Origin of the sequence: Mesorhizobium sp. (assembly GCF_004963255.1) — a bacterium.
GTDB lineage: Bacteria > Pseudomonadota > Alphaproteobacteria > Rhizobiales > Rhizobiaceae > Mesorhizobium.
The window spans coordinates 1-113,184 of the sequence record NZ_SUGA01000014.1; the positions used below are offsets into that span (position 1 = coordinate 1).

Annotated in this window: 108 protein-coding genes (1 of these 108 only partly in view); 57 read left to right on the forward strand and 51 right to left on the reverse strand. The window is 64.5% G+C overall.

Features of this window, described 5'->3' with window-relative positions:
• Positions 1-431: PadR family transcriptional regulator (locus tag E5X34_RS16355; RefSeq protein ID WP_292566617.1), on the forward strand; the 431-nt coding region annotated here is incomplete at its 5' end.
• A 79-nt stretch (positions 432-510) separates the two neighbouring features.
• Here the strand turns inward: E5X34_RS16355 and E5X34_RS16360 are convergent.
• Together E5X34_RS16360 and E5X34_RS16365 are read right to left on the reverse strand one after the other, a co-directional pair.
• Entirely contained in the window at positions 511-771 is a 261-nt protein-coding gene (locus E5X34_RS16360) for a YiaA/YiaB family inner membrane protein (protein ID WP_292566620.1), read from the reverse strand.
• A gap of 52 nt (positions 772-823) precedes the next feature.
• Complete coding sequence (locus tag E5X34_RS16365) at positions 824-1,501, reverse strand: PspA/IM30 family protein (protein WP_292566623.1); 678 nt, start codon at positions 1,499-1,501, stop codon at positions 824-826.
• Positions 1,502-1,673: 172 nt separating this feature from the next.
• Between E5X34_RS16365 and E5X34_RS16370 the strand changes: the two genes are divergently transcribed.
• Complete coding sequence (locus E5X34_RS16370; RefSeq protein WP_292566626.1) at positions 1,674-2,315, forward strand: TetR/AcrR family transcriptional regulator; 642 nt, start codon at positions 1,674-1,676, stop codon at positions 2,313-2,315.
• Between the two features lie 49 nt (positions 2,316-2,364).
• On the forward strand, positions 2,365-2,658 hold the full coding sequence (locus E5X34_RS16375) for an HlyU family transcriptional regulator (RefSeq protein WP_042646993.1): 294 nt from the start codon (positions 2,365-2,367) through the stop codon (positions 2,656-2,658).
• Between the two features lie 38 nt (positions 2,659-2,696).
• On the opposite strand, the gene E5X34_RS16380 is transcribed toward E5X34_RS16375, so the two are convergent.
• The 4 genes from E5X34_RS16380 to E5X34_RS16395 are packed head-to-tail and all read right to left on the reverse strand — an operon-like array spanning position 2,697 to position 6,678.
• Entirely contained in the window at positions 2,697-3,629 is a 933-nt protein-coding gene (locus tag E5X34_RS16380) for a 3-keto-5-aminohexanoate cleavage protein (protein ID WP_292566632.1), read from the reverse strand.
• A gap of 34 nt (positions 3,630-3,663) precedes the next feature.
• Positions 3,664-4,494 (reverse strand): carbohydrate ABC transporter permease, encoded by an 831-nt coding sequence (locus tag E5X34_RS16385; protein ID WP_292566635.1) that lies wholly within the window; start codon positions 4,492-4,494, stop codon positions 3,664-3,666.
• Positions 4,491-5,426: a sugar ABC transporter permease gene (locus E5X34_RS16390; protein WP_292566638.1), complete on the reverse strand. Its 936-nt coding sequence runs from the start codon at positions 5,424-5,426 to the stop codon at positions 4,491-4,493. Before E5X34_RS16390 ends, E5X34_RS16385 begins: the two co-directional genes overlap by 4 nt.
• 1 nt (position 5,427) lies before the next feature.
• Positions 5,428-6,678, reverse strand: a complete 1,251-nt coding sequence (locus E5X34_RS16395; protein WP_292566640.1) for an extracellular solute-binding protein — start codon at positions 6,676-6,678, stop codon at positions 5,428-5,430.
• Between the two features lie 150 nt (positions 6,679-6,828).
• Here E5X34_RS16395 and E5X34_RS16400 point away from each other — a divergent pair, with 150 nt between their 5' ends.
• The 3 genes from E5X34_RS16400 to E5X34_RS16410 all read left to right on the forward strand — a co-directional run bounded on the left by E5X34_RS16400 (position 6,829) and on the right by E5X34_RS16410 (position 10,121).
• Positions 6,829-7,746 (forward strand): BadF/BadG/BcrA/BcrD ATPase family protein, encoded by a 918-nt coding sequence (locus E5X34_RS16400; RefSeq protein WP_292566643.1) that lies wholly within the window; start codon positions 6,829-6,831, stop codon positions 7,744-7,746.
• Positions 7,747-7,768: 22 nt separating this feature from the next.
• Complete coding sequence (locus E5X34_RS16405) at positions 7,769-8,791, forward strand: SIS domain-containing protein (RefSeq protein ID WP_292566646.1); 1,023 nt, start codon at positions 7,769-7,771, stop codon at positions 8,789-8,791.
• Between the two features lie 154 nt (positions 8,792-8,945).
• Positions 8,946-10,121, forward strand: a complete 1,176-nt coding sequence (locus E5X34_RS16410; protein WP_292566648.1) for an ROK family transcriptional regulator — start codon at positions 8,946-8,948, stop codon at positions 10,119-10,121.
• A gap of 77 nt (positions 10,122-10,198) precedes the next feature.
• Here E5X34_RS16410 and E5X34_RS16415 read toward each other — a convergent pair whose 3' ends face one another.
• Complete coding sequence (locus E5X34_RS16415) at positions 10,199-10,837, reverse strand: FMN-dependent NADH-azoreductase (protein WP_292566651.1); 639 nt, start codon at positions 10,835-10,837, stop codon at positions 10,199-10,201.
• Positions 10,838-10,951: 114 nt separating this feature from the next.
• On the opposite strand from E5X34_RS16415, the gene E5X34_RS16420 reads away from it, so the two are divergent.
• Entirely contained in the window at positions 10,952-11,899 is a 948-nt protein-coding gene (locus tag E5X34_RS16420; protein ID WP_292566943.1) for a LysR family transcriptional regulator, read from the forward strand.
• Here the strand turns inward: E5X34_RS16420 and E5X34_RS16425 are convergent.
• Positions 11,841-12,467: a TetR/AcrR family transcriptional regulator gene (locus tag E5X34_RS16425; RefSeq protein WP_292566654.1), complete on the reverse strand. Its 627-nt coding sequence runs from the start codon at positions 12,465-12,467 to the stop codon at positions 11,841-11,843. The two genes, E5X34_RS16420 and E5X34_RS16425, sit on opposite strands and share 59 nt — an antisense overlap.
• Before the next feature lie 66 nt (positions 12,468-12,533).
• On the opposite strand from E5X34_RS16425, the gene E5X34_RS16430 reads away from it, so the two are divergent.
• Positions 12,534-12,959, forward strand: coding sequence for a VOC family protein (locus E5X34_RS16430; RefSeq protein ID WP_292566656.1), 426 nt, complete (start codon positions 12,534-12,536; stop codon positions 12,957-12,959).
• 11 nt (positions 12,960-12,970) lie between these two features.
• On the opposite strand, the gene E5X34_RS16435 is transcribed toward E5X34_RS16430, so the two are convergent.
• The gene (locus tag E5X34_RS16435) at positions 12,971-13,918 is read right to left on the reverse strand and encodes a trypsin-like peptidase domain-containing protein (RefSeq protein ID WP_292566659.1); all 948 of its coding nucleotides are present in this window, start codon (positions 13,916-13,918) and stop codon (positions 12,971-12,973) included.
• Positions 13,919-14,078: 160 nt separating this feature from the next.
• Here E5X34_RS16435 and E5X34_RS16440 point away from each other — a divergent pair, with 160 nt between their 5' ends.
• From E5X34_RS16440 to E5X34_RS16450, 3 genes are all read left to right on the forward strand, one after another.
• On the forward strand, positions 14,079-14,954 hold the full coding sequence (locus E5X34_RS16440; RefSeq protein WP_292566662.1) for a S1C family serine protease: 876 nt from the start codon (positions 14,079-14,081) through the stop codon (positions 14,952-14,954).
• A gap of 8 nt (positions 14,955-14,962) precedes the next feature.
• Complete coding sequence (locus E5X34_RS16445; protein WP_292566665.1) at positions 14,963-15,607, forward strand: helix-turn-helix transcriptional regulator; 645 nt, start codon at positions 14,963-14,965, stop codon at positions 15,605-15,607.
• A gap of 263 nt (positions 15,608-15,870) precedes the next feature.
• Positions 15,871-16,737, forward strand: coding sequence for an NAD(P)-dependent oxidoreductase (locus E5X34_RS16450; protein ID WP_292566668.1), 867 nt, complete (start codon positions 15,871-15,873; stop codon positions 16,735-16,737).
• A 187-nt stretch (positions 16,738-16,924) separates the two neighbouring features.
• Here E5X34_RS16450 and E5X34_RS16455 read toward each other — a convergent pair whose 3' ends face one another.
• Both E5X34_RS16455 and E5X34_RS16460 read right to left on the reverse strand, forming a co-directional pair.
• Entirely contained in the window at positions 16,925-17,131 is a 207-nt protein-coding gene (locus tag E5X34_RS16455; protein WP_292566670.1) for a DUF3606 domain-containing protein, read from the reverse strand.
• A 256-nt stretch (positions 17,132-17,387) separates the two neighbouring features.
• Entirely contained in the window at positions 17,388-18,305 is a 918-nt protein-coding gene (locus tag E5X34_RS16460) for a hypothetical protein (protein WP_292566673.1), read from the reverse strand.
• A 303-nt stretch (positions 18,306-18,608) separates the two neighbouring features.
• On the opposite strand from E5X34_RS16460, the gene E5X34_RS16465 reads away from it, so the two are divergent.
• Both E5X34_RS16465 and glf read left to right on the forward strand, forming a co-directional pair.
• Positions 18,609-19,781 carry a glycosyltransferase gene (locus E5X34_RS16465; RefSeq protein ID WP_292566676.1) on the forward strand — a complete coding sequence of 391 codons (1,173 nt, stop codon included), beginning with the start codon at positions 18,609-18,611 and terminating at the stop codon, positions 19,779-19,781.
• Between the two features lies 1 nt (position 19,782).
• A complete protein-coding gene (gene glf, locus E5X34_RS16470) occupies positions 19,783-20,919 on the forward strand; it encodes a UDP-galactopyranose mutase (RefSeq protein WP_292566679.1) in 1,137 nt (378 codons plus the stop codon).
• A gap of 37 nt (positions 20,920-20,956) precedes the next feature.
• Here glf and E5X34_RS16475 read toward each other — a convergent pair whose 3' ends face one another.
• A complete protein-coding gene (locus tag E5X34_RS16475) occupies positions 20,957-22,081 on the reverse strand; it encodes a beta-glucosidase (protein WP_292566683.1) in 1,125 nt (374 codons plus the stop codon).
• A 490-nt stretch (positions 22,082-22,571) separates the two neighbouring features.
• Positions 22,572-22,928 (reverse strand): hypothetical protein, encoded by a 357-nt coding sequence (locus tag E5X34_RS16480; protein WP_292566687.1) that lies wholly within the window; start codon positions 22,926-22,928, stop codon positions 22,572-22,574.
• A gap of 446 nt (positions 22,929-23,374) precedes the next feature.
• Here E5X34_RS16480 and E5X34_RS16485 point away from each other — a divergent pair, with 446 nt between their 5' ends.
• Complete coding sequence (locus E5X34_RS16485; RefSeq protein WP_127252716.1) at positions 23,375-24,085, forward strand: SIMPL domain-containing protein; 711 nt, start codon at positions 23,375-23,377, stop codon at positions 24,083-24,085.
• Positions 24,086-24,221: 136 nt separating this feature from the next.
• Here the strand turns inward: E5X34_RS16485 and E5X34_RS16490 are convergent, their stop codons facing one another.
• The 3 genes from E5X34_RS16490 to E5X34_RS16500 all read right to left on the reverse strand — a co-directional run bounded on the left by E5X34_RS16490 (position 24,222) and on the right by E5X34_RS16500 (position 26,495).
• Positions 24,222-24,578, reverse strand: coding sequence for a hypothetical protein (locus E5X34_RS16490; protein ID WP_292566690.1), 357 nt, complete (start codon positions 24,576-24,578; stop codon positions 24,222-24,224).
• A gap of 262 nt (positions 24,579-24,840) precedes the next feature.
• Entirely contained in the window at positions 24,841-25,287 is a 447-nt protein-coding gene (locus E5X34_RS16495; RefSeq protein ID WP_292566693.1) for a YcgN family cysteine cluster protein, read from the reverse strand.
• A 182-nt stretch (positions 25,288-25,469) separates the two neighbouring features.
• Positions 25,470-26,495 (reverse strand): hypothetical protein, encoded by a 1,026-nt coding sequence (locus tag E5X34_RS16500; protein WP_292566696.1) that lies wholly within the window; start codon positions 26,493-26,495, stop codon positions 25,470-25,472.
• A gap of 27 nt (positions 26,496-26,522) precedes the next feature.
• Here E5X34_RS16500 and E5X34_RS16505 point away from each other — a divergent pair, with 27 nt between their 5' ends.
• On the forward strand, positions 26,523-27,827 hold the full coding sequence (locus E5X34_RS16505) for an OmpA family protein (RefSeq protein ID WP_292566699.1): 1,305 nt from the start codon (positions 26,523-26,525) through the stop codon (positions 27,825-27,827).
• Positions 27,828-28,234: 407 nt separating this feature from the next.
• Entirely contained in the window at positions 28,235-28,750 is a 516-nt protein-coding gene (locus E5X34_RS16510; protein ID WP_042647491.1) for a TIGR00645 family protein, read from the forward strand.
• Between the two features lie 128 nt (positions 28,751-28,878).
• Here the strand turns inward: E5X34_RS16510 and E5X34_RS16515 are convergent, their stop codons facing one another.
• Entirely contained in the window at positions 28,879-29,748 is an 870-nt protein-coding gene (locus E5X34_RS16515; protein WP_292566703.1) for an NmrA/HSCARG family protein, read from the reverse strand.
• Positions 29,749-29,867: 119 nt separating this feature from the next.
• On the opposite strand from E5X34_RS16515, the gene E5X34_RS16520 reads away from it, so the two are divergent.
• Positions 29,868-30,761 carry a LysR substrate-binding domain-containing protein gene (locus E5X34_RS16520; RefSeq protein WP_292566706.1) on the forward strand — a complete coding sequence of 298 codons (894 nt, stop codon included), beginning with the start codon at positions 29,868-29,870 and terminating at the stop codon, positions 30,759-30,761.
• 9 nt (positions 30,762-30,770) lie between these two features.
• Here E5X34_RS16520 and E5X34_RS16525 read toward each other — a convergent pair whose 3' ends face one another.
• A complete protein-coding gene (locus E5X34_RS16525; RefSeq protein WP_366664882.1) occupies positions 30,771-30,974 on the reverse strand; it encodes a hypothetical protein in 204 nt (67 codons plus the stop codon).
• A 213-nt stretch (positions 30,975-31,187) separates the two neighbouring features.
• On the opposite strand from E5X34_RS16525, the gene E5X34_RS16530 reads away from it, so the two are divergent.
• The 3 genes from E5X34_RS16530 (at position 31,188) to E5X34_RS16540 (ending at position 33,948) form a co-directional block, all read left to right on the forward strand.
• On the forward strand, positions 31,188-32,171 hold the full coding sequence (locus tag E5X34_RS16530) for an ABC transporter substrate-binding protein (protein WP_292566709.1): 984 nt from the start codon (positions 31,188-31,190) through the stop codon (positions 32,169-32,171).
• A gap of 92 nt (positions 32,172-32,263) precedes the next feature.
• Positions 32,264-33,067, forward strand: a complete 804-nt coding sequence (locus tag E5X34_RS16535) for an ABC transporter permease (protein WP_292566712.1) — start codon at positions 32,264-32,266, stop codon at positions 33,065-33,067.
• 122 nt (positions 33,068-33,189) lie between these two features.
• The gene (locus tag E5X34_RS16540; protein WP_292112667.1) at positions 33,190-33,948 is read left to right on the forward strand and encodes an ABC transporter ATP-binding protein; all 759 of its coding nucleotides are present in this window, start codon (positions 33,190-33,192) and stop codon (positions 33,946-33,948) included.
• A gap of 304 nt (positions 33,949-34,252) precedes the next feature.
• On the opposite strand, the gene E5X34_RS16545 is transcribed toward E5X34_RS16540, so the two are convergent.
• Positions 34,253-35,869 (reverse strand): GMC family oxidoreductase N-terminal domain-containing protein, encoded by a 1,617-nt coding sequence (locus tag E5X34_RS16545; protein WP_292566715.1) that lies wholly within the window; start codon positions 35,867-35,869, stop codon positions 34,253-34,255.
• Positions 35,870-36,095: 226 nt separating this feature from the next.
• On the opposite strand from E5X34_RS16545, the gene E5X34_RS16550 reads away from it, so the two are divergent.
• The 4 genes from E5X34_RS16550 to E5X34_RS16565 all read left to right on the forward strand — a co-directional run bounded on the left by E5X34_RS16550 (position 36,096) and on the right by E5X34_RS16565 (position 39,613).
• Entirely contained in the window at positions 36,096-37,370 is a 1,275-nt protein-coding gene (locus tag E5X34_RS16550; protein ID WP_292566718.1) for an NAD(P)/FAD-dependent oxidoreductase, read from the forward strand.
• Between the two features lie 36 nt (positions 37,371-37,406).
• Entirely contained in the window at positions 37,407-37,823 is a 417-nt protein-coding gene (locus tag E5X34_RS16555; RefSeq protein ID WP_042647582.1) for a RidA family protein, read from the forward strand.
• Between the two features lie 5 nt (positions 37,824-37,828).
• Positions 37,829-38,503 (forward strand): DUF1028 domain-containing protein, encoded by a 675-nt coding sequence (locus E5X34_RS16560; protein WP_292566721.1) that lies wholly within the window; start codon positions 37,829-37,831, stop codon positions 38,501-38,503.
• Between the two features lie 180 nt (positions 38,504-38,683).
• Positions 38,684-39,613 carry a LysR family transcriptional regulator gene (locus E5X34_RS16565; protein ID WP_292566724.1) on the forward strand — a complete coding sequence of 310 codons (930 nt, stop codon included), beginning with the start codon at positions 38,684-38,686 and terminating at the stop codon, positions 39,611-39,613.
• Positions 39,614-39,616: 3 nt separating this feature from the next.
• Here the strand turns inward: E5X34_RS16565 and argE are convergent, their stop codons facing one another.
• Positions 39,617-40,774 carry an acetylornithine deacetylase gene (gene argE, locus E5X34_RS16570; protein WP_292566727.1) on the reverse strand — a complete coding sequence of 386 codons (1,158 nt, stop codon included), beginning with the start codon at positions 40,772-40,774 and terminating at the stop codon, positions 39,617-39,619.
• Positions 40,775-40,994: 220 nt separating this feature from the next.
• Between argE and E5X34_RS16575 the strand changes: the two genes are divergently transcribed.
• Positions 40,995-43,064: an NAD(P)-binding protein gene (locus E5X34_RS16575; protein WP_366664883.1), complete on the forward strand. Its 2,070-nt coding sequence runs from the start codon at positions 40,995-40,997 to the stop codon at positions 43,062-43,064.
• Between the two features lie 11 nt (positions 43,065-43,075).
• Here the strand turns inward: E5X34_RS16575 and E5X34_RS16580 are convergent, their stop codons facing one another.
• The 6 genes from E5X34_RS16580 to E5X34_RS16605 form a co-directional block, all read right to left on the reverse strand.
• The gene (locus E5X34_RS16580) at positions 43,076-44,098 is read right to left on the reverse strand and encodes an aminopeptidase (RefSeq protein WP_292566733.1); all 1,023 of its coding nucleotides are present in this window, start codon (positions 44,096-44,098) and stop codon (positions 43,076-43,078) included.
• 154 nt (positions 44,099-44,252) lie between these two features.
• Positions 44,253-45,359: an SAM-dependent methyltransferase gene (locus tag E5X34_RS16585; RefSeq protein ID WP_292566736.1), complete on the reverse strand. Its 1,107-nt coding sequence runs from the start codon at positions 45,357-45,359 to the stop codon at positions 44,253-44,255.
• A gap of 15 nt (positions 45,360-45,374) precedes the next feature.
• A complete protein-coding gene (locus tag E5X34_RS16590; protein WP_292566739.1) occupies positions 45,375-45,953 on the reverse strand; it encodes a DUF3726 domain-containing protein in 579 nt (192 codons plus the stop codon).
• Positions 45,950-47,599 carry a hypothetical protein gene (locus tag E5X34_RS16595; RefSeq protein ID WP_292566742.1) on the reverse strand — a complete coding sequence of 550 codons (1,650 nt, stop codon included), beginning with the start codon at positions 47,597-47,599 and terminating at the stop codon, positions 45,950-45,952. The genes E5X34_RS16590 and E5X34_RS16595 overlap by 4 nt, the downstream gene beginning before the upstream one ends.
• On the reverse strand, positions 47,596-48,600 hold the full coding sequence (locus tag E5X34_RS16600) for an Ldh family oxidoreductase (RefSeq protein ID WP_292566744.1): 1,005 nt from the start codon (positions 48,598-48,600) through the stop codon (positions 47,596-47,598). Before E5X34_RS16600 ends, E5X34_RS16595 begins: the two co-directional genes overlap by 4 nt.
• Positions 48,601-48,615: 15 nt before the next feature.
• Entirely contained in the window at positions 48,616-49,524 is a 909-nt protein-coding gene (locus tag E5X34_RS16605; RefSeq protein ID WP_292566746.1) for a LysR family transcriptional regulator, read from the reverse strand.
• 100 nt (positions 49,525-49,624) lie between these two features.
• Between E5X34_RS16605 and E5X34_RS16610 the strand changes: the two genes are divergently transcribed.
• Positions 49,625-51,073, forward strand: coding sequence for an aldehyde dehydrogenase family protein (locus E5X34_RS16610; RefSeq protein WP_292566749.1), 1,449 nt, complete (start codon positions 49,625-49,627; stop codon positions 51,071-51,073).
• Positions 51,070-52,047 (forward strand): membrane dipeptidase, encoded by a 978-nt coding sequence (locus tag E5X34_RS16615; RefSeq protein WP_292566752.1) that lies wholly within the window; start codon positions 51,070-51,072, stop codon positions 52,045-52,047. The genes E5X34_RS16610 and E5X34_RS16615 overlap by 4 nt, the downstream gene beginning before the upstream one ends.
• Before the next feature lie 8 nt (positions 52,048-52,055).
• Here the strand turns inward: E5X34_RS16615 and E5X34_RS16620 are convergent, their stop codons facing one another.
• From E5X34_RS16620 to E5X34_RS16655, 8 genes are all read right to left on the reverse strand, one after another.
• Positions 52,056-52,871: an NAD(P)-dependent oxidoreductase gene (locus tag E5X34_RS16620; protein ID WP_292566755.1), complete on the reverse strand. Its 816-nt coding sequence runs from the start codon at positions 52,869-52,871 to the stop codon at positions 52,056-52,058.
• A gap of 144 nt (positions 52,872-53,015) precedes the next feature.
• Positions 53,016-54,632, reverse strand: coding sequence for a hydantoinase B/oxoprolinase family protein (locus E5X34_RS16625; RefSeq protein ID WP_292566757.1), 1,617 nt, complete (start codon positions 54,630-54,632; stop codon positions 53,016-53,018).
• Positions 54,629-56,725 (reverse strand): hydantoinase/oxoprolinase family protein, encoded by a 2,097-nt coding sequence (locus E5X34_RS16630; protein WP_292566760.1) that lies wholly within the window; start codon positions 56,723-56,725, stop codon positions 54,629-54,631. The genes E5X34_RS16625 and E5X34_RS16630 overlap by 4 nt, the downstream gene beginning before the upstream one ends.
• 176 nt (positions 56,726-56,901) lie before the next feature.
• On the reverse strand, positions 56,902-57,849 hold the full coding sequence (locus tag E5X34_RS16635) for a LysR substrate-binding domain-containing protein (RefSeq protein WP_292566763.1): 948 nt from the start codon (positions 57,847-57,849) through the stop codon (positions 56,902-56,904).
• Between the two features lie 80 nt (positions 57,850-57,929).
• Complete coding sequence (locus E5X34_RS16640) at positions 57,930-58,679, reverse strand: SDR family oxidoreductase (protein WP_292566765.1); 750 nt, start codon at positions 58,677-58,679, stop codon at positions 57,930-57,932.
• 10 nt (positions 58,680-58,689) lie between these two features.
• Positions 58,690-59,400 carry an SDR family oxidoreductase gene (locus E5X34_RS16645; protein ID WP_292566767.1) on the reverse strand — a complete coding sequence of 237 codons (711 nt, stop codon included), beginning with the start codon at positions 59,398-59,400 and terminating at the stop codon, positions 58,690-58,692.
• 39 nt (positions 59,401-59,439) lie between these two features.
• Complete coding sequence (locus tag E5X34_RS16650; RefSeq protein WP_292566770.1) at positions 59,440-59,676, reverse strand: hypothetical protein; 237 nt, start codon at positions 59,674-59,676, stop codon at positions 59,440-59,442.
• Positions 59,677-59,710: 34 nt separating this feature from the next.
• On the reverse strand, positions 59,711-60,670 hold the full coding sequence (locus tag E5X34_RS16655) for a dihydrodipicolinate synthase family protein (protein ID WP_292566772.1): 960 nt from the start codon (positions 60,668-60,670) through the stop codon (positions 59,711-59,713).
• A 99-nt stretch (positions 60,671-60,769) separates the two neighbouring features.
• Here E5X34_RS16655 and E5X34_RS16660 point away from each other — a divergent pair, with 99 nt between their 5' ends.
• From E5X34_RS16660 to E5X34_RS16700, 9 genes are all read left to right on the forward strand, one after another.
• Positions 60,770-61,810 carry a proline racemase family protein gene (locus E5X34_RS16660; protein WP_292566775.1) on the forward strand — a complete coding sequence of 347 codons (1,041 nt, stop codon included), beginning with the start codon at positions 60,770-60,772 and terminating at the stop codon, positions 61,808-61,810.
• Between the two features lie 217 nt (positions 61,811-62,027).
• Positions 62,028-63,020 carry a cell division protein FtsZ gene (ftsZ, locus tag E5X34_RS16665; RefSeq protein ID WP_042647517.1) on the forward strand — a complete coding sequence of 331 codons (993 nt, stop codon included), beginning with the start codon at positions 62,028-62,030 and terminating at the stop codon, positions 63,018-63,020.
• Positions 63,021-63,196: 176 nt separating this feature from the next.
• Positions 63,197-64,258: a maleylacetate reductase gene (locus E5X34_RS16670; protein ID WP_292566778.1), complete on the forward strand. Its 1,062-nt coding sequence runs from the start codon at positions 63,197-63,199 to the stop codon at positions 64,256-64,258.
• A 165-nt stretch (positions 64,259-64,423) separates the two neighbouring features.
• A complete protein-coding gene (locus E5X34_RS16675; protein WP_292566780.1) occupies positions 64,424-65,422 on the forward strand; it encodes an ABC transporter permease in 999 nt (332 codons plus the stop codon).
• A gap of 36 nt (positions 65,423-65,458) precedes the next feature.
• Positions 65,459-66,475, forward strand: coding sequence for a sugar ABC transporter substrate-binding protein (locus E5X34_RS16680; RefSeq protein WP_292073979.1), 1,017 nt, complete (start codon positions 65,459-65,461; stop codon positions 66,473-66,475).
• Positions 66,476-66,487: 12 nt separating this feature from the next.
• Entirely contained in the window at positions 66,488-68,605 is a 2,118-nt protein-coding gene (locus tag E5X34_RS16685; RefSeq protein WP_292566783.1) for an SMP-30/gluconolactonase/LRE family protein, read from the forward strand.
• Positions 68,602-69,696, forward strand: coding sequence for an SMP-30/gluconolactonase/LRE family protein (locus E5X34_RS16690; RefSeq protein ID WP_292566785.1), 1,095 nt, complete (start codon positions 68,602-68,604; stop codon positions 69,694-69,696). Before E5X34_RS16685 ends, E5X34_RS16690 begins: the two co-directional genes overlap by 4 nt.
• A 3-nt stretch (positions 69,697-69,699) precedes the next feature.
• Positions 69,700-71,196 (forward strand): sugar ABC transporter ATP-binding protein, encoded by a 1,497-nt coding sequence (locus E5X34_RS16695; RefSeq protein ID WP_292566787.1) that lies wholly within the window; start codon positions 69,700-69,702, stop codon positions 71,194-71,196.
• Between the two features lie 103 nt (positions 71,197-71,299).
• Positions 71,300-72,196 (forward strand): LysR family transcriptional regulator, encoded by an 897-nt coding sequence (locus E5X34_RS16700; RefSeq protein WP_292566789.1) that lies wholly within the window; start codon positions 71,300-71,302, stop codon positions 72,194-72,196.
• Positions 72,197-72,211: 15 nt separating this feature from the next.
• Here E5X34_RS16700 and E5X34_RS16705 read toward each other — a convergent pair whose 3' ends face one another.
• Complete coding sequence (locus tag E5X34_RS16705; protein WP_292566792.1) at positions 72,212-73,708, reverse strand: aldehyde dehydrogenase family protein; 1,497 nt, start codon at positions 73,706-73,708, stop codon at positions 72,212-72,214.
• 142 nt (positions 73,709-73,850) lie between these two features.
• Here E5X34_RS16705 and E5X34_RS16710 point away from each other — a divergent pair, with 142 nt between their 5' ends.
• The 10 genes from E5X34_RS16710 (at position 73,851) to otsB (ending at position 86,087) form a co-directional block, all read left to right on the forward strand.
• Positions 73,851-74,594 (forward strand): glucose 1-dehydrogenase, encoded by a 744-nt coding sequence (locus E5X34_RS16710; protein WP_292566794.1) that lies wholly within the window; start codon positions 73,851-73,853, stop codon positions 74,592-74,594.
• Positions 74,595-74,621: 27 nt separating this feature from the next.
• On the forward strand, positions 74,622-75,713 hold the full coding sequence (locus E5X34_RS16715) for an isocitrate/isopropylmalate dehydrogenase family protein (RefSeq protein WP_292566796.1): 1,092 nt from the start codon (positions 74,622-74,624) through the stop codon (positions 75,711-75,713).
• 4 nt (positions 75,714-75,717) lie between these two features.
• Positions 75,718-76,866, forward strand: a complete 1,149-nt coding sequence (locus E5X34_RS16720; RefSeq protein ID WP_292566798.1) for an alpha-hydroxy acid oxidase — start codon at positions 75,718-75,720, stop codon at positions 76,864-76,866.
• Between the two features lie 109 nt (positions 76,867-76,975).
• Positions 76,976-77,809, forward strand: coding sequence for an S-formylglutathione hydrolase (fghA, locus tag E5X34_RS16725; protein ID WP_292566801.1), 834 nt, complete (start codon positions 76,976-76,978; stop codon positions 77,807-77,809).
• Positions 77,810-77,972: 163 nt separating this feature from the next.
• On the forward strand, positions 77,973-78,425 hold the full coding sequence (locus tag E5X34_RS16730; protein ID WP_292566803.1) for a DUF2231 domain-containing protein: 453 nt from the start codon (positions 77,973-77,975) through the stop codon (positions 78,423-78,425).
• Positions 78,426-78,465: 40 nt separating this feature from the next.
• The gene (locus tag E5X34_RS16735; protein ID WP_292566946.1) at positions 78,466-79,755 is read left to right on the forward strand and encodes a sorbosone dehydrogenase family protein; all 1,290 of its coding nucleotides are present in this window, start codon (positions 78,466-78,468) and stop codon (positions 79,753-79,755) included.
• Positions 79,756-79,992: 237 nt separating this feature from the next.
• On the forward strand, positions 79,993-81,051 hold the full coding sequence (locus E5X34_RS16740) for a glycosyltransferase family 4 protein (RefSeq protein ID WP_292566949.1): 1,059 nt from the start codon (positions 79,993-79,995) through the stop codon (positions 81,049-81,051).
• A gap of 152 nt (positions 81,052-81,203) precedes the next feature.
• Complete coding sequence (locus E5X34_RS16745; RefSeq protein ID WP_292566807.1) at positions 81,204-83,366, forward strand: amylo-alpha-1,6-glucosidase; 2,163 nt, start codon at positions 81,204-81,206, stop codon at positions 83,364-83,366.
• Between the two features lie 148 nt (positions 83,367-83,514).
• Entirely contained in the window at positions 83,515-85,308 is a 1,794-nt protein-coding gene (locus tag E5X34_RS16750) for a trehalose-6-phosphate synthase (RefSeq protein WP_292566809.1), read from the forward strand.
• Entirely contained in the window at positions 85,305-86,087 is a 783-nt protein-coding gene (gene otsB / locus E5X34_RS16755; RefSeq protein ID WP_292566813.1) for a trehalose-phosphatase, read from the forward strand. The genes E5X34_RS16750 and otsB overlap by 4 nt, the downstream gene beginning before the upstream one ends.
• Before the next feature lie 20 nt (positions 86,088-86,107).
• Here otsB and E5X34_RS16760 read toward each other — a convergent pair whose 3' ends face one another.
• The 8 genes from E5X34_RS16760 to E5X34_RS16795 all read right to left on the reverse strand — a co-directional run bounded on the left by E5X34_RS16760 (position 86,108) and on the right by E5X34_RS16795 (position 95,047).
• Positions 86,108-86,851, reverse strand: a complete 744-nt coding sequence (locus E5X34_RS16760) for an ATP-binding cassette domain-containing protein (RefSeq protein WP_292566816.1) — start codon at positions 86,849-86,851, stop codon at positions 86,108-86,110.
• A 9-nt stretch (positions 86,852-86,860) separates the two neighbouring features.
• On the reverse strand, positions 86,861-88,060 hold the full coding sequence (locus E5X34_RS16765) for an alanine racemase (RefSeq protein ID WP_292566819.1): 1,200 nt from the start codon (positions 88,058-88,060) through the stop codon (positions 86,861-86,863).
• A gap of 13 nt (positions 88,061-88,073) precedes the next feature.
• Positions 88,074-89,045 carry an ABC transporter permease gene (locus E5X34_RS16770; RefSeq protein ID WP_292566822.1) on the reverse strand — a complete coding sequence of 324 codons (972 nt, stop codon included), beginning with the start codon at positions 89,043-89,045 and terminating at the stop codon, positions 88,074-88,076.
• A gap of 43 nt (positions 89,046-89,088) precedes the next feature.
• On the reverse strand, positions 89,089-90,150 hold the full coding sequence (locus E5X34_RS16775) for a substrate-binding domain-containing protein (protein WP_292566825.1): 1,062 nt from the start codon (positions 90,148-90,150) through the stop codon (positions 89,089-89,091).
• Positions 90,151-90,212: 62 nt separating this feature from the next.
• The gene (locus E5X34_RS16780; protein WP_292566828.1) at positions 90,213-91,274 is read right to left on the reverse strand and encodes a substrate-binding domain-containing protein; all 1,062 of its coding nucleotides are present in this window, start codon (positions 91,272-91,274) and stop codon (positions 90,213-90,215) included.
• A gap of 35 nt (positions 91,275-91,309) precedes the next feature.
• Positions 91,310-92,563: a M20/M25/M40 family metallo-hydrolase gene (locus tag E5X34_RS16785; protein WP_292566831.1), complete on the reverse strand. Its 1,254-nt coding sequence runs from the start codon at positions 92,561-92,563 to the stop codon at positions 91,310-91,312.
• Positions 92,560-93,774 carry an ROK family transcriptional regulator gene (locus E5X34_RS16790; RefSeq protein WP_292566833.1) on the reverse strand — a complete coding sequence of 405 codons (1,215 nt, stop codon included), beginning with the start codon at positions 93,772-93,774 and terminating at the stop codon, positions 92,560-92,562. Before E5X34_RS16790 ends, E5X34_RS16785 begins: the two co-directional genes overlap by 4 nt.
• A gap of 241 nt (positions 93,775-94,015) precedes the next feature.
• Positions 94,016-95,047, reverse strand: coding sequence for a hydroxyacid dehydrogenase (locus tag E5X34_RS16795; protein ID WP_292566835.1), 1,032 nt, complete (start codon positions 95,045-95,047; stop codon positions 94,016-94,018).
• Between the two features lie 146 nt (positions 95,048-95,193).
• On the opposite strand from E5X34_RS16795, the gene E5X34_RS16800 reads away from it, so the two are divergent.
• The 5 genes from E5X34_RS16800 to E5X34_RS16820 all read left to right on the forward strand — a co-directional run bounded on the left by E5X34_RS16800 (position 95,194) and on the right by E5X34_RS16820 (position 100,083).
• The gene (locus E5X34_RS16800; protein ID WP_292566838.1) at positions 95,194-96,255 is read left to right on the forward strand and encodes a LacI family DNA-binding transcriptional regulator; all 1,062 of its coding nucleotides are present in this window, start codon (positions 95,194-95,196) and stop codon (positions 96,253-96,255) included.
• Between the two features lie 77 nt (positions 96,256-96,332).
• On the forward strand, positions 96,333-97,322 hold the full coding sequence (locus E5X34_RS16805; RefSeq protein WP_292566841.1) for a substrate-binding domain-containing protein: 990 nt from the start codon (positions 96,333-96,335) through the stop codon (positions 97,320-97,322).
• 139 nt (positions 97,323-97,461) lie between these two features.
• Positions 97,462-98,454: an ABC transporter permease gene (locus tag E5X34_RS16810; protein WP_292566843.1), complete on the forward strand. Its 993-nt coding sequence runs from the start codon at positions 97,462-97,464 to the stop codon at positions 98,452-98,454.
• Positions 98,451-99,227 (forward strand): ATP-binding cassette domain-containing protein, encoded by a 777-nt coding sequence (locus E5X34_RS16815; protein WP_128256493.1) that lies wholly within the window; start codon positions 98,451-98,453, stop codon positions 99,225-99,227. The genes E5X34_RS16810 and E5X34_RS16815 overlap by 4 nt, the downstream gene beginning before the upstream one ends.
• 1 nt (position 99,228) lies before the next feature.
• Complete coding sequence (locus E5X34_RS16820; protein ID WP_292566847.1) at positions 99,229-100,083, forward strand: sugar phosphate isomerase/epimerase family protein; 855 nt, start codon at positions 99,229-99,231, stop codon at positions 100,081-100,083.
• Between the two features lie 158 nt (positions 100,084-100,241).
• Here E5X34_RS16820 and E5X34_RS16825 read toward each other — a convergent pair whose 3' ends face one another.
• The 8 genes from E5X34_RS16825 to pcaQ form a co-directional block, all read right to left on the reverse strand.
• A complete protein-coding gene (locus E5X34_RS16825; protein WP_292566850.1) occupies positions 100,242-101,687 on the reverse strand; it encodes an aldehyde dehydrogenase in 1,446 nt (481 codons plus the stop codon).
• 36 nt (positions 101,688-101,723) lie between these two features.
• Positions 101,724-102,509, reverse strand: coding sequence for a coniferyl-alcohol dehydrogenase (locus tag E5X34_RS16830; RefSeq protein ID WP_292566953.1), 786 nt, complete (start codon positions 102,507-102,509; stop codon positions 101,724-101,726).
• A 2-nt stretch (positions 102,510-102,511) separates the two neighbouring features.
• A complete protein-coding gene (locus E5X34_RS16835; protein ID WP_292566853.1) occupies positions 102,512-103,573 on the reverse strand; it encodes a branched-chain amino acid ABC transporter permease in 1,062 nt (353 codons plus the stop codon).
• On the reverse strand, positions 103,570-104,466 hold the full coding sequence (locus E5X34_RS16840; protein ID WP_292566855.1) for a branched-chain amino acid ABC transporter permease: 897 nt from the start codon (positions 104,464-104,466) through the stop codon (positions 103,570-103,572). Before E5X34_RS16840 ends, E5X34_RS16835 begins: the two co-directional genes overlap by 4 nt.
• A complete protein-coding gene (locus E5X34_RS16845) occupies positions 104,463-105,191 on the reverse strand; it encodes an ABC transporter ATP-binding protein (RefSeq protein WP_292566858.1) in 729 nt (242 codons plus the stop codon). The genes E5X34_RS16840 and E5X34_RS16845 overlap by 4 nt, the downstream gene beginning before the upstream one ends.
• The gene (locus E5X34_RS16850; protein WP_292566956.1) at positions 105,188-105,919 is read right to left on the reverse strand and encodes an ABC transporter ATP-binding protein; all 732 of its coding nucleotides are present in this window, start codon (positions 105,917-105,919) and stop codon (positions 105,188-105,190) included. The genes E5X34_RS16845 and E5X34_RS16850 overlap by 4 nt, the downstream gene beginning before the upstream one ends.
• A gap of 28 nt (positions 105,920-105,947) precedes the next feature.
• Positions 105,948-107,264, reverse strand: coding sequence for an ABC transporter substrate-binding protein (locus tag E5X34_RS16855; protein WP_127868658.1), 1,317 nt, complete (start codon positions 107,262-107,264; stop codon positions 105,948-105,950).
• A 181-nt stretch (positions 107,265-107,445) separates the two neighbouring features.
• A complete protein-coding gene (pcaQ, locus tag E5X34_RS16860) occupies positions 107,446-108,363 on the reverse strand; it encodes a pca operon transcription factor PcaQ (RefSeq protein WP_095815781.1) in 918 nt (305 codons plus the stop codon).
• A gap of 92 nt (positions 108,364-108,455) precedes the next feature.
• Here pcaQ and pcaD point away from each other — a divergent pair, with 92 nt between their 5' ends.
• The 6 genes in view from pcaD to pobA are tightly spaced (at most 11 nt apart) and all read left to right on the forward strand, a layout consistent with a single transcriptional unit that may run on beyond the window.
• Positions 108,456-109,268: a 3-oxoadipate enol-lactonase gene (gene pcaD, locus E5X34_RS16865; RefSeq protein WP_292566863.1), complete on the forward strand. Its 813-nt coding sequence runs from the start codon at positions 108,456-108,458 to the stop codon at positions 109,266-109,268.
• On the forward strand, positions 109,261-109,665 hold the full coding sequence (gene pcaC, locus E5X34_RS16870) for a 4-carboxymuconolactone decarboxylase (RefSeq protein WP_292566866.1): 405 nt from the start codon (positions 109,261-109,263) through the stop codon (positions 109,663-109,665). Before pcaD ends, pcaC begins: the two co-directional genes overlap by 8 nt.
• Entirely contained in the window at positions 109,658-110,410 is a 753-nt protein-coding gene (gene pcaH, locus E5X34_RS16875; RefSeq protein ID WP_292566868.1) for a protocatechuate 3,4-dioxygenase subunit beta, read from the forward strand. Before pcaC ends, pcaH begins: the two co-directional genes overlap by 8 nt.
• Positions 110,410-111,024, forward strand: coding sequence for a protocatechuate 3,4-dioxygenase subunit alpha (gene pcaG / locus E5X34_RS16880; RefSeq protein ID WP_292566871.1), 615 nt, complete (start codon positions 110,410-110,412; stop codon positions 111,022-111,024). The genes pcaH and pcaG overlap by 1 nt, the downstream gene beginning before the upstream one ends.
• A gap of 11 nt (positions 111,025-111,035) precedes the next feature.
• Positions 111,036-112,088, forward strand: a complete 1,053-nt coding sequence (locus E5X34_RS16885; RefSeq protein ID WP_292566874.1) for a 3-carboxy-cis,cis-muconate cycloisomerase — start codon at positions 111,036-111,038, stop codon at positions 112,086-112,088.
• Positions 112,088-113,184, forward strand: partial view of a 4-hydroxybenzoate 3-monooxygenase gene (gene pobA, locus E5X34_RS16890; RefSeq protein ID WP_292566877.1) — the 5' portion only. Its footprint extends 76 nt past the window's final position; the window shows 1,097 of its 1,173 coding nt (coding positions 1-1,097); it begins with the start codon at positions 112,088-112,090; its stop codon lies off the right edge, out of view. The genes E5X34_RS16885 and pobA overlap by 1 nt, the downstream gene beginning before the upstream one ends.

Sequence of the window (113,184 nt, forward strand, 5' to 3'; positions counted from 1 at the left end):
TCAAGGCGCTGGAAGAGCGCACCAGCGGCGTCTACAGCCCGAGCCCGGGCGTGGTCTATCCGACGCTGACCTTCCTGGAAGAGGCGGGCTACGCGGTGTCGTCCAGCGAAGGCAACAAGAAGGTGTTTTCCATCACCGAGGCCGGCAGGACGCATCTCGACGAGAACCGCGAGATGATCGACGGCGTGCTCGACCATCTCGAGCGCTTCGGCCGCAAGATGGCCGCGGCGCGCGAGTGGTTCGGCTGGGGCGACGACAAGGACGAGGGGCGCCGCGGCCGTTCGGAAAAGCGCGACCAGTTCCGCGCGCTGCGACATCGTCTGCGCGCCGCGCTCGGCGACATCGCCGACGCGCCGGAAGACAAGCAGGCCGAGGCGATCAGCATCCTGGAAGACGCCGCCGAGGCGATCGAGGCGCTGGCGCGGCGCTAAGCCATTTTCATAAGAGCAGCCAAAAAGCCCGGAGCGATCCGGGCTTTTTGCATTCAGTCAGCGATTGATAGGGCAGGGACTATTCCTTGCCGACATATTCGCTGATCAGCTTCTCGTTGCGCGCCTTCTCGATCTTGGCCGTGGTCTCGGCCGCGATCCGCTCGTCGGTGCGGTATTTGACCAGGTTCACCAGGCTGCCGGTAAGCAGGAGGATGCCCATTGCCCAGTAGCCCTTGGTCGAGAGGTCGACCGGCGCCAGCCACAGAGACAGGCCGAGCATGAAATAGGCGGCGCCCACCGACACGGTGTTGAACAGGATATAGGTCTGGTTGCCGTTCATCGTCGTCTTCCTTTGGTTTGATCTGATTGATCTGACTGGGAAAATTGCGGGTTCAGTTCAGCGATTTCAGGCGTGCCAGAACATCCTCGGCGCGGACCTTGGTGGCCGGTCCGTGTCCTGCCTCTGCGAGGCGCTCACGGATCGCCTCGTGGCGCAGCTCGCCGTCGATCTCGTCGAGAATGCCGGCCTCCTCGAACGGGTCCGGGCTGTCCTTGATGCGGGCCAGCAGTTCCTCCGCGTCATTGATGCTCGCCGTGCGGCCGATCGATCGGTTGAGGCGCGACTGCGCCTTGCGTTCGGCATCGATCGCCCTGGCCGAGATCATGCCCTGGTTGAGGCCGATGATGCGGCGATGCGCCTGTTCGACGGACAGGCGCATCCGCAAGGTCTTCTCGCCCAGGCTCTTTACGGTGGCGCGGCGCACCTCGCGCTCGTTCTCGAGCTCCGCGATCGCAGAGGCGCCGCCTTCTGCAAGTGCTTGGTTGTTGGCCGAAAGCGCACTCAGCGTGCGGGTTTCCAGATCGGCGATGCGGCGGTCGAGCTGGTCGAGGCTGGTCTGCTCGGCACGCTGGCGCACGATCAGCGAGGCAAGCGTCTGCTTTGCGGCGGCGAGGCCCGCCTCCGCGTCGCGGATGCGCTGCGCCAGAAGGTCGATGGCGAAACGGTCCTTCAGATTGTCCTCGGCCCGGGCGCTGGCGCCGTCCAGCAATGTCTTGATCAGGCTAAGCATTTAAGTCTTCTCCCTGTTGATGTGAACGTTGTTCACGAAATCAACATACCAAGAAATGAACATTGTTCAAGAGCTATTTTGAACGCTGTTCATGAGGCGTCGAGCATGGTAAACGCAGGCAGACGGAATGAACGTGGCATGCCGGCCACCCGACAGAACGACAGGAAAGAGCATGGCGCTGGACAAGGAAGAAATGAGCGAGAAGGTGCTCGCCATCGCCGAGGCGCTGCTCAATGAGGGCGGCGCCGAGAACCTGAAAGCGCGCACCATCGCCGAGCAGGCCGGCATTTCGGTCGGATCGGTCTACAACCTCTTTGCCGATCTCGACGAGGTGCACCGGGCTGTCAACATGCGGCTGCTCGACCGGCTCGGCGCGACGGGCCTCGCGGCCATGGCCGATCTCGAAAGGCAAGGGGTAACCGATGTTCAGCACCGCATCCTGGCCATGGCGGCGGCCTATGTGCGCTTCGTAGAGGCGCATCCCGGGAGCTGGCCGGCCGTGCTTGCCTTCAATCGCCGCCGCGCGACGCGGCCGGGTCCGGATGCCTATGACGCGCTGCTTGATGCGCTCTTCGACATCGTCGCCGGCGTGCTCAAGGCAGGCGATTTCGGCCTCGACGACGGCCGCCGCGCGCTTGCGGCGCGAACCTTGTGGTCAAGCGTGCACGGCATCGTGACCAGCGGCTACGTTGCAAATTCCAACAGCAGGCAGACCGAGGAGATCTGGCATCAGATCGAGCTGCTGGTCGGCGTTTTCGTCAAGGGACTGGAACATGGCGGCGCATTCGCGCATGCTGAGACAAAGTCAGATTAAACAGGGCGCTGCTGGATCTTCGACGCCCGCGTGAATGGAGTTTCAAAAAATGTCTTTTCTGAAAAAGCTTTTCGGCGGCGGCAGCAGTGAGGCCACGGAGACCGGCAGCGCCAAGCCGGCCAAGCAGGTCGAGCACAAGGGCTTCCTGATCAGCGCGACGCCCTACAAGGCCGAGGGCCAATACCAGACATGCGGCGTCGTCTCGAAGGAAGTGGACGGCGTGCTGAAGGAGCACCGCTTCATCCGCGCCGACCGCTTCGCCGGTCTGGACGACGCCGTCGACATCTCGATCAAGAAGGGCATCCAGCTGGTCGACGAGCAGGGCGAGCGGATGTTCGGCTAGCTGCCGTAGCTTCGACTGCGCCGGCCAGCTTCTCTTGATCAGAACGAGACCTTGTCGCCGCCCTTGAGTTGCAGGATCTGGCGCGCCTCGTCGGGGGTGGCGATCGAGGCGCCGAGGCCTTCGATGATCTGGCGGACCTTGGTGACCTGTTCGGCGCTGGAGCGGGCGAGTTTGCCCTTGCTGATCCAGAGCGAATCCTCCAGGCCGACTCGCACATTGCCGCCGAGCGCGATCGCCTGCGTGGCGATCGGCAGCTGATGGCGGCCGGCGCCAAGCACCGACCAGTGATAGTCGTTGCCGAACAGGCGGTCGGCGGTGCGCTTCATGTGCGCGACATCCTCCGGATGCGTGCCGATGCCGCCGAGGATGCCGAACACGCTCTGGACGAAGAAGGGCGCCTTGACCAGGCCGCGCTCGACGAAATGCGCCAGCGTGTAGAGATGGCCGATGTCGTAGCACTCGATCTCGAAGCGCGTGCCGTTGTCGGCGCAGGTGCGCAATATGTGCTCGATGTCGCCGAAAGTGTTGCGGAAGATGCGGTCGCGCGAGGATTCGAGATAAGGCCGTTCCCAGTCGTGCCCGAAGGTCTTGAAGCGTTCCAGCATCGGGAACAGCGCGAAATTCATCGAGCCCATGTTGAGCGACGCGACCTCCGGCGCGAACACCTTCGCCGGCCTGACGCGCTCCTCCACGCTCATCGTCGCGGCACCCCCGGTGGTGATGTTGACGACGCAGTTGGAGCGCTGCTTGATGACCTGCAGGAACGGCGCGAAGGCCTCGGTCGACTGGTCGGGGCGGCCGTCGACCGGATTGCGGGCATGGAGGTGGACGATCGCTGCGCCCGCCTCGGCCGCCTCGATTGCCGCGGTGGCGATCTCCTCGGCCGTTACCGGCAGATGCGGCGACATCGACGGCGTGTGGATCGAGCCGGTGACCGCGCAGGTGATGATGATCTTGTTCTGGTTCGCCACTGATGATCCTCGATCTCTCGCTAGTTGACCGCGCCTATTTCACCGCGCCTTGCGTGATGCCGGAGATGAACTGCTTCGACAGCACGATATAGAGCAGCGTAATCGGTAGCGCCGCCAGTGTCAGCCCGGTGAACAGCACCCCCCAGTCGGTGGTGAATTCGCCGACGAACACGGTCAGCCCCTGCGGCAGTGTCTTCAAATTGTCGGAGGTGATCAGCACCAGCGGGAAGAAAAAGTCGTTCCAGATCGGCACCGCGTTCTGGATCGCCACGATGACCAGCGCCGGCCGCGCCAGCGGCAGCATGATCGACCACATGATGCGAAGCTCGCTGGCGCCATCCATGCGGGCGGATTCCTCCAGCTCGCGCGGCAAGGTGCGCAGGAAGCCGGTCATGATGAAGACGGCCGAGGGAATGCCCATCGCCACATAGACCAGCACCAGGCCGAGATAGCTGTCGACGAGGCCGAGCGTGTCCAATTGGATGAACAGCGGGATGATCGCCAGCTTCAAAGGCACCGTCATGCCGCTGAGGAAGAACATCAGCACCAGCGAGCTCAGCCGGAACCGGTAGCGGGCGATGGCGTAGCTGGCGAGCGTGCTGAACAGCAGGATCAGCGCGACGGAGGCGGCGGTGATGCCGACCGAATTCGCCAGGTAACGGACGAAATTGGTCTCGGTCCAGACCTTCTCCAGATTGGCGCTCGAGAAATGTGTCGGCAGCGAAAGCGGCGAGGAAAAGATCTCGGCATTGGTCTTGAATGACGAGGCCACCATGACGAACAGCGGATAGATCATGATCACGGCATTGCCCGCCAGCAAGAGCTGGATGGCGCCGTTCCTGATCGTCTCGCCGCGATCCCTCACTGCTCGATCTCGCGGCGGCGCAGGTAGCGCAAAGCGATTGCGGTGATGCCGGCGACGAAGACGAACATAAGCACCGCCAGCGCGCTGCCCTGGCCGAAATCCTGGATGCCGGTGGTCGTGCTGCCAAAGGCGGTGCGGTAGAAATAGAGACCGAGCACGTCGGTCGAGCCGCCCGGCGAACCGGTCAGGCCGGCCATGACATAGGGGATCTCGAACCAGTTGAAGCTGCCGATGAAGGTCAGGATGGTGACGATGGTGACGCTCGGCGCGATCAGCGGCCAGACGATCTTTGTCATCAGCGCGTAGTCGCCGGCGCCGTCGAGGCGCGCGGCCTCCAGCACGTCCTTGCTGATGCGCTGCATGCCGGCGAGCAGCACCAGCGTCGGGAAGCCGAGCCAGTGCCAGATGTTGGCGAACAGGATGCTGCCGAGCGCGGTATTTTCGTTACCCAGCCACGGCACCGCGCCGATGCCGACCAGGCCGAGCAACTGGTTCACCAGCCCGAACAGCGGATGCAGGAACAGCTTCCACAGAAAACCAACGATCACCGCCGACAGCACCACCGGCAGGAAGACGATGACCTGGTGGATGCGGTGTCCCGGCAGCGCCTTGAGCAGCGCAAAGGCGATCAGGAAGGCAGTGCCGTTCTCGAACAGCATCAGCGCCAGGAAGGCGATGACATTGTGCTTGAACGCATTCCAGGTCCAGTCGCTGTACGGCTTTTCGAACAGAACCTTGCGGAAGTTTTCAAGTCCAATGAAACCCGAAGGCCGCAAGCCGTTGAATTCATAGAAGGCGAAGCGGAAGGCCGACAAAAGCGGCCACAGCACGAACAGCACCATGACGAGCAGCGCCGGCGTCAGCAGGGCGGCAATCCAGAGCGACCGGCGCCACGCAAAGGGTTTCGCTGTGTGGCGCCAGCCTTCTGTCATCTCATTTGCCCTGGAACGGCTTGTACCATTTGGCGAGGCCGTCGGTGAGGTCGGCGGCAAGCTGGTCCGGCGTGATCGATCCCGACATCATCTTGGTGATGTCGCCCTGCAGCAGTTCCGATCCCGTCGGCTTTTCGAAGCGGAAATAGACGACATTGATATGCGGCATCGCCGTCTCGTTCAACTTGGCGACATGCGAGAGCAGCTCGTCCTTGATGACGACGCCCTTGATCGGCGAGATGTTGCCGAGAAGCGCCGAGAACTTGTCGCCGAACTCCTTGGTGCCCATCCAGTTGACCAGCTTGAGCGCCGCTTCCTTGTTGGCCGACTTGGAATTGACCGCGTAGCCGCCGTCGAAGAATTTCGTGGCCTGCGGCGTGTCGCCGGCTTTCGCCATCGGCGGGGCGACGAAGTCCATGTTGATGGCGGGGTTCTGCGACCGGTAAGTGGCGATGTCGAAGCTGCCGCCGGCGAGCATTGCCGCCTTGCCGCTCAGAAACAGCTGGCCGGCCGTCTCGTAGTCAATGCCTTCGAAGCCGTCGGGCATATAGGGGCGTAGCTCGAGCAGCTTGCCGAGCGCCGCGACATAGCGCGGATCCTTGAAGGTGGTCTTGCCGCTGGTCAGGTCGCTGACGAAGTCCTGGCCGAGGAATGGATTGGTGAAGATGGCCACGAACATTTCGTTGAACCAGCTGGTGCCCATGCCGTTGGCCAAGGGATAGATGCCCTTCTCCTTCAGCGCCTTGCTGACGGTGATGAACTCGTCCCAGGTGGTCGGCGGCGTCAGGCCGGCCTTGGCGAAGACGTCCTTGTTGATGAATAGGCCAAGCGTCTGCGAGGCGAAGGGCAGCGAATAGACCTTCTTGTCGGCGCGGTAAGTGCCGGACACCAGCGCATCCGCCGGCTGGTTGGCGAGCGAGGGAACCGTCGCCATGTCGAGCGGCTCGAAATAGCCGGCCTTCACGAACTGCTCGAGCCAGCCATAGGCGTGAGTGTGGATGACGTCGCCGCCCTTGCCGCCGGCCAATGCCGTCGAGACGATCGTCGGATAGTTCTCATCCGGGAAGGATTCGAACTTCACGTGGATGTCCGGATTGGCCTTGGTGAAGTCGGCGAAAAGCGCGTTATAGGCGGCCTTATCTTCCTGGCGCCAGGTCCAGAACGAGATGTCGGCGGCGTGCGCCAGACTTGTTGCACATCCCCATGCGAAAGAGGCGGCCGCGAGGGCCAGGCCGATCCTTCTCCTGCTCATCTTGCTGATCTCCCATTCAGCGCTTCATGCGCTTTGACGCGATTGATCAAATCATAGTTCTTGCCGTCTGGAAAGATAGTTTGTAAAGTTTCCTAACTAACGTGATTGCTTACATTGCGCGGCGCTTCGGCGGCGCGTCTGGCGAAGGGAATGCTCGTGGGTCAGAACCTGCTGGTCGGCGTAGATGTAGGCGGCACCAAGACGCGCATCCTGGGGCGTCGCGACGACACCGTGTTGTTCGACAAGACGGTTATCACCGACGAATGGCGGATCCGCCAGATGGAGGCCGACGCGCTGAAGCTCTCGGCCATCGTCATGGATCTGTGCGGCGCTTCGGCGCCGGCGGCGATAGCCATCGGCGCGCATGGCTGCGACACCGACGAGCAATGCCTGCGTTTCCAGGCGCTGCTATCGGCCAATCTGAAAACCAGCGTGCAGGTGGTCAACGATGCCGAGCTGATGGTGCCCGCCGCCGGCTATGATGACGGCATCGGCGTCGTGGCAGGCACCGGTTCGATCGCGGTCGCGCGCACGGTCGAGGGCAAGATGCTTGCCGCCGGCGGCTGGGGCTGGATCCTGGGCGACGAGGGGAGTGCTGCTGCCTTGGTGCGCGAAGCCGCCAAGGCGATCCGCCGCGCGCTCGACCGCGGCCAGGAGAGCGATCCGCTGATCGCCATGCTGATGCGCGAAATCGGAACCGACGACCAGACCAAGCTCGGCATATTGCTCAACGAGACGCGGGGCGCCGCGGCCTGGGGCCGCTACGCCAACGCCGTCTTCGATGCCGCGAACGCCGGTTCGCCGCTCGCTTCGCGCGTCATCGAGGAAGGCGGGGAGGGGCTCGCGGCGCTAGTGCAATTGCTGATCGAACGCGGCGCCAATGCGTCGCTGGTCGTCGCCGGCGGCGGCGTCATTGCCGAGCAGCCGATGCTGATGGAAGCTTTCGTCAGGGCGATGGCATCGGTGTCGCCAACGAGCCGCGTGGTCCTGCTGCGCGAGCCGCCGGTGATCGGCGCGGTGGCTTTGGCTGGGCGCCTTGTCGCGGGCAAGAAGCGCGGCAACGGCTGAGGGCGGATCAAGGAGCATTGACATGAAGCGCATCGGTTACCGCCCGGCGGTGTCACGCCAGGCCGAAAGCCTGGAAATCGGAAGACAGGCCGTGGCAAGGACGCTCGATATGCTCGACCTGTCCGGCTTTGCCGGCGGCGCGATCGGCTTTGCCGGCATTGGCGCCAGCTATCAGGCGGCGCTTGCCGGCGCCTTCTATCTGCGTCAGTTCGGCAGGCGGGGTTTCGCCTTCGTGCCGACCGAGCTCTATGGCCGGACGGATGCGGCAGCGGACGCCTTTGTTGCCCTGTCGGCTTCCGGCCAGAGCCGCGAAATCGCCGATGTGATGCTGGAGGCGAAAGCCTATCCGCGGCTTGCCATCTGCCGCGGCGCCGACAATCCGCTGGCCGACATCACCGGCGCGGTGATCGCCATGGACTCGGGCGCGGACAACGGCGCCAGTTCGACCGGCTACACGGGCACCCTGCTCGCGCTGGGCATGCTGGTCGACAAGATCGCCGGCGGCGGCTTCGACTGGACGCAATTGCCGCCGGCGGTCGAACGCCTGCTGGCCGATGGCTGGGAGAGCGCCGGCCGCGCGGCCAGGTTGTTGGCCGCGCGTGCGTCCATCGACATCGTTGGCGCCGGTATCGGCTTTGCCAATGCGGGCGAGGCGGCGATGCTGATACGCGAGGCGGTCCGGGTTCCTGCCTCAGGCTGGGACACGCTGAACTATCTGCACGGCCCGATGGAATCGCAGGACTCGGCCACCGGCGGCCTGATCGCCTTCGGCGAGCACCGCGAGGTCAAGATCGCGCAGGATGTCGCCGGCTTCGGCTGCCCCTCTGTGCTGATCACGCGACGGACCGATATCGCCGCCACCGAGAAGCTCGCCGTGATAGTCGTCCCGGCGCTGGGCAATGCGATCGCGGACGGCATCCTGGAGATCATCGCGCTGCAGATGGTCGTCGCGGACATGCAAGATGCGGCCGGGCTGACCGACATCACTTTCCGCTACCGGCAGACCGACACCAAGCTCAAGCCCTGGTCGCCGACGGAGCTTTAGTTCTTCTGGACGCCAGGCTTGTTCTGTCGGCAGGGCGCATTCGCGCAATCCGCCGAAACGCATCAGAATGGCAATTGTCGCGGTTTGATTCGTGCTATGCGAACCAGCGCGGCTGGCCGAGCGCCAAGAGGATGAAGGCGGAACGACGTCGCAGATGGCTCCATCCGAAATCCCAAGCCTGACAGAAAGCGCCCGCGCCGTGCTGCGCCTGCTGGCCTCGCAGGGCCCGGTGACCCGGCCGAAGCTCGGCTCGATGCTGGAACTCTCCAAGCCGACCATGTCGGCCGCGGTTTCCGAGCTCAGCGCGCTTGGCCTGGTCGCGTCGCGCGGGACCGAACGCGGCGCCATCGGGCGGACCGCCACCATCTATGGCATCGGCCCCGGCGCCGGCTATGTGATCGGCATCGATGTCGGCGCGGCACAGGTGCGCGCCGTCGCCTATTCGATGGATGCCCAGCCCCTGGCAACGGTGGAAGAGAGCATTCCGGACGGGGCGACCGCCGATGAGACCGGGGCAGTCATTCTTGCGGTGGCCAAATCGATCCCGGCCAAGGTCGGCAAGGCTTTTCGCACCTTACGCAGCATCGCGGTTGCGGTGCCGCGCATCGTCTCGCACAGCCGCCTCGGCAATGGCCAGAGCAACGGTCCGGACGCGGTGCTGCATACGCTCCGCCGCAACATCGATGTGCCGATCATCCTCGAAAACAACGTCAACTGCGCGGCGATCGCCGAAAGGCATTTCGGCGCCGCGCAGGGTCACGAGACCTTTGCCTTCCTGCAGGTCGGCGTTCGCGTCGGCCTGGGCCTGATCAATGAAGGCCGGCTCTATCGCGGCGCTGGCGGCGCGGCCGGCGAAGTCGGCCGCATGCCATTTCCGTGGTCGGCCAGCGACGTGCCTTATCGCGAGGGGCTTGAGCACTATCTCGGCTCACGGGCGCTTGTCGAGCGCAGCCGGCAGGCATGGCCGGCGCAAGAGGGGACCCCGCCGAACTCCGCCAAGGAGTTGTTCGCGCTGGCTCTCGCAGGATCGCGTCCGGCCGCCGAGGCGGTCTCGCGCCATGCCGCCGATATCGGCCGGCTCGCGGCCGGCTGTATCGGCATGCTCGATCCGGGCCTGATCGTGCTTGGCGGCGGCGTCGGCCGCAACGCGCTGATGACGGCGGAGGTCGAGCGGGTGGCCGGCGAACTGGCCTGGCCGACGCCGATCGCGGTCAGCACGCTGGAAGATGTCGGCACCGCGCTCGGTGCCATGAAGCTGGCGCTGGATTACAGCCTTGGACTGATCCTGCGCGAGGACCGCCACCCGGCGGTGGTGCTGCCGCCTCTGTAGGGTGGGAAATCGCCAGCCAAATGCAAAAGAGGCAGGCGCCGGTGGGCGCCTGCCTCTTTCATGTCCTGCATCGGCGATCAGGCAGCGGCGGCGGCCTGATTGGCATTGGCGGCAGCGATCGCGTCGACCTTGGCGGTGGCCTTGGCGAGCGCGGCGGTCACGGCATCGGCGCCCATGCCGACGCCCTCGACGCGGATCACTTCAACGTCGGTCATGCCGAGGAAGCCAAGCACGCTGCGCAGATAGGGGACTGCATGGTCCATCTGCACCGCGGCGCCTTCCGAATAGATGCCGCCGGAAGCGAGCACGATGTAGACCTTCTTGCCGGCGACGAGGCCCTTCGGACCGTTCTCGCCGTAAGCGAAGGTCTTGCCGGAGCGGGCAACGTGGTCGACCCAAGACTTCAACGTCGAGGAGATGTTGAAGTTGATGAAGCCGGTGGCGAGGATGATCGTGTCGGCGGCGAAGACCTCGTCGAGCACGGCGTCGGAAACGCCCACGACCTCGGCCTGGCGCGGCGTGCGGGCTTCGGCCGGCGTGTAGATGCCGGTGGCGTAATCAGGGTCGATATGTGGCAGCGGATTGGCGACCAGATCGCGCACGACAAGCGTGCTGGTCGGATCGGCGGCAACAAGCTTCCGGGCGAGATCGGTGGCGACGCGGGTCGAGTGCGAAGCGGCGCCACGCGGGCTGGAGGTAACGAGAAGAATAGACATGGCGGTGTCCCTTGGGGTTGGATTGAAACTTTCCACGCCAATATGGGATTGCTGCTCCATCAGGATAACTGGTATAATATGTATACAATCCATCAACAAAATGGATGCATAGCCATCCAGCCGAACCCGACATTGGACCAACTCCAGATCCTGGTGGCAGTCGCCGATACCGGCAGCTTCTCGGCAGCAGGGCGCAAGCTCAACCGGGCGCAGTCGGTGGTGAGCTACGGCATCGCCAATCTCGAAGCGCAGCTTGGGCTGAAGCTGTTCGAGCGCGAAGGCGTGCGCGAGCCGCAGCTGACCGATGTCGGCAAGGCGATGCTGGAGGATGCGCGGCGCATGATCGGCGTGCTGCAGCGCATCCGCTCGCGCGCCGACGGCTACCGGCAAGGGCTGGAAGCGGAAGTGGCGATATCGGTCGACGTGACGCTGCCTTCACCGGCGCTGGTGCGCGTGCTCAAGGCCTTCGAGGCGCAGTTCCCGGCGGTCATGCTGCGGCTTTATATCGGCTCGCTCGGCCTGATCGTAGACCAGGTCGTCAACGGCCAGGTGGATCTCGGCTTCGGCGGCCTGCAAGGCGATGCCGACGTCAATCTGCTGCGCATCGGCTTCACCTCCCTGGTGCCTGCGGCGGCGCCCGAACATCCATTGGCCAAACTGCCGAAGCCGGTCGGTGTCGAGGACCTGCGCGAGCATATCCAGCTTGTCGTCACCGACCAGTCGGAGCGGACGCGCGGGCGAGACTATGGCGTTTTTGCCTATCGCACCTGGCGGCTGACCGATATGCGCACCAAGCATGCGCTGATGCGCGAGGGCCTCGGCTGGGGCGGCCTGCCGCGCTGGCTGATCGCCGACGATCTAGCCAGCGGCCGATTGGTGGAGCTCGATCTGGAGCCCTATCGCGAGGTGCGCTCGCCGCTCTACGCCATGCACCGCAACGATCGCAGCCCCAAGCCGGCGGCGACTTGGCTTATCGACGAGTTCAGGCGCCAGCTGGGCTGCTTCAACGAGATGGAGCCGGGCGTGTGGACGGAGGAGGAACCGGAGACAAGCCGTCCATGAGCGCGATCAGCACCGCGCGATAATCCTCGGCAGGCGCGCCGGCCTCGATGGCCAGAGCCGCCCGGTCGAAGGCGGCGGCGAGCAGGGCGGTCAGCGCCTCGGCCGGCAATCTGGTCAGCTGCTGCGCCCGCATCGCGGCGACCAAGCCTTCGCGCAGCGAGCGGTTGCCGTGGCGGTTGTCGATCTCGTCCATGGCGGCGCGGCCGAGCACGGCCGGTCCGTCGAGCAGCAGAAGCCGCGTGCGGCCGGGCGCCCGCATTGCCTCGAGATAGGCGTCCGATCCGGCGATCAGCGCGTCGCGCGCGGAGAGCGACGGCGGTGAGGCATGATCGATCTCGGCCGCCACGGCCGCCGCTTCCTGTTCCACGACCGCGGCGAACAGGGCCTGCTTGTCGGCGAAATGATGATAGAGCGCGCCGCGCGTCACGCCGGCCTCGGCGACAATCTCCGGCGTGCCGGTCTCGGCATAGGATTTTTCCGTGAACAGCTTTCGCGCCGCGCGGATCAGATCGGCGCGCGTCGCCTCGGTGCGGTCGCGGTTGGAGCGGCGTCCGGACTGTTGTTGCATACATACAGCCTGTATGTTATTTTCACTTACATACAGACTGTATGTTGGATGCGAGGAGAAGGAAAGATGAAGACGACCAGCTATTATCCGGTGCTGATGACGGGCGATGTCGAAGGCACGGCGGCCTTTTATGTCGAGCATTTCCGCTTCAAGCCGCTCTTCCAAAGCGACTGGTATGTGCATCTGCAATCGGCTGAGGACAGGCGCGTCAATCTAGGCGTCGTGCAAGGGGATCATGAGACGATCCCGGAGGAGGGGCGCGGACGAACGTCAGGCCTGCTGATCAACTTCGAGGTGCGCGATCCCGACGCCGTCTATGAGCGTGCCGTCGCTGCCGGCCTGCCGATCCTGCGCAGCTTGCGCGACGAGCCGTTCGGCCAGCGCCATTTCATCACCAGGGACCCCAATGGTGTCCTGATCGACGTCGTCAAGCCGATCCCGCCAAGTGAGGAATTTTTGGCGCAATATGCCGAGGGGATGGCGGGAAGCTAAGCCAGCGAGGCTTAGCTTGTCCGCGCCACCGGCACCACCACAACTTGGCTGACGCCGGTGCGGCGCACGACGGTGCAGAGCGTCTCGCGGTCGATGCGCTCGGCGTCGAGCATGCGCACGAGGTCGTCGACGCCGGTCACCGGCCGGCCGTCGATCGCCGCGATGATGTCGCCTTCCTTCAGGCCGGCCTTGGCGGCGGGGCCGTTCTTCTCGACGCTGCGCAGGCGCACCGCCGTGTTCGTGGTCACCTGCGACAACAGCGCGGCGCGGCGCGGCAGGTTGGTCGTGTCGGCGGAGACGCCGATGAAGGCGCGGCGCACGCTGCCGAAGCGGATGATTTCCGAGATGACGAAATTGGCGGTGTTGGAGGCGACCGCGAAGGCAATGCCTTGCGCGCCGTGGATCATGGCGGTGTTGACGCCGATCACCTCGCCCGCCGACGACACCAGCGGTCCGCCGGAATTGCCGGGATTGAGCGCGGCGTCGGTCTGGATGACATCGTCGATCAGCCGGCCGGTCGAGGCGCGCATCGAGCGGCCGAGCGCGGAGACGACGCCGGCGGTGACGGTCCATTCGAAGCCGAGCGGATTGCCGATCGCGATCGCGATCTGGCCGCGGCGCAGGCGCTTGGAATCGCCGAGCGGCGCGACATCGGCGAAACTGCCGTCGGCGCGGACCAGCGCGATGTCGGTGTCCGGGTCGCGGCCAAGCACGTGGCCTTCGCGAGAGGCGCCGTCCGGCATGGTGACGCGCACGGCGCGCGCATCGCCAACGACATGGAAGTTGGTGACGACCAGTCCATCCTGCGCGATAACGAAGCCCGAACCGTGACCGCCGGCGCCGATGCGTTCGATGCGGCAGACGGCCGGTCCGATGCGGTCGACGGCGTCGGCAACGGATACCGAGTAAGCGTCGAGCAAAGCGTCATCGGATGGAAGTTTTTCGGCTGCGAAGGCCATCGGTGTGTTCCCTCGTGGAATGATGACTATATGTGCGAAGCGGCCGCAATTGCCGCGACCTGACCAGATGGCCAGTCGGGGCGGTGACTAGCCGTCAGGCGAGTATCCGCGACGGCATTGTGGAGCGATATCTGGGTCACCGAACCCAGGAGACAGTCTTATGAGCGACTTCAATCTCAGTGCCTTTTCCGACGCGATCGCCGATGTCGCCGCCACCGCTGCGCCCGCGCTCGCGAGTTTCGTCACGCACCATCACCGCACCGCGAGCGCCTTCCACTGGCGCGACGGCTACTTCGTTACCGCCGAGGAAGCGGTCGAAGCCGGCGAAGAGATCGAATTGACGCTGGCCTCCGGCGAAACCGCCAAGGCCGAACTCGTCGGCCGCGATCCGTCGACGGGCGTTGCGCTGCTGAAGCCGGCTTCCGGCGCTGCGGGTTTGCCGCAACTCACTCAGGCCGGCACCGTGCGGCCCGGCAATCTGGCGATTGCCGTGGGCAACAGCGATGGCGCAGCACTTACCGTGTTCGGCACGGTCGGCGAGGTCGGGCCAGCCTGGCGCTCGATGCGCGGCGGCACGATCGACCGGCGCATTAACCTCGCTATCAACACCGGCGGACGCTTCGAGGGCGGTCCGGTGCTCGACGCCAAGGGCGGCCTGATCGGCATGCTGTTGTTCGGACCGCGCCGGCGGGCGCTGGTCATGCCTTTCGAGACGATCGAGCGCGCGGTCGCGACGCTGCGCGAGAAGGGCCACGTGGCGCGCGGCTATCTCGGCGCCGGGCTGCATCCGATCCGCAACGGCGACACCAAAGGCGCCATGGTGATGAGCCTCGACGACAACGGCCCTGCCAAGGCCGCCGGCCTGCATGTCGGCGACATCGTCGTTTCCTGGAACGGCGAAGCCGTGCATGGCCCGCGCGAACTGATCCGCAAGCTCGGGCCGGACAGCGCGGGTACCACCGTGACGCTTGGTGTTTCGAGCGGCGGCGCTGAGCGCGACGTCTCGATCACCATCGGCGAGAAGCCACTGAGCTGAGAGGATCGATGGCAAGCAGCGCGGCACAGATGATCGCACGACCGGAACCGTCAGCCCACCGGCTAACGGTGCTGGTGGCGCTCGGCGATGCGCAGCGTGCCGAGCAGCTTGCCGATGCGCTCGCCGCCAGTGACGATCTGCTACCGACGCTGGCCGGAAGCAGCACCGGCCAGTCCGCGGATGTTGCGGTGACAGACGATGCGGCCTTGGAAAGCCGGGCCGTCGGCTCGACGATGCCTGTTGTGCTGCTCTCCCGCCGCAGTGGACACGAGCGGCTTCCCGGCAATGTGGTCGCCGTGCTGCCGCCGTCGGCCGACGGCCTGCTGATCGCTGCCGCGGCGCGGCTCGCAGCTTCCGGTTATCGCATCGACAGGGCAGGGCCATCGGAAGTCGCGCATGGCGATTTCCATGACGGGCTCGCCGAAGAGGACGTGCCGGAGGACAACCCGGCGCGTCCGGCCCTGTCGCCGCGCGAGGCGGAGGTGCTGGCGCTGCTCGCCGAAGGCGCCCCGAACAAGGTGATCGCCCGCCGGCTCAACATTTCGGTCCACACGGCGAAGTTCCATGTAGCCGCCATCCTGATCAAGCTCGGCGCCGCCAACCGGACGGACGCGATCGCGATTGCGATGCGGCAGGGGCTGGTGCTGGTCTAGGGGTCACTTGATATTCAGGTGATGCCGGCCTGCGAACGACGGCTTCCTGCGCTTCCGGTGCTCACGTACTTCAAGTACGCTCCGCTCCGGTTCTCGGAAGCCATCATTCTCGACTCGGCCTGATCTGAATCTCAAGTGACCCCGGCCCGGTGCCAGCAAGGTTTCCTGCGCTACGCAACGTAAACACTCGGGTTGCTTTCCGCTCTTGCGCCACGGCTGTCTGCCGCGCAAGTTGCCTGCCTTATTGCAGAGGGAGGCGAAGGATGTCGCTCAACGGAAAGACGCTGTTCATCTCGGGCGGATCGCGCGGCATCGGGCTGGCGATCGCGCTCAGGGCAGCGAGAGACGGCGCCAATGTGACGATCGCTGCCAAGACCGCCGAGCCGCATCCGAAGCTGCCGGGCACCATCTATACCGCGGCGCAAGAAATCGAGCAGGCCGGCGGCAAAGCGCTGCCGGTGCTTTGCGATATCCGCGACGAAGCGCAGGTCGCCGAGGCGGTGGCGAAAACCGTGGAGCGGTTCGGCGGCATCGACATCTGCGTCAACAATGCCAGCGCCATCCAGCTCACCGGCACGCTGGAGACCGACATGAAGCGCTACGATTTGATGCATCAGATCAACACGCGCGGCACGTTCCTGGTCTCCAAAATGTGCATTCCGCACCTGAAGTTGGCCAAGAACCCTCACATCCTGAATCTGGCGCCGCCGCTCGACATGAAGGCCAAATGGTTCAAGAACCATGTCGCCTACACGATGGCGAAATTTGGCATGTCGATGTGCACGCTTGGCATGAGCGCCGAGTTCGCTGGAGCTGGCATCGCCGTCAACTCGCTGTGGCCGATCTCGACCATCGACACGGCCGCTGTGCGCAACCTTCTGGGCGGCGCGACGGTGGCGGCGATGAGCCGCTCGCCCGACATCATGGCCGACGCCGCACATGCGATCTTCATGCGACCGTCGCGTGAGGCGACCGGCAATTTCTACATCGACGAAGAGGTGCTGCGCGCCGAAGGCGTGACGGATTTTTCGGTATACGCGCCTGGCGCCGCCGATCAGCTCGCAGGCGACTTCTTCGTTCCCGACGAGGTGTTTGCGAACTCGCAGACGAAGGTCAGAAGAATCTACTGAAGGGCGCAGGCGGCCTTAGTCCGCCGCGGCCTTCTTGCCGTCGGGCGGGCCTATGCCAGAGAGCGGAGTTGAGCTCCGACTAGGCACCGGGAATAGCAAGGAGCTGGGTGCCGCGATATCCGAACCGGAATTCGTTAAAAATGTCCCCGGATCCGCTCTGCGTTGGCCTTGGTTGACCTAGATGACGTCACTCGAGCTCGCGCAGCTTCCGAGCTTCCTTGACGAGCACGGCAAGATTGTCTCCATGCTTTTGGATCAGGTCCCGTGCCTGTTGCTCCGTGATGCCGTTCACTGCGGCGAAATAAGCGAGTTGGTCTACATCGCTTGTCGAAATGCGATTTGCATTGCGGACGTCGCTTTCAGCGCTGTCACTTCCGAAATTGAAAATGTTCATACCGGGGCGCATGACGTCCTCGCATCAGCTTGCATTCTTAGCCTGCCAGACGATGGGGCTGCAAAAACAACGACCATGAGCCCGGTTCGCCCTCTGGGGATGGGCCGCGAATTTCTGGTTGTTTGCCGCAAGCACATGGCTAGCAGCTCTCCACTGGAACGCGACCGAACAACGGCGGACAGACATTGTTCCCGACGACAATCTTGTTCGACGGACCAGCTATGCCGAAAAGGCCGGTGAGCTTGCTAAGAGCCGGTCAGGCCACCTTAGAAAGCAGGGACACGTCGAAGCTCGCCAAGCCGTAGCGCCAGCGATGGTTCGTCGCCGCAACGCGACTCTGGTAGAACAGGGTCAGCCGCTCGCCATCGATCATCACCGTCGAGTGGCCATTTTCTCCAGGCCCTCCCGGGTCGAGCACCGGCCCGATTGAGACGTAAGGTCCGGTAAGGGCGCTCGCAACGGCGAAGAACACCCGCTGCCGGCTACCGCGCGGTCCGTGCGGAAGGAAGCAGGTGGCGTTGAGGAGCACGCGGCCGTCTGGAAGTTCCACCAACTGGGCACCTTCAATCCCCCATTCGTAGTCGGGGTCGTCCCGCGTGTTGTGGTGGGGAATGTCATTGTGGTCCAGGATTTTGCCCAAGCGCTTCCAAGGCCCGAACCATGAATCGGACTGGCTCCGCGCCAGATAGATGTCCGGCTGCGGCACGCGGGTGAATTTCGGCATGCCGGAATAAACGAGGTAGCGCTTCCCGCCGATGAGAGCGGGGTGCGGGTCGTAGATGCCGTCTTCATCCGTGTCCGGCACGGACAGAATTGCCGGATTGAGCACAACCCAGTTGAACCCGTCATTTGACACCGCGTGTTCACAGCGGCCGCCGGATTTCATGAACTCGGTTTGGATGAACATGTGGAAGACGCCGTCTTCGTGCACGACGCCAGGCGCCGCAACGCCCGACCCCGCGACAGGGAGCCCAATTGGCGCGTGCTCCGTCCATGGTCCATGCAACTGCGGCGCCGTGGCGTGAAGAATCTTCCAGGTCTCGCTAGTCACGGTGCCGCTCGATCCGAACACATGCCAAAGCCGGCCGTCATAAACCGGGCACGGGTCCTTGAGATCGTCCACCGCTTGCGGGTGAAACAACGGGAACACATTCGTCTCGAAATCGATCTTCATCTGTCTGCCCCAGGGATTGTCAGCCACTAAACGCCGGTGGCGTCGGTCCGACGAATCAATTCAAGCCATTGAATATTTTAGCTGCTCATTCAACGAAAATGCGGCACCCGAGCGGCCGTCCCCAGAAAGCTGCAGCCAGAGATGCCACACGCTCTGGCCGGCACTCCGCCTGCATATCGCTCGCGGGCTGGAACAAGTTAATCGGCGGACAGTTAGACATGCGGCAGGAATAGCTTCCTGCATCTCGCGATTAACAAATGTTATTCGCAGTCTAAACGGCAATGTCACTAGGGAAAAGCTTATATGGACGCGGCGATAAGAATACCAGCAACCATTAAAAACAGAAAAGAGCAAGATTTATTGATATGCTTCTCCCATTTGCGATGGAATTTCGTCTATCAACGTCCGCAGCACATTCTCACGCATGCCTCGAGGGAGCACCAAATCCTCTACTTCGAGGAGCCCGTTTTTGAAGAATGCTCCCACTCGTCCATTCGGTTTTGCGACGCTGCGCCGGGCATTCGGGTAGCGACCCCTCTGCTCCCGATCGGCACCAGCCCCGCCAGAGCCGATGCGATCCAGCGCAGATATCTGGACCGGATCATCGCATCGACACCGCATGCCCAATTGACTGCCTGGTATTATACCCCGATGGCGCTGCGCTTCAGCGCGCATGTCAACTTCGACGTGTGCGTCTATGACTGCATGGACGAGCTTGCGGCGTTCAAGAATGCGCCGGCCCAGCTTGCGTTGCTGGAACGGGCGCTCTTCGAACGCGCCGATGTGGTCTTCACGGGCGGCTTAAGCCTGTTCGAAGCGAAGCGTTGCCAACATCGGGCGATCTATCCCTTCCCCAGTAGCATTGACGTCGACCACTTTCACAAGGCGAGGGCGCCCGGCGGGGAGCCGGCGGATCAGCTCACCATCCCGCATCCTCGCGTTGGCTTCTTCGGTGTCATCGACGAGCGCCTCGATATCGATCTTGTGGCGCAGGCTTCCAGCACGATGCCAGACGTGCACTTCGTGATGCTTGGTCCGGTGGTCAAAATCGATCCGGACATCCTGCCGAGGGCAAATAACCTGCATTGGCTCGGCAGCAAAGCCTACCAGGATCTGCCCAGTTATCTCCGGCATTGGGATGCCGGCTGGATGCCGTTCGCGCTCAACGACGCGACACGCTTCATCAGCCCCACGAAAACTCCCGAGTTCCTCGCCGCCGGCCTGCCCGTGGTCTCAACTGCGATTGTCGATGTGGTGCGAAGCTACGCTGCCGCCGGCCTCGTCGAGATCGCCGAAGCCGACGACATCGAGGCCAAACTGCGCTCCGTTCTCGCGCAACCGCGCGAAATGCGCCTGCCGGCGGTCGATGCTTATCTCGCAAATATGTCATGGCAGCGAACATGGGATGCCATGGCCGCCCATATCAAGAAAGCCGGTACAAGCAAGAAGGTCGTGCCCTTCCGCAGGAGCGCATGACATGTTCGACTGGCTTATCGTCGGGGCAGGCTTTGCCGGCAGTGTTCTCGCGGAGCGGATCGCCTCGCAAAGGGGCGAAAGCGTTCTCCTCATCGACCGTCGCAGCCACATCGGCGGCAACGCGTACGACTGCTACAACGAAGCGGGAATTCTCATTCATCGTTATGGACCGCATATATTCCACACGAACGCCCAGTCGATCGTCGACTATCTGTCGCAGTTCACAAGCTGGCGCCCTTACGAGCACCGTGTACTCGCTTTCGTGGACGGCAAGCTTCTGCCGATTCCGATAAACCTCGACACGATCAACCGTCTTTATGGTCTCGAGCTAAGCCCGGCAGAGCTGGAAGAGTTCTTCGCGTCGCGCCGTGAAACCGTTGGCGAAGTCCGCACCGCCGAGGACGTGGTTGTCAGCACCGTCGGTAGGGAGCTCTATGAGAAATTCTTCCGCGGCTACACCATAAAGCAGTGGGGAGTCGATCCCAGCCAGTTGAGCAAGTCGGTGACGGCCCGCGTCCCAACCAGAACGAACCGTGACGATCGTTATTTCGGCGACAGCTTCCAGCAGATGCCGGCCGGCGGCTATACGCGCATGTTCGAACGAATGTTGCACAATCCCAGGATCAAGATCATGCTGCAGACCGATTATCGAGAGATCCGAGAGCGAATTCCCTTCCGGCGGCTGATCTACACCGGACCGATCGATGAATTCTTTGACTGGAAGCTGGGCCGCCTGCCCTACCGCTCACTGCGCTTCGAGCATGTCACCCTCGACCACGAGCAATTTCAGCCGGTAGCCGTAGTGAACTATCCGCAGACGGAAGCCTATACCCGCATCACCGAGTACAAGCATTTGACTGGCCAGAGGAATGCCCAGACCAGCCTCACCTACGAATACCCGACAGACATTGGCGACCCGTACTATCCCGTGCCACGTTCGGAAAACGAAGCGCTCTATAAACAATATGAAGCGCTTGCCGCGAATTGTCCCAATGTGTGGTTCGTCGGCCGTCTGGCAACGTATCGCTATTACAATATGGATCAGGTCGTAGGGCAGGCATTGGCGACATTCGCACGTATTCAAAAAGCGCTTCCGGCTACACACGGTTTGCAGCCGGCTATCGCGGCACCTGCATAGGACAGTTTGTCTATCCGGCCCAGCAACCCTGCGAGGGTCAGCTATTTCTGAAGAGCCTCTGCTGTCGTGCGAGTTCGTTAGCCATGGATTGGCGGACACGACGCGAGCCGTCGGCGTGGATGACGGAAAAGAGGCCAACTTCGGCGTGGCGGGAATTGTCCCATCCCGGATAGGCCGTTATTGGATAGAGGCAGATTCCTTGGATGGGGGCTCCTTGGCTGATCGCCTCCCGCACTTCATCGCAGACGTAGTGAAGCCATGCGGGACCTGCAGTCCCCTCTGCGCCGGTCTCTGCAATATAGAGGGGCTTGCGGTAGCGGTGGGCGACTTCGACGAGCATTTCCGACAGAGCGCGGTATTCGTGGTGGCCCATTGGGATTGTCGGTCCCTGCAGATACCATTGGTTGTGTGGATAGAAGTTGAGCCCAACCACGTCGATCAGATCCTCGGCTCCCCCCAACTCCGGCTCGATGTGCCCCATCAACATGTCGTAGGCTTCGAATTGTCCTTGGCGGGCATTCTCCGCGCGGCGCATCTCAGGACCGCTGCGATCCCGCGGCGCGATGTGGATGAGCGGTTCCGCCCAAATGAAGCGGCATTCGGGATCAGCTTCACGCATTGCTTCGATACCCTTGACGGCCATCTTCACCAGATGGCGCTTGAACCAACCCTTCCTCTTAGGTCCGGCAGGCGGGAAATAGCCAACTTCGACGGCCCACGCGAAGAACGAAATTTCGTTTATCGGGCAAACCATTGCGGCTTTGCCGGTCATTGCTCGATGCAATCTGACGGCTTCGCCCGCAAAAGAGGCATAGCTCTCGATCATTCGCTCGCTGCCCTGGTCGAGATAATCAGGGGACCCGTAGTGAAAGACATCCCAGATAACTTGAACGCCCGCGGTTCTGGCAGCTTCGAGCATCGAGACCCAGTTCGACCAGTCATAGACGCCCGGGGCGCTCTCGATCAGATGCCACCGCAGCCCATCACGGATGGTCCTCAACCCCAAATCCGCGCAACGACGATAGTCGTCCGCCGCGTGAATGTCATGGCTTGTCGCCCGCACGAGATCCAGACGATGGCCATCTTTCCGACGGTGCGAGGAGCACTCGAACCCAGCCATGAAAAAGCTTTCGAAAACGAAAGGAGGAATTTGGTCCGGCATTAGACCGGTCTCCCATCATCGCTGGCTCCGAATGCACGATCGGCATGTTCGTGATGCTGGCCATGCACCTGGCTCACCGAACGGAGACCAGAACCATCACGCACAAACTTTTTGAGCGCTTCACTCAATTGAGACGCCGCCACATGATGCTGTACAGCCACCTGTAAACGCTAATGCCGGCAGGCCGAGTTGCCTGCTCTGCAATCGCAGCCTGGAGTGTCAGGACAACCAGATCGTCGCCGGCCACTACCGAACCCCCTCGGTAGCGAGCGGCTTGTTTGCGCAAGGGGCCAAGCAAACGAACAACATTCAAGCGGGAAATTTCAAAGGGTGCCATGGCAGTGATCTTACCATCTTAGGGAGGCCGCGTTTACATAGGTTGACCTCGCGCTTCAGGTTGGATGCCAGTCACCCGGCGGCGCCGGGGGTGGTCCTAAGAGGCGGGCCCATTCGCGGCGGTTTATCGATGCGCACAACTGCACCCGGCGGCCTACTGCAAAGCGGGCTGTGAAGGCTGTTTGCCCGGCTGATCGCCGCCCGTGCTGGATCGAGGCGTTGGATCCCTGTCCACCTCCGGATTCCGATCCACCGGGGTGACGTTCATGTTGTCCGCTTTGGACTTTGCCGGATCACTTTCCGCAGGGTTCGGGCTGGAGGATGAGGGTACCTGACTATTCTCCGGTGGCGCTGGCTTCTCCTCGGTCGCGGGCGTCTTTGCCGCCTCACCATAAATCTCGGCAACGCCCCATGCGATCGCCGCCAGCACCAGTGCACAGATCAAAACGGCAAGAACCGGAAGTCCGCGGCCACCCTGGCGCGCTTTCTTCCCTGGGATGTCATTGGCCATCGAACACCATCGTCAAAGCACATGCCCGTGCGAACACCACGGCCAGAGGTGCAACCTTCCTGCTTGGCTAACAAGCGATCCCCAAGGATGTTCCACAATGAACCAATAAGCAGCCGATGGCCGTCGGCCTCATCTCTGGCGAACCGCGTAAGGTAACGCCCGGCCGGAGGGATTCGAACTCCAACCATGCGGTTTTGAGGCCGGCTCTAACGCTTGAGCTAAAGCCCCGCGCGGGCTGGCTTAGTGTTTTTCTGTCTTCGCACAGGGCTTTCGAAAGCGCTGGCGCAAAATGCCAAAATCAGCCCATATTCGCGCCGTAGAGCGGCCTGCGCCTTATGGCGCGAAACAGGTCCGGCCCTTGCGCCGCGCTGCCGGATATCGACGCTTTTGCGGGGTCGAGGCAGATGCGGCGCGGAGCGTCGGATCGCAGACCTCGAGGAGTTTTCATGACCAGACATCTTTTGCCTATCGCGCTCGCTGCCGCGGTCGCATTCCCGGCGCTGGCGAGCGCCGCCGACACGCAGCCCCCACCCCGCATCATCGTGTCCGGCGAAGGCGAAGCGACGGTGGCGCCCGACATGGCGATCCTTTCGCTCAGCGTCATGCGCGAGGCAAAGAGCGCGCGCGAAGCGCTCGACGCCAACAACGACGCCATGGCGGCGGTGATTGCGGCGATGAAATCCGCCGGCATTGCCGAGCGCGACCTGCAGACGGCGGGCATCCAGATCAACCCGCGCTACAACTATACCAACAAGGCCGACGGCAGCCAGGAGGCCGAGCTCGTCGCCTATCAGGTGACCAACACACTGTCGGTGCGGGTGCGCGACGTCGACAAGACCGGCGAGATCCTCGACAAGGCGGTATCGCTCGGCGTCAACCAGGGCGGCGGCATCGCCTTCACCAATGACGATCCGAAGGCGACGATCACCGAGGCGCGCAAGAAGGCTGTCGCCGATGCGATGGCGAAGGCCAAGACGCTCGCCGAAGCGGCCGGCGTCAGCTTGGGCAAGGTGCTCGAGATCACCGACCAGAATATTGCGCCGGCGCCGATGCCGATGGCGGCCAAATCATTCGACGCGGCCCGTTCGGCCGTCCCGGTGCAGGCTGGCGAGAATTCCTACAACGTCCAGGTCACTGTGACCTTCGAGCTGAAGTAACGCCGGGCCGGCGCGCCGCAGGCGCACCACCAACACGCAAAAAGCCCCGGAGGATCGTTTCCTCCGGGGCTTTTTTCGAGCCACGCCTCATCGTGAGCGGCTCTATAGGCGATCCTCGCAGATCGCCCTCTCAACCTCAGCGATAGATGATCGGGCAGCCGCGCTCGTTGGCGAACACCACCACGACGCGGTCGCCATACTGGCGGCCGACCACCTTCACGGTGCGGCGGCTGATGTCGACGATGCGGGCGCGGTGCAGGCCCATACGCTCGGCCTTGTCGAGGGCGCGGTCCGGCGAGCAGCCGCGCCAGTCGCGGTCACGGCGCCAGTCGCGGCGGTAGTAGCCGTCATCGTCGCCCGTATAGACGCCGAAGCGCGGATCCTGGTTGTTGCCGAAACCGAGATAGAGGCTGTCCGCATGCGCCGGAATCGCGGCGAGCGTGCCGAGCCCGACAAACGCCGAAAGGGCAGCCGTCTTGATCGTGTTGAACATCGTCTTCTCTCCTTGTTGCGGGCTTTCGCCCCTAGAACCGATGATTGGAGAATGCCTTTTTGTGTCTGAACTTTCCGCGAACCGCCCATTCATGTCCGGTTCATGTAAGCGCGAACCCGCCAGGGTTCTAAACGCGAACCCGTAGGGTTCGTCGTTCCCGTCAAAAAGTGCCCCGTCTGGCTTCTAGACGCGAACCCGCCAGGGGTTGTCGTTCTCGTCAAAAAGCTCGCGCTCAGGGTTCGGTCGTCACGATGCGAACCGGTCAAGGTTCGTCGTCGAGTATGTAATCAAAATAGTCGTCCGGCTCGGCCAGATCGGTTTCCTTGGCCTTCACCCGGCCCTGGATCGAAATGCCGGCTTCATGCACGGTCGCAGCACTTCCCGAAACGAGCCTGTGCCACCAATAGAGATCATGGCCCTCGGCGATCAGCCGGTAGGCGCAGGTCTTGGGCAGCCAGGTGATGGTGCGCACGTTCTGCGGCGTCAGCCCGACGCAGTCGGGCACCCTTGCCAGCCGGTTTGCATAGTCGGAGCAACGGCAGCCTTCGGCGTCGAACAGCCGGCAGCCAACGCTTGTCCAGAAGATCTCGCCCGTATCCTCGTCCTCGAGCTTCGACAGGCAGCATTTGCCGCAGCCGTCGCATAGCGATTCCCACTCGGCCGGGGTCATCGCCTCAAGCGTCTTGGTTTTCCAGAATGGCGCGGTCATGGGGGTGGATTTGGCCCTCCGCGGCCTCCCGGTCAAGCGCTGCTGTCACAGTGACTCGGTATCAACATTAGAAAGACACGAAATTGCCTTCAAAAGGCCGGTCGAACATCCTTGGCTGGCGTCAATGCCTTGTAACGGAACCAATTGCGGCTGATGAAAGTTTGGGCAGGGATGGGACCCTATTAGGAGAAGATGATATGAAACGCCAACCACGGATTCTGGCGGGCACGGCAATCGGCCTGCTTATGGCATCCGCGCCGTTGGGCGCGTACCCCCTGCAGGGAGGTGTCGCTTCGGGCAGCCTGCACGGCGCACCGCTGATACTGGCTCAGGCCGCTTGCGCAGAAGGCCAGTCGGCCGAGGAATGCGCGCAGGGCGGAGCCGAACAGCCAAAGAAGAGGAAGCGCGAGCAGCAGCAAAGCGAATCGGCGCCGGCAGCCGAGCAGGCTGCGCCTGCCGAGACCGAACAACAGCCGCGCAAGAAGCGGCATGAGCAGCAGCAGATGGACAATGCCCAGTCCGGGGAAGCCCCGGCCGATCAGCAGTTCAAGCCGCGCAAGAAACGCGACCAGCAGCAGATTGAGGCAGCACCCGCCGATCAGGGCGGCCAGCCCGCGACCGACGAGCAGCAGTTCAAGCCCCGCAAGAAGCGCGACCAGCAACAGCAGATCGAAGCCGCGCCAGCCGACCAGGGTGGCGCGCCCGCGACTGAGGAACTGCAGCCGCGCAAGAAGAAGCGCGACCAGCAGCAGCAGATCGAGGCAGCGCCGGCCGACCAGCAGCCTGCGGAACAGGTGGCGCCGGCTGCCGGTGACCAGCAGCAAGGCAACCAGGGCCGCAAAAAGCGCAAGCACGATCAGCAGCAGAGCGAGCCCGCCGGCCAGGCCGGCGAGCAGGTCGCGCCGACCGACCAGACCGCCCCCGCCAACGACAATCAGCAAGGCGGCAACCAGTTCAAGAAGAGGCATAAGCAGAACCAGCAGGGCGAGGTCGCCCCGGCGGAGCAGACGCAGACCAATGAACCCGTGCCGCAGGCCCAACCGTTGCAGACCGGCGAGCAGCCGGCCCAGGGCGGAGAGACCCAGGACAAGAAGAAACGCGGCAAGAAGCCAACTGCCGAGCAGCCTGCTGCCGGCGGGCAGCAACCGGCGACGGGCGAGCAGCCGGCAACAGGCACTCAGCAGCCAACAACGGGTGAGCAAACCCAAGGTAGGAAGCAGTTCGGCAAGAAGCCGTTGACCGAACAGCCCACGACTGGAGAGCAACCGGCGACAGGCCAACAGCCTGCTACAGGTGAACAGCCGGCCAACAACAATCAGCCCGCCAATGGCGGCAACGCCGCGCAAGGCGAAGCGCCCGCGAACCCGAACGAGGCGCCCCTCCTCGACAGCCAGAAGGATACATTCCGCAAGCACCGGGGCGGCCAGAATGGCGGCGGTCGTCAAAACGCCGGCGGCCAGAACGACAACGGCCAGGGCGGCAATGCGACCATACAGCAAGGCGGCGAGCAGGCGCAGCAGCCGGCCGCGGTCGATCAGGGCCCGCCGCCCTCAGACGACAAGTCGGCGCAGCAGGCGATCAAGCCAGAGAGGATCGTCCCGGTCGACCAGGAGAAAGGCAAGCGCATCGAGCTTACGCCGGAACAGGTCGTGCGCGAGCGTCGCCGGCCGCAGGGCGCGGATGTCGTCAAGCAGTTCGGCGACCGCGTGATCCTGCAGTTCAACAACCAGACCTTCGTGGAAAGCAACGAGGCGCCTCGCATCACCCGCGGCGCCAGGGATGTCTACTACGAGGATCTCTCGGGCGGCCGCACCCGCGAAATCGTCGAGCGCGACAACGGCGTCAGGATCATCACCGTCCGCAATCGTAATGGCGACGTCATCCGGCGATCGCGCATTACGCCGGATGGCCGCGAATATGTGCTGACCTATGTCGACGAGCGCTACTACAACGATGTCGACGAGTGGCGCGATCCCGGCGACGAGCTGCCGCCGATGCGGCTGACCATCCCGCGGCGGGATTACATCCTGGATTCCGAGGATGTCCAGAGCGACGACGACTATTACACCTTCCTCGAGCAGCCGCCGGTGGAAAGGGTGCAGCGTCTCTACTCGATCGACGAGGTGAAGCGGTCGGCCCGTGTGCGCGACATCGCCCGGCGTATCGATCTCGACACGCTGAACTTCGACTTCGGCTCGGCCACGATCTCCGACACCGAGGTGCAGAAGCTCGATGGCGTCGCCAGCGCCATAGAAAAACTGCTCAAGAAGAACCCGGCCGAGACCTTCCTGATCGAAGGCCACACCGACGCCGTCGGCACGCCGGAGGCAAACCTGGCGCTGTCGGACCGCCGTGCCGAAGCCGTTGCCGAGGCGCTCACCAACGCCTTCGGCATCCCGGCCGAGAACCTCACCACACAGGGCTATGGCGAGGAGTATCTCAAAGTGAACACGCCTGGGCCGAACCGTGAGAACCGCCGTGTTGCCATCCGCCGCATCACTTCGCTGGTGGCGCCGGTGGCGAGCAACAGCGAGCAGTGATCGATGCATGTCGCCCAAAAGTGTACAGCGGTTTTGGGGCAACGACATGCATTAGACAATGACATAGACCGCGCCGCGCTGAATTCGTTCAGCGCGGCGCGGTTTAGCCTTTGATTTCAAGCTCCTGGTCGGATTTTTGGATTGAGAGCTTGAGAGGAAGGCCCGTGCGCGTCGGACGGGCCTTTTCCTTTCCTGGCTCAAGAAGATTTGTCCTGTCGACTGGAGCTAACTCATTGAATTGCCGCATTGCGACACCCAGATTCCGGTCAGGGCGTTCCCTGCCCTGTCCCGACTCCAGCGGGACTCGACTGAGCCCCGCCGGTCCCCCTCTCCGGCGGGGTTTTTTGCTTGAAAACCGGCCCTGTCTTGCCGAAATACCCTCTATCGCAATCTGACCGGAACCCTTCATGAAGCGTCTCGAACTCGCCATCGAATCCGTCATCCTCGCCTCGCGCTGGCTGCTGGTCGCCTTCTATCTCGGGCTCGGCGTCGCGCTCGCGATCTACGCGCTCTCCTTCGGCAAGAAGCTCTACGAGTTCGTGACGAGCGTCTTCACGCTCGGCGACACGGACACGATCCTGAAGATGCTCGGTCTGATCGACGCCGCGCTTGTCGCCTCACTGGTGGTGATGGTGATCATCTCGGGCTACGAGAATTTCGTCAGCCGCTTCGACGATCAGGACGGTGAGGTCCATTGGCTGGGCACGATCGATGTCGGCTCGCTGAAGGTCAAGGTCGCCTCGACCATCGTCGCGATCTCGTCGATCCATCTGCTGCAGATCTTCCTCAACCACGCTTCCTACACGGCGGAGCAACTGATGTGGCTGACCATCATGCATCTGGCCTTCGTGCTTTCGGCGCTGATGCTGGCCTATATCGACCGGGTGATGGCGCTGGCCAAAGGCAAGAAGATGGAAGAGTAGGCGCGAAGAGGCGCTCGGGCCCGTAGAGAGCCAAGCGCACCTTCCGGCTACCATCCGCGACGGCGTGCACTGTTCCGTAAACCGCGACACAACTGCGTGTCGTTTGCGACAGGCGGATGGCGCGGCCCTCAGGCCGCGCTCGCGATCCCGGCCGCAAAGTCGCGATAGGTGTGCAGGGGGCGGCCCAAAATACTGGTCAACCGTACAACGTCATCGGCCTCAGGGATCATGCCGTCGCTGACATAGCGCTCGGCCATCAGGCGCATCTCGTAGGCCGTCCATTTTGGCATGAAGCTCGCCATGTTCTGCTCGAACGCGCCGGGATCGTCGCCTCCATAGACCACCGGGCGACCCAAAAGGTCCGACCAGATTCTGGCCACGTCTGGCCCGGTCAGCGTGTCAGGCCCCACCACGTTGATGGTCTCGATCGGCAGCTTGCCGGGTGCGGCGTCGCGGCGGATCAGCTCGATCGCGGCTACTTCCGCTATGTCTCGGGCGTCGACCATGGCTACGCCCTTGCTGCCGATCGGCATCGGATAGACACCGTGTTCCATGATGACGTCCTTTACCATCGACTCGTTGTCGATGAAGTAGGTCGGACGCAAGATGGTGGCGCTGAAGTCCATCTGCATCAGCATGCGTTCGGCGCCGAACTTCACGGCGAAATGCGGGACGTTCACCGCCCGATCGGCTTCGAAAACCGAGAGATAGACGACACGGTCGACGCCCGCTTCGCGAGCAACGTTGAGCGTGATGATCGCCTGGGCAAATTCGTCACCCGTGACGGCATTGAGCAGAAAGAGCGTGGTCACGTCGTTGAAGGCGCTGCGCAGTGCATCGATGTCGAGGAGATCGCCCTTGGCGACGTCGACACCGGTCGGAAAGCTGGCTTTCGCGGGGTCGCGGGTCAGCACACGCACCGTCGCGCCGCGCTGGAGGAGTTGATCGACGACATGGCGGCCGACGCGGCCGGTGGCACCTGTAACGAGGATGGTCATTGGGGTTCACTTTCTGTTTGAGTCAAAAGGCACGCTCAAAGTGAGTGATCCACATTCATCCCGATAGATGGTATGTTTGGACAGGTCGTCTCATTGGTGGAACAGAAAAGAACAAAATCGTGGATCTTCTGGCTCTTGCCGACTTCAACCTGGTGGCCCGCCACGGTGGGTTCGGAAAGGCCTCGCGTGCAGCCGGCCGGCCAAAGGCTACTCTTTCCAGACGCGTGGCCGATCTCGAGGCAAGTCTTGATCTGCGCCTGTTCGAACGTGGTTCGCGGACGCTCAAGCTCACGGAGGAGGGACGAGCCCTGTTTGAACGAACGGGCCTTCTGCTCACAGAACTTGATGAGACGGCGAAGGCGATAGCCTCGGGCGGCCATAGCCCGCGTGGCCGGCTACGCATCAGCGCGCCACTGCTCTTTTCTCAGACCGCGGTCGGAAAGCTCGCGGCCGGCTTCGTCCTTAGATACCCGGAGGTTCGGTTGGAGATCACCACGGAAGACAGGGCCGTGGACATGATCGAAGAAGCCTACGACCTCGTAATCCGGGTCAACCCGGAGCCGGATGCCACCCTTGTTGGGCGAGTGTTCCTGCGCGATCGAATGGTCGTGGTGGCCAGTCCGCACCTGACGTTCCCAGCCTCGGGAAGTCTCGTTCCCGCGATCAGTCGAGGCTCGTTGAACGAGTCCGAAGCCTGGCAAGTCACGACCTCGTCCGGCAAGTCGACGATCAACGCCAAGCCAGTGCTCGGCCTGTCGTCGTTCGTCATGGTCCGGGATGCGGTGCGCATGGGGCTCGGCGCCGCGCGCCTGCCGTTGTCGCTTGCCAGCGGCGATTTGGCTGCCGGCAGGCTGGTGCATTGGGGTGATGTGTCGGGTCCCGAGACGGCGCTTTGGGCCCTTTATCCCTCGAGGCGTTTGCTCAGCCCCCGCGTGTCAGCGTTCCTCGACTACTTGAAGGAAGCCTTTCCGCAGGGGACGGCCGATGAATTGGCAGCCTATGTCGCGGACTGAGCACTTGGCTCAGCCGTGCAAGGAGGCCGCGACGAGGCTCTGCATCGAGGTGGTCGGACGACCGATCAGCCGCCCCAGCGCGCCATCGTCGTCGAACAGCGCCCCGCGCGAGGCCGCCGCGTCGGCATCGGCCAGAAGTGCAGCGAGATCGGCTGGCAGGCCGGCGCGAAGCGGCGGAACAGCAATCGCCTGGCGCCGCCAATTCGAGTTCATCGACGGGGCAAGGGCTGCTGCTTCGGTTTCGGCGAAGCAAAGGACAGAAAAAGACTTCTTTAGGCGACCCGGCCCGGATGCTCTCTTGCGGGACCTAGAACAAGGCCCGCCTGGGAGGGCGACGCATAACAAGAGAGCGGCTGCCGAAACGACAGCCTGGCATATGCCACTCGAATGGGCCGATGCCAGCAACAGCCATGGGGAACCACGACAATGAAGACATTCCGCAATTGCCTGCTGACCGCGGTCGGCGCGGGCCTGCTCGGCCTGGGGCTTGCCGCTCCCGCTGACGCCGGCGCCATCCGCCTCGGCATGACCACCTGGGTCGGCTACGGGCCGCTGTTTCTTGCCCGCGACCTCGGCTACTTCAAGGAAGCCGGCGTCGACGTCGACCTGAAGGTGATCGAAGAATCGGCGCTTTATATGGCGGCGGTCGCCGGCGGCGATCTCGATGGCGCCGCATCCACAGTCGACGAGCTGATGAAGTACCGCTCCGACGACCTCTGCTTCAAATATGTCGTGGCGCTCGACGACAGCCATGGCGGCGACGGCGTCGTCACGCAGGCCGATGTCAAGTCGCTCAAGGATCTGAAGGGCCAGCCCGTCGCTTTGAACGAGGGCTCCGTTTCCGAATTCTGGTTCAACGTGCTCCTGAAGAAGGAGGGCATGACCGAGGACGATGTCAGCATCACCAATATGACCGCCGACGACGCCGCGACGGCCTTCATCGCCGGCCAGGTTCCCGCCGCCGTGACCTGGGAGCCGCACCTGACCGAAGTGCGCAAGGGCGGCAAGGGCAAGGTGCTGATCGACTCCGCGACGACGCCTGGCCTGATAGTCGACGTGATCGCGCTCAAATGCGACCTGATCGAGAAGCACCCCGAGGATGTGAAGGCTCTTATCAAGGGCTATTACAAGGCGGTCGACTATATCAAGACCAACCCGGACAAGGCCTATGAGATCATGGCCAAGGGCATTGGCGGCTATCTCGAGAAGCCCGAGGATTTCGCCGCCGGCGCCAAGGGCGTGCGCTACTACGACCGCGCCCGCAACCTGGAATTCTTCGGCACTCCGGAAAAGAGCGAGGCGTCCGACCTGGTGAACTTCGCCCAGGATATCTGGGGCAAGGCCGGCAAGCTCAAGATGACGATCGACGCGAAGACCATCCTCGACACCGATTTCATCAAGGAACAGTAAGCCTTCGAAATTCATCGGGGTCGGCTTGACAGGCCGACCCCGCTTTTTCTCGAAAGCTTCAGTTTCGCGCTTAAATCTACGGAGGCCATCTTATGGCACAGAGGCGAACGGCGTGGACGCGCCTGACGACCCCATTCGCCAACATTCCCGCCAGCACCGCAACCACGCTCGCATTGGCGATGTGGATAGCCGTGATCGGCGGCTGGGCTCTTCTGTCCTACGGCCGCGTCGTGCCGAACATGTTCCTGCCGACGCCCGGAACCGTGCTGCAAACGGCCTACCGCATGTCGCTCGACGGCAGTCTTTTCTATCACACTTTCACCAGCGCCAAGGTCGTGATCCTGGGCTTCATCGTGTCCTCGGTGGTCGCGGTGCCGCTGGGGCTGTGGATGGGCACCTACCGGGCGGTGCAGGCGCCGCTGGAGCCGCTGGTCAACTTCATCCGCTACCTGCCGGTGACCTCTTTCGTGCCGCTGTTCATCCTGTGGATCGGCATCGGCATCGAGCAGCGCATCGCGGTGATTTTCTTCGGCACCTTCTTCCAGCAGCTCGTGATGATCTCCGACTGCGCGCGCAGCGTCTCCCGGGACCTGGTCAACGCCTCCTACACTCTGGGTACCAAGCGCTCGGAAGCAGTGTGGCACGTCATCTTTCCGGCGGCGCTCCCCGCAATCCTCGACACGCTTCGCGTCACCATGGGCTGGGCCTGGACCTATCTGGTCGTGGCGGAATTGGTCGCGGCATCGAGCGGCCTCGGCTATATTAGCCTCAAGGCGATGCGCGGCTTCCAGGTCGATGTGATCTTCATGGCGATCGCCGCGATCGGGCTTCTGGGCCTCATCACTGACACCGCATTCCGCATTCTCCGGGCAAGGGTCGCGCCATGGGCAGCCTGACTATGAACGCCTCCTCGCAAACCGCAGCCGGATCAAGGGTAGTGATGACCGAAACCATCAAGGCGAACAACCCGGCTGGCACGACCCATGCAGCCGGCGATCAGCGTTCGGCCGGCACCACCATGGCCATCGAGGACGTGACATTGCGCTATGGCGATGCCAATGGCGTGCTGGCGCTGGACGATGTGTCGCTCAAGGTCGCCAAGAACGAATTCTGCGTCATCGTCGGTCCCTCGGGATGCGGCAAATCCAGCCTGCTCTATCTCGCGGCCGGGCTCAACGACGCGACCTCCGGCAGCATCAAGGTGGACGGCAGGGAAGTGATCGAGCCTGGTCCCGACAGGGGCATGGTGTTCCAGAGCTACACCTTGTTTCCCTGGCTCACGGTGCGCGCCAACATCGAATATGGGCCGAAGCGCAAGGGCCTGCCGGCGGAGCAGCGCCGGCAGATCGTCGACCAGTATCTCAACGAGGTCGGGCTCGCGCCCTTCGCCGATCATTATCCGGCGCAACTCTCAGGCGGCATGAAGCAGCGCGTGGCGATCGCGCGGGCGCTCGCCAACGACCCGGCCGTGCTGCTGATGGACGAGCCGTTCGGCGCGCTCGACAGCCAGACGCGCGGCACCATGCAGAAGCTCTTGCTGCGCGTTTGGGAGCGGCAGCAGAAGACGGTGCTCTTCGTCACCCACGACATCGACGAGGCGCTGGTGCTGGGCGATCGCGTGCTGGTGATGACGGCCAGACCAGGCAAGATCAAAGCCGAGATCAAGGTCGACATCCCGCGGCCGCGCTCGATGGATGTGATCCTCGAGCCCGACTTCATCGCGCTCAAGCGCCGCATCCTCGGCCTCCTGCACGACGAGATCGACGAGGATCACTAAACTAGCCTCTCGGGTTTCTGAAAAGGTGGCAGGCTTCAGCGCAGACGCTGGGCAATGGCCGAAGCCTCACAGCTTCGTCATCCACGGGCGAAGCGGACGCGGAGACCCGAGGATCCATTCCGTGACTTTGGCCGGGGGATGCAGCGGAGCAGAATTCTGCACGGTAGCAACGCCTTAGCATAACGGAATGGAATCTTTGGTCTGCGCGCGTCGCTTCGCTCCTTGCTCCGCCATGGAATGACGATGTTTGGAGGGCTTAGGGCAATTCCGGACGTTTGTGACGGTTCACCGAAACAGCGGCGACCTATTTGCCGTTGCGAGCCGCGCCGAGGATCATCTCGGAAGCCTTCTGGCCGATCATCATGCTTGGCGCGTTGGTGTTGCCGCCGATCAGCTTCGGCATGACGGAGGCATCCGCAACTCGAAGCCCGTCCACGCCGCGAACCTTCAGCGTAGAGGGATCGACGACGGCCATGTCGTCCGTTCCCATCTTGCAAGTCCCGACCGGGTGATAGACGGTCAGCGCCTCGGCGCGCAGATAGGCGAGGATCTCGTCGTCGCTGCTTATATCCTTGCCCGGAAGCATCTCCTTGCCGCGCACCGCGTCGAATTCGGACGAGGCAAAAATCCGGCGCGCGATCTTGATGCCTTCGACCAGCACCATGGCGTCGTCTTCATGCGTGAAGAAGCGGTGGTCGATGAGGACGTCGCGGCCGGAATTGTCGCGCGACAGCCTGATCTCGCCCACGCTTTTTGGCCTCAGCACGCAGGTGTGAATGGCGTAGCCGTGACCATATTCGATCAGCCTGCCGCGATGGCTGCGATATCCGGGCACGAAATGGAACTGGATATCGGGAAGGCCGTTCGCATACCTGGTCTTCGCAAAGCCGCCGGCTTCGACATAGTTGGTGGTGAGCATGCCCTTGCGGCGCGCGAAATACTGGAAAGGCGCCGCTGCCATGCGAGGCAGATTGGCTATCGACAGGCCGAGCGTCCTGGTGCTTCTGGAGCGCACGGTGATCATGCCATCGACATGGTCCTGCAGGTTCTTGCCGACGCCTGGCAGGTCGAGCACCGGCGTGATGCCGATCTGCTGCAGCTCATCTGCCGGTCCGATGCCGGAGGCGATGAGGATCCTGGGCGAGCTGATGGCGCCGGCCGAAAGCACAATCTCGCGGTTGGCCGAGAACATCTTCTGCTGGCCCTCATGCCGCACGCGCATCCCCGTGGCGCGGCCACCGGCAATTACAAGGTCGATCACCTCGCATTCTGTGAGCAGCGTCAGGTTCTTGCGGTCGAGCACCGGGCGCATGAAGGCGCTGAAGCTGCTGAAGCGCTGGCCGCGATCCTGGGTGACATTGTAGATCCCAAGGCCGAACTGGCTTTCGGCATTGAAGTCGGTGTTGGCGGGGAGGTCGGCGTTCTTGCCTGCCCTGACGAACGTGCTTGAAAGCACGTTCGGATCGCGCGGATTGTCGACCAGCAGCTCGCCGTCGCTGCCGTGATAGCGCGAGTCCTGGCCAAGCAGATTGCGCTCCAGCTTCCTGAACACCGGCAGCACGTCGCGATACGCCCAGCCGGCGCAGCCGAGTTCGGCCCACTCGTCATAGTCCTCGGCGGCGCCGCGGATATAGACCATCGAGTTGATCGAGCTCGATCCGCCCAGCGCCTTGCCGCGGTTGACCGGAATGCTGCGGTTGTTGAGGTGCGGCTGCGGCACGCCGACGAAGCAATAGTCGTAGTTTGGGTTGCCGTAGAGCGAGAGGATGCCGGCCGGCACCTTGACCCGCAGGCTGTTATCGCTGCCGCCGGCCTCGATCAGGCACACGCTGACCGACGGGTCGGCGCTCAGCCGATTGGCCACCACGCAACCGGCCGAACCGGCGCCGACGACGATGTAGTCAAAGCTCTCAGCCTGCATCCCAGCCCCTCGAGAATGCCGGAACTCTAGGTGCGTCTCTCGGCGCGAGAAATTCGGAAATGGTTACGCGTGACTTCGGAGATTCGTTATGGGCTCGCGCTGGTACGTGCTGCTACTTGTGAGCGCCAGAAGCGGTCGGATGGCGCAGCCTGTCTGCATCCACCATGACCAGGTCGGTTACATCCCGCGCGGCGGAAGCTGTCGGATAATCAAAAAAGGACTGAGCATGTCGGTTGAGACGATAGACACGCTTGTCGTTGGCGGCGGCCAGGCGGGGGTGGCCATGAGCGAGCACCTGAGCAAATGCGGGGTGCCCCATCTCGTCCTCGAGCGCGGCCGGATTGCCGAGCGCTGGCGCTCGCAGCGCTGGGATTCGCTGGTCGCCAACGGCCCGGCCTGGCACGACCGTTTCCCGGGCATGGAGTTTCCGGTGACAGGACCCGATGGCTTTCCTTCCAAGGAAGAGGTCGCCGACTATTTCGTCGCCTACGCAAAGCAGATCAACGCGCCGATCCGCTGCGGCGTCGAGGTCAAGCTCGTGCAGAGGAATGTCGGCCGTCCCGGATTCCGCGTCGAGACGTCGGATGGCGTGATCCAAGCCAACAGCGTCGTTGCCGCGACCGGACCTTTCCAGGTCCCCGTCATCCCCTCTCTCGTTCCTGCCGATGCCGGCCTCCTGCAAATCCACTCCAGCGCGTACCGCAATCCGGCGCAACTGCCGAAGGGCGCGGTGCTGGTGGTCGGCGCGGGATCTTCGGGCGTGCAGATTGCCGATGAGCTGCAGCGCGCCGGAAGGCGCGTTTATCTCTCGGTCGGCCCGCACGATCGTCCGCCGCGTTCCTATCGCGGGCGCGACTTCTGCTGGTGGCTCGGCGTGCTCGGCAAATGGGATCTCGAAACGCCAGGGCCTGGCACGGAACATGTCACGATCGCTGTGAGCGGCGCGCGCGGCGGCGAGACGATCGACTTCCGCCGCCTGGCCGCGCAGGGGCTCACCCTCGTCGGCATGACGAAGGCATACCAGGACGGCGTGATGAGTTTCGCGCCGGATCTCGCGAAAAATATTGCACGAGGCGACGCCAATCTGATGTCGCTGCTGGACGAGGCCGACGCCTATGTCGCGCGCAACGGCCTCGACCTCCCGGAAGAGCCCGCTCTCCGTAAACTAGGGCCGGAGCCGGATTGCGTGACCAATCCGATCCTCGAGCTTGATCTGGCCAAGGCCGGGATCGCGACAATCATCTGGGCGACGGGCTTCGCCGTCGACTACAGCTGGCTGAAGGTCGATGCCTTCGACGAGAAAGGCCGGCCAAGGCACCATCGCGGCGTCTCGACCGAACCCGGGATTTATTTCCTGGGACTGCCCTGGCAGTCGCGCAGGGGGTCGAGCTTCATCTGGGGCGTCTGGCACGATGCCAAGCATGTCGCCGACCGTATCTCGACGCAGCGCAAATATCTCGCCTACCATGCCGCCGCGAAGCGCGAGCCCGTGGACGCCTGACCCAAGCTGCGAGCCCGACCCCTCATGGAGACCAAGATGGCGCATACGCGAATTCGCAAATTCAACACCAAGGAAACCTATCCTGAGCAGAAGCTCGACAACGATCTCTGCCAGGCCGTCGTCACGCGGGGCGGCCGCACCGTCTATCTGCGCGGACAGTGCCCGCAGGATCTCGACACGGCCAAGAACATCGACAGCCACGATCCGGCCGAGCAGACACACAAGGTCATGCAGAATATCAGGCAGCTCATCGAGGAGTGCGGCGGCACGATGGAGCATCTGGTGAAGGTGGTCGTCTACATCACCGATGTCCGCCATCGCGAGGCCGTCTACCGGACGATGGGCGAATACATCAAGGGCGTGCATCCGGTTTCGACCGGGCTGGTGGTGTCGGCGCTGGCGCGGCCGGAATGGCTGGTCGAGATCGACGGCACCGCCGTCATTCCGGACTGATCGCGATGACCTTCTCCATCGTCGCGCGCTGCCGGCGTACGGGCATGTTCGGGGTGGCGGTGTCCTCGTCGTCCCCTGCGGTCGCGGCGCGCTGCGCCTATGCGCGGGCCGGCGTCGGCGCGGTTGCCAGCCAGAACGTCACCGACCCGACGCTCGGCGTCCGGGCGCTGGAGCTGATGGCGCGGGGCGCCTCCGCTGCCGAGGCCGTCGCGATCATCAAGCGCACGGCCGCCTTCAGCGAATATCGGCAGGTGCTGGCGGTCGACGCGGCCGGCGGCAGCGCGATCCATTCCGGGCCGAAGGCGCTCGGTATCTGGGCCGAGGCACGCGGCGAGGATGTCGCCTGCGGCGGCAATTTGCTCGCAAACGGCGGCGTCCCGCAAGCTATGGTCGATGCCTTCCTCGCTTCCGAAGGCGATCTCGGTGATCGGCTGATCGCCACGATGCGCGCCGCGCTCAAGGCGGGCGGGGAGGCCGGGCCCGTCCGCTCCGCCGGCATGAAGCTGGTGCGCGATGTCTCCTGGCCTGTCGCCGACCTGCGCTGCGACTGGACCGAGGAGTGTCCGATCGAGCAGCTGGCTGCGCTGTGGGATATCTACAAGCCCCAGCTCGACGCCTATGTCACCCGCGCCATCAACCCGTCCGACGCGCCGAGCTACGGCGTTCCTGGTGACGAATAGTCCGACCGGTTCTGGACTCGGCATACGCGACCGGCGATTCCCTCGACCCGGCATCCAGAATAGGTGCGATGGTAGATGCGCGGCATGCCGCGAACGTCATGCGTTCTGAAGACCACCTGAATCAAGTACCGGGGAGCGGCCGCGACTTGATCGCCGGGTGCAAACCGGCAACATAGCGCCATGCCGCTCCGTTTCACGCTCAGACAGCTCGAATATTTCGTCGCCGTTGGCGAAGCCGGCTCGATCGCCAAGGCGGCCGAGCAGGTGAATGTCTCGCCGCCCTCGATTTCGGCTTCGATCGCGCAGCTCGAAGCGGAGTTCGGCGTCCAGCTCTTCGTGCGCAAGCATTCGCACGCGCTGGCGCTGACGGCGGGCGGGCGCCTGTTCCTCAAGGAAGCCGCGCGGCTGCTCAACGACGCGGACGCGCTGCACGACATTGCCGGCGATATCGCGGAAAAGGTGCGCGGACCGCTGGCGGTCGGCTGTCTGCTGACTTTCGCGCAGATCGTGCTGCCGGCGCTGCGCAAAAAGTTCGAGGACGCCTATCCGGATGTGCGCGTCCGGCAGTTCGAGCGCAACCAGGGGCAATTGTTCGAGATGCTGCAGCGTGGCGAAATAGATGCAGCACTTACCTACGATCTCGAACTGTCGCAGGACATGACGTTCGAGCCGCTGATGCAGTTGCCGGCCTATGTGATGCTGCCGGCCGCGCATCGCCTGGCGGGGAGGGCGGGCATCACGCCGGAGGAACTTGTCGATGAGCCGATGGTGCTGCTCGATCTGCCCTACAGCCGCGAATATTTTCTCTCGGCTTTCCAGGGCCTGCGGCCCAGGATCGCCGAGCGCACCGGCGACATCGCCGTGATGCGCTCGATGGTGGCCAACGGCTTCGGCTACGGCATCGCCAATATGCGGCCGCTCAACGCCATGTCGCCGGATGGCAAATTGCTGGTCTTCGTGCCCTTGCTGGGCGACATCAGACCGCTGACCATGGGCATTGCGCTGCCCAACGCCGAGCACCGCACGCTGACGGTGCAAGCCTTCATCGAACATTGCCGCCGCTTCGTCGTCGAGCAAGGCGTCTTCGGCACCGAACGCATCGTCAAGTGAGATTCACGGCCAGCCGTCGGCGAGCCGCGACAGCAGCCTCTCCAGCATCTCGTCGCAGCGCCGCAATTGTTCGACGCTGACGAATTCGTCAGGCTTGTGCCCCTGCGCCATGGAGCCCGGGCCGCAGACGACGGCGGGCGTGCCGAGATCGCGGCTGAACAATCCGCCTTCCGTGCCGAAGGCGACCTTCATGGTGCTGTTGGCGCCGGTCAGCGATTTGACAAACGCAACCGCTTCCGAAGCGGCCGGCGTGTCGAGGCCCGGATAGGTGTTGGTGATCTCGATGTCGATTGCCGCTTCGGGGGCGATCGAAGCGGCATCCGCGGCAATGCGCGCGGCCGCACTGCGCAGCCTGTCGAGGATGCCCGTGGCATCGTCGGCGGCGACGTTGCGAATCTCGAAATCGACCACGCAAAGGTTGGGCACGATGTTGAGCGCAACGCCGGCATTGATCTTGCCGACATGCACGGTCGTGTACGGAATGTCGTAGTCGCCGTCGCGGGCGCCTTCTCTGGCCAGCCGGTCCTGCTCGTCGCGCAGGGCGCGCACGAAATCGCAGCCGAGATGGATGGCGTTGAGCGCCAGCGGGGCGAGAGCGGAGTGGCCTTCGCGTCCCCGGCAGACGGCGCGCGCCGCCAGCTTGCCCTTGTGCCCGGTGGCCACCTGCATGTTGGTCGGCTCGCCGACGATGCACAGCAGCGGGCGTCGAGGCGCCGCGCTCAGCATGTCGATCAGATCGCGCACGCCGAGGCAGCCGACCTCCTCGTCACAGGAGAGCGCCAGATGCAAGGGCGTGCGCAGCGGCATCTTCGCGGCCTTGAGGCAGGCGGCGAGCGCTGAGGCGACAAAGCCCTTCATGTCCGCGGCGCCGCGCCCATAAAGCCTGCCGTCGCGTTCGGTCATGGAGAATGGCGGCAGCGTCCAGTTCTGGCCGTCGACAGGAACGACGTCGGTATGGCCGGACAGCATGATGCCGGGCCTGTCGGACGGACCGATGGTGGCAAAGAGGTTGGCCTTGTGGCCGTCGACGCTGTGGATGAGCTGGCTGGCTAGGCCGCTCGTTTCGAGCAGGTCAGCCACATAGCTGATGAGGTCGAGGTTCGACTCGCGGCTGACCGTCGGGAAGGAGATCAGCCGCTCGAGTATCCTGGTGCTGTCCATGTCTCTTGTCCCGTTGCCGCAGCCGGTTGTCTACATCGTGCAATCGCCGCCCTGAAGTCGCATTTGGCTCAGCTTCGATTCATCGCAGGCTAATCCCCGGATGCACGATTAGGCCCGTCCTAATCCGCGCAGAAGAATTCCGTAGTTTTCCCGTGCCGGGGCCAACTTATGAGTAATCTCAGCCGACCGGCAGGACCGACCCGGCATGAAGGAAGCTATTATGCGCGACCCACGCTACGACATTCTGTTCGAGCCGATGAAGATCGGCCCGGTGACGGCCAAGAACCGCTTCTATCAGGTTCCGCACTGCAATGGCGGCGGTTACCGCGATCCGTCGGCCGCGGCCGAGATGCGGCGCATGAAGTCCGAAGGCGGATGGGGCGTCATCTTCACCGAGCAGACGGAGATGCACCACACCTCGGAGATCACGCCCTTCATCGAGCTCAGGCTGTGGGACGACGCCGACATTCCGGCGCTCGCCAAGATGGCGAAAGCCATGCACGCGCATGGCGCACTCGCCGGCATCCAGCTCGCCTATTCCGGCGTCAACGGTCCCAATCTCTACACCAAGGAAGTGCCGCGCGGGCCGTCGGCTTTGCCGATCCGCACCTTCACCAACGATCCGGTTCAGGCGCGGGCCATGGACAGAGAGGATATACGCGATCTGCGCCGCTGGCACCGCAATGCCTTCAAACGCGCCAGGCAGGCAGGTTTCGATTTGGTCTGTCTCTACGGCGCGCACGGCTTTGGCATCATCCAGCATTTCCTGTCCACCGCCACCAACCAGCGCAGCGACGAATATGGCGGCTCGCTGGAAAACCGCTCGCGGCTGATGCGCGAGCTGATCGAGGAAGGGCGCGACGCGATCGGTGACACGTGCGGGCTGACGCTCAGGCTGTCGCTGGACGAGATGATCGGCGAGCTCGGCTTCGCCAATTCCGAAGTCCGCGACATGATCGAGATGCATGCCGAGCTGCCCGATCTCTGGGACCTCGCCCATGGCGCCTGGGAGGATTGCTCGGGACCCTCGCGCTTCAAGGAAGAGGCGGCGCAGGAGAGCCTCGTCTCCGGCATCAAGAAGCTGACCTCGAAGCCGGTCGTCGGCGTCGGCCGCTTCACCTCGCCGGATGTGATGGTGAGGATGATCAAGTCCGGCAAGCTCGACTTCATCGGTTGCGCCCGCCCGTCGATCGCCGATCCCTTCCTGCCGAAGAAGGTGGAGGAGGGCCGCATCGAGGACATACGCGAATGCATCGGCTGCAACATCTGCATCACCGGAGATATGACCATGTCGATCTCGCGCTGCACGCAGAACCCGACCTTCATGGAGGAATGGCGCAAGGGCTGGCATCCGGAGCGCATGCAGGCTAAGGGCGACAGCGACAGCGTGCTGATCGTCGGCGCTGGGCCGGCCGGGCTCGAGGCCGCGCGCGCGCTCGGCCTGCGCGGCTACCAGGTGGCCTTGGCGGAAGCGGGCACCGAGCTTGGCGGCCGCGTGGCACGCGAGTGCCGGCTGCCGGGCCTGTCGGCCTGGGGCAGAGTGCGCGACTATCGCCAGTACCAGCTCAGCCAGATGCCGAATGTCGACATCTATTTCGAGAGCCGGCTGTCGGCGGACGACATCCTGTCCTTCGGCTTCCAGAACGTCGCCATCGCAACCGGGTCGAACTGGCGGCGCGACGGCGTGGCGCGCGCCCATGTCGTGCCGATGCCGATCGACGCCGCCATGCCGGTCTACACGCCGGACGATCTGATGGACGGCAAGGTGCCGAACGGCAATGTCGTGCTGTTCGACGACGACCACTATTACATGGGCGGAGTTCTTGCCGAACTGATGGCGCGGCGGGGCGCCAAGGTGACCCTGGTGACGCCTTCGGCCTACGTGTCGGACTGGACCCGCAACACGCTGGAGCAGGGCGCCATCCACCGCCGTCTGGCGGAGCTGGGGGTTAATATCGTCCTCAACAGGACCGTCACGAGCATCGTGTCGGGCGGCGTGGTCACGGCCTGCGTCTACACCGGCGTGCGCCAGGAACTGGCAGCCGATGCCGTCGTCCTGGTCGCATCACGCAACCAGGACGACGCGGTCTGGCGCGAGCTGAAAGGCCGGGAGATCGAATGGGCCGGCAACGGCATCCGTTCGATCAAGGTCATCGGCGACGCCGAGGCGCCGGGGCCGATCGCCTGGGCCACCTATGCCGGCCACCGCTTCGCCCGCGAGCTGGACGAAGCCGATATCGGTGACGCCCTGCCTTTCCGGCGTGAGGTGACGGCGCTGGCGGCGGATTAGAGCGGTTCAGCTCAATCACATGTCGTCGCCGCCTTGAGCGCTTCGGCACGCGAGGGCGCGGGCAAATTTCCGATCCGTCGAACCGAGGCGTAGAACCGCGGATAGTCGCCCGAGCACAAGTCGAACAGGCGAAGGAAGGCCGGGACCTCTTCGCCGTAGACGGCAGTCGCGGCGAGCTTCGCGTTGTTGATCGGGCTGTCGAACCAGGCGTCGTACCCGCGGTATCCGGCCCAGCGCTTGTCGCGCATCTGCCGGTAGCGCGCCCGCAGCCTGTCGATTGCGGCTGCCTTGGCGGCCGCCATCTGCGCGGGGCTGCGGGGACTTCCATAGACCTGTTTCAGCTCGTCCCGGGTTTTCGCTATCAGTCCGAGAAAATCCGCCTTGCGCTTGCGATCGGCTTCATAGCTGCGCAAGCCGGCACGATTGCCGGTGGCGCGCAGCCATTTCCTCGTGCCGGTGGTTTCGACGGAAACCGCGAAGGCCTCGTTGAACGCGGAGTCGCCGTTCACATAGACTTTCTGATGCGCCAGCTCATGGAAGACAAGACTGGCGAGATAGGTGTCGTTCTGGCGTAGCATGGTGCTGAGCAGCGGGTCGCTGAACCAGCCCAGCGTGGAATAGGCCGTGATGCCCGTCACATAGACGTCCAGCCCTTGTCTCTGCAGCGCGGCGGCATTTTCGAGCGCGTCCTTGCGCGAAAAGTAACCCTTGTAGGGAACACAGCCGAACACCGGAAAGCACCATGTTACCGGCGCGAGCGAGAATTGCGGCGCGGCAAAGACCGCCAAGGTCACATCGTTGCGGCCGACATCGACATAGCTGCGGTAGCTGCTGTTGTCGGGCAGCGCCAGTTCTTCCGTGGCAAAGCGGCGGATGGCGCTGGCCGACGTCAGCTTGGCGCGCAATGGCTCCGGCGTTGACGGATCACGGATCAGTTTTCCAACATTTTTCCGCGCGGCCATGATCTCGACATGACCCTCCAGCGACTGCGCGTAGTAGGAAATGCTGGTGCATCCGGTCGCGTGGGACGCCATGATCGCAGCGGCAAGCAATCGAAAAACGCGCTTCAAAGTTTGCCCACCGCCTGCTCATCTCCTCGGGAGCGAATGTCCCTTGATCCCGAGTCTCAAACAGGCGCACCTGTTTTCGTCAAGACCTGGAGCGGGCGGCGCGGCCTTTGCCGCTCCGTCAAAACTTGACGATTTCCGTCACGCAGTGGACGTAGTCCATGCGATGGTCTTCGGGAGCTTGTGCGACGTCGGCTTCATAGGCGCCGTAGAAATCGTCGATGATCGCGGAGCGTTCGCTTGGCGGTCGCGCGGGATCGAGCGCGTTGGCAAAAACGGTCTCGGACCAGGAGCGCAGCGTCGGCACATAGGCCCGGGCGAAATCCTTCGCATTGCGATGGGTCCGGAACGCCTCGGCATAGGGGCAGGGCGTCACCATGGTGAACATCGTCTCCAGCCTTAGCCCGGCTTGCGACACAGGCGAAGCGGGATCGCGGAAGGGTGCCGCGAACTCGTCGGGCGTCTTGTAGAACTGCTGGAACGTCGCGTTGACATATTCCGTCTCGCTGATCCGCCCAGCCCGCAGCAGATCGCGCCAATGGCGCGCGAAGCTGTCGAACATGTCGGCGCCCGTCGTATGTCCGAGATAGCGGCCTTCCTCGTCGACGCAGAAATTGGCCAGCGCAAGTCGCCCGCCCGATCGCAATTCGCGCGCCCTGGCAAGCAGGATCGTCTCCCAGTCGCGCAGCGCCTGGGCGCGGAACTGCTCGCGCTCGGCATTGCTTGCACCGACCGCCTGGACGTGATCGGCGATCATGCACGGCCGCTTGCTGATCCAATGCATCGCCGTCGCGGAGAAACCGAAGGAGAGCGAATTGTCCGGCAGGATCTGGCGGTAGAAGCTGGTGCCGCTGCCGAAGATGTAAAGCTCGGGCGTCTCGGCCAGCGGCGCTTCGGTGGAGGTTCCAAGAAGGCCCTGGCTGAGCCGGAACAAGGTCGAGAAATCATTGTGGGGCAGGTCGGTGTAGGTGATCGATATCGCCCGGTTCGGTTCCCTCGCCCGAACGGCGCCGACCAGCCGCCGCATCATGTCCATGGAAGTGCCCCCATCGGCGGCGCCGAAATCGGCGATGGCGAATGGCAGGCGGTCAGCTAGCCGAGGCATCCTGGCGACAGCCTCGACGACGAGATCGCCGACCTTGTCGATGACGTATTTGGCGCCGACGGTGTTGGCCGAGTAGTAGCCTGCGCCACGCATGGCGATCTTCTGGCCGTCGGCTGCGCTCATCTTGTTCTCCCCTTGCTATTCATCGTCCACCCGGCCGCCGCCGGCACCACGCAGGCGCGACCTTTCGCTTTCCGGCACGTAGGTTCTGGCGGCGAAGGAATTGAGCGCCGCAAGCGTCCGCTCGTCGATGGCACCGCGCCGGCCTGTGTCTGACTGCTCGGTTTCGGCGCGGCTTTCGATGACGACATCGGCGCGCGTCGCCAGCCCTGCGGGCCGCGCTACGCGCATGGCCGAGCGGCTCAGCATGGCGTCGAGCCAGACTGGCAGGCCGACATCCAGGATCGTCAGCGGCATCACGTTCGCTGGAAGCGGTTCGTCGAGCAGCAGGGCCGCCGTCCGGATCGGACAGAGCGGCCCTCCAGTCGCGGCGTCAGTCTCGCCGCTCCGCCAGCGCGCCGCGCGGGCAGGACTGGGCGGCTCGAAGGATTGTGCGTGTTCAGCAAGGCTCAGCATGGCCTGGCCCCAGTTGTCAGCCTCGACCGCGATCCGGCGCGCCGCGCGGCCGATATCCTCGGCCAACCCCCAGGAAAATCCGGCGCCCCGCGCCGCCTTGGCGCTCAGCGTTTCCACCTCGTTGAGCGACAGGTCGATCACGCGGCCTCTCCTGCCATCGTGGCGACATCCTCGATCAGCGGCTCGCCGCTGAACAGCGCGATGCGCAGCCAGCGGTCGGAGCGCGGATCGAAACTGCGCGCGCCGAAGAACGCCAGCTTGGCGCGCAATATGTCGACGGGCCGCAATTCAGCGCCGATCAGATTGTCGTGGATTTCGGCATAGGGAAATTTCGCGACGATCTGGGCGCGTCGCACCGCATGGCGCCATTCGGGCCGGCGCAGCAGGAAGTCGGCGACACTGGTCGTGGACGGCTCCTTTGCCAGCGCGGCTGCCAGGCCGAGCGCGTCGCGCGCGGTGGCCAGAGGCTGTTCGAGTTCGGCGCCGTCCTCCTCGAAGCGCTCGCCAAGCCGGGGCTCTAGCTTTTCCGCCGAGACGTACCAGAAGCGCGCGCTGGCGGACGGCTCGGCGAAGTCGATTGCCCTCGCCCAGGAATAGGAGTCGAGGAGCGCCTGGCGCAGCAAAGCGCAACTCATGCCGCCGTCGATGGCATGGCCCGGCGTCTCGTCGGCCTTCATAGTGTCGCCGAGGTCGTCGATCAAGGCACCGTGCGGTTCGAGAATAAGGGAGACGCAGGCTTCCTGCCCCTCCAGCGAGAAGTGATCTTCCGCAAAGCGATAGAGTGCATCCCATGGACGCGGCTTCGCCAGAAGCTGATCGAGGTTTTCCGCCAGCGCGCCCAGGTCGGCGGCCAATATTCGGGTTGCCGCGGCCTGGCGGCTGTCGTCGCTGTGCCAGCGGGCAATGCGCCGGCGCAGATCGGCGAGCGCGTTCGAGAAGGCGTCTCGTTCCGCCGCGCCGGCCTGTGGTTCGGCGCGCACCCGCGCCAGCGCGGTTTCGCGGGCGAGAAACCAGCTATGCGTCAACAGCGGATGGCGCACAAGGAAGGGCGCCATGCCGAGCCCTGTCGCGTTTCCCACACCGAGCGCCCGGCGCAGGTCCGGCGCCAGTCTTGCCGCGCCGGCCGGGTTGCGGCGACGGGCAACGTGATCGGCGAGGTCGAGCGTGAAGGAGCGGATCAGCCAGACGGTCAGCATCTCAGCCTGGAAGGATCCAGCAAGCTCCGGCCGTGAGGATATCTCGTCGCGATCCGCGATGCCGAACTTGCCGTTGCCGTAGACCGCCGTGGTGCGCAGCAGATAGCCGACGCCGAGAAGTTGCTCCTCATCCGGCTGTCGTCCCTGCGCCAGCGCCGACGCCACGTCCTCGAACAGCCGCACACTCTTGTTCGCGCGCGCCAGCACCAGTTCGCTTCTGGTGTAGCGGCCCGCCTCCTGCAGCGGCGCATTTGCCTCCAGACGGGCGATGTCGGCGGCGTCCGGCAAGCCGTCATAGAGCACGTAGCTTGTGTCCCAGGCCTGCGCGATCACGCGGTCCGAGCGCTTCTCGTCGTCGAGCGGCGTCGAGAACGCGACCAGGCTGTAGGTCCTTACCGGCGTATCGACCGCATAGACCGCGCGACCGAACCCATTGTCGTCGAGGTCGAACAGGTACTTGCGGACACGCCATTGCTCACTGGTGGCGCGGCGGATCAGCTGGCGCAGGAAGCTGAGCCGCGTCGGATGCGCCGCGCCAAGCCGCTGCAGCCGCATGACGACCTCCGGCGGGCGCAGCGCGATTGCCGTCATGCGGCAGTCCCGGCGAGTTTTTCCAGCGTGGCGAGCGTTTCAGCCGCCACCTCGATGCCGTCTTTGGCGTTTTGTTCGCGCGCGCCGAAGCGCCTTGTCCCCGGAAGCCTCGCCTCGCCAATGAAGGCGCCGGCGACAGTCTCCAGATTGCCAGCAAACAGTCCACCCGACGTTGCGTCCGGCGAGACCGCCAGGAAGAACTGGCCGGTTCCGGGCGGCCCCCCGGCCGTGCCGGAGAACGGGCTGGCGACAAGCCCGGGATTGGCGCCCGTGAGGCATGCGGCGAAGATCTCGACCAAGAGCGCCGAGCCGACGCCCTTGTAGCCGCCCGCCGGTGCCATGGTGCCCTTCAGCGCTTCGCCGGCGTCGGTGGTCGTCTCGCCGTTCGCGTCGAAGGCCCAGCCGGGCGGAATCGGTTCGCCGGCGCGGGCGCGCTTGATGACCTCGCTCTTGGCGACGACGCTGGCGCTCTGGTCGATGATGAAGCGCGCGCCGCCTTGCCCGTCGGGGATCGCGAGCGACCAGGGATTGGTGCCCACCGCCGCCTTGCGGCCGCCCCAGGGCGCGATCGAGGCCGGCGCGTTGGTGAAGCCCAGCCCGACCAGGCCCGCCTGCGCGATCCCTTCGGTGTGATAGCCGAGCGTGCCGCAATTGTAGGAATTGCGGACGGCCAAAGCCGCCACGCCTTGCGAGCGGGCCGCTTCAATCAGCGCCGGCAGGCCGAGGGCGATGGCCGCATGGGCAAAGCCGTTGCCGGCATCGACGGCGACGACGGCTGGAGCCGGCTGCGTCAGGCGCGGCTCGGCCTGCCCCAGCACCTTGCCGCAGGTCAAATGCTCGCAATAGGTCGGCAGATACATCAGTCCATGCGATTTCAGCCCGTCGCGTTCGGCAGCCGCGATGGCCGCGGCGAGCGCGCCGGCCTGCCGCTCGCTGGCGCCGTGCCGCAGCAGCGCCGCGCGGGCGAGCGTTTCGATGCGGGCTTCTGTCAGGCGTGTCATCCGGTCACCCACCAATCACGCCGCGGCATAGCCGAACTCTTTCTCGCCCGCTTGCGTCTGCTGGCGAATGCATTCGATGAAGCGCAGCGACGCGGGCTGCAGGTTCCGGCCTTCCTTGGCGATCCATCCGACCGTCCGGCTCGAGCGCGGATCGGCCAGCGGAACGAAGCGCACGGCATGGCTGCACTTCCAGCGGCAGAGCCGGGGCAGGATGGTGACGCCAAGCCCGGCCTCCACCATCGCCAGGTTGGAGCTCACATTGGTCGCGGTGAGTTTCGAGCCGGCGGCAAGCGCCTCGGTCTCGGCAAGCCCAAGCGCTTCGGCCGCGCCATTGCAGATGAAGCTCTCGCCTTCCAGCTGCGCCCATTTCAACGGGCGCTTCGATTTTGCCAAAGAATGATCGACCGGACAGACGAAATCGAGCGGCTCTTGGAACAGCGGCTCGAAACTGAGCTGCGGCCGCTTGCTGGCGAGCACGCAAAGGCCCACCTCCACCATGCCGTTTTCCACCGCCTCGACGATGGCGTTGGAATCGCTGTCGCGGACGTGGATGTCGAAACTGCTGCCCTCGGCGCGAAGCTGCGCGACCGCGCGCGGCAGCAAGGTCACCGCTACCGAAGGAACGCTTGCCACGTCGCAGCGTCCCTGCAGGTCCGCGGCGTAGCTGGTCATCGCCAGACAGGCGCGGTCGTAGTGGGCGATCATGGCGCGCGCCTCGTCGAGCACGATGCGGCCGACCGGCGAAAGTGCGCCCTTGCGTTCGCTCTCGAACAATGGCGCGCCGATGTCGTCTTCCAGCTGTTTCAGAGTCATCGACACGGCCGACGGCGTGCGGCCGATCTGATCGGCGGCGGCACGCACGCCGCCGGTCTCGCAGACCGCGACGAAGCTGCGCATGCCGGTCAGGCTGATGGTTTTGGTCACTGTTAAGCTTGCCTGAACGTTCGTGCCAAAAATTGAGCTTGATTGAAGTTCACAGCATTGCTTAGGTCGTTGTCAACCGAATTGATGCAGGTCGAACAGGATGCTGAACGGTCGGAACTTTGTTGCTGGCGAATGGCGTGACGGCGCCGACTGGGTCGAGGACGTCAATCCATCGGATGTGACCGACATCGTCGGGCGCTTTGCCCAGGCGCGGCCGTCCGACATCCATGACGCGGTGGCGGCGGCGCAAGGCGCGCAGCGCGAATGGGCGGCAGCGCGCCTCGAAGCGCGGGCCGCCGTTCTCGACGCCATCGGGCGCGAGTTGATGACGCGCTCGAAGGAGCTTGGCGAACTGCTTTCGCGCGAGGAAGGCAAGACCCTTCCCGAGGGTGTCGGCGAGGTCTATCGCGCCGGGCAGTTCTTCACCTATTTCGCCGGCGAGGCGCTGCGCAATCTCGGCGCCTCCGCCGACTCGGTCCGGGCCGGCGTGGATGTCCTGATCGAACGCGAGCCGCTCGGCGTGGTCGCGATCATTTCGCCCTGGAATTTCCCTATCGCCACCGCGTCCTGGAAGATCGCGCCGGCGCTGGCTTTCGGCAATGCGGTGGTCTGGAAACCGGCCAGCATCACGCCGGCGAGCGCCTGGGCGCTGACCGAGATCATCAGCCGGCAGGCGATCCCGAAAGGCCTGTTCAACCTTGTCATGGGGTCAGGATCGACGATCGGCTGCGAGCTTGCCTCCAATGCCGATATACAAGGGTTGAGCTTCACCGGTTCTGGCGACGTTGGTTCCGGCATCGCGGCGCTGGCGGCGGCACGCTTCGTGAAGCTCCAGCTCGAAATGGGATCGAAGAATCCGTTCGTGATCATGGACGATGCCGACCTCGACCGCGCCGTCGACCTGGCCGTGAACGGCGCCTTTGGCGGTACCGGGCAGAAATGCACGGCCTCGTCGCGCCTGATCGTGCACCGGCCTATCCATGATGCCTTCGTCGAGAAATTGCTGGCGAAAACCAAGGCCCTGAAGGTCGGCCATGCGCTTGAGGCCGGCGTCCAGATGGGACCGGTCGTCAGCGCAGAGCAGCTCTCGGCCAATCTCGACTATGTGACGCTGGGCATCAGCGAGGGCGCCGAGCTTGCGACTGGCGGCGAAGCACTCGACCTGGCGCATCGCGGGCACTACATGGCGCCGGCCGTCTTACTCAACGGGCGCTCGCGCATGCGCATCAACCAGGAGGAGATGTTCGCGCCGATCACCTGCGTCATTCCGGCCGACGATCTCGACGAGGCGATCTTCCTCGCCAACGACACGCCCTATGGGCTGACGGCTGGCATCGCCACGCGCTCGCTGGCGCGCGCGACGAAATTCCGCCACGCCTCGCGCTCGGGCTGCGTCATGGTCAACCTGGCGACCGCCGGCACCGACTATCACGTGCCCTTCGGCGGCGTTCGCGCCTCGAGCTACGGTCCGCGAGAGCAGGGACGTTCGGCGGTCGAGTTCTACACACAGGTCAAGACATCCTACATCCATGCGGGCGCGGCCGAATGACCAGCGACGCGCCGCACGTGCTCATCGACGGGCTGCAATACTGCAACTGGTCGCGCGAAATCTTCGAGGAGATGCGCCGGGGCGGGCTGACCGTGGTTCATGCGACCGTGGGCTACCATGAGGGCTTTCGCGAGACGGTGCGCCATCTGGTGGATTGGCGCACACGCTTCCGCGACAATGAGGATCTCATCCTTTTGGCGCGCGACGCCGGCGACATCGAGCGGGCGCGCGCCTCGAACCGGACGGCTATCTTCCTCGGGCTGCAAAACCCGATGCCCATGGAAGACGACATCGGGTTGATCGAAATGCTCTTCGATCTCGGCATCCGTTTCATGCAGCTCACCTACAACAACCAGTCGCTGCTCGGCTGCGGCTGGATGGAAAAGGACGACAGCGGCGTGACGCGCATGGGACGCGAGGCGATCGCCGAGATGAACCGGCTCGGCATGATCATCGATCTGTCGCATGCAGGCGAGCGGACGGCGCTCGAAACCATCGCCCTCTCTCGATGCCCGGTGGTCATCAGCCACGCCAACCCGCGCTGGTTGCGCGAGAGCAATCGCAATGTGTCCAAGCACGTTTTGCAGGCGTTGCGCGAAAGGGAAGGGCTGCTCGGCCTCTCGCTTTATCCGCTGCATCTTCCGAACGGCTCGGATACGACACTCGATCAATTTGGCAACATGGCTAAGGAAGCCGCTGAAATCATGGGGGCGGAGCATCTCGGCATCGGCTCGGATCTCTGCCAGGGTCAGCCCGACAGCGTCCTGCGCTGGATGCGCGAGGGTCGCTGGACCCGCGAGGTCCAAGCCAACGCAAGCTTCCCCACTCAGCCGTCCTGGTTCGGATCGAACCTCGATTTTCCCGGGCTTTCGCAGGGCCTACTCGCGGCGGGCTTTGATGAGACGGGAACATCCCTTGTGCTGGGCGGCGCCTGGCATCGCTTTATCCGGGACAGCCTGCCTCCCGCTGGCTGAGTGCCGCGCTATTCAGCCGGCTTGTCGTCCGGGTGGCCAAGCTCGCAGAACCAGCCGCCGAGATATTTCACCGAGGGCCTCTTCGGATCAGGAACAGGGGTCTTCGCCTCGACGGCGGCGCGGAACGGCTCGGCGCTGTCCTGCGGGATGAAGCCGAGATGGTCGGCGCCGCTGTTGTCGACCATCTTCAGCTTGTTGTCGGAAATGCCGAACGAGATGGTGTGGCCGACGCGCGGCGCCGTCAGCGACGCCTCGACCAACCGCACGCAGTCGGCGAAGGAGAGATAAGACCACAGCATGCGGCGATCGGCCGGTTCGGGGAAGGACGAGAAGATGCGCAGGCACACCGTCTCGATGCCGAACTTGTCCCAATAAAGCCGGCTCAGGCTTTCGACGAAATTCTTCGACACGCCATAAAGGCTGTCCGGGCGCACCGGCGCATCGACGCCGATATGCGCCTCGATCTCGTGATAGCCGATGGCGTGCACCGAAGACGCATAGATGACGCGCTTCACGCCGTGTTTCCGGGCGCCTTCATAGATGTGGTAGGAGCCGCGGATGCTGGAATCCAAGATGGTCTGCCATTCGCATTCGAGCGGCGCGCCGCCGAAATGCACGATCGCGTCGCAATCCTTGGTGGCCGCGATGGTCGCTTCCATGTCGGCGAGGTCGAAGACCGCCTCCTCCTCGTGAGGGGCAAGATCGCCGAGGGGTTCGCGGTCCGCCAGGCGGATCGTCCTGGCGAGCGGGGCCAGCCCCTTGCGCAGCTGCGAGCCGAGCCGGCCGGCGGCGCCGGTGATCAGGATACGTTCATAGTGCGGCATCGCTTACTCCACTTGCGCGACGGCGGCGGTGATCCGCGCGGTCGCCTCGGTCAGCATTCTTCGTTGGTCGCGGTCGAGATGCGGAAATGGGGTGACAGTCCATAGGCGATGCTGGGCACCGACGCCACCCTGCCTTCGTCCTCATCACTCATCCCCCTTGATGTAACCCTTGGACCGGTCATTGGCCCGAGCGGCCGCGCTGCGCCTGGCCGGATCGCCATAGCCGCCGCCGCCCGGCAGTTCCAGGATCAGCCTGCGCCCTGCCGGCACATGCTGCCAGCCTTTCGGGCGCATCTTGGTGCCGTCGTCGAGCGTGACTGAGCCGGAGACGCCAGGCTTGCCGCCTTCGCGGCCATGGGCCGGATGATTGACGCGGTCGAACATCGCCGAGAAATCGAACTCGTGGCCGTCGGTGGCGGCGATCTCGATGACCTGTCCCAGGCCGCCGCGAAATTCGCCGTCGCCACCGGAATTGGGCCGCAGCTCCTTGCGCCAGATGACGATCGGACCCGTATGCTCAGTCGCCTCGATCGGCATCGTGTGCACGCCCGACGGGAAGGCCGTCGCCGACAGGCCGTCGAGCCCGGGTCGGGCGCCCATGCCGCCCGAGTTGAACATCAGCACTTCGGCCCTGCGGCCGGATGCGCCGGCTGCGGGACGCGCCGAGATGTGGATGTTCCACAGCGCGCCGGCGCCTTCGGCGAGGATCTTGCCGGGCAGCGCCTTGGAGAAAGCTCCCAGCACCAGATCGGGAACCATGTGGCCGAAAATGTGCCTGAGCGCCACCGGCGCCGGCCGTACGGCGTTCAGGATATTGATGGGTGACGACACGGTGAAGAAGGCCAGCGACGCGGCGTTGTTGGGAATGTCGGGCGCCACCATGCATTTCAGCGCGTAGCAGGCATAGGCCTTGCTGTAGATGATCGGGCAGTTGATGCCCCAGCGGCTCATCGGATCGCTGCCGGTGAAATCGACCTCGACATGGTCCTCGCGGACCGAAACCGTCGCCGCCAGCTTGACCGGCTCATCGTAACCGTCGGTCACCAGCTCGTTCGACCAGCTTCCCTTGGGCAGCGCCTCGATGCGTTCGAGCATGGCGTCGCGGGTGCGCGAGAAGATGAAGTCGCGGAGACCGTCGAGCGAGGCAAGGCTGGTCTCCTTCATCATGTCGACGAGCCGGCGATGGCCGACCTCGTTGCAGGCGGCCAAAGAATAGAAATCGCCGACCACCTGGTTCGGCTCGCGGACATTGGCGCGCAGGATGCGGACAAGGTCGAGGTTGACCTTGCCTTTTTCCGCGAACTTCATGATCGGGATCTGGATGCCTTCCTCATAGACCGACTTGCCGTCGGCGCCGAAGCCGCGGCCGCCGACATCGACGACATGCGCCGTGCAGGCGAAGAAGGCGACGAGCTCGTCGTTCAGGAAGGACGGCGACACCATGGTGATGTCATGCAGGTGGCCGGTGCCGAGCCATGGGTCGTTGGTGACATAGGTGTCGCCCTCGAACATCTGATCGCGCGGGATCGCGTGCATGAAATGCAGCACGGCCTCGGCCATGGTGTTGACGTGGCCGGGCGTGCCGGTGACCGCCTGCGCCAGCATCTGACCGAGCGGGTCGAACACGCCCGCTGACAGGTCGCCGGCTTCGCGCACAGAGGTGGAGAAGGCGGTGCGCAGTAAGGTCAGCGCCTGCTCCTCGACCACCGAGATCAACCGGTTCCACATGACCTGCATGCGGATTGCGCCAATATCGCTCATGCCTGGCTGCCTTTGCGGGTCAGGAGGATCGCTCCGTCGCTTTGGATGACGGCGTCAAAGCTGGTGGTGACGACAGTCGATGTCTCGCGCTCGACGATGACGGCGGGCCCCGCCACGTGGTCGCCGGCGCAGAGCGTGTCGCGCTCGACGATGCCATAGGTCTGTGGCGCGCCGGTCGCCGGATCGAACACGGCCCGGGTCGTTGTCGGTTCGCTCGTCTTCCTGCCGGTGGTGAGTTCATGCCGCGTCACGGCCGGACGAACGTCCGTCGCCTTGACCGACCAGGTGACGATCTCGATCTCCAGCCCGTCGAGCCCTTCGATGGCCCGGCCGAAGAAGCGCTGATAGCTGGTCTCGAACAAATCCTTGAGCTTGGCGACTGCACCCTCGCCGAACGGTTCGTCGGCCAGTGGCACGGGGATTTCCCAGCCCTGGCCAGCATAGCGCATGAAGGCGGTGATCTCGCAGACGATCCTGCCGCTGGCGCCGCTGCGCACAAACCCCTCTGCGGAGGCCTTAAGGTCGGCGAGCAGAGCGTTGACCTCAGCCGGCTTGAACCGGGACAGGCGCGTCAGCTTCGACGCCAGCGCTTCGTAGCCAAACGGTGCTTTGAGGAAGCCGATCGCGGAACCAACACCGGCGCCGCGCGGCACGATGCACTGGTCGATGCCGAGTTTTTCGCAGAGCCTCGCCGCGTGCAGCGGTGCCGCGCCACCGAAGGCGATCATCAGATTGTCGGAGATGTTCTTGCCGTTCTCGACGGCATGGACGCGGGCGGCGTTCGCCATGTTCTCGTCCACCACCTCGCAGATGCCGAAGGCGGTTGCCATGGCGTTCAGCGACAGGCGATCGCCGACATCGCGCAGGATCGCCTGTTCGGATGCGGTCGTATGGAGCTTGATCGCGCCGCCGGCGAAATTGTCGGGGTCGAGCTTGCCGAGCACGAGGTCGGCGTCGGTGATCGCGGGGCGTTTGCCGCCGCGGCCGTAGCAGGCAGGGCCGGGTTCCGAGCCGGCGCTTTCCGGTCCGGTCTGGATGCGGCCCATGGCGTCGACCCAGGCGATCGAGCCGCCGCCGGCGCCGATCTCGATCATCTCGATCACCGGTATGGAGATCGGCATGCCCGAGCCTTTCGAGAAGCGATAAGTGCGCGCCACCTCGAAGGTCCGCGCTGTGCGTGGCGCAAAATCCTCGATCAGGCAGATTTTTGCGGTGGTGCCGCCCATGTCGTAGGAGACGACCTTTTCCAGGCCGAAGCGACGGGCGATGTCAGCGGCGAAGATGGCACCTCCCGCCGGGCCGGACTCGACCAGCCGTACCGGGAATTCCGAAGCGGTCTCCACCGAGATCAGGCCGCCGCCCGAATGGATCATGAAGACGGGGCACCCGGCGCCCATGTCCTTCAGCCGTGTCTGCAGGCGGGCGAGATAGTCGGCCATCTGCGGCCGCACATAGGCGTTGGCTGAGACCGTGTTGAAACGCTCGAACTCGCGCATCTGCGGCGAGACCTCGGCGCTGATCGAGATCGGAATAGTCAGCTTCCTGGAGAGAATCTCGCGCGCCCGGCGCTCGTGGTCAGGATTGGCGTAGGCATGGATGAAGCCGATCGCGACCGAGCCGAAATTGCCGGCCGCGATCCGGTCGGCGATCACTTCGAGGGTGGCTTCATCAAGCGGCTGCAGTTCCTGGCCCTCGGCGCCGATGCGGCCCTTGACGGTAAAACGGTGCTCGCGCGGGATCAGTGGCGGCGGCAGTTGCAGGTTGAGATCGTATTGCTCGAAGCGGTTTTCCGTCCGCATCTCGGTGACATCGCGAAAACCTTCGGTCGTGACCAGAGCGGTTTTCGCCCCGCGCCGCTCGATCAGCGCGTTGGTGGCGAGCGTGGTGCCGTGGATGATGATGCCGATCTCGGCCGCCGAAATGCCGGCATCGCGGATGACCGCGTCGATGCCGTCGAGGATCGCCTGCTCTGGCGCGGCATAATTGGTCAGCACCTTGGTTGAAAACATCTCTCCCCTGACATCGAGCGCGATGTCGGTGAAGGTGCCGCCAATGTCCGCGCCAAGGCGGATGTCGTCTGCTCGGGAGGTCATGCCTTGGCCTTCAGGGAAGAGAATGCTGCGTCACGCACTTAGCGGCAAGCGAACCGGGCTTGCCTTTCGGCTTATACCTGCACTCCAGCGGGCAAGCGCAAAATCAAGAAATGCGGCTCATTCGAAAGTTCTTCTTTACTGTCTCCTACGCTGGAAGGCTTGTCTCGCGGCACTTGTCAGTCCGAAAGCGGAGTCGGTTTCGGCAGGGAAACCTTGAGGTCGCTGCGCCAGTCTTGCTGGGCCAGCCATCGATGAAGCGCGGCCACGGGCTTGACGCGCAGATGCCCGCGCGGGACCACAAGATAGAAGCCGGGGACTTCCTCCGGCCGCATATCGGCAATGGCGTCGCGGCCGATCGGCGCGACCAGCGCGCCGGAGCGGAAGTCCTCCTCGGCGTCGATCACGGAGACCAGGCCCACACCGATGCCTTGCAGGGTCGCCCGGCGCATCGTCGCCGCGTCGTCGAAACTGACGCTGCGGTCGCCGTCGGTCAGCGCCACGCCCAGGTGCCGCAATATGTCCGGCCACAGTCGCTTCGACTTGACCGTGTCAAGCAGCGTGAACTTCGTCAGGTCCTGCGGCGACTTGATCTCCTCGCCGATCGCCGGCGTGCAGCAGATGATCTTCGGGTCCGGCACCAGGAGCGTCACCTCATAGTCCGGCCAGTTGCCGTAGCCCCATTGCACCGTCATGTCGATGTCGTCGCGACCGAAGTCGGGCAGGTCGACCATCGTCGTCAGGCGCAGGTCGGCGCCAGGCAGGACCTCGCGGAACAGCGACAGCCTCGGCAGCAGGTAGTGCGTGGCGAAGTATGGACTGGCGTTGAGGTTGATGCGGTCGCGGTGGTTCGACTTGGTGACGCGACGAACGCCTTCGGAAAATTCGTCGAAGCCGGCCTTCACGTAATGCGAAAGAAGGATCGCCGACTCGGTCAGTTCGATCGAGCGGCCCTTGCGCTCGAACAGCGTCACCTGCAGCGTGTCTTCCAGCAGCTTGATCTGCTGGCCGACGGCCTGCGGCGTGACCAGAAGCTCGTCGGCAGCCTGCCTAAAGCTCTTGTGCTGCGCGACGGCGTGGAAGACGCGAAGCGCATTGAGCGATGGAAGGCGAAGCTTGCCGCTCATCGTAAGTCCGCCTCCTTCCGTTCGAGACCCGTTGATCATGCACCGCCGAACCTCAACAGCCGTTGGTTGCCGAAGTGATTCTAAGCGTAGATGTAACCACCTGAAACAATGACATTTTCGCCGGTCATATAGGTGTTCTTCGGTCCTCCGGTCATCAGCACCCATTCGGCGATTTCCGTCGGCTCGGCGCCGCGCCCGAGCGGGCTTGCCTTGGCCAGTTCTTCCAGGAAGCCGAGGGCCTTCGCCTTCTCGGTGGCCATGCCGGCCGGCGCCACGGAGTTTACCAGGATGCCGTCCTTGGCGACGTGATGGGCAAAGGAGCGCGTCAGGCTGACGACGGCTGCCTTGGTCGCCGCATAATGGGCGTTCTGGGGATGCGCCTTGAAGGCGTCAACCGAGGTCAGATTGACGATGCGGCCGCGCACCTGGGCTTTCGGCTCCTGCGTCTGCATGTGGCGAACCGCGGCCACCATCATGTGGTAGGTGCCCTTGATGTTGATGCCGTTGGAGGCGTCCCAATCGGCGTCGGTGATCTCGAGCAGCGGGCGGCGCGGATAAATCGCGGCGCAGTTGATCAGCGTGTCGACGCGTCCGAGCTCGGCCACGATGGCATCGAAGGCGGCGTGGCATTGCGGGCCCACCTGGATGTCGCACGTCGCGGTGGCGACAGGCAGGCCCTTGGCGCTTGCCGACTCGAGCGCGCTCTCCGCCGCTTCCTGGTTGATGTCGATGATGCCGATCTTTGCCGCGCCAGCGTCGACAGCCATCTTGGCAAGAAGCGCACCGAGGCCGGCGCCGCCGCCCACGATCAGAACGGAAAGGTCTTTCATTCTGTCTTCCTTACTTGGTGCCGCTCGGCGAAGTCGGCCAGGTCGGCATGATGTCGAAACGGGTCACGTCGGCCCATGCCGGGAGCGCGAGCACGCCGACCACCATCCTGGCCACGTCATCCGGCTGCACCACCTTGCTGGCGTACATGGCCGCGCGGGCATCAGCGTCGAGGATGTCCTTATAGAGCTGCGTCTCGACACGGCCGGCGACGATCTCGGTGACGCGTATGCCGGATGGCGAGAGGTCGGCGCGCAGCGCGGCGGCAAAGCCGGAGATAGCCGCCTTGGTGGCCGCATAGACGGCGATGTTGGAAAAGGCCGCGTGGCCGGCGACGGAGCCGGTGAACAGGATATGGCCCGACTGCCGCTCGCGCATCTGCGGCACGACGAGGCGGGTGAGCAGGATCGCGGCGCTGAGGTTCACCTCCAGCGTTGCGTCGATGTCGGCGATCTTCATGTCCGCGAAATTGCCGAGCGGCGGCATGATGCCGGCATTGTTGATCAGCACATCGATGGTGAGATCCGCCAGCACCGATTCCAGCGCCTCGAGGTCGGTGACGTCGACGGCAATCGGCACGATGCCCGGACGCTCGGCCTGCAACTCCTTGAGCGCGGCCTGGCTGCGGCCAACGGCATAGACATCATAGCCGGCGTCGCTCAGCGCGATCGCCATCGCCCGTCCTATGCCGCTCGTCGCCCCGGTGATGAAGGCTGTCGTCACTTGGGCTTCCCCATTTGCGGCTTCCCATTTGCCTGGATTTCAGTCTGCGGCGCGGGCCAGCGCCGCGAAACCAAGAAAACCAGCAAAAAGGAAAGATAAACTTTCGAAAGCTGGTGTGGCGTTTGCAACGTTCCACGCCGCTTGCGCCATTTTCAACGCCGTAAAGCAAAGAAATACAATGCTTTCGGCGCGCAGGAGAGGAGCTCCCGCCGGCCGATCGAACAAAAACGCAGCTTTCGCAACCGCGTGGGGGACCCGCCGATAGCGGCTTTTCATCGGTGAAGGCGAGGTCGCGCGGCCTCGGGTCCGCTCAGGCCGCGTAGCGTGTCATTGCGGGCTGCCTCGACCACTGGGCATACCAGGCTTCGAACAGCTTGAGCTGTGCCTCGGCAAAGCCGCGCTGGCTGTCGCTCAGCGCATCGGTCTCGTTGAAGTGCAGCCTGTATTCAGGATTACCTTTCAGCACCATCATATGCTTGAAATAAAGCACCAGGTCCGGACCTTCGTCGAAGGAGGACAGCACGGCGAGCGCAGCATCGAGCTCCTGCGCCAGCCGGCGGGCTTCGGCGTCGCCCTTCGCTGCGGCCTGGCTGAGGCCCGCCAGATGCAGCACTTCCTTGGGCAGCACGTTGCCGATGCCGGTGATCGCGCCGGAGGCTCCGCAATTGACGAAACCGTGGAAGACGGCGGTGTCGACGCCGATCATCAGCGCGACCTCATCGTCGCGGCTGGTGATGTTTTCGGCCGCATAGCGCAGATCAGACGGGCCGCCGAATTCCTTGAAGCCGACCAGGTTCGGATGTTCGGCGCGCAGCGCGAAGAACAGATCGGCGCGCGTGGCGAAGCCGTAATAGGGGCTGTTGTATATGACCGCCGGCAGGTCGGGGGCGGCTGAGAGGATCGCCTTGAAATGATGGCGCTGCGCGGTGACCGACGGACCGCGCGACAGAACGCGCGGGATCACCATCAGGCCGCGCGCGCCGACCTTCTGGGCATGCGCGGCATGAGCCACGGCGCTGGCCGTGTTGACGGCGCCGGTACCGACGATCACCGGCACGCCGGCCTTCACCAGGCGCTCGACGCCTTGCATGCGCTGCTCGTCGGTCAGCAACGGCCAGTCGCCCATCGAGCCGCAATAGACGACGGCCGACATGCCAGCGGCGATCAGTTCCTTACCTTTGCGCACCAGCGCGTCGAAGTCGGGAAGCCGGTCACTGGTGCAAGGCGTCATCAGCGCCGGCATGCAGCCGGAAAAAACATTGGCGGTCATCTGGGATTCTCCTTGAGGCTGGCACGCAGATTGATCAGTTTGTCCCGAAGCAGCACCGCTTGCCAAGCGGATAGTGCGGCCGACAGGGAGAAACGAACAATGCGTAGCAGGACCAGCATCCGCGTCGTCGGTTGCCATGCCGAGGGGGAGATCGGCGACGTCATCGTCGGCGGCGTGCTGCCGCCGGCGGGCCGCACGATGATGGAAAAGATGATCGCGATGGGGCGCGATCACGATCATGTCAGGCGCATGCTGATCTGCGAGCCGCGCGGCAGCGTCGCCCGGCACGTCAATCTCCTGGTGCCCTCGACGCGCGAGGATTGCGCCGCGGGGGCCATCATCATGGAACCGACGGAATACCCGCCGATGTCCGGCTCCAACACGATCTGCGTCGCCACTGTTCTGCTCGAGACCGGGATGGTGCCGATGCAGGAGCCGGAGACACGCTTCAAGCTGGACATGCCGGGCGGCGTCATCGAGGTACGCGCCGAGTGCCGCGACGGCAAATGCCTGTCGATCACCTTCCGCAACGCCCCCGCCTTCGCCGAACGCCTCGACGCGAATATCGAAGTCGAGGGGCTGGGAACGCTGAAGGTCGATATCGCCTATGGCGGGATGTTCTACGCAATTGTCGACGCGGCCGGGCTGGGCTTCTCGGTCACGCCCGACGAGGCCCGGGAGATTGCCGTGGCCGGCGAGAAGGTCCGCCACGCCGCGCGCGAGCAGCTCAATGTCGTGCATCCTGAGTTCGACAATGTGCGCGGTGTCTCGATCGTTCAGTTCGCCATGCCGTTCCAGGGACCGGGCAAGGTCACGCGCAACACCTGCATCGTCTCGCCCGGCCGCTCCGACCGCAGCCCCACCGGAACCGGCACCTCGGCCCGCATGGCCGTGCTGCAGGCGCGGGGCCTGATGCGCGTCGGCGACGTTCTGATCCATGAATCGATCATCGGCTCGCGCTTCACCGGCAGAATTGTCGACTTGACCGAACTTGCCGGACGCAAGGCGATCGTTCCCGAGATCACCGGCCGTGCCTGGATTACCGGCGAGCATAACTACTATCTCGATCCGACGGATCCCTATCCGCAAGGCTATGTGCTGTCGGACACCTGGGGCACCTCGACCTCGGTGACGCAGTAACGCGGTTTACAACGACGTCGTCTCGGACAGCCAACGCTCAAAGCTTTTTACCTTCGAGCGGTGGGCATCGCGCTTGCATATGCTCGGCGGACCTTGCAGGGAGGCGCCCGCTCTGATTCCCTGCGCTTGGTGGGGATCACCTGATTCGTGTGCTCGTTGCTCCGGTTCGCATCGCCGTGCGGCGAAGCAACAGGCGCTATCGTAGAAAGATGAAAAAATGACCGCCAAGCCGGAAATCCTGGAGATGAGACCCAAGATCACCGTCGTCGGAGTCGGCGGCGCCGGCGGCAATGCCGTCAACAACATGATCGCCGAAGGCTTGCAGGGCGTTGAGTTCGTCGTCGCCAACACCGACGCCCAGGCGCTCACCATGTCGAAATCGTCGCGGCTGATCCAATTGGGCGCGCATGTCACCGAGGGCCTGGGCGCCGGGTCCTTGCCCCAGGTCGGCAGCGCCGCGGCGGAAGAATCCATCGACGAGATCATGGATCATCTGGCGGGAACGCATATGTGCTTCATCACCGCCGGCATGGGTGGCGGCACCGGGACAGGTGCCGCGCCCGTGATTGCGCGCGCCGCGCGCGATGCCGGCATTTTGACGGTGGCCGTCGTCACCAAGCCTTTCACGTTCGAAGGCAAGCGCCGGACCCAGGCGGCCGAGGAGGGCATAGAACGCCTGCGCGAAAGCGCCGACACCGTGATCGTCATCCCGAACCAGAATCTGTTTCGGGTCGCCGACGCCAGGACCACCTTCGCCGATGCCTTTGCCATGGCGGACCGTGTCCTCTATGCCGGTGTCGGCTGCATCACGGACCTCATCGTCAAGGAGGGCCTGATCAATCTCGATTTCGCCGACGTGAAGTCGGTGATGCGGGACATGGGCCCGGCAATGATGGGTACCGGCGAGGCCTCCGGAGAGGGACGCGCAAGGACGGCGGCCGAGGCGGCGATCGCCAACCCACTCCTCGACGAAGCCTCGATGACGGGTGCCAGGGGGTTGCTTGTGTCGATCAGCGGCGGCATGGACATGACGCTGTTCGAGGTCGATGAGGCGGCGACGAGGATACGCGAGGAGGTCGACGCCGATGCAGACATCATCGTCGGCGCCATCTTCGACCAGTCCCTGGCCGGAAAGTTCCGTGTGTCGGTCGTCGCGACGGGACTGCGCAAGAGCGCGAGCGTGATGCAGTTCGAGCAGAGGATCGCCTGACCCACCGCGATCCTCGACCGCGCCGATGGCGCGGCGCAAATAGGCTGATGCCAGCTTCCGACGGCGAATAGATCCCTGGCCGCCAGATTTCGACAGCTAGCGCACTTACACGCGCGTCTCTTCGTCGCTAATTTTCATGCCACGGCATACAGTGGCGGCTGACGGGAGAGGCTCACATGAAAAGCTTCGTCTATAACGCCCAGCCGGCGCGCGTCGTCTTCGGATCGGGCACGATCGCTAGGCTCCCGGAGGAGATCGACCGGCTGGGGCTGAAACGCGTGCTCGTGCTTGCGACACCGCCGCGGGAGGCCGATGCCCGGCGCCATGCCGAGTTCCTCGGCGACAGGGTAGCCGGCGTCTATGCCAAAGCGACGATGCATACGCCGGTATCCGTCACCGAGAACGCGCTGCGGGTCGCGGCGAAACTCCGGGCCGACGGGCTGGTCGCCATCGGCGGCGGCTCCACGACGGGTCTCGCCAAGGCGATCGCCTTGCGTACCGACCTGCCGCAGATCGTGATGCCGACGACCTATGCCGGCTCGGAAATGACGCCGATCCTCGGCGAGACGAAAGATGGCGTGAAGGTCACCCAATCAAGCCCGAGGGTGCTGCCGGAAGTGGTGATCTACGACGTCGACCTGACGATGACGCTTCCCGCTTCCCTGTCGGGAACAAGCGGCATGAACGCCATCGCCCATGCCGTCGAGGCGCTCTATGCCAGGGAAAGCAACCCTGTGATCAACCTGATGGCGGCCGAGGCCATCGGCGCGTTGGTGAGTGCCTTGCCGGCCATTGCCGGGAACCCGCATGACCGCGATGCGCGCTCCGAGGCGCTTTACGGCGCCTGGCTCTGCGGCATCTGTCTCGGCTCGGTCGGCATGGCGCTGCACCACAAGCTTTGCCATACGCTGGGCGGCAGTTTCGATCTGCCGCATGCGGAGACCCATACGATCGTGCTGCCGCATGCGCTGGCCTACAACGCCCCTGCCGTTCCGGCCGTCATGCAAACCCTGCGGGCCGTGCTGAAGACGGATGATCCTGCCATCGCGCTCTACGACCTCGCCGGCCGGATCGGCGCAAAACGCGCGCTGTCCGAGATCGGCATGCCGTCCGACGGGATCGATATCGCGACGGACCGCGCGATGGCCAATCCTTACTGGAACCCGCGGGCGCTGGAGCGGGAACCGATCCGGACCCTTATCGCGCGCGCCTATGCCGGCGAGCCGCCGCAGGCCTGAGACCTCGGGAGCAAACTGCACAGCGTATCAGAAAAACGAAATTGTCGGCCGACGCTCCAGTCGTAATTGTCCCATACAGGCGAACGGCTCGGAGCCTCGGGAGGATTCCGGTTCAGCTGGCCGCCTGAGGAAGGCGCCAATCATAGGCTGCCTGGGAGGAGGAAAATGCCTGGTTCGGGCAAATCGGACGACAGGCGCCTTGGCTTCAAGGCGTCACAGGAAGTCGTCGTCGTCGCGATCTCGGTCGTGCTGTTCCTCGTCTTCTCGGCGACGCTCAACAATTTCCTGAGCCAAGGCAACATCATCGCCATCCTCAAGAACGTGTCGATCCTCGGCACGCTGGCCGTCGGCATGGGCTTCGTCGTCGTTGGCCGCGGCATCGACCTCACCATGGTGGCGGTGATGGTTGTCGGCGTCGCCTTCAGCATCTGGATTTCCACCTGGGGCATCGATTTCACGCTTGCCGTGATCTGCGGCGCCATACTGGTCGCGGCCATCGGCCTCTTCACCGGCGTCATGGTGGCGATCGCGGAGGTGCCGCCGATCTTCGCTACCTTGGCCATCGCCTCCTCGGTCTACGGCTCGGGGCGCATCGTCTTCGCCTCGGACGTGCTCTATGCGCCGCCGGATATCGCCTGGCTGAAATTCGTCGGCAATGGCAACGTGCTCGGCATACCGATGTCCGTCGTCATCTTCGGCGCGGTGGCGGCTCTCATGGGTCTCTTTCTCAGGAAGACGCGCTTTGGCCGGCTGGTCTACGCAACCGGCGACAATCCGAACGCGGCCCGCACCACCGGCCTGCCGACACGCCCGATCATCGTGACGCAATATGTCGTCAGCGCGCTCATCGCGTTCACCGCCGGCATCATCATGACCGGCCTTGTCACCGGCATCGACACGCGCCTCTACAATTCGAGCCTGATCTACGACGTGCTGCTGGTGGTCGTGCTGGGCGGCATCGGCCTGTCGGGCGGGCAGGGCGGCGTGCGCAATGTCATCGCCGGCACCATCCTGGTCGGCATCCTGACCAATGGCATGACGATCCTCAACTTCTCCTACACCAGCCAGAACCTGATCAAGAGCGTGATCCTGCTCGGCGCCCTCGCCATCGACGCCATCATCAATCCGCGCGACGAGCAGACCTCGCAGAGCGGCGACATCTGAACAAGAACTCGAACCATCAAATCAGGGAGGAAACCTATGAAACTATTCAAGAAATGCCTGTTGGCGGGCATGACCGCGCTCGCGTTTCTAGGCGCCGCGCAGGTTGCGAGCGCGCAGGAAACCGATCAGGTCGGCCGGGCTGCCTATCTCGACGGCGTCAAGGGCAAGAAGGTCATCTTCGTGCCGATCTCGCAGGGTATGGACCTCAACCAGGCCTGGGTGATGGTGTGGCAGCGCCATGCCGCCCGCTATGGCTTCACGCTCGAGGTGCGCGATCCGAACGGCGACACCAATGCCGGCATCCGCGCCATGCAGGGCGCGATCGCCGAGAAGCCCGACCTGATCATCGTGCAGAACCCGGACGTGCAGACTTACGCGCGCCTTTTGAAGCAGGCGCAGGCCGCCGGCATCAAGGTGCTGCAGGTCAACATGCAGTCGGCGACCCAGACCGACTCCTATGTCGGCAATGACTGGATCGAAATGGGCCGCCTGGAGATGGGCGAGCTGGCCAAGCATTGCACCGGGCCGAACGCCGTTTCGCACAAGGTGGTGTGGCTCGCCGGCGTCCAGACGGGCGCCGCCAACATCTATATGCGCACCGGCATCGACGAGGTGCTGAAGGCCAATCCCGAGCTGCAGCTCGTCTCCGACCAGCCGGCCGACTACATCAGCGAAAAGGCCCGCCAGATCACCGAGACGGTGCTGCAGCAGCATCCCGATCTCTGCGGCATCATGGGCATCTGGGACAATGCCGAAGTCGGCGCGGGCGCGGCGGTAGCTGCCGCCGGCAAGCAGGACCAGGTCACCATCGTCACCAATGGCGCGGGTGCCGCGACGGGCTGCGAGAGCATCAAGAACGGGCTGCTCGACGTGATCTTCAACTTCAACGCGCCGATCCAGGGCGAGATCGCCGCGCAGCAGATCTCCGAGCTGCTGCAGCACCCTGACCGCAAGGCCGGCAGCGAAAAGACCATCTTCTTCGGCCCGATCACCCGCGTCGACAAGACCAATGCGACCGGCCGGAACTGCTGGAAGCCCGAAGACATCAAGTAAACGGACTTTCCGATGAGCATGGCCGAAAGCCTGGTGCGCTGGCGCTACCGTCTGCTCCCCGACCATGTGGTCGGGGAGATCCTGACCAAGAAATGGATCGACAGCGTCATTCCCTTCACGGCGCTGGTGATCCTGTGCGCGATCTTCGGCGCGATCGTGCCGGGCTTCTTCGACGTGACGACGCTGACCAATCTCAGCGGCCAGACCGCCGAGCTCGGCCTGGTCGTGCTCGGCATGACAATCGTGATGGTGTCCGGCGGCATCGATCTCTCTGTCGGCTCGACCTTCGCGCTCGCGGTGCTGGTCACGCTCTACGGCATGAATGTCCAGCAGTGGAGTTTTGGGACCGGCCTGCTGGCCTGCCTCGGCCTCGGCGTCGTCTGCGGCGCCATCAACGGCTTCCTTGTCGGCTTCCTGCGCATGCGGGCGTTCCTGACCACGCTGGTCACGCTCATCATCTACCGGTCCACCTTCGACATCGTCTTCCCGCATGTCTCGACGGCGATCGTCACCAGCGGGCCGGATTCGCCGACCTATGATTTTCTCGGCTTCGGCACGGTCTGGGGCGTGCCGACATCCTTCGCCGTCTTCGTGGTCATTGCGCTGGTGATCCACCTGGTGCTGTCGCGCGCCCGCTATGGCTGGCGGCTGTTCGCGGTCGGCGGCGCGCGCCGCTCCGCCTACAATGCCGGCATCAATGTGCGCTTCACCCTGTTCAGCGCCTATGTGCTTTGTTCGGTGCTGGTCGCGCTCTCCGGTTTCTTCTTCTCGGCGCGCATCGGCAGTGCCGCGTCCGATATCGGCACTGGGCTCGAGCTGCAGGTGCTGACCGCGACTGTGCTCGGCGGCATCTCGCTCGGCGGCGGACGCGGCTCGGTCGCCAAGGCGCTGATGGGCACGCTCTTCGTGCTCGTCCTGTCGAACAGCCTGCTCGCGCTCGCCGTGCCCGGCCCGGTCAACTACCTGATCCTCGGCCTCGTGCTGCTGCTCTCGGTCATGCTCGACGTGCGCTGGGTGAAGAACCGCCACAAGATCCTGCGCAGCGTCTATATCTCGCCGACCTTCGCCAAGATGCCGCAGGCGATCTCGACCGCGCCCGGCGCGCCAATGGCTGTGAACGACCGGCTGAAGGATGTCGGCGTCATCGGCCTCGGCTTTCTCGATGGCGCCGAGGATGTGATCTTCGACCGCCAGGACCGGCTCTATACCGGCAGCCGGCAGGGCGACATATTGCGCTTCCAGCCGCCGCACTACACCGAGAGCGAAGTCTTCGCCCATATCGGCGGCTCGCCGCTTGGCATGGCGTTCGACCGCGACGACAATCTCGTCATCTGCGTCGCCGGCATGGGCCTCTACCAGGTCTCGCCGGCGGGCGAGGTGAAGCTGCTCACCGCCGAGACCAACCGCTCGCTGACATCGGTCGTCGACGACTCGACCATGAAGCTTGCTGACGACTGCGACATCCTCCCAGACGGCCGCATCGTCTTTTCCGAAGCTACCGTCCGTTTCGAGATGCACGATTGGTACGCGGACGCGCTGGAGAGCCGCGGCAACGGTCGCATCATCGTCCACGACCCCAAGTCCGGTTCGACGCGCACCCTGTTGTCGAACCTGGTGTTTCCGAATGGCATCTGCACGGCCTTCGACGGGCAGTCGGTGCTGTTCGCGGAAAGCTGGGCCTGCCGCATCAGCCGCTACTATTTCGACGGGCCGAAGAAGGGCAAGGTGGAGCGCGTCATCGAGGGACTGCCCGGCTATCCCGACAACATCAACCGAGCCTCCGACGGCACCTACTGGCTGGCGCTGATGGGCATGCGCACGCCGGCGCTCGACCTTTCGCTGGAAATGCCGGGCTTCCGCCGCCGCATGGCGCGGCGCGTATCGGAGGATGCCTGGCTGATGCCCAACCTCAACACCGGCTGCGTGCTGCGCTTTGACGAGAAGGGCCAGATCCTGGAAAGCCTGTGGGATCAGGCCGGCGAGAAGCATCCGATGATCACTTCGATGCGCGAGCACAAAGGCATCCTCTATCTCTGCGGCATCTTCAACAACCGCATGGGAACGCTGCCGCTGAAGGGCGCCGATCCCAGCTGGTTCAGCTCGGATTCCTACTGGGGCGAAAAGCCATGAGCGCCGTGAGCCGGCTTTTCGATCGCTTCCTTGGCCGTGGCGACTGGGCGGTGACCGTTCCGACGCTCGACGGGCCGCTGCTGCCCAACCAGGATCTTGAGGAGGCGGAGCTCTTCGCAGGCCTCGCTGAGGCCGACAATCTGGTGCGGACCGAAAAGGGCATGTTGGCGAGCAGCGCGAACCGGCTGATGCGGTTCGATGCCGACGGCAAGGCTGAGGTCCTGCAGGAATTTCCGAGCGAGATCACCGCGCTCGCCCATGCACGCGGCATGACCGCCCTGGCCACCGACGGCAAGGGAGTCATCGTCCGGGGCGGCCTGCATGACGGGCGGCAGGCGACGGGCGACGAGGCCCACAGGCTGTCCTGCGTCACCGCGCTGACTTTCCTCGACAGCAACACCTTGCTGGTCGCCAACGGCTCGGCCACGCTGCCGGCGAGCGCCTGGCGCCGCGACCTGATGCAGAAGAACGCTTCAGGCTCGCTCTGGCGCCTCGACCTGAAAAGCGGCCGGCTGGAGCTGATCCGCGACGGCCTCGCCTGGCCGGCCGGCATCGCCACGACCGGGTCAAACCGCGTCTACGTCACCGAGGCCTGGCGCCATCGCGTGCTGGCGATCGATCTCGCCGGCAAGGCGATGGCGCCGGTGCTGGAACACCTGCCGGCCTATCCGGCGCGCATCGCGCCCGCCTTCAACGCCGGCTACTGGTTGACCTTCTATTCCGTGCGCAACCAGCTGGTGGAGTTCATCCTGCGCGAGGAGACTTTTCGCAAGCGCATGCTGGTTGAGATACCGGAAGCCTACTGGATGGCGCCGTCGCTCAGCTCGTGGCGCGACTACCGCGAGCCGATGCAGGGCAGCCAGCTCAAGCAGATGAACGTGCTGAAGCCTTACGCGGTCACCAGGTCCTACGGGCTGGTGGTCCATTGCGACCAGAACATGAAGCCGCTGTCGAGCTTCCATTCGCGGGCCGACGGCACGGTGCACGGCACGATCAGCGCCTGCGAGGTCGACGACGATCTGCTCGTCGCCTCGCGCGGCGGGTCGAGGATCGTGCGCGTGGCCAAAGCCGCCAGCGGCAAGCGGGGTTAAGCGATGTCGGATAACATCATCGAGCTCAGGGACGCGACCAAGGCGTTCTCGCGCATCCCCGCCTTCAAGAACGTCACTTTCGACTTGCGCAAGGGTGAGATCCACGCGCTGCTCGGCGAAAACGGCGCCGGCAAATCGACGCTGACTAAGGTCATGGCCGGCGTGTTCAAGCTGACCGAAGGCAAGCTGTTCTTCGACGGCAAGGAGGTGTCCTTCGCCACGCCCGCCGAGGCGCTGCGCGCCGGCATCGCCATGGTGTTCCAGGAGACCAATTTGGTGCCTGCCATGACGGTGGCGCAGAACCTCTATCTTGGCGAGGAGAAGATGTTCAACCGGCTGCGCGGCCTCTACATCCAGGCGCGCCAGTTCCTCGCCGGCATGGGTTTCCAGGTCGACCCGACCGCGCAGGTGAGCACGCTGGGCGCCGCCCACAAGCAGATGGTGGAGATAGCCCGCGCCGTCCACCACAAGGCCCGCGTCATCATCTTCGACGAGCCGACCGCGACGCTGACCCCGGAAGAGAAACGCCATTTCTTCAACCTCCTGCAGCGGCTGGTGAAGGAAGGCATCGCCATCATCTTCATCACCCATGCGCTGGAGGAGGCGCTCGCCGTCGCCAACCGGATCACCGTGATGCGCGACGGCGAGATCGTGGCTTCGGGCGAGGCCAAGGGTTTCACCCGCGCCTCGATCGTGCAGGCCATGGTCGGCCGGACGCTCACCGAAACGCTGCATGGCGAGGTCAAGCGCACCGCGCGGCCCTATGGCGACAAGGTGCTTTCGGTTGAGAACCTGTCCTGCGCCAGCCTGGTGCGCAACTCGTCCTTCTCCGTCTTTTCGGGCCAGGTCACCGGCATGTTCGGATTGGTCGGCGCCGGCCGCACCGAGATGGCCAAGGTCGTTGCCGGGCTGTTGAAGCGCAACATCTTCCATGGCGGCGAAATCCGCCTGCTCGGCAAGTCGGTGCGCTATCGCGTGCCCAGGCCGGCGGTGCGCGACGGCATCGTCTATGTGACGGAGGACCGCAAGTTCGACGGCTTCTTCGAGACGATGACGGCCGGTGAGAACCTGCAGATCGGCGAACTGACCGAGAAATCCAACCCGGTGTCGATCGTGTCCCTGGCGCGCGCCAGGGAACTCGCCAAGCAATGGGGCGAGCGGCTCAGGCTGAAGCAGATCAGCCAGCGCGCCAGGATGATCGAGCTTTCCGGCGGCAACCAGCAAAAGGTCGTGATCGCCAAATCGCTCATCCAGCAGCCCAAGCTGGTGATCTTCGACGAGCCGACGCGCGGCGTCGATGTCGGCGCCATCGTCGAGATCCACCAGCTCATCAGCGATCTTGCCGATCAGGGCATGGCCGTCGTCGTCATCTCGTCTTATCTGCCGGAAATCCTTGCGGTTTCCGACCGCATCCTGGTCGTGAAGCGCGGCCGCGTGGTCGAAGAGATGATGCTGTCGGACGCAACCGAGGAACGCGTCATGTTCGCCGCCGTTCATTGAACTGGAACAGATTTGCTGGCTAAGGCCTGGAACGGCCCTATTGCCTTGCAATCGCTTCCGCGTCTGAATAGGTCAGGAGGCCAGATCACCTGCCCGAGCGGACATGTCCAGCATCAACCTCAAACTTCTGCAGACGTTCCTGCTCGCCGCCGAAAACGGCAGCTTCCGGCGCGCGGCCGAAGAGAGCAACCGTTCGCCTTCGGCCGTTTCCATGCAGATACGCGACCTCGAGGAGCAGATCGGCATCTCGCTCTTCATCCGCACGGCGCAGCGCGCCAGCCTGACGCCGGAAGGCCAGGTTCTGTTCGAGGAGATCGCCAATGCGATGTCGCAGGTGCAGACCAGCCTCGACCGGCTGACCGAGATCGCGGCGCGGCGCAAGGGCAAGGTGCAGATCGCCTGCGCGCCGACGCTGGCGGCGAGCCGGCTGGGCGACATATTGGCGACGTTCAAGCTGCGCTATCCGCGCTCGATCGTCGAGGTCATCGAAACCCCGCCGCAGGCCGCGCTTGCCCTGTTGCAGCAACAGGAGGTCGAGTTCTATCTCGGCCCGGAAGTGCCGAACCTCAACGACTTCCAGTTCGAGTCGATCCTGGACGACCCGCTGATGGCCTGCATCCCGGTGGAGACCTATGGCGGCGAGAAGAAGCTCAATCTGTCCGACCTCAAGGGCTTCCCGCTGATCCTGCTCAACCGCAAGACGGCGGTGCGCGGCCTTCTCGACCGGCTGACGGCGGCGGAAGGCATCGAGCTCAAGCCGCAATACGAAGTCGAAAGCGCGCAGACGGCCGTGGCGCTGGTGTCGTCGGGACTGGGCGTCTGCGTGGTGCCGGGCATCGCCATCTCGCGCAACGACGAGCGTATGCGGGTGGTGCCGATCGACCATCGCGACGCCCATCGCGCCGTCGGCATCATCACCGCGCGCGGCTACGTGCACCACTCCTTTTCGGAGCAGCTGATGAACCTGATCCGCACCAATCTGCGCGAGCTGGCTCACTGACGGTTCTGCAGCGGCTCAGTCGGTCTGGATCCAGACCGCCTTCGTCTCCAGATATTCGTGCAGGTGCTCGATACCGCCTTCGCGGCCGTAGCCGGACATCTTCATGCCGCCGAACGGCACCGCCGGATCGATGGCGTGGTACATGTTGACCCAGACCGAGCCGGCCTTGACGCGGCGGGCGAGCTTGTGCGCGGTGCCGAGGTTGGTGGTGAAGATGCCGGCCGCCAGGCCGTAAGGCGTCGCGTTGGCGCGCGCCACGGCTTCATCCAGCGTGTCGAAGGGCATGGCCGAAATGACCGGACCGAAGATTTCTTCCCGCGCGATCGTCATTTTGTCCGACACCGCGCCGAAGACGGTCGGCGCGATGAAGTTGCCGCCGTCATAGAGCTCGCCCTTCAGCCTTGATCCGCCGGCGACCAGCCTGGCGCCTTCGTCGCTGCCGGCCTTGATGTAGCCTTCGACCTTGCCGGCCTGCCTGGCGTTGATCAGCGGCCCGATCTCGGTCTCAGCCTCGATGCCGTGGCCGATGCGCAGCTTGCCGGCGAACTCGGCGACACGGCGCACGAACTCGTCATGGATCTCGCGCGCCACGAACAGGCGTGAGCCGGCGATGCAGATCTGGCCGGAATGCACGAACACCGCCATTGCCGCGACCGGCACGGCCTTGTCGATGTCGGCGTCGCGGCAGACGATGATCGGCGACTTGCCGCCGAGCTCCAGCGAAACGCGCTTGAGATTGGTGACGCCGGCGCGGGCGATCGCCTGGCCGGTCAGCGTCGAGCCGGTGAAGACGATCTTATTGACATCCGGGTGCTCGGCCAGCCGCGCGCCGGCCTCGGCGCCCGTTCCGGTGACAATGTTGACAACGCCGTCTGGGAGGCCGGCTTCCTGCATCAGCTTCGCGATCAGAAGCGGCGTCAGCGATGCGTCCTCCGACGGCTTCAGCACGATGGTGCAGCCGGTGGCGAGAGCCGGCGCGATCTTCCAGACCGAGGCGGCGGTCGGCGCATTCCAGGGAATGATCGCGCCGACGACGCCGACCGGCTCGCGCCGGGTGAAGGTGACGATCTCGCCGGGGATCGAATTGTCGATCGCCTCGCCGTGCAGCGCGGTCGCCATGCCGCCATAGAAGCGCAGCATGCCGATGACCCGGCGCCGGTTGGCCAGCGTGCGCGTGATCGGCAGCCCCATGTCGAGGGTGTCGGAGACGCTGAGCTCTTCCCAATGTTTTTCGAAGAGGTCGGCGATCCTGAGCAGCACGCATTGCCGCTCGTAGGGCGAGAATTTCGACCAAGGCCCCTCGAACGCGGCCCGCGCGGCGGCCACCGCTGCGTCGATATCGGCGGCTCCGCCACGCGGCACCGTGGCCAGCACTTCGCCCGTCGCCGGGTTCAGCGCCTGCATGACCTCGCCGGACTGCGCCGCGACCCACTTGCCGCCGATGAACATCGGCCGGAATTCGCCATGGTAGAGCGTCGTGGCCTTCGCCCTCGGGTCGAAGTTCAGCGTCATCGTCTCCTCCTCACGAATTCCGAGGCGACTATTACTCCCGCTTCGGGCGACCTCAAACAAGGAAAGCTAAAAGGGCGTTCAGATAATCGGACTGTGCAACGCGCGCGTCTTCCCCGATGGTGCCGGCAACGGAGGAACAGATATGAGACTTGCTGGCAAGGTCGCCATCGTCACCGGTGGCGGGTCGGGATTTGGCGAAGGCATCGTCAGGAAATTCGTCGAGGAAGGCGCGTCTGTCGTGCTGATGGATCGCGACGAAGCCGCGGCTTCGCGCGTTGCCGGTGAAGCCGGCGGCAAGGTGCTGCCGATCGCGGGTGACGTCTCCACGCTGGAGAGTTTTGTCGCGGCCGCCGAGCTGGCGCGCTCTGTCTTCGGCGGGCTCGACATACTGGTCAACAACGCCGGCGTCGCGCAGCCGCCATTGCCGCTTGAGACGATGGACGAAGGCCTGTTCGACCGCATCGCCAACGTCAACATGCGCTCGATCTACAACGGCGCCCGCGCGGTGGTGCCGCATTTCAAATCGAACAAAGCGGGCGCCATCCTCAATGTCGCTTCCACGGGCGGCGTCTCGCCGCGTCCGAACCTCACCTGGTACAACGCCTCGAAGGGCTGGGCGATCGCCGCCACGCGCGCCATGGCGGTGGAGCTCGCGCCGTTCGGCATCCGCGTCAACGCGATCAACCCGGTCGCCGGCGACACGCCGCTTCTGTCCACCTTCATCGGCTCCGGCGAGGAAAACCGCGCCCGCGTTGTCGCCACCATTCCGATCGGCCGGCTGTCGACGCCGCAGGACATGGGTAATGCCGCAGCGTTCCTGTGCTCCGACGAAGCCAGCATGATCACCGGCGTCGACCTCAACGTCGACGGCGGCAAATGCATCTGAATATTTGCGGTTCCTGAGGGATTGGCGATGAAGGATGTCTACCAGATCGCGGTCGTGCATGGCGACGGCATCGGCCCCGAGGTGTGCGCCGCGGCCGTCGAGGTGGTGAAGGCGGCACTCGGGCCGGACTGCCCCTTGCGTTTCCCGGAATATCCGGCCGGCGCGGCGCATTTCCTGAAGACCGGGCAGAGCTTTCCCCAGCCGACCTTCGAGGCGTGCCGGGCGGCGGATGCGATCCTGCACGGCGCCGGCGGCCTGCCTGGCGTGGTCTATCCGGACGGCACGGAAGCCGGGCTCGACTTCACGCTGAGGCTCCGTTTCGAGCTCGATCTCTACGCCAATATCCGCCCCATCAAGCTCTTCGAAGGGGTGACCAGCCCGCTCGCCGGGGTGAAGGCCGGCGACATCGACTACGTCATCCTGCGCGAGAACAGCGAAGGGCTTTACGCCGCGCGCGGGGCAGGGGCGTTGCTGCGCGGCCAAGTGGCGGTCGACACGCTCGTGCAGACGCGCGCCGGCATCGAGCGCATCGTGCGCAAGGCCTTCGAGCTGGCGCGCCAGTCGAACGGCGCGCCGCGCGACGGCGTTCGCCGGGTGACCTGCTGCGACAAGGCGAATGTGCTGCGCAGCTACGCCTTCTTCCGTTCGGTCTTTGACGAGGTGGCGAAAGACTATCCCGACATCGAGACGGAACATGCGCTGGTCGACGCCATGGCCATGCATCTCGTGCTGAAGCCCGGCCATTTCAACGTTATCGTCAGCGAGAACATGTTCGGCGATATTCTCTCCGACCTTGCCGCGGCGACGGTCGGCGGAATGGGCATGGCGCCGTCGGCCGAGGTCGGCGACATGAATGGCTTCTTCCAGGCGGCGCACGGCTCCGCGCCGGACATTGCCGGCAAGGGGATCGCCAATCCCTACGGCACGATCCTGTCGGCGGCGGCCATGCTCGACTGGCTTGGCCGCGGCCATGACGATGAAAGGCTGCTCCGGGCCGCCGAACAGATCCGCCGTGTGACGGAGGCATGCCTGGCGAACGGGCTGCTCAGCGCCGATCTGAAGGGAAAATCATCGACCGCCGAGATCACCGGAAACGTGTGCGACCGGCTCGCGGCCTGAGGCGATGGGGCGGCTCGATCGCAGCGTATCGGTGGAGGATTTCCGCCGGCTGGCGCGCCGCGGGCTGCCGAAATCGGTCTTCGAGTTCGTCGATGGCGGGGCGGGCCAGGAACTGACCCTACGCGACAACCGCGCCGGTTTCGAGCGTATCCGGCTGCTGCCGCGTGTTCTGACCGACGTATCCCGGCCCGATCTCACCACCACCTTGTGGTCGAGGACCTATCCGACGCCGCTGGTGATCAGCCCGATGGGTTCCTGCGCGCTCGTTCGCCCCGGCGCTGACATCGCCATTGCTTCAGCGGCCGCGGCGCGCGGCATTCCCTACACGCTGTCGACCATGGCGACGACCGGCATCGAGCGGATGGCAAGGGCTGTCCAGGGCCCGCTCTGGTTCCAGCTCTACGTGCTGAAGGATTTCGATTTCAATCGCCGGCTGGTGCGGCGAGCTGAAGAGTTCGGCTATTCGGCGCTGGTCGTCACTGTCGACCTGCAGACGGGCGGCAAGCGCGAGAAGGATCTGAGGAACGGGATTTCGATTCCGCTCAGGCCTTCTCTGCGACACCTGGTCGAAGGGATCGCGCATCCGGGCTGGTCGTTTCGCCTGCTTCGCGACGGCCTTCCGCAATTCGAGAATGTCCGTGGTTACCTTGGTGACACCAGCGCGGGGCTGACGATCGCAGCGCGCGTCGGCCGCAATCTCCACGCGGGTTTCGACTGGGACGACTTCCGCAGGATTCGCGGCTGGTGGAAGGGGCCGCTGATCGTCAAGGGCGTCCTGCACCCGGACGATGCCGCCAGATTGATCGGGGAGGGCGCGGACGGGATCTGGGTGTCCAATCATGGCGGCCGCCAGCTCGACGGCGCGGTCGCGAGCATCGATGCGACCAGCGCCGTGCATGCGGCCGTTGGCGGCCGGGCCCCGATCCTCATCGATTCCGGTATCCGCACGGGCATGGACGTGATCAAGGCAAAAGCGCGCGGCGCGGTCGCCTCGGCAATCGGCCGCGCCGCGCTGTTCGGCGCCGTGGCGGGACAGGTCGGCGTCGAGCGTGTGCTGGATATTCTGCTCGAGGAAATCGCGACCGGACTTAAGCTGTGTGGGGTGCCCGGTTTTCGGCAAGTCAGCCCAGACCTGATTGCGCCTGCGGGCTAACCGAACGAAACCTTTCTCGCGCCACACCTCTGGTTTGCCGAGGCGCCAGGTTGCGCCGATCATGGCCGGCGGTTATGCCGGGCCAAGATTTCCCAACGAGAGGCAATCGATGAAGGTCGTTTCCACCTCCAAATCGCATGGCGGCATCCAGGGCGTCTATTCTCATGCTTCGGAGGTCTGCGCCTGCGACATGACCTTCGCGGTGTTCGTGCCGTCCCAAGCCAAGGACGGGCGGCTTCCGGTCCTCTGGTACCTGTCGGGGCTGACCTGCACGCATGCCAACGTCATGGACAAGGGCGAGTACCGTCGCCTGGCGTCCGAGCTGGGGCTCGTCATCGTGTGTCCCGACACCAGCCCGCGTGGGCCCGACGTCCCCAACGAGAAGGACAATTGGCAGTTCGGCTGCGGCGCCGGTTTCTATCTCGACGCGACCGAGCAGCCTTATGCGAAGAATTACCGCATGTACTCCTACATCGCCGAGGAATTGCCGGCGCTGGTCGCCGCCAATTTTCCGGTCGACATGTCGCGTCAGGCAATCTTCGGCCATTCGATGGGCGGGCACGGCGCACTGACGATCGCGCTGAAGAACCCGCAGCGCTACCGGAGCTGCTCGGCCTTCGCGCCGATCGTGCAGCCCTCGACGGCCGGCTGGTCGCGGCCGGCCTTCAAAAAATATCTCGGATCGGACGAAAAGAACTGGCGCGCCTATGACGCTACGCTGCTGATCGAGGACGGCAAGCGCTTTCCGGAATTTCTCGTCGACCAGGGCACGGCGGATGGTTTCCTGCAGGACGGTCTTCGGCCATGGCTGCTGGAAGAGGCCTGCGAGAAGGCAGGCATCGACCTCACCCTGCGCATGCAGGAAGGCTACGACCATTCATACAATTTCATCTCGACCTTCATGGGCGATCATCTGAAGTGGCATGCCAGCCGTCTTAAGTGACGTCCGCAGAATGCGCGCACCGCCGCAATCGAACGGTCCATTCCGGATCACACGTGACTGAAGGGATATCGGCGTTCACCTTCCGGTGAGCGCGCGTATTTCCGGCGGAACATTCCTCTTTTCGCGCTGTTAAGCCAGCAGCAGCGCGGAAAGGAGCTTGCGCATGGACAATCCGCGATCCACGGCAAGCATGGCCGGCCATCCCATCCATCCCATGCTCGTCACCATTCCGATCGCCTGTTTCGTCGGGACCTTGCTCACCGATATCGCCTATTGGCGGACGGCCGAAATGACCTGGGCCAACTTCTCGGCCTGGCTTGTAACCGTTGGTGTCATCGTCGGCATTCTGGCTGCCATAGCGGGGCTCACCGACTTTCTTGGCAGCCGCAGGATACGCGCTCAGCCGACGGCATGGCTGCATATGGCCGGCAACCTCGTCGCGCTGGTGCTTTCCTTTTTCAACATGCTGATCCACACGCGCGATGCCTGGACGTCCGTCGTGCCGACCGGGCTGATCCTGTCGGCGCTGGTGGTGATCGTTCTGCTCTTCACCGGCTGGCTCGGCTGGGCGCTGGTCTATCGCCATCATGTAGGAGTGGCCGATGAGACGGTTTGACAGCGCAATTAGATGGCCGATTGCAGCGCTTTGCAGCGCGATGGCCTTGGGCATTGCCGGCTGCAGCGACGACAACACCGATCCGGACGCGCAGATCGGCCCGAACCCGAAACTGCCGGAGATAAATCAATACATGTTCCCGCCAATGCATCTGGCCTCGGTGGTCGGCTGGAAAAACGATGAAAAGCCGGCCGTCGCACAGGGTCTGCAGATCGAGGCGCTGGCCAAGGGACTTCAGCATCCGCGCTCGATTTACGTGCTGCCCAATGGCGACATACTGGTGGTGGAGTCCAAGGCACCGGATGAAGCATCGGTCAAACGGCCGAAGGATATCGTCATGGGCTGGGTTGAAAGCTGGGTGACCTCCGGCGGCGATACCGGACCGAGCAACCGCATCACGCTGCTGCGCGACACCAATGGCGACGGCAAGCCGGATTACCAGGGCGTGTTCCTGGACCATCTCAATTCGCCCTTCGGCGTGGCGCTGGTCGGTAGCGACCTCTATGTCGCCAACACCGACGCGATCGTGCGCTACCCCTATCAGCCGGGCGATACGAAGATCTCGGCTCCGGGCAAGGTGCTGACGGAACTGCCGGGCGGGCCAATCGATCACCACTGGACGAAGAGCCTGGTGGCGAGCCCAGACGGCTCATTGCTCTATGTCGGCGTCGGTTCGAACAGCAACATCACCGAGAACGGCATCCAGGCTGAGAAAGACCGCGCCGCGATCTGGGAAGTCGACCGCGCCACCGGCCGCTCGCGCATCTTCGCCAGCGGGCTGCGCAATCCCAACGGCCTGTCGTTCGAGCCTGAGAGCAAGGCGCTGTGGACGGTGGTCAACGAGCGTGACGAGCTCGGCCCGAACCTCGTGCCGGACTATATGACGTCGGTGAAGGACGGCGCCTTCTATGGCTGGCCCTACAGCTATTACGGCCAGCATGTCGATCCGCGCGTGATGCCGCAGCGGCCGGACATGGTGGCCAAGGCCATCCCGCCGGACTATGCGCTGAGCTCGCATGTCGCGCCGCTCGGACTTGCCTTCTATACCGCAAGCAACCTGCCGCAATCCTATCGCGGCGGCGCCTTTGTCGGCGAGCACGGCAGCTGGGACCGCTCCCAGTTCAATGGCTACAAGGTGGTCTTCGTGCCGTTCAGCGGCGGGCATCCGAACGGCATGGCGCAGGACGTCGTCACCGGCTTCCTCAACGACAAGGGCGAGGCGAGGGGCCGCCCGGTCGGCGTTGCCGTCGATAAATCCGGCGCGCTGCTGATTGCCGACGATGTCGGCAACACGGTGTGGCGTGTCACCGCGGCGCCGGGATCGACGTGACGAAGGCATCCTTCGATACTACCGCCCGGCCTGGCCAATCAATTGAACGGGTGTCGTAGAGGCGCGATAATCCGGCTGGAAACAGTGGGATCCCGTGCAGGAGACTGTGGCTTCTGGCGCGGAGACTTGGCAAAGCGCGGCGCGGCAAAATCGACGGCCAACGGCACCTCGATCGATTGGGCAGGAACGATCTGGCGGCTGACGCATTTTGCTTCGCGTCAACAGCCGAGGGACCCGATGCGCATTGCCCATGTCGCGCCGCTCTATGAATCGGTGCCGCCGAAACTCTATGGCGGTACCGAGCGGATCGTCTTCTACATCACCGAAGCGCTGGTCGAGCTCGGCCACGATGTCACGTTGTTCGCGAGTGGCGATAGCGAGACGTCGGCCAAGCTGGTATCCGCACGCGACCAGGCGATACGTCTCGATCCGCGGCCGAAGAAATCGGAGATCGCCGCGCATCTGGCGATGCTTGCCGAGGTGCGCGACCGCGCCCGCGAGTTCGACGTCATCCATTTCCATCTCAGCCACTTCCTGCATTTTCCGTTCTTCGAAGAACTCGCGGGGCGGACGGTGACGACGCCGCATGGCCGGCTCGACTATGTCGACCTGGCGCCGGCCTATAAGCGCTTCCCGCGGTTCCCGATGATCTCGATTTCGCACAGTCAGAAGCGCGGCCTGCCTGATGCGAACTGGCTCGCCACGATCCATCACGGACTGCCGCTCGACGCCTACCAACCGACCTATGAGCCGCAGGCGGAAGAACCATATCTCGCCTTCCTCGGGCGCCTGTCGCGCGACAAGCGGCCGGACCGCGCCATCGAGATCGCGCGACGGTCCGGGTTGAGGTTGAAGCTGGCGGCCAAGATCGGCGACGACGACCGCGCCTACTTCCGCGACAACATCGAGGCGCTCATCGATGGCGACCGCATCGACTATGTCGGCGAGATCACCGAGGACGAGAAGGCCGAATTTCTCGGCAATGCGGCGGGCCTTTTGTTTCCCATCGACTGGCCGGAGCCGTTCGGCCTCGTCGCAATTGAGGCAATGGCCTGCGGCACCCCGGTGATCGCCTGGAACCAAGGCGCCTTGCCGGAGATCGTCGACGACGGCATCACCGGCTTCGTCGTGGACAGCGTCGACGCCGCGGTCGCGTCAATGCCGGCGCTTCTCGATCTCGACCGGCGGCAGGTGAGGGCGGTGTTCGAGAAAAGGTTCTCGGCGGCAAGAATGGCAAGCGACTATCTTGCTGCCTATATGCGTCTGACCGGCATGCCGGAGGCCAAGGCCTCGTGACTTGATGCGTGGAGCCCGGATGATTTCAGGTCTGTTCGACCTGAAATCTCAATCCGGCTCTAAATCAGAGAGATAGAGCATAATGTCGTCCGAAAGGCGTTTCACACTTTTCGGCATCATGCTCTAGGGCGGGGCAAACGAAGAGGTGACGAATGACGGAGCTCGACGAGCGCAAGCTCGATCCTGCCGTAGCCCTTTCTTCACTCGACGAGACCGCGCCGCGCGAACCGCACCGGCTGTTCGCCCTCAAGCAGGGGGATTGCTTCGCAGTCGCCGACGCCTATGGCGACATCAGGGGCTCGGGCGACGGGTTCTTCCGTGACGACACGCGCGTGCTCTCCGAATTCCGGCTGACCATCGGCGGCAGGCAGATGTCGCTGCTCGGCGCTTCGCTGAGCCAGGACAATGTGCTGTTCACGTCCAACCTGACCAACCTGCCGATCCAAAGTGCCGTTGGCCGCGACATCCCGCAAGGCGCGATTCATATCGAACGGGTCAGACTGATCTGGCAGGACAGGTTGTTCGAGCGAATCACGCTGTCCAACTACAGCCGCGAGCATTCGACCATCACCGTCTCGCTGCATTTCGCCGCCGACTTCCGCGACATGTTCGAGGTGCGTGGCTCGACGCGGGTGAAGCGCGGCACGACACATGTCGCCAAGACCGAAAAGGAGTCCGTCATGCTCGGCTATGACGGCCTCGACGGGCTCCCACGACTATCGGCGATCTCCTTTTCGCAGGCGCCCGACAAATTGAGCGACAACCGCGCCGACTTCCTGATCGCGGTGACCAAGCGCAGCCAGAAAGTGCTTTATGTCGAAGTCGGCCCGGAAGTCTCCGAGGCTCCCAGTCGCGACCGTTTCCGCGCCGCGGCGGCTCGGGCCCGCTTCGGCATGCGTGCCAAGCGGCGTCATGGCGCTACGGTGCACAGTTCGGGCCGCGTCTTCAACGACTGGGTCGAGCGCGCTCGCGCCGACGTGGCGCTGCTCACCACCGAGCTTCCGACCGGGCCCTATCCCTATGCCGGCATCCCCTGGTTCTCGACGGCGTTCGGCCGCGACGGGGTGATCTCCAGCCTGCAGATGCTGTGGCTCAATCCCGGGCTGGCGCGGGGCGTGCTGGCTTTTCTGGCCGAGCACCAGGCGACCGAAACGTCGCCCTTTTCGGATTCCCAACCCGGCAAGATCATGCATGAGACGCGCAAAGGTGAGATGGCGGCGCTGCGCGAGCTTCCCTTCGGGCGCTACTATGGCGGTGTCGACACCACGCCGCTCTATATCCATCTGGCTTCCGCCTATGCCGATCGCACCGGCGACATGGCGTTCATCGATCAATTGTGGCCTTCGCTCAAGGCCGCCGCCGAATGGACGGAGGAGGCGAGCCGCGCCACCGGCTTCGTCACCTATCAGCGCGCCGCCGAGTCCGGTCTCGCCAACCAGGGCTGGAAGGACAGCTTCGATTCAGTGTTCCACGCCGACGGCCGCATTCCAAAAGGACCGATCGCCCTGGTCGAGGTGCAGGGCTACGTCTTCGCCGCTTTCCGCGGCATGGCGGCGCTCGCACGCCGCCGCGGCGAATTCGCCGACGCCGAGCACTGGGAGAACCGCGCCGAGGAAATGCGGGTCGCCGTGGAACGCGACTTCTGGCTCGACGACATGAATTTCTACGCCCTGGCCATCGATGGCGAGGGCCAGCCATGCAAGGTGCGAACGTCGAATGCCGGGCACCTGCTGTTTGTCGGATTGCCGCAGCCCGAGCGAGCCAGGCTGGTCGCCGACCAGCTGCTGTCGGCCTCCTTCCATTCCGGCTGGGGGCTGAGGACGCTGGCCGACGACGCGGTGTTCTTCAACCCGATGTCCTACCACAACGGCTCGATCTGGCCGCATGACACAGCACTTTGCGGTGTCGGCCTGGCGCGTTACGGCGAGCGCGACAGCGTGGTGCGGCTGATGAGCGGCACGTTCGAATCGGCCGTGCATTTCAACATGCGGCTGCCGGAACTGTTCTGCGGCTTCGCCCGGGCTCCGGGCGAGGCGCCCATCGCCTATCCCGTGGCTTGCCTGCCGCAGGCCTGGTCGGCCGGTTCCACCTTCATGCTGATGCAGGCATGCCTCGGGCTGGAGATCGATGGCTGGAAGGGCGAATTGCATGTCACGCGTCCGAGGCTGCCGATTGGCATCGATACGCTCATGATCAGGCACCTGGCGGTCGGCGACAAAGCGATCGATCTCACCTTCCAACGGGTCGGCGACCGCGTTGCCGCCTTCCTGTCCGACCGACATGAAGGCCAGGTTCCGCTCATCGTGCGCACGTAAACAAAGCGCCACAACCCCGCGGCCAACAATCGAAAAATGTCGGAACTGATCGCTGGTTCGCGCGTTGCAGACCTAAGCCGGTCTGCCCGTCCGCGGCCGGCAAGAACGAAAACAATGAACGGACGGCCGGAGGCAACCTGGCATTTCAATGACACAATACGGCGCCGACCTGCTACTGGTCCTTATTCTCGCAAGCCTTGGACTGTCCGCTCTAGCGATTTTCATTTCGATATCCCGGTACCGCCGCAATCACCCGAGGGCATCCGTCATGCCGGTCCCCGGCGACGACACCGCCACCGAGGCGGCACGAAAGCTGTTGCGCGAATTCGAGAAGAACGGGCAGTCGGTCGATGCGGCTCTGGTCTCATGGTCGCCCGATACCCTGCGCAAGATTCTTGCCGAGGACTTGCCGGACGCGCAGGTCATCGTGGTCTCCAATCGTGAGCCTTATATCCACAACGAGACCAAGGACGGCGAGGTCGAACTCGTAGTGCCGGCGAGCGGGCTGGTATCGGCGCTGGAGCCGATCACGCGCGCCTGCGGCGGCACCTGGATCGCCTATGGCGGCGGCACCGCAGACCGGACGGTGGTCGACGAACATGACCGCGTGCAGGTGCCGCCCGGCCATCCCTCCTACACGCTGCGCCGGGTCTGGCTGAGCGACGAGGAATATCAAGGCTACTATCTCGGCTTTGCCAATGAAGGCCTGTGGCCGCTCTGCCATATCGCCTTTACGCGGCCGATTTTTCGGGAGTCGGACTGGGAGGCCTATGAAGCCGTCAACCGCAAGTTTGCCGACACGGTGGTTGCCGAGGCGCGCAACGAGCGGCCGATCGTGCTCGTCCAGGACTATCACTTCGCGCTTCTGCCGCGCATGATCCGCGAGCGCCTGCCCGATGCGATCGTCATCACCTTCTGGCACATCCCCTGGCCGAACTCGGAGGTGTTCAGCATCTGTCCCTGGCGCGAGCGCATCCTGGATGGTCTGCTCGGCAGCTCGATCGTAGGCTTCCATACCCAATACCACGCCAATAACTTTACCGAGAGCGTCGATCGCTTCATGGAAAGCCGCATCGAGCGCGCCGATGCCGCCATTTCCTACGGCGGCCAGGTGACACTGGTGCACTCCTATCCGATTTCGATCGAATGGCCGGACGATCTCCTGAAAGCGTTGCCCAGCGTCGAGGAATGCCGGCTGCGCGTGCGCAAGCGGCACAGGCTTCCAGCCGGCGCTAAGCTGTGCGTCGGTGTCGAGCGTCTCGACTATACCAAGGGAATTCTCGACCGCTTCCGTGCGTTGGAGGAGCTGTTCATCCGTCACCCTGAAATGGTGGGTAAAGTCGTGTTCCTGCAGGTCGCGGCGCCGAGCCGGGGTACGTTGCCGGCCTACAAACAGCTGCACGAGGAGTGTCTGCGCTGTGCCGACGAACTCAACCAGCGTTACGGCAGCGCATCCTACCGGCCGGTGGTCATGGTGGCCGAGCATCATTCGCAAGCGGCAGTTTATGAACTTTATCGCGCCGCCGATGTCTGTCTGGTAACCAGCCTGCATGACGGCATGAACCTGGTCGCCAAGGAGTTCGTCGCGGCGCGCGACGACGAGCAGGGCGTGCTTTTGCTCAGCACCTTCGCCGGCGCCTCGCGCGAGCTGCTGGAGGCGCTGATCGTCAATCCTTACGACGCGGCGATGATGAGCGAGGCGATGCTGCAGGCGCTGACCATGGGGCCGGACGAGCAGCGCGAGCGCATGCGGCGCATGCGCGACATCGTGCGCGACAACAATGTCTATCGCTGGGCCGGCAGCATGCTGCTCGACGCGGCGCGGCTGAGGAAGCGCGGCGACCTGGATCGAGTCACGGCCTTATACGAACGGCCGGCAGGCCCGACCGGCGACAATGTCGTTTCCATGTTCGAACGCAAACAGGCAGTGGGATTTAGATGAACATCCAGGCAGACCTCACCCCGCCGCTTCCAGAAGGACGGTGGGCGCTTTTCCTCGACATCGACGGCACCTTGCTGGAGCACGCCGCGCATCCCGACGCCGTCTCGGTCAGCGAGGAGTTGCGCGTTCTTCTGCAGACGATCGAGCGGCGCCTGGACGGCGCGCTCGCCTTCATCACCGGCCGCTCGATCGCGGCCGTGGACCATCTGTTCGATCCGTTGAAGCTCAGGATTGCCGGCCTCTACGGGCTGGAGCACAGGCTTCTCCCGGACGGACCGATCGAGGCCGCGGACGAACCGGCGGATATGGCGGCGCTCGCCGACGAGATCGAACTGGAGCTGGCAAGCAAGGCCGTCTATGTCGAACGCAAGGGGCCGGTGCTCGCCATCCACACGAGAGCAGCACCACAGCTTCTGGCGCGGGCGACGGAACTGGTCGAGGCAGCGCTTGAGCGCTTGCCCAAGGGCTACCGCGTGATCGCCGGCAATGCCGGCGTCGAGCTGATGCCGCTCGAAGCCGCCAAGGGCGCCGCGATCCGGCGCTTCATGCAGCTCGAACCTTTCACCGGCCGGCGTCCGGTGTTCCTCGGCGACGATACATCCGACGAGAACGGCTTCGAGACGGTCAATGCCGCGGGAGGAATCTCGATCCGCGTGAAGCCGCAGGGCGAGACGGCCGCCCGCTTCGCCATCGAAGACGTGGCTGGCGCCATCTCTTGGCTCGAAGCCAATTTTGCGGAGCCTGCCGCGCAGGCGCCCAGCCGCAATCTCGTTGCCTAAACCGGTCAGGTGCTCCGCAGCTACTGCTGCTGCAGGCCCGTGATCATGGCGATGATCTCGTTCTTGTCGGTCTTCCTGGTCTCGCGCACGCCGATCTGCTTGCCGCGCCTCAGGACGCAGATGCGGTCCGACAGTTTGAACACCTGGTCGAGGCTGTGGCTGATGATCAGGATGCCGACATTGCGCTGCTTGAGCGACTGAACGATCATCTCCACCCTGGCGGTCTCGGCGACACCAAGCGCGGCCGTCGGCTCGTCGAGAAGGATCAGCTTGCTTGCCCAGTGCGTCGCCCTGGCGATCGCGACGCCCTGCCGCTGACCGCCGGAGAGGTCGCGAATGGTGGCGTGCGCGGAAGGGATGCGCACGTCGAGCTCCTTCACCAGTTTCTCCGTCTCGGCGATCATGCGGCGGCGGTCGAGCAGGCCGAAGCGGTTCAGCGGCTCGCGGCCGAGGAACATGTTCATATAGACCGTCTGCTGGTCCGCCAAAGCGAGATCCTGGTAGACGACCTCGATGCCATGCGCGCGCCCCATCGTCGCGTTCGACATCGTCACCGGCTTGCCCTCGATTGTGATCGTGCCCGAGGAGGGCGGGTGCACACCGGAGATGATCTTGACCAGCGTCGACTTGCCGGCGCCGTTGTCGCCGACAAGCGCGACGATCTCGCCAGGAAAGACCTCAAGCGAGAAGTTCTCGATCGCGGTGAGGCCGCCGAAATGCTTGCGGATGTCCTGAAGCTGAAGGATGGGGGCGCTTGGAGTCATGGTTTTCTCCTAGACGGGCCAGGCATAGGGCTCGCCAAAACCGTTCTCGATCGTTTCAACCACAGGCTTGCCCTTCGAGATGCCGGAGACACCGACGACATAGGCGCGGGTGACGAAAGCCTGGCCGCGGAAGCCGAAGACGGCGCTGTCGCCAGGCCTCGGCGAATTTGCGCCGGCTGCGTCGATCATGGCGTAGTAGTCGATCGCCGAAGGCGGCGGCACTTCGACGCTCCTGAGCGCCGAAGCGGCGGCGGTCGGCTCGGCCGAGACGATCGCCTTGACGTCATAGTCCGGGAAGATCGGATCGATATAGAAGCCGCCGCCGAAGCAGTAGGCCTTGCCGCCCGACAGATGCGAGACCTCGGTGAGATAGAGCACGGCAGGCAGTTCCGGCAGGTCTTCCATAACATGCAGCGCCGTGGTGCCGTGCAGGCCGTTGCCGGGTTCGCATTGCGTGGCGCCGGCTTCCGCCAGCGCGGGCAGCATGACGCTCGACGTGGTGCCCGGCGCGTTGATTTCGATCCCCTTGCGGCCCGCCTTGACGAGCGCCTCGGCGGCCTTGCTCAGTGTCGCCAGATTGGGTGTCGGCAACACCTTTCGCGCGGCATGGTCGAAGAGCAGGGCAGGGAAGGTGGTGATGCCGGCGAAGCGGCCGCCTGGAACGGCGTCGAGTCGATCCGCGACGGCGACGACATCCCCGGCGTCGAAGCCGCCTTCATGGCCGCGGTAGAAAATATCGCCTTCAGCCGCAACGCGGGCGAGCAGGTCCTGGACATAGCCGGCGGTCTTGGCGCCCCTGCCTGCTTCCTCGGCCTTGGTGTCGTTGAAGACGGTCCAGTAGTCCGGCTTGAAGGTCCTTGCCGCCGCGTCCGCTTCGAATTTCGCGATCTGCTGCAGATGGCCGAGATGGCCAAGCTGCATGCCGGCCTTGTGGGTGGCGCGCGCGCAGGCCATGTCGACCGCAACAGCGCGTTCGATGCCGCCGCGCATCACCGCCTTGCAAAAGGAGCCGGAGCGGCCGACCTGCTTGGTCATGGCGAAAATCTTCAGGCCGAGCCGATCGGCTTCCTGCTTGAGGACCTTTGCATTGTGCTCGACCGTGTCGAGATCGAGCACATAGGCGTTGGCCGGCAGCTTGCCCTGCTGGTGAAGGCCGATCGCCGCTTCGATGAAGGCGGGGTTGCGGCGGCGCAGAACGTCGAGAAACATGGAAAAGGTTCCTTTAGCGGGATTTGTCGCGCAGCGACACGGCGACGGCGGTGAGAATGATCAGGCCGCGCACGATCATCTGGTCGGAGACCGAAAGACCCATCAGGATCAGCCCGTTGTTCAGCATGCCCATCATCAGCGAGCCAACGAGGGCGCCGACGATCGAGCCCTTGCCGCCATTGAGCAGCGTGCCGCCGACGATGACGGCGGCGATGACCGTCATCAGATCGGTCTCGCCGAGCGTGTATTTCGCCGCTTGCAGGCGGCCGGCGTAGAGCAGACCCGCAAGCCCCGCGAGCCCGCCGCTGATGGTGAGCACGGCCAGCCTGATCTTCGGTACGCTGATCCCGGAAACGCTTGCAGCGCGGGCATTGTCGCCGGTCGCCAGCACATGCGCGCCAAAACGCGTCTCGCGGTAAACGAGGTGGCCGATCGCGATGGCGATCACCGTCCACCAGATTAGCGAGGGCACGCCGAGCAGCGAGCCGGAACCGAAGAAACCGGTGAAGGCCTCGTTGGTGACCGAGATCGAACGCAGATCGGTCATCGAGCGCGAGACGCCGGCGAATAGGCCCATCGTCGCCAGCGTCACCAGGAAGGACGGCAGCCTGACATAGGCGACCAGCGCGCCGTTGATGAGGCCGATCAGGATTCCGGCGCCGAGGCCGGCGACGATGCCCACCGCCATCCCGTAGGAGGCGATGGTGACGGCAGCGGCGAGCGCCGATACCGCCACGATCGAGCCGATCGAAAGGTCGATCTCGCCGGCCGACATGACGAAGACGAGGCCGATCGCCATGATCGTCACCGGCGCCGTCTGCAGCACGATGTTGGAGAGGTTGCGGACGGTGAGGAAGCCGCTGTCCCTCAGCATGAAGGCGAAGAACAGGAAGATCGCCAGGAAGCCGAGATAGACGACATATTGCTGCAGATTGAAGCGGCTGGCGAAGCTGCCCATCTCGGTGCCGGTGTTGGCGCTGGTCATGTTCGATCTCCGATGGTGCGTGCTTCGCAGCCTGCCATGCCGTCTATTTCACGGCGTCCGCGATGGTCGCGGGCACGTCCTTGTTGAGCGATTTCTTCCAGCCGTCCTTCACCGTGTCCTTGGTGACGGCGATGGAATCGACCGCGTAAAAAGGCCCGGCCTTCAGGCCGACCAGCGAGCCTGCGGAGGCTCGCGCCAGCGTCACGCCGATCGAATAGGCCTCGTCGGCGACAAGGGCTGCGATGTTACCACCTTTGACCATGTCGAGCGCGGCCGGTTCGTTGAGGTCGAGCGTGACGATCTTGGTGTGCGTGTTGCCGGCGGCGCGCAGCGCTGAGAGGACGCTCAGCGCCGGTTCGGCCCAGGTGACATAGATGCCGTCGAGGTCCGGGTGCTGGGTGATCATCGCCTGCGCGATATCCTCTGAGCGCGCCGGGTCGGCCATACCGGCCTCGGCGGCGATCTTCATGTCGGGATAGTCCTGCTCGATGGTCTTCTTGAAGGCGCCGTCGCGCTGGTTGGTGACGTAGAAATCGGCGTCGTGGAAGATGTAGCCGACCTTGCCCTTCTTGCCGAGGGCCTCCGCCATGGCGATGCCGGCCTTGTTGCCCATCTGGAAGAGGTCGTCGGAGACGATGGTGACGTAATCCGTGCCCTGCTTGTAGCCGGCCGGGCTATTGTCGACGAAGCCGAGTTTGACGCCGGCCTGGCGGGCCGGATCGTAGACGGAGGCCGCGGTTGCCGGATCGACTGGAAGCGACAGGATGATCGACGGCTTCTTGGCCATCACCGTCTCGACATCGGCCTTCTGGCGGGCGGCGTCGAAGCCGGCGTCGGTCTGCGCCACCACCTCGATGCCCAGACGCTTGAACTCGTCGCGCGCCCCTGCGTTGACGGCGTTGGTGTACTCGCTCATCTCGTGCCAGACGAGGGCCGCGGTAAACTTGCCGTCCTTGATCTGCTGCTCCTGCGCCGCCGTCAGCGTCAGCGAGGCCGCCGGAACCGGCTTCTCGCCGTTCGGCCCGGTGGTGACGCCTTCGGCGGCGAAGGCGTGGGCGGCGAACAGGCTCGCCAATACAGTCATGATACCAAATGCTTTGCGCATATCCGTTCCCCTTCTTGTTCAGGAAGATAGCTCCGGCCCGGCAAGCCGGCCGGAGCGTTGGCTCACTTCGCCGCGTCGAGCACCGACTGCGGCGCGTCGCGGTTGAGCGAGTCCTTCCAGCCCTGGGAGACGTTCTCCTTGGTCACGGTCAGCGCCGGCGCGACGACGAAGGCGGGCGTCTGCTGGGCAAGCAGCGACTTCATGCCGGAGGCGGCCATTGCGCGGCCGAGCTCATAGGCCTTGTCGGCGACGAGCGCGGCAACATTGCCGCCCTTGACCATGTCGAGCGCGACCGGCTCGGCAAGATCGAGCGTGACGATCTTGGTGTGGGTGTTGCCGGCGCCGCGCAGCGCCGAGAGCACGCCGTCGGCCGGCTCGGCCCAGGTCACGTAGATGCCGTCGAGATCGGGATGCTGCAGCAGCATGGCATTGGCCAGTTCCTCGGCTCGGGCCGGGTCGGAGATGCCCTGTTCGGCAACGATCTTGATGTCGGGATAGTCCTTCTCGATGGTCTTCTTGAAGGACTGGTCGCGCTGGTTGGTGACGTAATAGTTGGCATCGTGGAAGATATAGCCGACCTTGCCCTTGCCGCCGATGGCCTTGGCCATGGCGTCGGCCGCCTGCTTGCCCATCTGGTAGAGGTCGTCGGTGACGATCGAGGCGTAGTCGGTGCCTTGCTTGTAATCCTTGGGCAAGTTCGACAGGAACACCAGCTTGACGCCGTCCTTGACCGCCTGCCGGAAGGCTTCGGCGGAGGTGACCGGGTCGAGCGGCAGCGCCAGGATGACGTTCGGCTTGGCGGCCAAAGCGGTTTCGATGTCGCTGCGCTGGCGAGCGGCGTCGAACTGCGCGTCGGTCTTGACCGCGATCGAGATGCCGGCGCGGGCGAACTCGTCGGTGGCGCCGGCGGTCACCGCGTTGGTGAAGTCGGAAGAGGTGTGCCACAGTAGGGCAGCCTTATAGCCCTTGTCCTTCAGCGCCGCGATGTCGGCATCGCTCAGCGTCAGGCTGGAACTCGGCGTGGCGGTCTCGCCCTGCGGACCGACCGTTTGCGCGTGAGCGGCGCCGGCGGCGAGCATCAATCCGCCGGCCAAGGTGGCGGCAATCCATTTCTTCATCAGCATGTTTTCAGTCTCCCATTTTCTGCTTCGTTGGTCGCTCAGTCGGCCACGCCGCAATAGCGGGCCATGAAGGCTGCGAAGCCGACGATGCCGGCGAGGTATTCCTCGACATCGACGTGCTCTCCGAAAGTGTGGCAATTGCGGATGTCGCCCGGCGCGCAATAGACGGCAGGAATGCCCAACCGGTTGACGAAGAAGGACGATTCCGACCAGAAGGGCGCGCCCTCGATCATGCCGCGGCCGCCCATGGCGCCTGCCATCGATTGCGAAAGCATGGCGACTTCGGCACCCGTCTCGTCGATCTCGGCGGCGGTGCCGCCCAGCCTGTGATCGCGTCCTGCCGGATAGGAGAACTCCAAGGCGATCTCGGGATCGGTGATGGCGCCGCGCACCGCGGCCTCGATCTCGGCGGCGGCCGTGTCGAGGGATTCGCCCGGCAGGAGCTTGCGGATCAGCGACAGCGTGCATCGCTCAGGCACGGCGATATAGCCGCCGCCGGTGAGGCCGGTGATCAGCAGGAAGCCGCGCCCGGTGAGCTTGTGCTCGGCCCGGGCCGCTACCTCGTCCGAATGTCTCCACAGCGCCGTCATGGCGGCATGGGCGGCGCGCAACGCATCCTTGCCGAGCTCGGGCACGCCGAAATAGGCCGACTTGCCGGTGATCGTGATGTCGGTGATGAAGAAGCCGATCTGCGCGGCATAGACGGCAAGCCGCGTCGGCTCGACATAGACGGTGAAGTCGGGCGCCGCGACCTCGCCGGCCTCGATGCGGCCGACGAAATGCTTGATGCCGGCGGAGACGCCGCTGCCGGGCTGGCCGCTCTCCTCGTCGCCGACGAAAGCGAAGGCCACATCGCCCTTGAGGCGGATGCCGGCCTTGTCGAGCAACGAGAGCGCCGCCAGCGAAGCGGTGATGCCGGCCTTCAGATCGCCGGAGCCGCGGCCCCAGACCGCCCCGTCAATGATGGGCGCGCCGAACGGGTCCTCGCGCTCGGTGCCGGCCCAATGCTCGCGCCAGCCGTCGACATGAACGGTGTCGGTGTGGCCGATGAAGAGCAGGCGCTTGCCGTCGCCGGCGCCCTTGCGTTCGCCCCAGATGTTCGGCCTGCCGGGCAGGAAATCCGCGCGGCTCAGGCCGCTCAGCCCCAGCTCGCGCATCTTCGCTTCGAGGAAGTCGACGACATTCGCTTCGTTGCCGGTGATGCTTTCGCGGCCGATCGCGCCCCTGAACAGCGCCAGGGCCTGGTCGGGATCGAGAGCGGCTCGCAGCCGGGTCACGATATCTGCGGTCACAGCACGACCTCCTTCAAGGCAGCCGCCTGGGCGGTGGGCAGCGAAATGCGGCCGTCCGGCGCGTCGACGCCGAAGAGCGTGTTGTGCAACTGGCCGAGACCGATGGCGGCCGCGCCGATCAGCGCGGCGCGCGCGCCCAGTTCGCCGGCCTCGACGGTGACGGGGTAGGGGAAGCACAGCGGCATCAAGTCCTTGACGCGCGAGAGGATCTCCGGCCTGAGGCCGATCGAGCCACCAAGGATGACCTTTTCGGGATTGGCGACGGCGGCGATCGCCGCGATGCCTTGCGCCAGATAGCGCGCCGTCTCGTCGAGCACGGTAACGGCTGCCTTGTCGCCTGCAGCCGCATTCTCGAAGATCGCCGGAACCGCGACCTGGGTGCCGGTCAGGGACCTGTAGCGTTCGGTCATCGCGTGGGTCGCCACCGCTCGCTCGAAAGCGCCGGTGCGCAGCGATTCAGCCGCGAACGGATCGGCGCCGATCGGCATGAATCCGATCTCGCCCGCCGCATGGGTGGCGCCGCGCACCAGATGGCCGCCCAGCATCAGGCCGCTGCCGACGCCGGTGCCCAGCGCGATATAGGCGAGATTGTCGATGCCCTGGCCCTGGCCCAGCCAATTCTCGCCGAGCACGGCGAGATTGACGTCGTTCTCGATCATCACCGCCACGCCGAGCGCTTTTTCGAACGCGTCGAGGACATTCATGGCGTCGAAGCCGGCAATGTTGGGCGCAAGCAGGATGCGGCCGGTCGCGGGGTCAGGGGCGCCCGGCGCGCCGATCACGGCAAGGCGGATCTTCTTGCGCGGGATGCGCTCGCGGGCGGCGGCCTGGAAGGCAAGCGCCGCGATCTGGTCGATGACGAACTGGCCGCCGCGCGGATCGGTCGGCGTCGCTGCCTCCGCGAAGATCTGGCACGCGAGGTCGGTCAGCGCCACCCGCACCTTGGTACCGCCCAGGTCGACGGCGATGATGTAGGCGGCGTCGTGCACGAGCTCGTAGGTGACGGCGGTGCGCCCGACATGGCCGCTGGTGCGGCCGGTCTCCTGCACCCAGCCTTCCTGCTCGAGCCCGCGCACGATTTCCGAAATCGTCTGCTTCGACAGGCCGGTGAGCTTCGAGATCGAGGCCCGCGAGATCGGCCCGCCCTGGACGATCGCCTCCATGACCGAGCGCTGGGAGAATTGGCGGGAGATACGCGGCAGGTCGCTCACATACGCCTCGATTAATTCGTTCTGTCACCGAACTTATTGGCGAAACGGCGTCTTGTCAACGATCACGTCGCATTGTCGGAGACCGCAATCGGAGGGGGGTGATTTACTCGACTGCCATGTGCCGCACCGACCTGGCAACCGCGGCGAAATCGAGATTGCTCGCAGTTCGGGCCGGCGGAGGCGAGCGATCAAGCCGGTCCCGAACACGCGCGTGCTGGCTGGTCAGTGGGTCGAGCCAGCCTCAGTTCCTGTCGACCGGCTTCGAACGCATCCTCGACACCGTCTCGCGTTCGGCGCGCTTGGAGCGCAGCGGCGGCAGGCCGCGGTCGACGAGGTCCATATCCTCCAGCACCATGTCGCCCATGCGCTTGAAGGCGATGTCGAGGGCGCCGGCGCGATGGGCCGAACGGAGAAAGCCGGGGAGGGCGCGGACGGGATGGTCCTTGGCCAGCGGCTCCTCTGGGAAGACGTCGCTTGCGGCGACGATGTGGCCGCTCCTCACCGACGCCATCAGTGCGGCGAAATCGACGACGCCGGCGCGGCTGAGCAGGATGAAGGCGGCGCCCTTTCGCATTTTGGCAAAGGAGTCCGCGCCGAGGAAACCCTGGTTCTCGCTGGTGACCGAAGCGACGACGAAGACGAAATCGCTTTGCGACAGCGCCTCGTCCAGCGAAGCCGGCTCGACGCCGTTGTCGACCAGGATCGACGGCGGCAGCCACGGATCGTAGACCCTGGTGTGGGTGCGGAAGCCGGTCAGCAGGCGGTTGAGCGCACGGCCGAGGTCGCCGAAGCCGATGATGCCGACATCGGCGCCGGAGAGAAGCCGCGCGGTCTGGTTGCCGTCGCCGCCCCAGAGTTCCTTGCCCTGGCGGAAGGCGAGATCGGCATCGACGATGTTTCTGGCCAGGTTCAGCGCCATGGCGAGGCCGAGTTCGGCCACCGGTTCGGCAAAGACAAGACCTGTAGTGACGACATGGATGCCGCGCGCGAACAGCGTCTCATAGGGCATGTTGTTGAGGAGGTTGGTCTCGACATTGAAGATGCAGCGAAGCGACGTCATTTTCTGCAGCGTCTCCGAGGCGATGGGGGGCTGACCTATGATGTAACGCGCCTCGGCCAGCGTCTCGGCGGGTAGGGCGGAAACACCTTCCGGCGTGGTCTCGACAATGCGATAATGGCTGCGCAGGCGCGCCAGTTGCGGCGGCGTGAAGATAAGTTCTAGCGTGCGCGGTTCGGGCGCGCTGATCACCAGCGGCAAGGTCTTGTCGGACATGATTTTCCTCCCGGGACACGATTGGATCGCGTCAATCACATCTTCGAGTCTTACCCACGATGAAACGATTTACAAGAACGAAAAATCGATTTATCGATTAGAACAGCGAGGCAGGAAATCGACTGCCTGCCCTCGGGAGGAGGTCAATGGCACAACAGGAAGCCCGGCAAAGGCGTCCGTCGATCCACGACGTGGCAAGCCATGCCGGCGTGTCCGCGGCCACGGTTTCCAAGGTGCTCGCCGGTGTCGCCACGGTGAAGCCCGAAAATGCGCAACGCGTTCTCGATGCCGTCGAGCGTCTGGCCTATCGCGTCGATCCACTAGCTTCCGACATGCGCAGGGCCAAGCGCCGCATCATCGGCGCCATCATGCCCGAGTTTGAAAGCGAGTTCTTCGGCCAGATGGTCACCGAGCTTGAGGGCCTTGCCGAGCAGCGCGGCTACACGCTGGTCGCGGCGTCGAGCCGTGAATCGGAAGCGCGCGAAAAGGAGATCCTGGCCCGCATGCATGACTGGCGCGTTGCCGGCGTGGTGCTGGCGCCTGTGCGCAACGAGCACGGGCCAGCGGCCGCCTTCATGAAGGCCAACGGCATGACCGGCGTGCTGATCGACCGCGTCTTGTCCGACGACGCTTTCGATACCGTTTCGGCCGACAGCGCCGCCGCCAGCGCCCAGGTTGCGCGGATGCTGGTGGGCAAGGGCCACAAGCACATCCTGATCATCGGTCTCGCCGAAGGCGCGGCAACCGTGCGCGCTCGCCTGGAAGGTTTTCGCACCCAGGCGCTGGCGCTCGACCCGTCCATCCGCATCGATGTGATCACCTCGGAAGTCAGCGTCGAGCCGTTGCGATCGTCGCTGCGCGATTATTTCGGTCGGGGCGAACGGCCGACCGCCGTCTATTCGCTGCTGCTCAAGGGCACGCTTGTGGCGCTGTCCGAATTCCGCCGGCGCGGCTGGCATTGCCCGAACGATATCTCGCTGGTCGGCTTCGACGACGCCGAATGGATGCAGGTGACATGGCCGGCCATCGCCGCCGTGGTGCAACCGGTGCGTCAGATCGCCAGCGAAGCGATGAACCTTTTGTTTCGCAGGGTCGAAGGCGCCGTGGGACCACCCACAGCTAGGCTCGAACCCTGCCAGGTGTTGGAGCGGGAATCCGTTGGCTCGCCAGGCAACGGCCCGCATTCCGGGGGAGGAGACCGACAATAGCCCCCATTGTCGACAACGGAAGGACGGTGCCGGCCTGGCCAAGGCATCCGGCGCGTCAGATCAGAAGGAGGACTGGAATGACATCGCTTACCCTGAAGATAAATCGATTTACCCTTGCATTGGGCGTAGCCCTGGCGTTTTCGGCCGTCGGCGCGGCCAAGGCCCAGGACGGCGAATATGGCGTGCTGATGAAGACGCTGGCCAATCCGTTCTGGGGCGCGATGGCGCAGGGCGTCGCGGACGGCGCCAAGGAAGCCGGGGTGAAATATTTCCAGCAGGCGGCCGAGAGCGACCAGGCGGCTGAGCCGCAGCTCAACCTGTGCAACACCATGCTGGAGCGCAAGCCGGTGGCGATGATCACCGCCGCCATCAACTCGACTAATCTTCTGCCCTGCCTGAAGTCGGCGCAGGACGCAGGCATCAAGATCGTCGACCTCGACAACAATCTCGACCAGGCGGTGCTCGACAAGGAAGGCGTCAAGGTGACCTTCCATATCGGCTCCGACAATATCGCCGCCGGCGCGCAGGGCGCGGAGTACTTGGCCAACAAGCTCGGCAAGGATGCCAAGGGTCCGGTGCTCGTCATCGAGGGCCTCTCCGGCAACATCACCGGCGAGAAGCGCGCCAAGGGCTTTGCCGACAAGCTGAAGGAACTGGCGCCGGGCCTCGAGATCGTCGCCTCGCTGCCGGGCGACTGGGATCGCGGCAAGGCCGCCTCGATCGCCACCGACACGCTGACGGCGCATCCCGACTTGGTCGCCATCTTCTGCGCCAATGACGGCATGGCGCTGGGCGCGGTGGAGTCGGTCTACGCGGCCGGCAAGGGCCCGCAGGTGACGATCATCGGCGTCGACGGCAATTCGGACGCGGTTAAGTCGATCAAGGAAGGCCGCCTCAATGCCTCGGTGGCGCAGCTTCCCTACCTCGTCGGCAAGCAGGCGGTCGAGAACGTCAAGAAGGCGCTCGCCGGCGACAAGGTCGAGGACAGCATCGCGGTGCCGACGCTGGTGCTGACCAAGGACGTGATCGACGCCGGCAAGGAGCCGATGCTGCAATATGTGAAGTAGTGAAAGGAAGGGAGTAAGGGAGTAAGGCAGTAGGGGAGTAGGAAAGCGTGGTTTGCGCTCCGCAGGCTTGGCCCAGCCGCCTTCTTTCCCTACTCCCCTACTAACCTACTCCCTTATTCCCCTTACCGAAGGGTCGAAAATGGCTTCCGAAACGACGCAGCCCGGCTTCTGGGCTCGGGTGCAGCGCGCATCCGTCGAAAGGCTTCACATCAGGCTGGAGTCGCTGGTGGTGCTCCTAGCGCTGAGCACGGCGATGGCGCTCTTGTCGCCCTATTTCCTGTCGCTCAGCAATTTCCTCAACATACTGCTCGCGACCTCGACGATCGGCGTGCTGGCGATCGCGGCCACCTTCGTCATCGGCTCGGGCGGGCTCGATCTGTCGCTGGGCTCGGTCATGGGCCTTGCGGGCGTGGCGGGCGCCTTCGTCGCCGTCAATCTCGGCTGGCCGTCGGTGCTGGCGGTGATCGCCTGCATCCTGGCCGGCGCGATCGCCGGTTACATCAACGGGCAGCTGGTCACCCGCGCCTTCGTGCCGGCCTTCATTGTCACGCTCGGCATGCTGGGCCTGGCGCGCGGGCTGGCGCTGGTCATCTCGCAGGGCAGGGCAATCTACGGCCTGCCGCTCGGGATCGTCTATATCGGCCAGGGGCGGCCCTTCGGCATTCCGATGCCGGTCATCATCTTCGTGCTGACGGCGATCGTCGCGCATGCGGTGCTCGCCTATACGCGCTTCGGCCGCCACACGCTGGCGCTGGGCGATAGTGAGGGTGCTGCCCGCGCGGCCGGCATCCGCGTCGAGCATCATCGCCGCATCATCTACACGCTATCCGGCGCGCTGGCCGGGCTCGCGGGCCTGCTCTTCACCGCGCGCGTCAACGCAGGCGACCCGACCGCGGGCATCAATTACGAGCTTACCGCGATCACCGCCGCGATCATCGGCGGCACCAATCTGTTCGGCGGCCGCGCCTCGATCCTGGGCACCATGATCGGCGCGCTGATCATGGGCGTCTTGCAGAACGGGCTGACGCTGCTTGCGGTGCAGTCCTACTACCAGCAGATGGCGATCGGCGCCGTGCTGATCCTCGCCGTGTTCATCGACCAGTACCAGGTGCGGAAGGAGTCACGCGTATGACCCTGCTTTCGCTTCGCGGCATCCGCAAAAGTTTTGGCGCGGTCGACGTTTTGCACGGCGTTGACCTCTCCGTCGCGGCCGGCGAGGTGGTCGGGCTGGTCGGCGACAACGGCGCCGGCAAATCGACGCTGATGAAGACCATCACCGGCATCTACCGTGCCGACTCGGGCTCGATCGAATTCGACGGCAAGGACATTCTTGCCCTCGACCCTGGCCAGCGCCGCCAGCTCGGCATCGAGATGATCTACCAGGATCTTTCGCTGGCCAAGCAGCAGGACGTGGCGTCGAACATCTTCCTTGGGCGCGAACCGACAAAGCGCTTGTTCGGCCTGTTTCCCGGCTTCGTCGACAAAGGCGAGATGGACCGCCAGGCCGCGAAAATGATCGAGCGGCTGGGCGCGCATCTGCCGTCGATCAACCGGTCGGTCGGCTCGTTCTCGGGCGGCCAGCAGCAGACGGTGGCGATCGCGCGGGCGCTCACCTTCAACCCGAAGCTCGTCATCATGGACGAGCCGACGGCGGCGCTTGCCGTGCGCGAGGTGCAAAGCGTGCTCGATCTCATCCGGCGGCTGAAGTCGGAAGGCATCGCCGTCATCCTGATCTCGCACCGGCTGAACGACGTGCTGTCGGTCACCGACCGCATCGTCGTGCTGCGCCACGGCAGGGCGGACGCCGATCTCGTCACCGCCAGGACCAATATGAACGAAGTCGTCAGCCGCATCGTCGGCGGCGGCGACATTGCCGCCGCGGCGGCTCATGAGCAACGAGGCTGATATGAATACCTTCGGACTGCACACTTTCGCCATCGCGCCGGTCTGGGACCTCGCGCGCATCGAGCCGCAGATGGACCGGCTGAAGGAGCTCGGCATCGGGCTGATGGAGATCCCGCTGCTGCGCCCCGAGGAGATCGACACCAAGCGCACGCGCGGCTTCGCCAGCCACTATGGCGTCGAGCTGATCCCTTCGCTCGGCCTGCCGCGCGCGCTCGACGTGGTCGAGCGGCCGGACGAGGCGCTCGATTTCCTGCAGCCGGCCTTCAAGGTCTGCAACGAGGTCGGCGCCGAGGCGCTTGGCGGCGTCACCTACGGCACGATCGGCAAGACCACCGGGCGGGCGCCGACGCAGCGCGAGATCGACGGCATATGCCGCTTCCTCGAACGGGCGGCGAAGTCGGCGAAGTCGCGCAGCCTCAAGCTGGGCATCGAGCCCTGCAACCGCTACGAGACGCATCTGATCAACCGCGGCATCGACGCGGCGCGCATCATCGAGCGCGTCGGCGCCGAGAACATCTTCATCCATCTCGATACCTACCACATGCATATCGAGGAAGAGAGCTTTGCCGCCGGCTTCGAGGCGGCGGCACCGTATCTCGGCTATGTGCATGTGTCGGAAGCCAATCGCGGCGTGCCGGGGCGCGGCATGCTCAACTGGGCGGCCTGCATGAAGGCGATCGCCGACATCGGCTATCAGGGGGCGATCACGCTTGAAAGCATGAACCATGTCGATGTCGACATCGCCGGTGGTCTCGCCGTGTGGCGGCCAGTGGCCGAGGATCCGCGCGAAGTGATCGAGGTCGGCCTGCCGTTCCTGCGCGAGGAAGCGAGGAAGGCGGGGCTGACGCTGGGGTGAGGATTCTTACCTTTTCCCCTTGCGGGAGAAGGTGGATCGGCGCGAAGCGCCGAGACGGATGAGGGGTGTTCCAGCGGAGTGAGACGTCGGCTTTCCCTGGAGCACCCCTCATCCGGCCGCTTCGCGGCCACCTTCCCCCACAAGGGGGGAAGGAAGAATCAGAACGGGTAGTGCTGGCCCGGGTCCTCGATCGTCACCCAGCGCAGGTCGGTGAACTCGGCGATCGAGGCCTTGCCGCCGAAACGGCCATAGCCCGAGCCTTTCACGCCCCCGAACGGCATCTGCGCCTCGTCGCCGACGGTGGGACCATTGATGTGGCAGATGCCGGCCTGGATGCGCGCGGCGACGGCCATGGCGCGGCGGATGTCGCGGCTGAAGACGGCGGAGGACAGGCCGTATTCGGTGTCGTTGGCGACGCGCACGGCCTCGTCCTCGCCTTTGACGCGGATGACCGGCTTCACCGGGCCGAAGGATTCTTCCGAATAGACGCGCATCGGAGGCGTCACGTGATCGAGGAGCGTGGCTTCCACGACCGTGCCGGTGCGCTTGCCACCGGCCGCAAGCTTTGCGCCCTTGGCGGTCGCGTCGGCGATCAGCTCCTCCATCTTGTCGGCGGCCTGGCTGCTGATCAGCGAGCCCAGCACGACATGGCCGCGCGGATCGCCGGCCGGAAGTTTTGAGGCACGCGCGGCAAGCTTGGCGACGAACTCGTCGGCGATCCTTTCATCGACGATAAGACGTTCGGTCGACATGCAGATCTGGCCCTGATGCATGAAGGCGCCGAAAACAGCGGCATTGACTGCCGCGTCGATGTCGGCGTCGTCCAGCACGACCAGTGGCGCCTTGCCGCCGAGCTCGAGCAGCGCCGGCTTAAGGTGCCGTCCGGAGAGCTCGGCGATGATGCGCCCGACCTTGGTCGAGCCGGTGAAGTTGACGCGCTTCACCGCCGGATGCGCGATCAGCGCCTCGACGATTGCCGCCGCGTCCTTCGGGTCGTTGGTGACGACGTTGACGACGCCCTTGGGCAGGCCAGCCTCGACCAGCACCTGGCCGATCAGGCGATGCGTGCCGGGGCACATTTCGGAAGCCTTCAGCACCACGGTGTTGCCGCAGGCGAGCGGCATGGCGAGTGCACGCGTGCCGAGGATGACCGGCGCGTTCCACGGCGCGATGCCGAGGCACACACCTGCCGGCTGACGGATCGCCAAGGCGAGCGTGCCCGGCTTGTCGGACGGAATAACCTCGCCGGAAATCTGCGTGGTCATCGCGGCCGCCTCGCGCAGCATGTTGGACGCCAGCATGACATTGAAGCCGGCCCAGGGTGCAGTAGCGCCGGTCTCTTCCATCATCAGTTTCGTGAATTCGCCAACTTTCGAAGCCATCACATCAGCGGCCTTCAAGAGCAGCGCACGGCGTTCACCGGGGCCAGTTTTCGACCACGTATCGAAAGCAGCGGCTGCAGCATCGACTGCGGCGTTGGCGTCGGCGATGCTCGCGGCCGCGGCGCGTGTCGCCAGCTTGCCGGTGAAGGGGTCCAGGCGCTCGTAGGACGCCTTGCCGGTCGCTTCCCTTTCGTCGCCATCAATCAGAAGTCCGATATCCATTGTTCTCTCCCTCGCTCCCGGTGGAGCGTTGCAAAATCAGAAGCCAAGCACTTCCGCGTTGATCGATGCTTCGAGGCCGCCGTCGACCGGCACGTTGGCGCCGTTGATCCAGCGCGCGGCATCGGAGCACAGGAACAGGACTACGGGCGCGATATCGCCCGATGTTCCAGCGCGCCCGACGCGCCCAATATCGCTATCGACCTTGGAAGCGCCAAGGACCGCGCGGAACTGCTTGAGGATCGGGGTCTCCACCGGGCCCGGGCTGACCGCATTGATGCGGATGCCGCGGCTCTTGAACAGCTCCCGATGCGCGGCGCGGAAGGTCCACAGGAGCAAGAGCTCCTTCGAGACCGGATAGCCTTCCTCGTTCTTGACCGCGTGGTCGGCGATCACCTTGGCGACATCGGGAAAGCCTTCGACGCTGACCATCGAGGCGGCGCGGTTCAGATTGGCGCGCCAGCCATAGCCGGCGATTGAGGCGACGTTGACGATGGCGCCGCCCTCGCGAAGTTTCGGCGCCAGCGCCTCGGAGAGCGCGCGCAAGCCGTAGAAGTTGACGGCGAGCGTTGAGGCTGCACCCGTGTTGCCGGACAGGCCGGCGACGTTGCACAGCGCGTCCAGGCGCTGCGGCAGCCGCGCGACGAGATCATCGACGCCGGCTTTGGACGAGATGTCGGCCTTGACGAAGATGCCCTGATGATCGGCTGGCTCGCGCATGTCGACGCCGATCACATCGGCGCCAAGTTGGCCTGCCAGTTCTGCCGTGCGGGCGCCGATGCCCGAGGCGACGCCGGTGATGAGGATCGTCTTGCCGAACAGCATGCTCACGCTTTCTCCCGAGATGTTGTTACCTGTGCCGGCGGAGCGGTCCCACCGGTCGTGTCGCTCGCGTTGACAGGAAGCCTGACGCGGTAGCCGACCGACAAGATGCGCCAGCCGAAGCGGTCTTCGAGCGTGCCCCACAGACCGCGCGGCAAGAGCAGCGAGAAGACCAGCGCCGTGGCGCCGAGGCCGATCAGGTACCAGACGCCGGTGCCGCCGAACCACGTCTCGATGATAAAGAACAGCAGCGCGCCGAGGATGGCGCCCTCGAAGGTGCCGATGCCGCCGACCAGCACCATGAAGATCATGTAGGCCGTCCACTGCACGCTGAAATAGGTTTTCGGCTGGAAGGTGATCGCGGTCGCCAGCCACAGCGCGCCGGCGACGCCGATGCCGAAGGCGGCGAGCACGAAGAGCAGCCGCTTGGTGCCGGTGACGCGCACGCCGACGGAGGCTGCCGCGTCCTCATTGTCGCGGATGGCGCGGATGGCGGCGCCCGTGCTGCCGCGCAGCAAGCCGAACAGGACGGCGAGCAGCGCCGTCATCGAGGCCAGCGCCAGCCAGTAGATCGTAACGCGCCTTGTCGACGCATCGTAGACGTTGAGCGAGATCAGCGACGTGCCCGTCTCGCCCTGGATCAGCCTGTCGAGATTGACGAGAAGGTGGGTGAGCGCTGCGATCACCCACATGCCGATGGCGAACTCGCCGTTCCTCAAGCGCAGCATCAACAGCGAGATCGGCCAGGACACAGTGCCGACGATGACCGCCGAAACGAACAGCGAGACGAACGGATTGAGCCCGGCATTGGCGAGCCGGATGGTGAAGTAGGCGCCGAGACCGAAGAACACCTGCTGGCCGACCGAGACCAGTCCACCGAAACCGGCGAGCGCATTCCACATCGCGGCGAGGATTACATAGATGAACAAAGCGGTCATGCGGTCGACCACGCCGGCGGAGAGGAACTGCGGCGCGACGGCAAGCAGCAGGATGATGATCGCGACGCCGCAGCCGGCGATGCGCGAGGCGACTGTTCCGCGCTCGATGACGGGGGAGGCGGTGCTCATGATGCCTTCCCCGTGGAGAGTCGGAGCAAACCACCCAAGCCAAGGCCGGAAGTGTAGAGCCGGATGAACAGCACGATCAGGAAAGCGATGTGGCCGCCGATGAGAAAGCCCTGCGGGTGCACGGTCGCACCGAGCGTCTGGGCGAGCGCCAGCACGATGCCGCCGATCAATGTGCCCCAGAGCGAACCGACGCCACCGATGACGGCCGCCTCGAAGGCGAACAGAAGTTGCGTTGCGCCAGCATAGGGATCGAAGGTGGCGCGCATGCCGAGAAAGGCGCCGGCGAGACCGACCGTGACCATGGCGATTGCCGCGGCGATCGCGTTGGCGCGGCGTGCGTCGACGCCGACAAGGCCGGCGGTATCGGGGTCTTCCGAAGTGGCGCGGATCGAGCGGCCGAGCCCGGTGCGGGTAAGGAAGAGCTGCAGTCCGCCGAGCAGGACGACGGCGGTGACGAAGATGATCACCGCGAGCTTGCCGACATAGAGGCTGCCCGGCCATTCCCAGGAATCGTAGGACAGGCTGCCGATGAAAGGCGCCAGTGAGCGCGTGTCGGCGCCGAACTGTTCGAACAGCACATTGTCGATGACGATGGCGAGGCCGAAGGTGGTGAGGATCGGTAAGAGCGCGCCGCCGCGCGCGCTGCGCTCGAGCAGGAAGCGCTGCAAGGCCCAGCCGATCACCGCCATCAGCGGCAACACGATTGCGAGGCCGAGGAAAGGCGGGATGTGGAAGCGCGAGGCAAGCAGCCACAGCGCGAAGGCCGACAGCACGGCAAGGCTGCCATGCGCCAGGTTGATGATGCGCATCACCGAGAACATGAAGGAGAGGCCGCAGGCGATCAGCGCGTAATAGCCGCCAAGCAGGATGCCCTGGACGATCTGGTTGGTCATGCCGGCACGCCTCCGGCGGCTTTGCGGTGCAGGCCGAAATAGGCTTTGGTCACCTCGTCGCGCGAGACATTCTTGCTGTCGCCTGCAAGCGCGACCCGGCCCTCCAGCATGCAGATGACCTTGCTGGAGACGGAGAGGGCGCGGTTAAGGTCCTGCTCGACCAGAATGATCGTCGTGCCGGAGCTGATCAGACCCCGAAGGGAGGCATAAACGCGGTCGACGACCAGCGGCGAGAGTCCAAGCGAGACCTCGTCGAGCAGGAGCAGGTCCGGATTGCTCATCAGCGCGCGGCCGATTGCCGTCGCCTGCTGCTCGCCGCCGGAGAGATGCCCGGCCTTGGCGTGACGGCGCGGCTTGAGGTTGGGGAAGGTTTCCAGCACGCGCTCGACGCTCCAGTCGCCGGGGCGGCCGGCGGTGCGGCCAAGCAGAAGGTTTTCCTCGACCGTCATCTGCACGAATAGCCGCCGGCCTTCTGGCACCAGCGCGATGCCCTTGCGGACGCGCTCGTGCGAAGGCACGCCGGAAAGGTCGGCGCCGTCGAAAATGACGCGGCCCGAAGCGGCCTGGTGCGCGCCGGCGATTGCCCTGAGCAAGGTCGTCTTGCCGGCACCGTTGGCGCCGACCAGCGCCAGCGTCTCGCCGCGCTCGACGCTGAAGCTCACCCCGCGCACCGCCTGCAGGAGGCCATGCCGGACGACCAGATCCTCGACCGACAGCAAGCTCATTTCGGACCTCCGCCGAGATAGGCGCTGATCACCTGCGGGTCGGCCATCACCCCCTGCGGGTCCCCGTCGGCGATAATCTTGCCGGCGTCCATGCAGATCAGCCGTTCGGCCACCTGCAGAAGGATGTGGACGATGTGCTCGATCCAGACGATGCCGATCCTGCGGCGGCGCAATTCGCGGATGGTCTCTACCAGCTCGCCGGCCTCGCCGTCGGTCAGGCCGCCGCCGATCTCGTCGAGCAGAAGCAGCGTCGGCTTCGCCGCCAGCGCGCGCGCCAGCTCCAGCCGCTTGCGGTCGAGCAAGCCAAGCGTCTCGGCGCGCCGGTTGGCGACGCCCAGCATGCCGCAGAGCTTCAGCGAGCCGAGCGCCTCCTCATAGGCCTCGTCGCGACCGAGGCCGGCGCCATGCGAGGCGGCGACGAAGACATTCTCGAAGGCGGTCATGCCGCCGAAGGGTTTTGGCACTTGGTGCGTGCGGACGAGGCCCAGCCGGCAGCGCTGCGTCGCCGGCAGCGTGGTCACGTCATCACCCTTGAAGGCGATGGTGCCGGCGCTTGGTGGATAGGCGCCGGAAAGCACGCTGAGCAGCGTCGTCTTGCCGGCGCCGTTCGGGCCGACGATGCCCACCGCCTCTTCGGCGCCCATGGCGAAGTCGATGTCGTCGAGCACCACAAGCGCTCCGAAGCGCTTGTGGATGCCGGCGGCACTGAGGATCGCACCGTTGGGCATGGCGTTCACGATGCGGTCCCTCGACAGATCAGCCGTTGTAAGGCTGGAGCTTGGCCTCGACCGGCACCTTCGGATCGGTGGCGTTCTCGGTCACGACATAATCGAGCGGGAACTTCGAGCCTTCCTTGGCGGCGACCCATTGCGTGCCGATGATCGGGCCGGGCGAGACGTTGGCGACTGGGCCGCTGGTGAAATCGACCTTGCCGATCATCGTCTCGGTCTTCAGCGTGCTCAGTGCCTTGGCGACCGCCGCCTTATCCTTGGCGTTGGAACTCGCCTTCAGGGCTTCGAAGCCGGCGTCGAGCAGCGACATCGAGGCGCCGAGTTGCTGCGTCCACTGCTTGCCGCTTGTCGCCTCGTAGCCATCGGCCAGTTCTGTCCCTGAGACGCCGGTCAGCGGCGACTTGTAGGGGAAGGCCTTGTGCCAATAGGCGGCACTCGCAATCTTCATGCCGAGATCGCCCAGCGCCTCGATGTCGGAGGGGAACAGACCGGTCTTGGCGACCTGGGCGATCTTGATCTGCCTTGTCAGGCCCTGCTGCGCGGCCTGGCGCCAGAAGGCGGCGAAATCGGGCGGGATCGGGAAGGAGTTGAAGATCTCGACTCCTTCCTGCTTGAACAGCGCGATCTGCGAGGAATAGTCGGTGGTGCCGGTCTCATAGGCGCCGGGATCGACGATCGTGAAACCTTGCTTGGCCAGAAGCGGCGCGAGGTTGGCGCGGATGGCGTTACCGTCGGCGTCGTTCGGATACATGACGCCGACCTTCTTGTTGGTCTCGATCAGGTTCCACTGCGAAATGTAGGTCTTGAAGAATTCGCCGACGCCGAAGCCGAAATGATAGGTCCATTTGAAAGGCGAGGGCGCGCCGGGCTTGGCGCCTCGGCCGAAATACCAGGCCTCCCACGGCATGACGGTCGAGAGGCAGGGCACGCCGGCTGCTTCGCAGGCATCCGCCACTGGATTGATCACCTCCGGCGTGGAGACGGCGAGCATCAGGTCGATGGCCTGGTTGTTGATCAGGTCTTTTGCCAACTGGCCGGCGCGGGACGGGTCGGACTGGGTGTCCTGGTCGAGGATATCGACGCTGTATTTCTTGCCGCCGAGCTCGATGCCGTTGGCCAGGGCCTTGCGGGCAAGGTCGAGCACATAGCCGTCGGTCTCGCCGAAGCCGGCGAGCGGGCCGGTGCGCGGGCTGACGAAGCCGACCTTGACCGTGTCGGCGCTTTGCGCGAAGGCCTTGCCGCGGCCGAATGCCAGTGCCGCGCCGCCGGCCACCGACGTGGCGATGAATTGGCGCCGTGAAATGCCCGATAGAGCGGGTTTGCTGCCGATAATGCGAGACATCTGCTCCTCCCTCAGTGGCCGTTCGACACGACGGCAAACGGGTCTTCCGTTTGCGGCCGGACGGCACGGCTCTCGATCCTCCGAGGTCACATTGCACTAGCGGTTTGGTTCGGTAAAATGATATTTTACGGTGTTTCATTAACCCCTAGGTTAGCGGAATTCGAACTGCCAGGGCCGATCGTCAGGCGTGGTGCCGCGCTGCCTCGCGGATCGTCTGCAAGAGGATGGTGAAGGCGGGCGAGGGCGCGGTGTCGGTGCGCATAGTCAAGCCCACCGGCCCTTTGGTTTCTTCCGTATCCACCGGCAGGGCGACGAAGGCGCCGCTGGCGATCTCGTTGGCGACGACGCCGGCCGAGATGATCCACACCGCGTTGCTCTGGCGCATGAAGGAGCGGCCGAAGGAATCGGAGACAGTTTCGATTTCCGTCGCCGGCGCGGTCATGCCGTTGGTGATGAAGAGCCGGTCGACGAAAGGCCGGATGACGGATTCCCGCGTCGGCATCAGGACGGGGAACTCGTCGAGCCGCGCGAAGATGTCGGCGCCCGGCTCGGACAGGGGATGCCCGGCCCGCACGACGAACAGCACTTGTTCGGAATAAAGGTGTTCGAAGAAGAAGCCGGTCATATGCTCGGGCGCCGCGAGCCGGCCGACCACGAGGTCGAGCGCGCCGACACGCAACTGTTCCAGAAGCACCGCGTTCTCGCCGGTGACGATCTTGAGCGCGGCGCCGGTGTTCTCCTCGAGGAACAGGTTCATGGCGAGCGGCATCACCCGCGCCGACACGGTCGGCAGCGCGCCGATACGGATCGGGTCGCGATTGAGGGCGCCGTCCTGGCGCACGGAATCGACGCCGCGCTTCAGCGCCGAAATCGCCGAGCCGGCATGTCCAAGGAAGATCTCGCCGAGACGCGTGACGCGAATGCCGCGCCCGTCGCGCTCGACCACCGCGACGCCCAGCGCTTCCTCCAACTCGCGCAAAGTCTTGGTGACGGCGGGCGCGCTGACATGCAGGAAGTCGGCTGCGCGCGCGACGCTGCCTTGCCGCGCGACTTCGAGAAACGCTTGGAGGTGGCGGAAGCGGATCCGGCTTTCGGCCATGGTTCGATAACCTCAGAGTTAATGAAACGCCGCAAAATATCATTTTACCGAACCAAATCGCTGGTGCAATGTGGCTTTGGAGGATCGAAATCGTGCCATTCGTCAGCATAGGCGGCGTCACGCTGCATCATCGCCATATCGAGGCGGCCGGCACGTCGCGTCCGATCATCTTCATCAATTCGCTGGGAACCGACTTCCGGATCTGGGACGATGTCGTCGCGAAACTGAGCGGCGAAATGCCGATGCTGATCTACGACAAGCGCGGCCACGGGCTATCGGATATCGGCAGCGGCGTGCGCTCGATCGATGATCACGTCGACGATCTGCTGGGCCTTATCGATCATTTCGGTTTCGGGAAGGTCGTGGTGTGCGGACTGTCGGTCGGCGGTCTGATCGCGCAGCGGCTCTATACGCGCCATCCCAAATGTGTGGAGGCGCTGATCCTCAGCGACACGGCGCACAAAATAGGCACCGCAGAGAGCTGGAACACGCGCATCGCAACTGTCGAGCGCGACGGCATCGAGGTGATCGCCGACGGCATCATGAAAGTGTGGTTCACGCCGGATTTCCATGCTCGTCGCGCGGCCGACCTGGCCGGTTGCCGCAACATGCTGACCCGGCAGGCGCTGCCGGGCTATATCGGTACCTGCATGGCGGTGCGCGATGCCGATTTCACCGACAGCGCGCGGCGCATCGCTGTGCCGACGCTCTGCATCGTCGGCGACCAGGATGGCTCGACGCCGCCGGATCTGGTCCGCTCGCTGGCCGGGCTGATCCCCGGCGCACGCTTCGAAGTAATCCGCAATGCCGCACACATTCCGTGCATCGAGCAGCCCGAAGCGCTCGTCAGTCTGATCCGCGATTTCGTCGCCTCGTTGCCCGAGGGAAAGCCTGCTCATGGATGATGTCACGAAGAACCGCTACCGGACCGGTCTCGAGGTCCGCCGCGCCGTGCTCGGCGACCCCCATGTCGACCGTGCCGAGGATACCGCCACGGATTTCGACCGGCCGTTCCAGCAGCTGATCACCGAAGCCGCCTGGGGAACCGTGTGGGCGCGACCGGGCTGGTCGAAGCGCGAGCGCTCGATCGTGACGCTGGCGCTGCTTGCGGCACTTGGCCATGACGAGGAAGTCGCCATGCATGTGCGCGCCACCGCCAATACAGGCGCCACGCGAGACGACATCTGCGAGGCCTTCCTGCATGTCGCGATCTATGCCGGCGTGCCGGCGGCCAACCGCGCCTTCAAGATCGCCAAGGAGGTGTTCGCGCAGATGGACGGAGCAAAGAGCGCCCATGGCTGAGCCCGGCTCAAACCGCGCGCCGGAAACCGGCGCCTTCTTCCAGCGCGACCGCCAGTGGCATCCGGCGGCCTTCACGCCGAACTATAAGAGCTCGGTTCTGCGCTCGCCACAGAAAGCGTTGTTGTCGTTCGACAACACGCTGTCGGAACTGACCGGTCCGGTGTTCGGGCACGCGATGCTCGGCGAGCTCGACAACGACCTGATCCACAATTTCGCCAAGGCCGGCGAGAGCGCCATTGGCGAGCGCATCATCGTCCATGGACGGGTGCTCGACGAGCGCGGCAAGGGTGTGCCCGGCGTGCTGCTCGAATTCTGGCAGGCCAATGCGGGCGGCCGCTACCGCCACAAGAAGGACGGCTATCTCGCACCGCTCGATCCGAATTTCGGCGGCTGCGGCCGCACGATCACCGGTGAAGACGGCAGCTACGCTTTTCGCACCGTCAGGCCTGGGCCCTATCCGTGGCCGAACGGTCCGAACGACTGGCGGCCGGCGCATATCCATTTTTCCGTGTTCGGCCACGGCTTCGCCCAGCGGCTGATCACGCAGATGTATTTCGAGGGCGATCCGCTGATTTGGCGCTGCCCGATCGTCGGCGGCATTTCCAACAAGGAAGCTGTCGAGGCGTTGATCGCCGCGCTCGATATGCAGTCGACCATTCCGATGGATGCGCTCGCCTACAAGTTCGACATCGTGCTGCGCGGGCGACGCTCGACGCTGTTCGAGAACAGGCCGGAGGGCAATTGATGGCGCAGTCGCTCGACCGGCTGAAGGAGAGCCCTTCGCAGACCGCCGGCCCCTATGTGCATATCGGGCTGACGCCGAATTTCTGCGGCATCGGCGGCGTCTATCAGAGCGACCTCGGCTCGACGATGCTCAACGGCGAGACCAAGGGCGAGCACATCGAGCTGCGCATCCGCGTGCTCGACGGCACCGGCACGCCGCTCAAGGACGCGCTGATCGAGATCTGGCAGGCGGATGCCAACGGGCTTTACAACTCGCCGGCCGAATTGCGCGGCGCTGCCGATCCGAATTTCCAGGGGTGGGGCCGGCAGCCGACCGACATGGAGACCGGCGTCTGCCTGTTCCGCACGATCAAGCCCGGCCGCGTGCCGTTTCGCGACGGGCGGCTGATGGCGCCGCACATCACGCTGTGGATCGTGGCGCGCGGCATCAATATCGGCCTGCTCACTCGGCTCTACTTCTCCGACGAGGAGAAGGCCAATGCCGAGGATCCGATCCTCGCCCGCATCGAGCATCGCGTTCGCGTGCCGACGCTGATCGCCGAGCGCCAGGGCGACACTTACGTCTTCGATGTCCACCTGCAGGGCGAAAAGGAGACGGTCTTCTTCGACAGCTGACCGCGACCAATATGACCGTTTCGCCCTTCGATCATCCACTGCTTTCCGGCCTGCTCGGCGACGAGGAGGCGGCCCGGCATTTTTCCGTCGAAGCCGATATCGAAGCGATGCTCGGTTTCGAGCGGGCGCTGGCCGAGGCGGAAGCCGAGTGCGGCATCATTCCGTGTGATGCCGGGGCGGCGATCTTGAAAGCTTTGGCCACGTTCCGGCCGGACACAGCCAAGCTGAGGGCTGGCGTCGGCAGGGATGGCGTCGTAGTGCCGGAACTGGTGCGGCAGGTCAGGGTGGCGGTTGGTGAGCCGCATGGCGAGTTCGTCCATTTCGGCGCGACCAGCCAGGACATCATAGATACCTCGCTGGTCCTACGTCTGCGCCAAGTCATCGACCATATCGGCCTGCTGCTTGGCGAGAATGTTGTGCGCCTCACCGGCCTCGAGCTGGAGTTCGGAGAACGTCAGTTCATGGCGATGACACGCATGCAGCCGGCGATCCCGATCACAGTGACCAATCGGACTGCTTCCTGGAGGGCCCCGCTCGAGCGTCACCAGCAGCGCCTTGCCGAAATATCCGGCGGTCTGCTGGCGCTGCAGTTCGGCGGCGCGGCTGGCACGCTGGAAAAGCTCGGCGACAAGGCCGCCGCCGTGCGCGCAGCGCTGGCCGCGAAGCTCGGTCTTGCCGATGCGCCGCAATGGCACAGCCAGCGTGACGCGCTTGCCGAGTTCGCCAGCTGGCTGTCGCTGGTGACCGGCAGCCTCGGCAAGTTCGGGCAGGATGTCGCGCTGATGGCGCTGACGGGCTCCGACATCAAATTGTCCGGTGGCGGCGGCTCGTCGGCCATGCCGCACAAGCAGAATCCGGTCAAGGCTGAAGCGCTGGTGGCGCTGGCGCGCTTCAATGCGGTGCAGCTTTCCGGGATGCACCAGGCGTTGGTGCATGAGCAGGAGCGCTCGGGTGCGGCCTGGATGCTGGAGTGGCTGATCCTGCCGCAAATGGTCGTGGCGACGGCGGCCGCGCTAAGGCTTGCCGCCGAGCTGACCGCGCAGATTGAGAGTGTCGGTCATTGATGCGCACGCAGGTCGCCATCATTGGGTCGGGACCGTCCGGCCTGCTGCTCGGCCAGTTGCTCGCCGGCATCGGCGTCGAGACCATCATTCTCGAACGATCAAGCCGGGAACATGTGCTCGGCCGCGTTCGTGCCGGCGTGTTGGAACAGGGCACGGTCGACCTGCTCGGCGAAGCGGGCGCGGCGGACCGGCTGCACGCCCAGGGACTGCCCCATGAAGGCATCTCGCTCGCCTTCGACGGCCGCGCGCATCGCATCGACATGAGCGCGCTCACCGGCGGCAAGCATGTCACCGTCTATGGCCAGACCGAGGTGACGCTCGATCTGATGCAGAAGCGCGAGGCGGGGGGACTTCAGACCGTCTTCGAAACGTCGAATGTCGCGCTGCATGATTTCGACGGCGCGTCGCCCTTCGTCACCTACGACAAGGATGGCGCGACGCATCGCATCGATTGCGAGTTCATCGCCGGCTGCGATGGCTATCACGGCGTCAGCCGCAAGTCGGTGCCGCAGGGCGCGCTGAAGACGTTCGAGCGGCAGTATCCGTTCGGCTGGCTGGGCGTGCTGGCCGAGGTGCCGCCGGCGGACCACGAGCTGGTCTATGCCAATCACGAGCGCGGCTTCGCGCTCTGCTCGATGCGCTCGCCGCAGCGCAGCCGCTACTATGTGCAGGTTCCGGCCGACGAGCGCGTCGAGGCCTGGTCCGACGACCGCTTCTGGGACGAGCTGCGCAGCCGCCTGCCGGCGCAAATAGCGGAAGCCGTCACCACAGGGCCGTCCTTCGAGAAGTCGATCGCCCCGCTGCGCTCCTTCGTCGCTGAGCCGATGCGCTTCGGAAAACTGTTCCTGGTCGGCGACGCCGCCCATATTGTGCCGCCGACCGGCGCCAAGGGCCTCAACCTCGCTGCCAGCGACGTGCGCTATCTCTTTGCCGGACTTCGTGAATTCTACCGCGAGAGGTCAGAGGCCGGGCTCGATGCCTATTCGACCAAGGCGCTGGCGCGGGTGTGGAAAGCGGTGCGCTTCTCCTGGTGGATGACGACGATGCTGCACCGCTTCCCTGAGACCGGCGAGTTCGGCCAACGCATCCAGGAAGC

Coding starts and splice junctions, on each gene's coding strand:
- E5X34_RS16700 (WP_292566789.1), top strand. CDS start 71,300: ATGTCCAGCATCAACCTCAAACTTCTGCAGACGTTCCTGCTCGCCGCC.
- E5X34_RS16840 (WP_292566855.1), bottom strand. CDS start 104,466: ATGACCAACCAGATCGTCCAGGGCATCCTGCTTGGCGGCTATTACGCG.
- E5X34_RS16410 (WP_292566648.1), top strand. CDS start 8,946: ATGGCTCCATCCGAAATCCCAAGCCTGACAGAAAGCGCCCGCGCCGTG.
- pcaG (WP_292566871.1), top strand. CDS start 110,410: ATGGCGCAGTCGCTCGACCGGCTGAAGGAGAGCCCTTCGCAGACCGCC.
- E5X34_RS16615 (WP_292566752.1), top strand. CDS start 51,070: ATGACCAGCGACGCGCCGCACGTGCTCATCGACGGGCTGCAATACTGC.
- E5X34_RS16650 (WP_292566770.1), bottom strand. CDS start 59,676: ATGAAAAGCCGCTATCGGCGGGTCCCCCACGCGGTTGCGAAAGCTGCG.
- E5X34_RS16620 (WP_292566755.1), bottom strand. CDS start 52,871: ATGCCGCACTATGAACGTATCCTGATCACCGGCGCCGCCGGCCGGCTC.
- E5X34_RS16835 (WP_292566853.1), bottom strand. CDS start 103,573: ATGAGCACCGCCTCCCCCGTCATCGAGCGCGGAACAGTCGCCTCGCGC.
- E5X34_RS16545 (WP_292566715.1), bottom strand. CDS start 35,869: ATGCAGGCTGAGAGCTTTGACTACATCGTCGTCGGCGCCGGTTCGGCC.
- glf (WP_292566679.1), top strand. CDS start 19,783: ATGTTCGACTGGCTTATCGTCGGGGCAGGCTTTGCCGGCAGTGTTCTC.
- E5X34_RS16695 (WP_292566787.1), top strand. CDS start 69,700: ATGTCGGATAACATCATCGAGCTCAGGGACGCGACCAAGGCGTTCTCG.
- E5X34_RS16530 (WP_292566709.1), top strand. CDS start 31,188: ATGAAGACATTCCGCAATTGCCTGCTGACCGCGGTCGGCGCGGGCCTG.
- E5X34_RS16690 (WP_292566785.1), top strand. CDS start 68,602: ATGAGCGCCGTGAGCCGGCTTTTCGATCGCTTCCTTGGCCGTGGCGAC.
- E5X34_RS16580 (WP_292566733.1), bottom strand. CDS start 44,098: ATGGCGTCCCACGCGACCGGATGCACCAGCATTTCCTACTACGCGCAG.
- E5X34_RS16430 (WP_292566656.1), top strand. CDS start 12,534: ATGAAGACGACCAGCTATTATCCGGTGCTGATGACGGGCGATGTCGAA.
- argE (WP_292566727.1), bottom strand. CDS start 40,774: ATGGACAGCACCAGGATACTCGAGCGGCTGATCTCCTTCCCGACGGTC.
- E5X34_RS16765 (WP_292566819.1), bottom strand. CDS start 88,060: ATGTTTCTCGACGTTCTGCGCCGCCGCAACCCCGCCTTCATCGAAGCG.
- E5X34_RS16360 (WP_292566620.1), bottom strand. CDS start 771: ATGAACGGCAACCAGACCTATATCCTGTTCAACACCGTGTCGGTGGGC.
- E5X34_RS16885 (WP_292566874.1), top strand. CDS start 111,036: ATGACCGTTTCGCCCTTCGATCATCCACTGCTTTCCGGCCTGCTCGGC.
- E5X34_RS16705 (WP_292566792.1), bottom strand. CDS start 73,708: ATGACGCTGAACTTCGACCCGAGGGCGAAGGCCACGACGCTCTACCAT.
- fghA (WP_292566801.1), top strand. CDS start 76,976: ATGAAGGTCGTTTCCACCTCCAAATCGCATGGCGGCATCCAGGGCGTC.
- pcaH (WP_292566868.1), top strand. CDS start 109,658: ATGGCTGAGCCCGGCTCAAACCGCGCGCCGGAAACCGGCGCCTTCTTC.
- E5X34_RS16685 (WP_292566783.1), top strand. CDS start 66,488: ATGAGCATGGCCGAAAGCCTGGTGCGCTGGCGCTACCGTCTGCTCCCC.
- E5X34_RS16635 (WP_292566763.1), bottom strand. CDS start 57,849: ATGAGCGGCAAGCTTCGCCTTCCATCGCTCAATGCGCTTCGCGTCTTC.
- E5X34_RS16550 (WP_292566718.1), top strand. CDS start 36,096: ATGTCGGTTGAGACGATAGACACGCTTGTCGTTGGCGGCGGCCAGGCG.
- E5X34_RS16450 (WP_292566668.1), top strand. CDS start 15,871: ATGTCGCTCAACGGAAAGACGCTGTTCATCTCGGGCGGATCGCGCGGC.
- E5X34_RS16750 (WP_292566809.1), top strand. CDS start 83,515: ATGACACAATACGGCGCCGACCTGCTACTGGTCCTTATTCTCGCAAGC.
- E5X34_RS16575 (WP_366664883.1), top strand. CDS start 40,995: ATGCGCGACCCACGCTACGACATTCTGTTCGAGCCGATGAAGATCGGC.
- E5X34_RS16780 (WP_292566828.1), bottom strand. CDS start 91,274: ATGCTGATGAAGAAATGGATTGCCGCCACCTTGGCCGGCGGATTGATG.
- E5X34_RS16630 (WP_292566760.1), bottom strand. CDS start 56,725: ATGACCTCCCGAGCAGACGACATCCGCCTTGGCGCGGACATTGGCGGC.
- E5X34_RS16460 (WP_292566673.1), bottom strand. CDS start 18,305: ATGAAGATCGATTTCGAGACGAATGTGTTCCCGTTGTTTCACCCGCAA.
- E5X34_RS16565 (WP_292566724.1), top strand. CDS start 38,684: ATGCCGCTCCGTTTCACGCTCAGACAGCTCGAATATTTCGTCGCCGTT.
- E5X34_RS16735 (WP_292566946.1), top strand. CDS start 78,466: ATGGCCTTGGGCATTGCCGGCTGCAGCGACGACAACACCGATCCGGAC.
- E5X34_RS16660 (WP_292566775.1), top strand. CDS start 60,770: ATGCGTAGCAGGACCAGCATCCGCGTCGTCGGTTGCCATGCCGAGGGG.
- E5X34_RS16400 (WP_292566643.1), top strand. CDS start 6,829: ATGCTCGTGGGTCAGAACCTGCTGGTCGGCGTAGATGTAGGCGGCACC.
- E5X34_RS16540 (WP_292112667.1), top strand. CDS start 33,190: ATGGCCATCGAGGACGTGACATTGCGCTATGGCGATGCCAATGGCGTG.
- E5X34_RS16535 (WP_292566712.1), top strand. CDS start 32,264: ATGGCACAGAGGCGAACGGCGTGGACGCGCCTGACGACCCCATTCGCC.
- E5X34_RS16805 (WP_292566841.1), top strand. CDS start 96,333: ATGACATCGCTTACCCTGAAGATAAATCGATTTACCCTTGCATTGGGC.
- E5X34_RS16670 (WP_292566778.1), top strand. CDS start 63,197: ATGAAAAGCTTCGTCTATAACGCCCAGCCGGCGCGCGTCGTCTTCGGA.
- E5X34_RS16510 (WP_042647491.1), top strand. CDS start 28,235: ATGAAGCGTCTCGAACTCGCCATCGAATCCGTCATCCTCGCCTCGCGC.
- E5X34_RS16375 (WP_042646993.1), top strand. CDS start 2,365: ATGTCTTTTCTGAAAAAGCTTTTCGGCGGCGGCAGCAGTGAGGCCACG.
- E5X34_RS16595 (WP_292566742.1), bottom strand. CDS start 47,599: ATGACGGCAATCGCGCTGCGCCCGCCGGAGGTCGTCATGCGGCTGCAG.
- pcaQ (WP_095815781.1), bottom strand. CDS start 108,363: ATGGCCGAAAGCCGGATCCGCTTCCGCCACCTCCAAGCGTTTCTCGAA.
- E5X34_RS16850 (WP_292566956.1), bottom strand. CDS start 105,919: ATGCCCAACGGTGCGATCCTCAGTGCCGCCGGCATCCACAAGCGCTTC.
- otsB (WP_292566813.1), top strand. CDS start 85,305: ATGAACATCCAGGCAGACCTCACCCCGCCGCTTCCAGAAGGACGGTGG.
- E5X34_RS16610 (WP_292566749.1), top strand. CDS start 49,625: ATGCTGAACGGTCGGAACTTTGTTGCTGGCGAATGGCGTGACGGCGCC.
- E5X34_RS16515 (WP_292566703.1), bottom strand. CDS start 29,748: ATGACCATCCTCGTTACAGGTGCCACCGGCCGCGTCGGCCGCCATGTC.
- E5X34_RS16740 (WP_292566949.1), top strand. CDS start 79,993: ATGCGCATTGCCCATGTCGCGCCGCTCTATGAATCGGTGCCGCCGAAA.
- E5X34_RS16455 (WP_292566670.1), bottom strand. CDS start 17,131: ATGAACATTTTCAATTTCGGAAGTGACAGCGCTGAAAGCGACGTCCGC.
- E5X34_RS16770 (WP_292566822.1), bottom strand. CDS start 89,045: ATGACCAGCGCCAACACCGGCACCGAGATGGGCAGCTTCGCCAGCCGC.
- E5X34_RS16480 (WP_292566687.1), bottom strand. CDS start 22,928: ATGGCCAATGACATCCCAGGGAAGAAAGCGCGCCAGGGTGGCCGCGGA.
- E5X34_RS16855 (WP_127868658.1), bottom strand. CDS start 107,264: ATGTCTCGCATTATCGGCAGCAAACCCGCTCTATCGGGCATTTCACGG.
- E5X34_RS16710 (WP_292566794.1), top strand. CDS start 73,851: ATGAGACTTGCTGGCAAGGTCGCCATCGTCACCGGTGGCGGGTCGGGA.
- E5X34_RS16485 (WP_127252716.1), top strand. CDS start 23,375: ATGACCAGACATCTTTTGCCTATCGCGCTCGCTGCCGCGGTCGCATTC.
- E5X34_RS16445 (WP_292566665.1), top strand. CDS start 14,963: ATGGCAAGCAGCGCGGCACAGATGATCGCACGACCGGAACCGTCAGCC.
- E5X34_RS16600 (WP_292566744.1), bottom strand. CDS start 48,600: ATGACACGCCTGACAGAAGCCCGCATCGAAACGCTCGCCCGCGCGGCG.
- E5X34_RS16825 (WP_292566850.1), bottom strand. CDS start 101,687: ATGGATATCGGACTTCTGATTGATGGCGACGAAAGGGAAGCGACCGGC.
- E5X34_RS16795 (WP_292566835.1), bottom strand. CDS start 95,047: ATGTCCGACAAGACCTTGCCGCTGGTGATCAGCGCGCCCGAACCGCGC.
- E5X34_RS16425 (WP_292566654.1), bottom strand. CDS start 12,467: ATGCAACAACAGTCCGGACGCCGCTCCAACCGCGACCGCACCGAGGCG.
- E5X34_RS16475 (WP_292566683.1), bottom strand. CDS start 22,081: ATGCCGGACCAAATTCCTCCTTTCGTTTTCGAAAGCTTTTTCATGGCT.
- E5X34_RS16800 (WP_292566838.1), top strand. CDS start 95,194: ATGGCACAACAGGAAGCCCGGCAAAGGCGTCCGTCGATCCACGACGTG.
- E5X34_RS16585 (WP_292566736.1), bottom strand. CDS start 45,359: ATGAGCGCAGCCGACGGCCAGAAGATCGCCATGCGTGGCGCAGGCTAC.
- E5X34_RS16495 (WP_292566693.1), bottom strand. CDS start 25,287: ATGACCGCGCCATTCTGGAAAACCAAGACGCTTGAGGCGATGACCCCG.
- E5X34_RS16655 (WP_292566772.1), bottom strand. CDS start 60,670: ATGACCGCCAATGTTTTTTCCGGCTGCATGCCGGCGCTGATGACGCCT.
- E5X34_RS16730 (WP_292566803.1), top strand. CDS start 77,973: ATGGACAATCCGCGATCCACGGCAAGCATGGCCGGCCATCCCATCCAT.
- E5X34_RS16675 (WP_292566780.1), top strand. CDS start 64,424: ATGCCTGGTTCGGGCAAATCGGACGACAGGCGCCTTGGCTTCAAGGCG.
- E5X34_RS16415 (WP_292566651.1), bottom strand. CDS start 10,837: ATGTCTATTCTTCTCGTTACCTCCAGCCCGCGTGGCGCCGCTTCGCAC.
- E5X34_RS16810 (WP_292566843.1), top strand. CDS start 97,462: ATGGCTTCCGAAACGACGCAGCCCGGCTTCTGGGCTCGGGTGCAGCGC.
- E5X34_RS16720 (WP_292566798.1), top strand. CDS start 75,718: ATGGGGCGGCTCGATCGCAGCGTATCGGTGGAGGATTTCCGCCGGCTG.
- E5X34_RS16815 (WP_128256493.1), top strand. CDS start 98,451: ATGACCCTGCTTTCGCTTCGCGGCATCCGCAAAAGTTTTGGCGCGGTC.
- E5X34_RS16405 (WP_292566646.1), top strand. CDS start 7,769: ATGAAGCGCATCGGTTACCGCCCGGCGGTGTCACGCCAGGCCGAAAGC.
- E5X34_RS16625 (WP_292566757.1), bottom strand. CDS start 54,632: ATGAGCGATATTGGCGCAATCCGCATGCAGGTCATGTGGAACCGGTTG.
- E5X34_RS16555 (WP_042647582.1), top strand. CDS start 37,407: ATGGCGCATACGCGAATTCGCAAATTCAACACCAAGGAAACCTATCCT.
- E5X34_RS16525 (WP_366664882.1), bottom strand. CDS start 30,974: ATGAACTCGAATTGGCGGCGCCAGGCGATTGCTGTTCCGCCGCTTCGC.
- ftsZ (WP_042647517.1), top strand. CDS start 62,028: ATGACCGCCAAGCCGGAAATCCTGGAGATGAGACCCAAGATCACCGTC.
- E5X34_RS16845 (WP_292566858.1), bottom strand. CDS start 105,191: ATGAGCTTGCTGTCGGTCGAGGATCTGGTCGTCCGGCATGGCCTCCTG.
- E5X34_RS16490 (WP_292566690.1), bottom strand. CDS start 24,578: ATGTTCAACACGATCAAGACGGCTGCCCTTTCGGCGTTTGTCGGGCTC.
- E5X34_RS16775 (WP_292566825.1), bottom strand. CDS start 90,150: ATGCGCAAAGCATTTGGTATCATGACTGTATTGGCGAGCCTGTTCGCC.
- E5X34_RS16820 (WP_292566847.1), top strand. CDS start 99,229: ATGAATACCTTCGGACTGCACACTTTCGCCATCGCGCCGGTCTGGGAC.
- E5X34_RS16370 (WP_292566626.1), top strand. CDS start 1,674: ATGGCGCTGGACAAGGAAGAAATGAGCGAGAAGGTGCTCGCCATCGCC.
- E5X34_RS16440 (WP_292566662.1), top strand. CDS start 14,079: ATGAGCGACTTCAATCTCAGTGCCTTTTCCGACGCGATCGCCGATGTC.
- pcaC (WP_292566866.1), top strand. CDS start 109,261: ATGGATGATGTCACGAAGAACCGCTACCGGACCGGTCTCGAGGTCCGC.
- E5X34_RS16745 (WP_292566807.1), top strand. CDS start 81,204: ATGACGGAGCTCGACGAGCGCAAGCTCGATCCTGCCGTAGCCCTTTCT.
- E5X34_RS16465 (WP_292566676.1), top strand. CDS start 18,609: ATGGACGCGGCGATAAGAATACCAGCAACCATTAAAAACAGAAAAGAG.
- E5X34_RS16560 (WP_292566721.1), top strand. CDS start 37,829: ATGACCTTCTCCATCGTCGCGCGCTGCCGGCGTACGGGCATGTTCGGG.
- E5X34_RS16435 (WP_292566659.1), bottom strand. CDS start 13,918: ATGGCCTTCGCAGCCGAAAAACTTCCATCCGATGACGCTTTGCTCGAC.
- E5X34_RS16715 (WP_292566796.1), top strand. CDS start 74,622: ATGAAGGATGTCTACCAGATCGCGGTCGTGCATGGCGACGGCATCGGC.
- E5X34_RS16830 (WP_292566953.1), bottom strand. CDS start 102,509: ATGCTGTTCGGCAAGACGATCCTCATCACCGGCGTCGCCTCGGGCATC.
- E5X34_RS16760 (WP_292566816.1), bottom strand. CDS start 86,851: ATGACTCCAAGCGCCCCCATCCTTCAGCTTCAGGACATCCGCAAGCAT.
- E5X34_RS16395 (WP_292566640.1), bottom strand. CDS start 6,678: ATGAGCAGGAGAAGGATCGGCCTGGCCCTCGCGGCCGCCTCTTTCGCA.
- E5X34_RS16640 (WP_292566765.1), bottom strand. CDS start 58,679: ATGAAAGACCTTTCCGTTCTGATCGTGGGCGGCGGCGCCGGCCTCGGT.
- E5X34_RS16365 (WP_292566623.1), bottom strand. CDS start 1,501: ATGCTTAGCCTGATCAAGACATTGCTGGACGGCGCCAGCGCCCGGGCC.
- E5X34_RS16680 (WP_292073979.1), top strand. CDS start 65,459: ATGAAACTATTCAAGAAATGCCTGTTGGCGGGCATGACCGCGCTCGCG.
- E5X34_RS16390 (WP_292566638.1), bottom strand. CDS start 5,426: ATGACAGAAGGCTGGCGCCACACAGCGAAACCCTTTGCGTGGCGCCGG.